General features: G+C 68.8%; 89 protein-coding genes, 2 pseudogenes and 1 riboswitch (2 of these 92 only partly in view). Of the genes and pseudogenes, 36 read left to right on the top strand and 55 right to left on the bottom strand.

The genetic code is table 11. From position 1 onward, the window contains the following. Window positions 1-1691: the 3' portion of a TonB-dependent receptor gene (locus tag IEX18_RS09750; protein ID WP_188658546.1), read on the top strand. It extends 1786 nt beyond the left edge of the window; only the last 1691 of its 3477 coding nucleotides appear in the window; the start codon falls outside the window, past its left edge; its stop codon occupies window positions 1689-1691. 137 nt (window positions 1692-1828) lie between these two features. Here IEX18_RS09750 and IEX18_RS09745 read toward each other — a convergent pair whose 3' ends face one another. Continuing rightward, window positions 1829-2626, bottom strand: a complete 798-nt coding sequence (locus tag IEX18_RS09745; RefSeq protein WP_188658545.1) for an SGNH/GDSL hydrolase family protein — start codon at window positions 2624-2626, stop codon at window positions 1829-1831. Between the two features lie 290 nt (window positions 2627-2916). On the opposite strand from IEX18_RS09745, the gene IEX18_RS09740 reads away from it, so the two are divergent. Next, complete coding sequence (locus IEX18_RS09740) at window positions 2917-5406, top strand: cellulase N-terminal Ig-like domain-containing protein (protein WP_188658544.1); 2490 nt, start codon at window positions 2917-2919, stop codon at window positions 5404-5406. A gap of 74 nt (window positions 5407-5480) precedes the next feature. Here IEX18_RS09740 and IEX18_RS09735 read toward each other — a convergent pair whose 3' ends face one another. Continuing rightward, the gene (locus IEX18_RS09735) at window positions 5481-6101 is read right to left on the bottom strand and encodes a GNAT family N-acetyltransferase (protein ID WP_188658543.1); all 621 of its coding nucleotides are present in this window, start codon (window positions 6099-6101) and stop codon (window positions 5481-5483) included. Window positions 6102-6103: 2 nt separating this feature from the next. Then, window positions 6104-6748 carry a queuosine precursor transporter gene (locus tag IEX18_RS09730; protein ID WP_188658542.1) on the bottom strand — a complete coding sequence of 215 codons (645 nt, stop codon included), beginning with the start codon at window positions 6746-6748 and terminating at the stop codon, window positions 6104-6106. Window positions 6749-6919: 171 nt separating this feature from the next. Between IEX18_RS09730 and IEX18_RS09725 the strand changes: the two genes are divergently transcribed. From IEX18_RS09725 to IEX18_RS09705, 5 genes are all read left to right on the top strand, one after another. Beyond that, the gene (locus tag IEX18_RS09725; protein ID WP_188658541.1) at window positions 6920-8254 is read left to right on the top strand and encodes a NupC/NupG family nucleoside CNT transporter; all 1335 of its coding nucleotides are present in this window, start codon (window positions 6920-6922) and stop codon (window positions 8252-8254) included. A 94-nt stretch (window positions 8255-8348) separates the two neighbouring features. Continuing rightward, a complete protein-coding gene (locus tag IEX18_RS09720) occupies window positions 8349-8657 on the top strand; it encodes a YggT family protein (protein ID WP_188658540.1) in 309 nt (102 codons plus the stop codon). Continuing rightward, complete coding sequence (locus IEX18_RS09715; RefSeq protein ID WP_188658539.1) at window positions 8657-8959, top strand: DUF167 family protein; 303 nt, start codon at window positions 8657-8659, stop codon at window positions 8957-8959. Before IEX18_RS09720 ends, IEX18_RS09715 begins: the two co-directional genes overlap by 1 nt. Further along, window positions 8956-9804 (top strand): bifunctional methylenetetrahydrofolate dehydrogenase/methenyltetrahydrofolate cyclohydrolase FolD, encoded by an 849-nt coding sequence (gene folD, locus IEX18_RS09710; protein ID WP_188658538.1) that lies wholly within the window; start codon window positions 8956-8958, stop codon window positions 9802-9804. Before IEX18_RS09715 ends, folD begins: the two co-directional genes overlap by 4 nt. Window positions 9805-9814: 10 nt before the next feature. Beyond that, window positions 9815-10438, top strand: a complete 624-nt coding sequence (locus IEX18_RS09705; RefSeq protein ID WP_188658537.1) for a MarC family protein — start codon at window positions 9815-9817, stop codon at window positions 10436-10438. A gap of 311 nt (window positions 10439-10749) precedes the next feature. Here IEX18_RS09705 and IEX18_RS09700 read toward each other — a convergent pair whose 3' ends face one another. After that, entirely contained in the window at window positions 10750-12474 is a 1725-nt protein-coding gene (locus tag IEX18_RS09700; RefSeq protein ID WP_188658683.1) for an AcrB/AcrD/AcrF family protein, read from the bottom strand. A gap of 248 nt (window positions 12475-12722) precedes the next feature. Here IEX18_RS09700 and IEX18_RS09695 point away from each other — a divergent pair, with 248 nt between their 5' ends. Together IEX18_RS09695 and IEX18_RS09690 are read left to right on the top strand one after the other, a co-directional pair. Further along, window positions 12723-13115: a GtrA family protein gene (locus IEX18_RS09695; RefSeq protein WP_229664483.1), complete on the top strand. Its 393-nt coding sequence runs from the start codon at window positions 12723-12725 to the stop codon at window positions 13113-13115. A 3-nt stretch (window positions 13116-13118) separates the two neighbouring features. Then, a complete protein-coding gene (locus tag IEX18_RS09690; protein WP_188658535.1) occupies window positions 13119-13847 on the top strand; it encodes a class I SAM-dependent methyltransferase in 729 nt (242 codons plus the stop codon). On the opposite strand, the gene IEX18_RS09685 is transcribed toward IEX18_RS09690, so the two are convergent. The 9 genes from IEX18_RS09685 to IEX18_RS09645 form a co-directional block, all read right to left on the bottom strand. Further along, window positions 13749-14825 carry a glycosyltransferase family 2 protein gene (locus tag IEX18_RS09685; protein WP_188658534.1) on the bottom strand — a complete coding sequence of 359 codons (1077 nt, stop codon included), beginning with the start codon at window positions 14823-14825 and terminating at the stop codon, window positions 13749-13751. The genes IEX18_RS09690 and IEX18_RS09685 overlap by 99 nt on opposite strands. Window positions 14826-15083: 258 nt before the next feature. Beyond that, window positions 15084-16505: a M48 family metalloprotease gene (locus IEX18_RS09680; protein ID WP_188658533.1), complete on the bottom strand. Its 1422-nt coding sequence runs from the start codon at window positions 16503-16505 to the stop codon at window positions 15084-15086. A gap of 110 nt (window positions 16506-16615) precedes the next feature. Next, window positions 16616-18715 carry a RelA/SpoT family protein gene (locus tag IEX18_RS09675; protein WP_188658532.1) on the bottom strand — a complete coding sequence of 700 codons (2100 nt, stop codon included), beginning with the start codon at window positions 18713-18715 and terminating at the stop codon, window positions 16616-16618. Window positions 18716-18800: 85 nt separating this feature from the next. Further along, a complete protein-coding gene (locus tag IEX18_RS09670; protein ID WP_188658531.1) occupies window positions 18801-19898 on the bottom strand; it encodes a TonB family protein in 1098 nt (365 codons plus the stop codon). Window positions 19899-19956: 58 nt separating this feature from the next. Continuing rightward, the gene (locus tag IEX18_RS09665; RefSeq protein WP_188658530.1) at window positions 19957-20229 is read right to left on the bottom strand and encodes a DUF2061 domain-containing protein; all 273 of its coding nucleotides are present in this window, start codon (window positions 20227-20229) and stop codon (window positions 19957-19959) included. A gap of 113 nt (window positions 20230-20342) precedes the next feature. Beyond that, window positions 20343-23012, bottom strand: coding sequence for a phosphoenolpyruvate carboxylase (gene ppc, locus IEX18_RS09660; RefSeq protein WP_188658529.1), 2670 nt, complete (start codon window positions 23010-23012; stop codon window positions 20343-20345). Between the two features lie 365 nt (window positions 23013-23377). Continuing rightward, a complete protein-coding gene (locus IEX18_RS09655) occupies window positions 23378-24157 on the bottom strand; it encodes an SDR family oxidoreductase (protein ID WP_188658528.1) in 780 nt (259 codons plus the stop codon). Window positions 24158-24362: 205 nt separating this feature from the next. Further along, window positions 24363-24764 carry an EF-hand domain-containing protein gene (locus IEX18_RS09650; RefSeq protein WP_188658527.1) on the bottom strand — a complete coding sequence of 134 codons (402 nt, stop codon included), beginning with the start codon at window positions 24762-24764 and terminating at the stop codon, window positions 24363-24365. A gap of 19 nt (window positions 24765-24783) precedes the next feature. After that, a complete protein-coding gene (locus IEX18_RS09645) occupies window positions 24784-25350 on the bottom strand; it encodes an HNH endonuclease (protein WP_188658526.1) in 567 nt (188 codons plus the stop codon). Between the two features lie 83 nt (window positions 25351-25433). On the opposite strand from IEX18_RS09645, the gene gluQRS reads away from it, so the two are divergent. Genes gluQRS through egtD form a run of 5 tightly spaced genes read left to right on the top strand, consistent with a single transcriptional unit; the run spans window position 25434 to window position 29432 of the window. Beyond that, the gene (gene gluQRS / locus IEX18_RS09640; RefSeq protein WP_188658525.1) at window positions 25434-26333 is read left to right on the top strand and encodes a tRNA glutamyl-Q(34) synthetase GluQRS; all 900 of its coding nucleotides are present in this window, start codon (window positions 25434-25436) and stop codon (window positions 26331-26333) included. 10 nt (window positions 26334-26343) lie between these two features. Beyond that, on the top strand, window positions 26344-26571 hold the full coding sequence (locus IEX18_RS09635) for a twin transmembrane helix small protein (protein ID WP_188658524.1): 228 nt from the start codon (window positions 26344-26346) through the stop codon (window positions 26569-26571). 19 nt (window positions 26572-26590) lie between these two features. Beyond that, window positions 26591-27148 (top strand): cob(I)yrinic acid a,c-diamide adenosyltransferase, encoded by a 558-nt coding sequence (locus IEX18_RS09630; RefSeq protein WP_188658523.1) that lies wholly within the window; start codon window positions 26591-26593, stop codon window positions 27146-27148. A 38-nt stretch (window positions 27149-27186) separates the two neighbouring features. Next, the gene (gene egtB, locus IEX18_RS09625) at window positions 27187-28461 is read left to right on the top strand and encodes an ergothioneine biosynthesis protein EgtB (RefSeq protein WP_188658522.1); all 1275 of its coding nucleotides are present in this window, start codon (window positions 27187-27189) and stop codon (window positions 28459-28461) included. Then, on the top strand, window positions 28455-29432 hold the full coding sequence (egtD, locus tag IEX18_RS09620) for an L-histidine N(alpha)-methyltransferase (RefSeq protein ID WP_188658521.1): 978 nt from the start codon (window positions 28455-28457) through the stop codon (window positions 29430-29432). Before egtB ends, egtD begins: the two co-directional genes overlap by 7 nt. A gap of 235 nt (window positions 29433-29667) precedes the next feature. Here egtD and IEX18_RS09615 read toward each other — a convergent pair whose 3' ends face one another. After that, entirely contained in the window at window positions 29668-30678 is a 1011-nt protein-coding gene (locus tag IEX18_RS09615; protein ID WP_188658520.1) for a DUF1176 domain-containing protein, read from the bottom strand. Window positions 30679-30787: 109 nt separating this feature from the next. On the opposite strand from IEX18_RS09615, the gene IEX18_RS09610 reads away from it, so the two are divergent. The 3 genes and pseudogenes from IEX18_RS09610 to IEX18_RS18865 all read left to right on the top strand — a co-directional run. Continuing rightward, entirely contained in the window at window positions 30788-31657 is an 870-nt protein-coding gene (locus tag IEX18_RS09610; RefSeq protein ID WP_188658519.1) for a 3-hydroxybutyryl-CoA dehydrogenase, read from the top strand. 112 nt (window positions 31658-31769) lie between these two features. Next, window positions 31770-32987, top strand: a pseudogene (locus IEX18_RS18605) (esterase-like activity of phytase family protein); the annotation flags it as partial. Window positions 32988-33173: 186 nt separating this feature from the next. After that, window positions 33174-33284: pseudogene (locus tag IEX18_RS18865) on the top strand (PEPxxWA-CTERM sorting domain-containing protein); the annotation flags it as partial. A 145-nt stretch (window positions 33285-33429) separates the two neighbouring features. On the opposite strand, the gene IEX18_RS09600 reads toward IEX18_RS18865, so the two are convergent. The 3 genes from IEX18_RS09600 to IEX18_RS09590 form a co-directional block, all read right to left on the bottom strand. Continuing rightward, window positions 33430-34206, bottom strand: a complete 777-nt coding sequence (locus IEX18_RS09600) for a MerR family transcriptional regulator (protein WP_188658518.1) — start codon at window positions 34204-34206, stop codon at window positions 33430-33432. A 442-nt stretch (window positions 34207-34648) separates the two neighbouring features. Then, the gene (argB, locus tag IEX18_RS09595; RefSeq protein WP_188658517.1) at window positions 34649-35563 is read right to left on the bottom strand and encodes an acetylglutamate kinase; all 915 of its coding nucleotides are present in this window, start codon (window positions 35561-35563) and stop codon (window positions 34649-34651) included. A 306-nt stretch (window positions 35564-35869) separates the two neighbouring features. Then, complete coding sequence (locus tag IEX18_RS09590; protein WP_188658516.1) at window positions 35870-37057, bottom strand: acyl-CoA dehydrogenase; 1188 nt, start codon at window positions 37055-37057, stop codon at window positions 35870-35872. A gap of 154 nt (window positions 37058-37211) precedes the next feature. On the opposite strand from IEX18_RS09590, the gene IEX18_RS09585 reads away from it, so the two are divergent. After that, entirely contained in the window at window positions 37212-39644 is a 2433-nt protein-coding gene (locus IEX18_RS09585; RefSeq protein ID WP_188658515.1) for an ATP-binding protein, read from the top strand. 636 nt (window positions 39645-40280) lie between these two features. Continuing rightward, window positions 40281-40958, top strand: coding sequence for a hypothetical protein (locus tag IEX18_RS09580; RefSeq protein WP_188658514.1), 678 nt, complete (start codon window positions 40281-40283; stop codon window positions 40956-40958). A 50-nt stretch (window positions 40959-41008) separates the two neighbouring features. Here IEX18_RS09580 and IEX18_RS09575 read toward each other — a convergent pair whose 3' ends face one another. The 3 genes from IEX18_RS09575 to IEX18_RS09565 form a co-directional block, all read right to left on the bottom strand. Next, on the bottom strand, window positions 41009-44101 hold the full coding sequence (locus IEX18_RS09575; protein ID WP_229664481.1) for a TonB-dependent receptor: 3093 nt from the start codon (window positions 44099-44101) through the stop codon (window positions 41009-41011). Window positions 44102-44413: 312 nt separating this feature from the next. Further along, complete coding sequence (locus tag IEX18_RS09570; protein ID WP_188658513.1) at window positions 44414-45850, bottom strand: glucoamylase family protein; 1437 nt, start codon at window positions 45848-45850, stop codon at window positions 44414-44416. Further along, window positions 45847-46851 (bottom strand): LacI family DNA-binding transcriptional regulator, encoded by a 1005-nt coding sequence (locus IEX18_RS09565; RefSeq protein ID WP_188658512.1) that lies wholly within the window; start codon window positions 46849-46851, stop codon window positions 45847-45849. Before IEX18_RS09565 ends, IEX18_RS09570 begins: the two co-directional genes overlap by 4 nt. Window positions 46852-47034: 183 nt before the next feature. On the opposite strand from IEX18_RS09565, the gene IEX18_RS09560 reads away from it, so the two are divergent. After that, window positions 47035-49314: a glycoside hydrolase family 3 N-terminal domain-containing protein gene (locus IEX18_RS09560; RefSeq protein WP_188658511.1), complete on the top strand. Its 2280-nt coding sequence runs from the start codon at window positions 47035-47037 to the stop codon at window positions 49312-49314. A gap of 10 nt (window positions 49315-49324) precedes the next feature. Here IEX18_RS09560 and IEX18_RS09555 read toward each other — a convergent pair whose 3' ends face one another. From IEX18_RS09555 to IEX18_RS09540, 4 genes are read right to left on the bottom strand one after another with little or no spacing between them, the layout of a single operon-like run. Next, window positions 49325-50638 carry an MFS transporter gene (locus IEX18_RS09555; RefSeq protein WP_229664480.1) on the bottom strand — a complete coding sequence of 438 codons (1314 nt, stop codon included), beginning with the start codon at window positions 50636-50638 and terminating at the stop codon, window positions 49325-49327. Beyond that, window positions 50635-52194, bottom strand: coding sequence for an efflux transporter outer membrane subunit (locus IEX18_RS09550; RefSeq protein WP_188658510.1), 1560 nt, complete (start codon window positions 52192-52194; stop codon window positions 50635-50637). The genes IEX18_RS09555 and IEX18_RS09550 overlap by 4 nt, the downstream gene beginning before the upstream one ends. A gap of 4 nt (window positions 52195-52198) precedes the next feature. Next, window positions 52199-55381, bottom strand: a complete 3183-nt coding sequence (locus IEX18_RS09545; RefSeq protein WP_188658509.1) for an efflux RND transporter permease subunit — start codon at window positions 55379-55381, stop codon at window positions 52199-52201. A gap of 1 nt (window position 55382) precedes the next feature. Next, entirely contained in the window at window positions 55383-56570 is a 1188-nt protein-coding gene (locus IEX18_RS09540) for an efflux RND transporter periplasmic adaptor subunit (protein WP_188658508.1), read from the bottom strand. A gap of 106 nt (window positions 56571-56676) precedes the next feature. Between IEX18_RS09540 and IEX18_RS09535 the strand changes: the two genes are divergently transcribed. Beyond that, on the top strand, window positions 56677-57354 hold the full coding sequence (locus IEX18_RS09535; protein WP_188658507.1) for a TetR/AcrR family transcriptional regulator: 678 nt from the start codon (window positions 56677-56679) through the stop codon (window positions 57352-57354). A 70-nt stretch (window positions 57355-57424) separates the two neighbouring features. On the opposite strand, the gene IEX18_RS09530 is transcribed toward IEX18_RS09535, so the two are convergent. Further along, window positions 57425-57811: a hypothetical protein gene (locus IEX18_RS09530; protein ID WP_188658506.1), complete on the bottom strand. Its 387-nt coding sequence runs from the start codon at window positions 57809-57811 to the stop codon at window positions 57425-57427. A gap of 127 nt (window positions 57812-57938) precedes the next feature. Between IEX18_RS09530 and IEX18_RS09525 the strand changes: the two genes are divergently transcribed. From IEX18_RS09525 to IEX18_RS09515, 3 genes are all read left to right on the top strand, one after another. Next, complete coding sequence (locus tag IEX18_RS09525) at window positions 57939-59399, top strand: S41 family peptidase (protein WP_373284537.1); 1461 nt, start codon at window positions 57939-57941, stop codon at window positions 59397-59399. 84 nt (window positions 59400-59483) lie between these two features. Next, entirely contained in the window at window positions 59484-60182 is a 699-nt protein-coding gene (ung, locus tag IEX18_RS09520) for a uracil-DNA glycosylase (protein ID WP_188658505.1), read from the top strand. A gap of 20 nt (window positions 60183-60202) precedes the next feature. Further along, on the top strand, window positions 60203-60505 hold the full coding sequence (locus IEX18_RS09515; protein WP_188658504.1) for an alkylphosphonate utilization protein: 303 nt from the start codon (window positions 60203-60205) through the stop codon (window positions 60503-60505). Window positions 60506-60665: 160 nt separating this feature from the next. On the opposite strand, the gene IEX18_RS09510 is transcribed toward IEX18_RS09515, so the two are convergent. Both IEX18_RS09510 and IEX18_RS09505 read right to left on the bottom strand, forming a co-directional pair. Next, on the bottom strand, window positions 60666-61412 hold the full coding sequence (locus IEX18_RS09510; protein ID WP_229664479.1) for a helix-turn-helix domain-containing protein: 747 nt from the start codon (window positions 61410-61412) through the stop codon (window positions 60666-60668). A 90-nt stretch (window positions 61413-61502) separates the two neighbouring features. Beyond that, window positions 61503-61688 carry a hypothetical protein gene (locus IEX18_RS09505; RefSeq protein WP_188658502.1) on the bottom strand — a complete coding sequence of 62 codons (186 nt, stop codon included), beginning with the start codon at window positions 61686-61688 and terminating at the stop codon, window positions 61503-61505. Between the two features lie 74 nt (window positions 61689-61762). Here IEX18_RS09505 and IEX18_RS09500 point away from each other — a divergent pair, with 74 nt between their 5' ends. Beyond that, window positions 61763-62008: a type II toxin-antitoxin system Phd/YefM family antitoxin gene (locus IEX18_RS09500; protein WP_188658501.1), complete on the top strand. Its 246-nt coding sequence runs from the start codon at window positions 61763-61765 to the stop codon at window positions 62006-62008. Continuing rightward, window positions 62005-62271 (top strand): Txe/YoeB family addiction module toxin, encoded by a 267-nt coding sequence (locus IEX18_RS09495; protein ID WP_188658500.1) that lies wholly within the window; start codon window positions 62005-62007, stop codon window positions 62269-62271. The genes IEX18_RS09500 and IEX18_RS09495 overlap by 4 nt, the downstream gene beginning before the upstream one ends. Here the strand turns inward: IEX18_RS09495 and IEX18_RS09490 are convergent. The 12 genes from IEX18_RS09490 to IEX18_RS09435 all read right to left on the bottom strand — a co-directional run bounded on the left by IEX18_RS09490 (window position 62265) and on the right by IEX18_RS09435 (window position 76865). After that, a complete protein-coding gene (locus tag IEX18_RS09490) occupies window positions 62265-63002 on the bottom strand; it encodes a hypothetical protein (RefSeq protein WP_188658499.1) in 738 nt (245 codons plus the stop codon). The two genes, IEX18_RS09495 and IEX18_RS09490, sit on opposite strands and share 7 nt — an antisense overlap. Window positions 63003-63040: 38 nt before the next feature. After that, on the bottom strand, window positions 63041-64954 hold the full coding sequence (gene thiC / locus IEX18_RS09485; protein ID WP_188658498.1) for a phosphomethylpyrimidine synthase ThiC: 1914 nt from the start codon (window positions 64952-64954) through the stop codon (window positions 63041-63043). Window positions 64955-64993: 39 nt separating this feature from the next. Beyond that, a riboswitch (TPP riboswitch) is annotated at window positions 64994-65103 on the bottom strand. 94 nt (window positions 65104-65197) lie between these two features. Further along, complete coding sequence (locus IEX18_RS09480) at window positions 65198-66229, bottom strand: ferritin-like domain-containing protein (RefSeq protein ID WP_188658497.1); 1032 nt, start codon at window positions 66227-66229, stop codon at window positions 65198-65200. Window positions 66230-66279: 50 nt separating this feature from the next. Beyond that, window positions 66280-67365, bottom strand: coding sequence for a ferritin-like domain-containing protein (locus tag IEX18_RS09475; protein ID WP_188658496.1), 1086 nt, complete (start codon window positions 67363-67365; stop codon window positions 66280-66282). Between the two features lie 214 nt (window positions 67366-67579). Beyond that, entirely contained in the window at window positions 67580-67990 is a 411-nt protein-coding gene (locus IEX18_RS09470) for a DUF2141 domain-containing protein (RefSeq protein WP_229664509.1), read from the bottom strand. Further along, entirely contained in the window at window positions 67935-68765 is an 831-nt protein-coding gene (locus tag IEX18_RS09465) for a sterol desaturase family protein (protein WP_188658494.1), read from the bottom strand. Before IEX18_RS09465 ends, IEX18_RS09470 begins: the two co-directional genes overlap by 56 nt. 198 nt (window positions 68766-68963) lie before the next feature. Further along, the gene (locus IEX18_RS09460) at window positions 68964-69710 is read right to left on the bottom strand and encodes an SDR family NAD(P)-dependent oxidoreductase (protein WP_188658493.1); all 747 of its coding nucleotides are present in this window, start codon (window positions 69708-69710) and stop codon (window positions 68964-68966) included. A 939-nt stretch (window positions 69711-70649) separates the two neighbouring features. After that, window positions 70650-70904, bottom strand: coding sequence for a hypothetical protein (locus IEX18_RS09455; RefSeq protein WP_188658492.1), 255 nt, complete (start codon window positions 70902-70904; stop codon window positions 70650-70652). 724 nt (window positions 70905-71628) lie between these two features. Further along, window positions 71629-72090, bottom strand: coding sequence for a VOC family protein (locus IEX18_RS09450; protein WP_188658491.1), 462 nt, complete (start codon window positions 72088-72090; stop codon window positions 71629-71631). Window positions 72091-72147: 57 nt separating this feature from the next. Continuing rightward, on the bottom strand, window positions 72148-73737 hold the full coding sequence (locus IEX18_RS09445) for an NAD-dependent malic enzyme (RefSeq protein WP_373284542.1): 1590 nt from the start codon (window positions 73735-73737) through the stop codon (window positions 72148-72150). A 47-nt stretch (window positions 73738-73784) separates the two neighbouring features. Continuing rightward, a complete protein-coding gene (locus IEX18_RS09440) occupies window positions 73785-75287 on the bottom strand; it encodes an alginate export family protein (protein ID WP_188658490.1) in 1503 nt (500 codons plus the stop codon). A 237-nt stretch (window positions 75288-75524) separates the two neighbouring features. Continuing rightward, complete coding sequence (locus IEX18_RS09435) at window positions 75525-76865, bottom strand: dicarboxylate/amino acid:cation symporter (RefSeq protein WP_373284541.1); 1341 nt, start codon at window positions 76863-76865, stop codon at window positions 75525-75527. A 229-nt stretch (window positions 76866-77094) separates the two neighbouring features. Between IEX18_RS09435 and IEX18_RS09430 the strand changes: the two genes are divergently transcribed. Then, window positions 77095-78813, top strand: coding sequence for a sensor histidine kinase (locus IEX18_RS09430; RefSeq protein WP_188658488.1), 1719 nt, complete (start codon window positions 77095-77097; stop codon window positions 78811-78813). Next, on the top strand, window positions 78810-80132 hold the full coding sequence (locus IEX18_RS09425; protein WP_188658487.1) for a sigma-54-dependent transcriptional regulator: 1323 nt from the start codon (window positions 78810-78812) through the stop codon (window positions 80130-80132). Before IEX18_RS09430 ends, IEX18_RS09425 begins: the two co-directional genes overlap by 4 nt. A 120-nt stretch (window positions 80133-80252) precedes the next feature. Here IEX18_RS09425 and IEX18_RS09420 read toward each other — a convergent pair whose 3' ends face one another. Then, window positions 80253-81248 (bottom strand): esterase-like activity of phytase family protein, encoded by a 996-nt coding sequence (locus IEX18_RS09420; protein WP_229664478.1) that lies wholly within the window; start codon window positions 81246-81248, stop codon window positions 80253-80255. Between the two features lie 161 nt (window positions 81249-81409). On the opposite strand from IEX18_RS09420, the gene IEX18_RS09415 reads away from it, so the two are divergent. Next, window positions 81410-81736, top strand: a complete 327-nt coding sequence (locus IEX18_RS09415; protein ID WP_188658676.1) for a glycine zipper 2TM domain-containing protein — start codon at window positions 81410-81412, stop codon at window positions 81734-81736. A 723-nt stretch (window positions 81737-82459) separates the two neighbouring features. Here IEX18_RS09415 and phbB read toward each other — a convergent pair. Both phbB and hemH read right to left on the bottom strand, forming a co-directional pair. Further along, complete coding sequence (gene phbB / locus IEX18_RS09410) at window positions 82460-83182, bottom strand: acetoacetyl-CoA reductase (protein ID WP_188658486.1); 723 nt, start codon at window positions 83180-83182, stop codon at window positions 82460-82462. A gap of 33 nt (window positions 83183-83215) precedes the next feature. Next, window positions 83216-84226 (bottom strand): ferrochelatase, encoded by a 1011-nt coding sequence (gene hemH, locus IEX18_RS09405; protein WP_188658485.1) that lies wholly within the window; start codon window positions 84224-84226, stop codon window positions 83216-83218. 287 nt (window positions 84227-84513) lie between these two features. Here hemH and IEX18_RS09400 point away from each other — a divergent pair, with 287 nt between their 5' ends. Both IEX18_RS09400 and IEX18_RS09395 read left to right on the top strand, forming a co-directional pair. After that, a complete protein-coding gene (locus IEX18_RS09400; RefSeq protein WP_229664477.1) occupies window positions 84514-85329 on the top strand; it encodes a hypothetical protein in 816 nt (271 codons plus the stop codon). Window positions 85330-85357: 28 nt separating this feature from the next. Then, complete coding sequence (locus tag IEX18_RS09395) at window positions 85358-85900, top strand: DUF4189 domain-containing protein (RefSeq protein ID WP_229664476.1); 543 nt, start codon at window positions 85358-85360, stop codon at window positions 85898-85900. A 27-nt stretch (window positions 85901-85927) separates the two neighbouring features. On the opposite strand, the gene IEX18_RS09390 is transcribed toward IEX18_RS09395, so the two are convergent. The 4 genes from IEX18_RS09390 to IEX18_RS09375 all read right to left on the bottom strand — a co-directional run bounded on the left by IEX18_RS09390 (window position 85928) and on the right by IEX18_RS09375 (window position 93700). Then, window positions 85928-88129: a xanthine dehydrogenase family protein molybdopterin-binding subunit gene (locus IEX18_RS09390; protein ID WP_188658482.1), complete on the bottom strand. Its 2202-nt coding sequence runs from the start codon at window positions 88127-88129 to the stop codon at window positions 85928-85930. A gap of 289 nt (window positions 88130-88418) precedes the next feature. Continuing rightward, entirely contained in the window at window positions 88419-90230 is a 1812-nt protein-coding gene (locus IEX18_RS09385; protein WP_188658481.1) for a DUF885 domain-containing protein, read from the bottom strand. 324 nt (window positions 90231-90554) lie between these two features. Next, entirely contained in the window at window positions 90555-90854 is a 300-nt protein-coding gene (locus tag IEX18_RS09380) for a hypothetical protein (RefSeq protein WP_188658480.1), read from the bottom strand. 11 nt (window positions 90855-90865) lie between these two features. Beyond that, on the bottom strand, window positions 90866-93700 hold the full coding sequence (locus IEX18_RS09375; protein ID WP_188658479.1) for a M16 family metallopeptidase: 2835 nt from the start codon (window positions 93698-93700) through the stop codon (window positions 90866-90868). A 142-nt stretch (window positions 93701-93842) separates the two neighbouring features. Here IEX18_RS09375 and clpB point away from each other — a divergent pair, with 142 nt between their 5' ends. Beyond that, complete coding sequence (gene clpB / locus IEX18_RS09370; RefSeq protein ID WP_188658478.1) at window positions 93843-96422, top strand: ATP-dependent chaperone ClpB; 2580 nt, start codon at window positions 93843-93845, stop codon at window positions 96420-96422. 71 nt (window positions 96423-96493) lie between these two features. On the opposite strand, the gene IEX18_RS09365 is transcribed toward clpB, so the two are convergent. The 3 genes from IEX18_RS09365 to IEX18_RS09355 all read right to left on the bottom strand — a co-directional run bounded on the left by IEX18_RS09365 (window position 96494) and on the right by IEX18_RS09355 (window position 106838). Then, window positions 96494-99655 (bottom strand): TonB-dependent receptor, encoded by a 3162-nt coding sequence (locus IEX18_RS09365; protein ID WP_188658477.1) that lies wholly within the window; start codon window positions 99653-99655, stop codon window positions 96494-96496. A 729-nt stretch (window positions 99656-100384) separates the two neighbouring features. Continuing rightward, window positions 100385-103486, bottom strand: coding sequence for a TonB-dependent receptor domain-containing protein (locus IEX18_RS09360; protein ID WP_229664475.1), 3102 nt, complete (start codon window positions 103484-103486; stop codon window positions 100385-100387). A 388-nt stretch (window positions 103487-103874) separates the two neighbouring features. Next, window positions 103875-106838, bottom strand: a complete 2964-nt coding sequence (locus IEX18_RS09355) for a TonB-dependent receptor domain-containing protein (protein ID WP_188658476.1) — start codon at window positions 106836-106838, stop codon at window positions 103875-103877. A gap of 327 nt (window positions 106839-107165) precedes the next feature. Between IEX18_RS09355 and IEX18_RS09350 the strand changes: the two genes are divergently transcribed. Then, on the top strand, window positions 107166-107672 hold the full coding sequence (locus IEX18_RS09350) for a hypothetical protein (RefSeq protein WP_188658475.1): 507 nt from the start codon (window positions 107166-107168) through the stop codon (window positions 107670-107672). Between the two features lie 6 nt (window positions 107673-107678). On the opposite strand, the gene IEX18_RS09345 is transcribed toward IEX18_RS09350, so the two are convergent. The 6 genes from IEX18_RS09345 to xseA all read right to left on the bottom strand — a co-directional run bounded on the left by IEX18_RS09345 (window position 107679) and on the right by xseA (window position 112755). Further along, window positions 107679-108923 carry an aspartyl/asparaginyl beta-hydroxylase domain-containing protein gene (locus tag IEX18_RS09345; protein ID WP_188658474.1) on the bottom strand — a complete coding sequence of 415 codons (1245 nt, stop codon included), beginning with the start codon at window positions 108921-108923 and terminating at the stop codon, window positions 107679-107681. A 127-nt stretch (window positions 108924-109050) separates the two neighbouring features. Continuing rightward, on the bottom strand, window positions 109051-109656 hold the full coding sequence (locus tag IEX18_RS09340; RefSeq protein ID WP_188658473.1) for a hypothetical protein: 606 nt from the start codon (window positions 109654-109656) through the stop codon (window positions 109051-109053). Further along, complete coding sequence (locus tag IEX18_RS09335) at window positions 109653-110288, bottom strand: TIGR02466 family protein (protein ID WP_188658472.1); 636 nt, start codon at window positions 110286-110288, stop codon at window positions 109653-109655. The genes IEX18_RS09340 and IEX18_RS09335 overlap by 4 nt, the downstream gene beginning before the upstream one ends. After that, on the bottom strand, window positions 110288-111166 hold the full coding sequence (locus IEX18_RS09330) for a M23 family metallopeptidase (RefSeq protein ID WP_188658471.1): 879 nt from the start codon (window positions 111164-111166) through the stop codon (window positions 110288-110290). The genes IEX18_RS09335 and IEX18_RS09330 overlap by 1 nt, the downstream gene beginning before the upstream one ends. Continuing rightward, entirely contained in the window at window positions 111163-111363 is a 201-nt protein-coding gene (locus tag IEX18_RS09325) for a DUF2093 domain-containing protein (protein ID WP_188658470.1), read from the bottom strand. The genes IEX18_RS09330 and IEX18_RS09325 overlap by 4 nt, the downstream gene beginning before the upstream one ends. A gap of 24 nt (window positions 111364-111387) precedes the next feature. Beyond that, the gene (gene xseA, locus IEX18_RS09320) at window positions 111388-112755 is read right to left on the bottom strand and encodes an exodeoxyribonuclease VII large subunit (RefSeq protein WP_188658469.1); all 1368 of its coding nucleotides are present in this window, start codon (window positions 112753-112755) and stop codon (window positions 111388-111390) included. On the opposite strand from xseA, the gene purD reads away from it, so the two are divergent. The 3 genes in view from purD to IEX18_RS09305 are tightly spaced (at most 43 nt apart) and all read left to right on the top strand, a layout consistent with a single transcriptional unit that may run on beyond the window. Beyond that, a complete protein-coding gene (purD, locus tag IEX18_RS09315; protein ID WP_188658468.1) occupies window positions 112754-114025 on the top strand; it encodes a phosphoribosylamine--glycine ligase in 1272 nt (423 codons plus the stop codon). The two genes, xseA and purD, sit on opposite strands and share 2 nt — an antisense overlap. A 43-nt stretch (window positions 114026-114068) precedes the next feature. After that, window positions 114069-114737, top strand: coding sequence for a helix-hairpin-helix domain-containing protein (locus IEX18_RS09310; protein ID WP_188658467.1), 669 nt, complete (start codon window positions 114069-114071; stop codon window positions 114735-114737). A gap of 12 nt (window positions 114738-114749) precedes the next feature. Further along, window positions 114750-115343 carry the 5' portion of a helix-turn-helix domain-containing protein gene (locus IEX18_RS09305; protein ID WP_188658466.1) on the top strand. It continues 153 nt past the right edge of the window, so the window shows 594 of its 747 coding nt (coding positions 1-594); its start codon is at window positions 114750-114752; its stop codon lies off the right edge, out of view.

The following is a 115343-nucleotide window of genomic DNA, read 5'->3' as shown; positions in this document are numbered from 1 at the left end:
AGTTCTGGCGCGCGGCGATGGACCATGTCGAGGACAGCACCGGCCGCGAATATGCCTTCCGCGCCGACCTCGACTACAAGTTCGGCGAGGGCGGCTTCCTGACGCACGTCAAGTTCGGCGCGCGCTACGCCGACCGCAGTGCGGATGTGCGCTACACCACCTATAACTGGGGCGCGCTGAGCGAGGTCTGGTCGGGCACCGCCCCGGTCTCGTTCGCGCAGTCGGCCGGGTCGACCGACTTCTACAGCTTCCCCAACTTCTTCCGTGGCGCGACCAACGGCCCGCCGGGCGCCTATTACTATACCGGCGACCTGGTGCGGGGCGGGTACGACTCGTCGGTGGCCTATCTGAAGCAGGTCGCCGGGCTCTGGGCCGCCAACGGCGCGACCGCGACCACCTGGACGCCGGCCGCCGAGCGCGCCGGCGTGGTCGCCGGCACCCCCTTCCTGCCCTCGGAGATCCAGCAGGTCACCCAGCAGGACAAGAACCTGTACGCGCAGCTGAACTTCGCGACCCCGGGTTCGCTGTTCGGCGACGTGCGGCTGAGCGGCAATGTCGGCGTCCGCTACGTCGTCACCGACGTGACCTCGGCGGGCTCGATCGGTGCGCCGACCCAGCAGCAGACCGGTACCGCCGATCCCTATAACGTCCGCTGCGTCACCACCACGACCACCCGTCCCGACGGCACCGTCGTGACCAACACGCCGGGCGGCGCCTGTACGCTGGGCGAGGCGGGCTACAATGCGCTGCGCACCTTCTCCAACGGCCAGACCAACGCGCAGATCGCGCGGACCAACTACGGCTACTGGCTGCCCAGCGCGAACCTGAAGTTCGGGCTCGGCCGCGACCTGATCCTGCGTCTGGCGGCATCGAAGGTGCTGACCCGGCCGGACCTGGCCAATATCCGCAACTTCCTGCAGGTGGGCTTCGATCCGAACAGTGGCCAGCCGACCGCGACGGCCGGCAACCCCTATCTGAAGCCGGCGACCGCCTGGCAGTTCGACGCGACGCTGGAATGGTATTTCGGCCGGGTCGGGCAGCTGTCGATCGACGCCTTCTACAAGTCGGTCCACAACTTCTTCTACCAGTCGCTGATCAACCGCGACGTGACCAGCGCCGGCATCACCCAGACGGTGCAGGTCCGCGGCCCGGCCAATTACGACGGCTATGGCAAGATCAAGGGCTTCGAGGTCGCCTACCAGCAGACCTTCGACTTCCTGCCCTCGTTCTTCAGCGGGCTCGGCACCAGCCTCAACTATTCGTATATCGACAGCAAGGGCCTGCCCAACTCGTTCCTGAACGGCGGCGCCCCGTCGGGCACGTCGAACATCGTGCCGGGCAGCCTGCCGCTGGAGGGCCTGTCGAAGCACAACGCCAACGCGACCGTCTTCTACGAAAAGGGTCCGGTGTCGCTCCGCGCCGCCTATAGCTGGCGTTCGCGCTACCTCTTGACCGCGGCGGACGTGATCTTCCCCTATACCTCGATCTATCAGGCGGCCGGCGGCCAGCTCGACGCGTCGGCGCTGCTCAACGTCACCAAGAACATCAAGATCGGCGTGCAGGGCGTGAACCTGGCCAACCAGGTCATCAAGACCGAGCAGGCCTATATCAGCGGCTCCACCGCGACGGCGCCGCGCTCCTATTTCGTCAACGACCGCCGCTTCTCGTTCATCCTGCGCGGCAACTTCTAAGCACGGATCTCCAACGGCACCTTGGGGGCGCGCTCTTCCTCGTGGAGAGCGCGCCTTTTCTTTGCCTCTTGCGGAATACGGACATCGTCATCCCGGCCGGGGCCGGGGCGACGTTTCAGGATGGCTGGAGAGGCCGGCTACCGCGCCATCGCCCGCGCGATCGCCGCCTCCGCCACCGGGCGCATCGCGGCGTAGCCGGCTGGTGTCGGGTGGACGCCGTCGGTGGCGAGGCCCGGCCTCATCCCGCCCTCCGGCGTCGCCAGCACCGGGTGATAGTCGACATAGGTGAAGCCCTGCGCCTTGGCATAGGCGGCGATCCAGCGGTTGAGCGCGGCGATCTGCGGCACCGGCTGCTTGTCCTTGGCCCAGGGAAAGGCGGCGGCCGGGGGCACCGAGGCGAGGATCACGCGGATGCCGTGGGCGCGCGCCAGCTCGGCCATGGTGGCGATATGGCCCTCGACCGTCTCGATCGTCGCCGCGCCGGTATTGCCGGCGATGTCGTTGGTGCCGATCATGATGTGGACGAGCTTCGGCTTCAGCGCGAGCACGTCCTGGCGGAAGCGGACGAGGAGCTGAGGCGTCGTCTGGCCGCCGATGCCGCGATCGACGATGCCGTTGGTGAAGAAGCCGGGATCGGCGCCGATCCAGTTGTCGGTGATCGAGTCGCCGAGGAACACCACGCGGACCGGCTGCTTCAGCGCCGCATTCTCCGCGCGATAGCGGCAGAGCTGGCCGAAATCGCGGGTGTAGTTGTGGAGCTGCTGCTCGTTCCAGCCGACCTTGGGATGCGGCGGGCAGGGATCCGCGACGATCCCGACCGGGTCGCTCGCAAAGGGATCGCCGGCGGCCGTGACCTGCGCTGCGGCGGGCGATGCCGCCAGCGTCGCGGCGGCGACGGCCGGCCAGGCGTGAAGGCGTGGTGTCCGGTGGCGCATCGGCGGGTCCTCTCCTGTGTCTATGGGTGCGCTATCCTATCGACGGCGCGGACGCGGGAAAAGGGCAGCGGGCGTTCGGGGAAGCATGGTCCGCACCGGCCGGCCGCGCATCGACCTTGACCTCTATAAGACTGATTTCGCGTTGCTAATCCGGTCGCAGCGGCTAGTCTGGGATCGCTACCATGACCTTGTCCGAGGTCGCGGAAAATGCGGCACCTGCGCGGCTGGACGACCTGATGTCGGACGGGCGTGCGAGTGATAACGCTATCATCGTTTGAGGGGAGGAAGACATGCCCAAGCGTGTTCCGTTCGCACTGCTCGCTACCGCCAGCCTGATCGCCGCGGCCTGCGGCGTCCACGCCCAGACGCTCACCGTCTCGCCCAACGAGACGCTCGAGACGCAGGGGCTGAGCGTCCTGATCGACCAGAACCAGTTCAGCCCGATCTTCTTCGACGAGAAGAATGCCGGCATCCAGATCGTGCTCCACGGCGACCGGATCGCGACCGACGGCGCCGTGCGGCTCGACCGCACGCCCGAGCAATGGGCGCCCGTCCCCGCCTTTGTCAGCCGCACGCGCGGGACCGAGCCGAACCAGATCGTCGTCCGCTCCGCCTATAAGGAGCAGAACCTGTCCTATGCGGTGAAGGTGACGGCGGAACCGGGCGGTTTCCGGATCGCGGTCGATCTCGACCAGCCGCTGCCCGCGGCGCTGGCGGGGAAGGCGGGCTTCAACCTCGATTTCCTGCCGACCGCCTATTTCGGCAAGACCTATCTGATGGACGCCGCGCCGGGCCTGTTTCCGCGCCATCCGACCGGGCCGATGGCGCGCGACGGATCGGGCGACCCGCTGCCGCTGGCGCAGGGTGGCAAGTCGATCACCCTGTCGCCCGAAGACCCGATGACGCGCGTGTCGATCACCTCCGACCAGGGCACGCTCGCGCTCTACGACGCGCGGGCGCGGGCGCAGAATGGCTGGTTCGTGGTCCGCTCGCTGATCGCGGCCGGTGCGAAGGAGAACGCCGTCGTCTGGCACGTCCGCCCCAATGTGGTGAAGAACTGGGTGCGCCAGCCGGTCGTCTCGTTCAACCAGGCGGGCTATACGCCGGGGCGGAGCAAGGTGGCGCTGATCGAGCTCGACCCGAACTTCAGGGCGCCGGCCCAGGCGCAGCTCGTCCGGCTGGGCGCGGACGGCAGCCGGCAGACGGTGCTGACCGCGCGGGTGCAGCCCCGCGGAAAGTGGACGCGCTACAACTATGCCGCGTTCGACTTTTCCAGCGTGCGCGAGCCGGGCGTCTATGCGATCGCCTATGCCGGGCAGACGACCAATCCGTTCCGCATCGCGGCCGATGCCTATGACCGGATCTGGCAGACCTCGCTCGACACCTTCATCGCCGAGCAGATGGACCATATGGGCATTCGCGAACAGTATCGCGTCTGGTCGGCGCCCTCGCATCTGGACGACGCGCGGCAGGCCCCGCCCAACCACGTCCATTTCGACGGCTACAAGATGGGGCCGACGACCGATTCGCCGTTCAAGGCCGGCGAGCATATTCCCGGCCTTGCAATCGGCGGCTTCCAGGATGCGGGCGACTACGACATCCAGACGCCGGAGAACGCCTCGGTGGTCCGCGACCTGGTCTGGGCGCGCGAGCTCTACGGCCTCGACTGGGACGAGACGAGCGTCGACGAGGCCGCCCGCGCGGTCGAAATCCGCAAGCCCGACGGAGTCGAGGACGCCATCCAGCAGATCCGCCACGGCACCCACCAGTTGCTCGCCCAGTACAAGGTGTTCGGCCATGCGATCGTCGGCATCATCGATCCGGTGCTGCGCCAATATGCGCATCTGGGCGATGCCGGATCGCAGACCGACGGACTGCTGTTCGATTCATCGCTGAAGCCGGGGGAGAGGAAGGGCCTTGCGTCGGGCAATCAGGACGATCGCTGGGCCTTCACCACCGACCTGCCCGCCAACAACCTGATGGTCGCGGGCGCGCTGGCCGGATCGGCACGCGCGCTGGCGGCGAGCGACGCGGCGCTGTCGGCGGAGGCGCTGGCGGCGGCCAAGGCGCTGTGGGCCAAGCAGCAGAACGGCCCGATCAAGGCCGGCGACGGCCGCGACGATTCCTCCTCGCCGCGCTCGGCGGATGCGGCGAACGTCGTCGCGACGGTCGAGCTGCTCATCACCAGCAAGGGCGACCGGGTCTATGCCGACCGGCTGCGCCAGCTGCTGCCGGTGATCCGCCAGAATTTCCTGTGGGTCGGTGCGCCCGCGGTGCGCGCCATCCCCTTCATGGACGCATCTTATCGCCAGCAGCTCGAGCCGCTGGTGCGCGAGATGAAGGCGAAGATGGATGGCGAGCTGAAGGGCAATCCCTTCGGCGTGCCGATCGGGCTGGGCACCTGGGCCGGATCCCAGCAGGTGGTCAGTTTCGGATCCACCATGTACCTGATGCACAAGGCATTCCCGGAGATCGTCGGCACCGGCTACACGCTCGACGCGATCGACTATGTGCTGGGGCGGCATCCGGCGACCAACGTCTCGCTGGTCTCCACCGTGGGCACCCAGTCGAAGCTGATCGGCTATGGCCACAACCGGGCGGACTACAGCTTCATCCCCGGCGGGCTGGTGCCCGGCGTGCTGGTGGTGAAGCCGGACTTCCCCGAGCAGAAGCTCGACTGGCCCTTCCTGTGGTTCGAGAACGAGTACACGGTGTCGACGACCTCGGCCTACATACTCGCCGCGCGGGCGGCGATGGCCGCGACCGAGGAGGTGAAGTAACGGGGGAGCGCCCTTCTGCTAACCCGTCATACCCGCCTTCGCGGGAATGACGGGGGTGGGGGCGGGGCTCTCGCTCAGCCCGCGACGGCGGCGGTGGTATAGGGGGCGAGGACCGACCAGCCGAGCGTCGCGTAGAGCTGGCGGCCGGCGTCGGTCGCGACTAGGAGTTGCGGGATTGCGCGGTCCCGACGGGTCGCGCCGAGCGCCGCCATGACTGCGCGGCCGAGGCCCTTGCGGCGGTGGTCGGCCTCGGTGACGATCCGGTCGTAGATGAAGGCATCCGGCGTCTCCGCGGCATAGCCGTTCGCGGCGCGATCGCCCGAGAGGGTGCGGATCGTGACCTGCACCCGCGCGCGCTCTTCGATCAGGTCGATGCGATAGCCTGCGGGCAGGTGCGGCTCCGGCGGCGGGGTGTCGCTGCGCATGAACCATGTCCCGCCCTCGACCCGCCAGCGCGCAGGCAGCGCCACCGCGTCGGCGGTGCCGCACCATTTGAGCAGCCGGCCGGGCTCCGCGATCGTCTCCGCCAACTCGGACAGGCCGGGGCACGCTGCTGCGAAGATCCAGCGGCAAGCCTCGTCCGGCATGCCGGTATCGACGCGCCAGCCGCCCCTGTCCGCCACCGGCGCCGGTACGCCGCGCGCCAGCGAACGGCCGGTCACCCAGGCGCGCAGCGTCGCGTCCGGCACCGCCATCGTCAGGCGCGCACCCCGTCCAGCCGGCGGCCGAGCGCGACGAACAGGTAGATGGCGGGCGGCACCAGCACCGCCGACAGCACGACCTTGGCGAGCATCTGCCCGACCAGCAGCTGGCCGATCGGGAACACGCCGAGAAAGGCGATGGTGACGAACAGCAGCGTGTCGACGATCTGGCTCAGCACGCTCGCCAGGCCGGCCCGCAGCCAGAGCAGCTTCGCGCCCTCCCGCCCCTTCAGCCACGAGAAGAGGGTGACGTTGAGCGTCTGCGACACGCCATAGGCGACGATGCCGCCCGCCCAGATGCGCGGCGTGCCGCCCATCATCAGCGCGAAGGCGTCGGCGCGGGCGGGGTCCATCTCCGGGCTCGCCGGCACCGCCAGCACCACCACCGCGAGGACGATCGACGCGACCAGCGGGACGAAGCCGATCCGCACCAGCCGGTTCGCGACCGCGCCGCCATGCAGCTCCGCCACCGCGCTCGACGTGACGACGAGGAGGAGGAAGGCGAAGATCCCCGCCTCCACCGCCAGCGGCCCCAGCGCCACCTGCTTGTTGCCGAGCACGCCCGCGATGCAGACCATGCCGCCGTAGAAGATCGCGAAGGCGAAGAGCGAAGGCGAGATCGGCGCGCGGGTCTGGTCCATCCTCCGTTAGCTAGCGTTGGTCACCCGCGCGCACAATCGGCTGTTCCGCACGGCGGTTATGGTGATAACGGAAGGCCTGACAGGGGTCGGGACGGGCGGATCGCCCGGAGAAGGGGTTGTTCGCGTGGCTTTGGGCATTTCCGGCATGATCTGGTTGGCGGGCGCGGCCCGGTGAGCCGCTTCCTGATCGGCGTCGCCGGCATCATCGTGATCCTCGGCATCGCCGTGCTGATCTCCACCGACCGGCGGGCGATCCGGCTGCGCGTCGTCGGCGCGGCCTTCGCGCTCCAGGCGCTGATCGCGGTGATGGTCCTCTACTGGACGCCGGGCCGCGCGGCGCTGGCGGGCGCCTCGGCCGGGGTGGCGGCGCTGCTCGGCTATTCGCAGGAGGGCACCAAGTTCCTGTTCGGCAATCTCGCCAGCCCGGCGGTGGGCGGGCTGAGCTTCGCCATCTCCGCCCTGCCGGTGATCATCTTCTTCGCCAGCCTGGTCTCGATCCTCTATTATCTGGGGATCATGCAGCTCGTCGTCCGCTGGCTGGGCGGGGCGATCGAGACGGTGATCGGCACCAGCAAGGTCGAGAGCCTGTGCGCGGCGGCGAACGTCTTCGTCGGGCAGAGCGAGAGCCCGCTGGTGATCCGCCCCTATCTCGCCGGTCTGACCCCGCCCCAGGTCTTCACGGTGATGACCAGCGGCATGGCCGGCGTGGCGGGCACGATCCTGGCCGCCTATGCCTCGATGGGGATCAGCATCCAGTATCTGCTCGCAGCCAGCTTCATGGCGGCGCCGGGCGGCATCCTGATGGCCAAGATCATCATGCCCGACCGCACCGTGCCGCCCGAGGGCGAGCTGCCGCTGGGCGACCTGCCCGACGAGGGCCGCGCGATCGCGCTCGCCGAGGCGCGGATCAGCGGGCAGGGGCCGGCCGCGCTGCCCCCCGAGGGCGTGCCCGGCGAACCGCTGCCCGAGGCGACGCATGACGAGGAGAAGCCGGCCAACCTGATCATGGCCGCTGCCCAGGGCGCGCAGACCGGCGTTAGGCTGGCGGTGGCGGTGGGCGCGATGGTGCTCGCCTTCGTCGCGCTGGTCGCGCTCGCCAACGGGCTGCTCGGCGAGGTGGGGCGCTGGTTCGGGATCGCCGACCTCTCCTTCCAGGGGCTGCTCGGCTATGTCTTCGCGCCCGTCATGTTCCTCCTCAACATTCCGTGGAGCGAGGCGGGGATCGCCGGCGGCCTGTTCGGGCAGAAGATCGTGCTCAACGAGTTCGTCGCCTATATCGATCTCGGCAAGCAGGCGGCGCAGCTGTCGCCGCGGACGGTCGCCGTGATCACCTTCGCGCTGTGCGGCTTCGCCAATTTCTCGTCGATCGCGATCCAGATGGCGGTGACCGGCAGCCTCGCGCCCAACCAGCGTCCGGTGATCGCGCGGCTGGGCATCCGCGCGCTGATCGCGGGCAGCCTCGCCAACCTGATGTCGGCCGCGCTGGCGGGGCTGCTGATCGGCTGAGGCGCGGGGGGGGGGGGGCGCTGCCGGGGCGGGGCTTCTCGCCGGCACCCCCCGTCCCTATACTGGGTGCCACAATCCTTCGGAGCGCCACAACTTGATCGCCATTCTCCAGATCGTCCAGCTGCTGCTCAACATCGTCTGGTGGATCATCATCATCCAGGCGATCCTGTCCTGGCTAATCGCGTTCAACGTCATCAACACGCACAACGACTTCATCCGCTCGGTGTGGAACGCGCTCCAGCGGATCACCGAGCCGCTCTACCGGCCGATCCGGCGCATCCTGCCCGATTTCGGCGCGCTCGACCTGTCGCCGCTGGTCGTGCTGCTGATCGTCTACATCCTGCAGAACATCATCATCCCGAACATCGCCGCCAGCTATCTGTCGACCACCGCCGGCTATTGATGCCGGCCTGGGCGGAGCGGGCGGACGGGCTCGACATCGCCATCCGGGTGACGCCGCGCGGCGGGCGCGACGCGCTGGTGGCGGGCACCGCCGATCACTTCGCCGCCCGGCTGGCAGCGGCGCCGGTCGCGGGCGCGGCCAATGCCGCGCTCGTCGCGCTGGTGGCGAAGCATTTCGGCGTGGCGCGACGCGACGTGACGCTGCTCGCCGGCGAGACGGCGCGGCTGAAGCGGTTGCGCATCGCCGGCACGCCCGCGGCGCTGGCGAAGATCGCCGCCGCGCTCTATGAGGCGGCGCCATGACAGCCACGATCATCGACGGAAAGGCCATCGCCGCGGACCTGCGCGCGCGGGTGGCAGAGGGCGTAGCGGCGTTCCGCCAGAGCGCCGGGCGCGTGCCGGGGCTGGCCGTCGTGCTGGTGGGCGAGGACCCCGCCTCCGCCGTCTATGTCCGCTCCAAGGGCCGCGCCACGCGCGAGGCCGGAATGGAGAGCATCGAGCACCGCCTGCCGGCCGACACCGACACGGAGACGCTGCTGGCGCTGGTCCGCTCGCTCAATGCCGATCCGGCGGTCGACGGCATCCTCGTGCAATTGCCGCTGCCGAAGCCGGTCGACACGCAGGCGGTGCTGCTGGCGATCGACCCCGACAAGGATGTCGACGGCTTCCACCCGGTCAATGCCGGGCGGCTGGCGACCGGGATGCCGGGCTTCGTGCCCTGCACGCCGCTGGGCTGCGTGATGATGCTCAAGACGGTGCATCCCGACCTGACCGGCATGGACGCGGTGGTGGTCGGCCGCTCCAACATCGTCGGCAAGCCGATGGCGCAGCTGCTGATCGCCGAAAGCTGCACCGTCACGGTCGCGCACAGCCGCACGCGCGACCTGCCCGCAAAGGTGCGCGCGGCGGACGTGGTGATCGCGGCGGTCGGCATCCCGGCGCTGGTCAAGGGCGACTGGATCAGGCCGGGCGCGACGGTGATCGATGTCGGCATCAACCGCACCGAGGCGGGACTGGTCGGCGACGTCGACTATGCCGCGGCGTCGCAGGTGGCGGGCGCGATCACGCCGGTACCGGGCGGGGTGGGGCCGATGACGATCGCGTGCCTGCTGTCCAACACGCTCGATTCCGCGCGACGGCGCGGCTGAGCGCGGGCGCGTGCTCGAGCTCTTCGTCTCGTCGCTGATCACCTTCTTCGTGGTGATCGACCCGCCGGGTTGCGCGCCGATCTATGCCGGCCTGTCGGCGGGAACCACCCCGGCGCATCGCCGCGCGATGGCGGTGCGCGCGGTGCTGGTCGCCGCCGCGATCCTCCTCGTCTTCGCGCTGTTCGGCGAGAGCCTGCTCAAGGGGCTGGGGATCGAGCTCGCCAGCTTCCGCATCGCGGGCGGGATCATGCTGTTCCTGATCGCGCTGGAGATGGTGTTCGAGAAACGCACCCAGCGCCGCGAGGACCGCGCCGCCAAGATCGCCGAACATCCCGAGGAGGCGGAGGACGTCTCGATCTTCCCCATGGCGATGCCGATGATCGCCGGGCCGGGCTCGATCGCGTCGGTGATGCTGCTGATGAGCCGCAACGACGGGCTGGAACGGTCGCTGGTGGTGCTGGCCGCTCTGGCGACGATCCTGGCGCTGACCCTGGTCGCGCTGCTCGCGGCGGGGCCGCTGATGCGGCTGCTGGGGGCGAAGATCGAGGCGGTGATCACGCGGCTTCTGGGCGTGCTGCTGGCGGCGCTGGCGGTGCAGTTCGTGATCGACGGGGTCGAGGTGGCGTTGCGGTAGAGGAGGCCGCTTCCGTCCGAGCCCCGGCTAACACCCGCCGTCATTCCCGCGACGGGAAGACCTTTGCGAAAGTCGCGACGTCGCCATCTCCAATGGTCATCCCGGACTTGTTCCGGGATCCACCGCTCCGCAGAAGCAAGGGCTTGTGCATTTGCGGCACCGTAGATGCCGGAACAAGTCCGGCATGACGGGGCGGCTTTCGCAGAAGTTTCGCGAAGGCGGGGGTCCAGAGACGCTGACGTTGCGCCTCCTTACGCCGACCTGCGCGTCTGGATTCCCGCCTTCGCGGGGATGACGGACGTAAGAGCGGCTCAGGAGATCCGGTACAGTCGATAGGGCGACTTGGCGGGCAGAGGCAGCGGCGTCAGCCAGTCGTACTTCATGCCGTGCGCCATCCGGTCGTAGAAGCCTCCGGGATTGCGGCTGCGGTAGATGGTCGATTCCGCCATGTTGGGGCAGAGCAGCAGCAGCGTCGCGCCGTGGCGCTTCATGATCGCGCGGGCCTGTTCGGGCGAGCGGCTGAAGGCGTGCTGGACGTCGAGGATCGCCGCGCCGTTGCGGTGATAGGGGCCGGCGATCGCGCGGTGGTGGGTGACGGTGATGAGCCGCGGGCCGAGGTCGACGAAGGTGAAGACGGTCGCCGCCGGATAGCGGTTGAGCGTCATCAGGCGCGAGGTGCGCATGCACTCGCCCGTCGCGGCGTTGACGCGGCGCGTATAGGCGCTGGGCGGGTCGATATGGAGCCACTGGATCGCCAGCGTCGCGAACGATCCGGACACGATCACGAAGGCGAGCACCGCGCCGATCACCCGCACCGGCATCAGCCGGTGGCCGAGGATCCACGGAAAGGCGATCGCCGCCAGCGCCACCGCGCCCGGTATGGCGAGGAGCTGCGCCGCTGGTCCCGCGCGGGTCTGCCAGGCCAGCATCGCGGTGGCGAAGGCGGTGAACAGCGCCACCGCCGCCCAGCCGACCGCCCATGGGCCGCGTCGCGCGCGCCAGGCGGCGACCAGCGCGCCGATCAGGCCGACCACCGGCAGCGTCACGATCGGGAAGGCAACGCGGAAGGGATGGGCATAGACGGGCTTGGCCTCGCGCACATTGTCGAGCCAGGTACGGGCGAGTTCGGGCGAGACCTGCTCGGGCCGGCCGAGGCATTGCGGGAAGAAGCTGGCGAAGCCGATCGCGATTCCCGCGCCGACCGCTACCGCCAGCGCCAGCCGCACGATCACCGCACGCGGCGACAGGAAGGCGAGGATGTAGAGCGCCACGCCCGCCGCGACGACGACCGCCAGCCAGACGGGGGTGAAGGCGTCGCAGCGCAGCGCCCAGTTGGCGGTCGAGGAAAAGGCAGCAAAGGCCGCCGCCCCGCCCAGTCCCAGGCTAACCGCATAGGCGTCGAGCCGTCGTTCCTCGCCCGCATCCCACACCCAGCGCAGGGTCAGGATGACGCCCGCCATCGCGATATAGGGCAGCATCTCCAGCCCGATCGCGAGCGAGACGACGCTGGCGAGCCCCACCAGCGCGCCGCCGCGGGGCCCGCGCGGATCGCACAGCCCGGCGACCGTCACCGCCAGGCAGGCCAGCTGCCAGCCATGATGATCGATGCGCAGCGGCATGAACATCGACATGGTCTGCGCGGCGCCGACCAGCAGGAACAGGACCGCGACCGGCCACCAGGCGAGCCCGACCAGCCGTCGCACCGTCGTGCCGAGCGCGACCAGCGCGACCCCCAGCGGCAGCAGGGGGGCGATGCCGCAGGCCAGCCGCTCGGCCATCGCCGGCGTAGTGAACTGGCGGAACAGCAGGATCAGCCCGGCGATCGGGAGGTCGACGATACGGCTCCAATGGATGTCGAACCCTGCGGGCGGGTTCATCCGGTATTGGCGCAGATCGTACCAGTCCTGCCCGGCGAGCAGCCCGCGCACCTGCATCAGCCGCATATTGTCGTCGGTATCGCCGAGCGACAGCCAGCGGATTCCGGTCCAGCGATCCCAGACGAACCAGCCGGCGATGGCGAGCCAGGCGAGCAGCATCAGCGCCAGCCAGTGCCGCTCGAGCGGCAGGCGCAGCGCCGGGGGCAGGTCGCGCGGCAGGCCGGCATGGGGCCCGGGCGCGGCGTCTTCCGGCTTCGCCTCGCCCCCGTCGGCCGCGCGCTGGTCGATGTCGATCAAAAGGCTTTCCCCTCGCGCAGGCGCGCTCTACATCCCGCCCGCTCTAGAGCGGGCGGCGTAAAGAACAAGCGGGTGACGGGCGCGTGGCGATGACGGCAAGGATCAGGGCGTTGCGCGACAACGAGGTGCTGGGGCAGCTGGTCCGCTTCGGCATCGCCGGCGGCATCACCACCGCGCTCTACACGATCGTCTACTCGCCGCTCGCCGCGCACCGCATCACCTCCGAACAGGTGGCGAACCTGATCGGCTATCTGGTCGCCATGGCCTCGGGCTATGTGATTCACAGCCGCTGGAGCTTCCGCGGCCATGGCGCCGATGCGCGCCAGACGACGATCCGCTTCTTCCTCGTCTCGCTGGTCAGCTATGCGCTCAACAGCCTGTGGGTCTGGGTGCTGACCGGCGACGCGATGCTGGCCGGCCCGTGGTGGTGGCCGCTGCTCCCGGTGCTGTTCGTCACGCCGCTCATCATCTTCGCTCTCAACCGCCTGTGGGTGTTCGCCTGAACCATGGATCGCATCGTCTATGACCGCATGGCCGCGCACGACTCGACCCATTGGTGGTACCGGGCGCGGCGCGACATCCTGGCCGACTATCTGACCCGCTATGCGGCGCTGCCGGCCGAGGCGCGCATCCTGGAGATCGGCTGCGGCACCGGGCACAACCTGCCGATGCTGGCGCGGTTCGGCACGGTCGAGGCGATCGAGATCGATCCGGCCGCGCGGGCCATCGCCGGCGAGCGGCTGGGCCGGCCGGTCGGGGACGCGCCGCTGCCCGCACTGCCGGGGGTGGAGCGCGGCGCCTATGACCTCGTCGCGGTGCTCGACGTGGTCGAGCATATCGAGGACGACGTGGCCGCGCTGGCGGCGATGAAGACGCTGCTGGCGCCGAACGGCAAGATCCTGATCGCGGTGCCCGCGCACCAATGGATGTGGAGCGCGCACGACGTGGTGAACCATCACCACCGCCGCTATTCCAAGACGACCCTCGGCCGCGCCATCGCGGCGGCCGGGCTGAGGGCGGAGCGGATGAGCTGGTTCAACAGCCTGCTCTTCCCGCTCGCCGCGGGCGCGCGGATCGCCGGGCGGCTGACCGGCCGCGACGACAGCGACGATTCGCCGCCCCCGCCCGCGATCAATTCACTGTTCGAGACGATCTTCCGTCTGGAACGCCATCTGGTCGGCCGGGTACCGCTGGGCCCCGGCGTGTCGATCGTCACGCTCGCCCATCCCGACTGATGCCGGCGCCGCCGCGCTGAAGCCCAGGGTCGCGCGGCCCTGCACCGGGCCGGCCACGTCGGCGACGAGATAGAGCGGACGCCGCTTGGACTCGATGTAGAGGCGGCCGAGATATTCGCCGATCATCCCCAGCACGAACATCTGCACCGCGCCCAGCACCACGGTGACCAGCATCGTCGAGGTCCAGCCCTGCACCGCCGAGCCGGACAGCCAGCCGGCGGCGATATAGAGGATCAGCAGCAGCGACACGCCGGTCAGCGCCAGCCCGACATGGCTGGCGAAGCGGAGCGGCGCGGTGGAGAAGCCGGTCACCGCGTCGAAGGCGAGGCGGACCATCTTGCCGAGCGGATAATGCGTCTCTCCCGCATGGCGCTCGGCCCGGTCATAGGGGAAGGGCACCTGGCGGAAACCGATCCACGCGACCATGCCGCGGATGAAGCGCGCCTGTTCGGGCAGCGACAGCAGCGCGTCGAGCGCGCGCCGGCTCATCAGCCGGAAATCGCCCGTGTCGAGCGGGATGGGCGTGTCGGTGACGCGGTCGAGCACGCGGTAGAAGGCGGCGGCGGTCGCCTTCTTGAAGATCGTCTCCCCCTCGCGTCGGCGGCGGACGGCATAGACGACGTCTGCCTGCTGCTCCGCCATGGTGCGGCGCATGTCGGCGAGCAGCTCGGGCGGGTCCTGCAGGTCGGCGTCGATGATCAGGATCTGCTCGCCCGCGCACAGGTCGAGCCCCGCGGTCAGCGCGAGCTGGTGGCCGTGGTTGCGCGACAGGTTGATCGCCACCACCCGCGGATCGGCGGCGGCGATCCGCTGCATCACCGCCCAGCTGTCGTCGCGCGAGCCGTCATTGACCAGCACGATCTCGTGATCCTCGCCCACCGCGGTGCGCGCCGCGGCGGCGACGCGATCGTGGAGCATGTCGAGGCAGGCGGCCTCGTTATAGCACGGGATCACGACGGAGAGCGCGGGACGATGCATCGCCCGGCTATAGCGGCCGGGGCGGCGGGTGTCATGGGGCGGTAGGTGGCGATGCCCGGATCACCCCTCGGTTACAGAGAATCCCTGCCCGACCTGTCCGTCATCCCCGCGAAGGCGGGGATCCAGACGCGCGGGAGGGTTCCGCATCATCCGCAAAGGTCAGGGGTTCTGGATCCCCGCCTTCGCGGGGATGACGAAGAGAAAGGCGGGCACAGGGCTTTCGCAACGATCCCCTGAAGGGGAGGGGCGAGGGATGAATCACCCGCTCACCACCAGCTTCACCAGCATCCCCGGCCGGAGCGGCGCGTCGGGGCCGAGGCCGTTGAGGGTCAGGAAGCGTTCGCGCTTCAGGTCGGGATAGGCCATGCGCGCGGCGAGCCGGTCGATCGTGTCGCCGGCGGTGACGCTGTGGATGCGGATCACCTTGCCGCGGATCGCATTCGCCTCTGCCGCGGTCAGCGGGGCGACGCTGTCGAGCAGGGGCGCGAAGGGGCCGACGCCGCTGCCGGCCGGGGTCACCAGCGTGAAGGTGTAGACGGCGGACGGGAACTTGTATGCCACCACCGTCGCGTCGACCGCCTGGTTGTTCACGGCGGCGCGGACGGTCTGGGTCGCATAGGGGATGCCGTTGGTCGCGCCGGTGCGCACCTCGCCGGACGGGCTCGCGCCCAGCGCGCGGAAGCGGGCGGCGACTCCGGCCTCGGCGCTGGCGGCGGCGATCGTCTGGAATTGCGCCTGGCCGCCATTGCCCAGCACCGTCACCGCATCGTCGCCATTGGCGATGCGGTAGCCCGACGGCGCGGTGAAGCGCACGCGCAGACCGGGATGGCGGAAGGTCTGGCCGTCGACGATCCCCTGCTGCGGATCGTCGTCATAGGGCAGGCCGTCGAGCATGCGGAGGAAGGCGACGTCCTGCGCCGGCGCGGGTTCCGGCCGGCCGGTCGCCGCGGCGAGCTTCTCGGCGCGGGCGACGCGATCCTGGCTGTTGGGATGGGTCGAGGCCCAGGTCGGCACCGCATTGGCGTCCTTCCCCGACGCTCGGGAGGCAAGGCCGGTCGAGGCGTCGAGCGCGCTCAGCATGTCGGCGGCGGCATAGGGATTGTAGCCGGCGGCGGTGATGTAGCGCACGCCGAGCGCATCGGCCTGATATTCCTGATCGCGGCCGTATTTGAGTGTGTAGAGCTGCGCGCCGGTGCCGGCGAGCTGGCCGACGACGTTGCTGCCGGTCAAGAGCCCCGCGCCCGCCGCGAGGATCGATCCGATCGTCGAGCGCGTCTGCCGCCCCTGCGAGTGGCGGGCGGCGACATGCCCGACCTCGTGCCCCAGCACCGAGGCGAGTTCGGCTTCCGAATTCATCAGCGCGAGGAGCTGGCGGGTGACGTAGATATAGCCGCCGGGGATGGCGAAGGCATTCTCGACCGAGGAGTTGAGCGTCGTGACGACGAAATCGCCCTGCGCGTTCGACAGGCCCGACTGGACCGCGACGCGCTTGCCGACCCGCTCGACATAGGTCGCCTGCGGCCCGGTGTAGCGGCCGCCATATTGGGCGACGAGCTGCGGATTGGCGGCCGCGCCCTGCTGCTTGTCCCCGGCGGAGATGGCGCGGACGCGATCCTGCGCGGCGAGCGGCGCGGTGACGAGGCTCGCGGCGAGAAGGCCGGCGGCAAGGCGGTGGTGCATGGCGATGGTCCCCTTTGACCCCGGATGAAAGCACCGATCCGGCCGCGGTTCCATCCCGATCCCCGGCTTCGCCCGTCGGCGTGCCACGACGGCGCAGCGCGGGATCGCGGTCAGGTCCGCTCCACCGAATTCACCGCATCGAGCGCGCGCAGCGCGGCAAGGAGGCGCATCAGCTGCTGGACGTCGTGCACCTCGACATCGATCGTATTGGTGTGGAAGCGCGTGTCGCGCGTGTCGAGGCGCAGGTTGATGATGTTGGCGCGGTGCTGGCCGATCACCGTCGCCAGCACGCCGAGCACGCCGGGCTCGTTCTTCACCGTGACCTGGATGCGCGCGACCGCGCCGTCGGTGGCGTCGCCCCAGGAGACGTCGACCCAGTCGGTCTCCTCGTCGCTGCGGTCGGCCAGTTCGGCCAGCGTCGCGCAGTCGATCGCATGGACCTCGATCCCCGCATCGGGGCGGCGCAGCCCGACGATGCGGTCGCCCGGCACGGGATGGCAGCATTGCGCCAGCTCATAGGCGACGCCGGGGGTCAGCCCCTTGATCGACAGGGCGTTGGACTGGGGCGCCTCCGCGGCGATGTCCGCCCCGGCGGAGCCGGGCATCAGCGCCTCCATCACCGCCGCATCGGACAGGGTGCGGCGCGCGATCGCGATCATCAGCGCCGCCTCGTCGGGCAGCTTCAGCCGCTTGAGGGCGTGGCCGAGCGCATCCGCGCCGAGCTGCGCGGGCAGGCGGTGGACGAGCTGGTCGTAGAGCTTGCGGCCGAGCGCGATCTGCTCGGCGCGTTCGGTGTGGCGCAGGTGACGGCGGATCGCGGCCAGCGCCTTGCCGGTGACCGCGACGTTGAGCCAGGCGGCCTGCGGCGTCTGCCCGGCGGAGCGCAGGATCTGCACCTGATCGCCATTCTCGATCACCGTCGACAGCGGCACCACGCCGCCGTTGATCTTCGCGCCCACCGCCTGATCGCCCAGATCGGTATGGACGGCATAGGCGAAGTCGACCGGCGTCGCGCCCTTGGGCAGCTGGATCAGCTCGCCCTTGGGGGTGAAGGCGAAGATCCGGTCCTGATACATCGCCATGCGGGTATGTTCGAGCAGCTCCTCGGGGCTGTCGGCGGTGTCGAGGATCTCGACCAGGTCGCGGATCCAGCTGACCTGCGTGTCGGGCTGCGTGCCCTGCTTGTACGACCAGTGGGCGGCGAGGCCGAAATCGGCCTCCGCATGCATCTTGGCGGTGCGGATCTGGATCTCGATCCGGGTCTGCTCGGCGGTCAGCACCGTGGTGTGAAGCGAGCGATAGCCGTTGCGCTTCGGCGTCGAAATATAATCCTTGAACCGCCCCGGCACCATCGGCCAGCGACGATGGATGATGCCGAGCGCGCGGTAGCAATCCTCCTCGGTCGGCACGATCGCGCGGAATGCCATCACGTCGGACAGCTGCTCGAAGCTGATGTGCCGCTCGTTCATCTTGCGGAAGATCGAATAGGGGTGCTTCTCGCGCCCCGACACCTCCGCCTCCAGCCCGCTGCGCGACAGCAGCAGCTTCAGCCCGGAGGCGATCCGCGCGATCCGATCGCCGCCGCCCTGTTTCAGCTGCTCCAGCCGGCGGGTGATCGATTCATACGCCTCGGGCTCGAGCTGCTGGAAGGCGAGCGTCTGCATCTCCTTCATGAACTCGTACATGCCGATCCGCTCGGCGAGCGGGGCGTAGATGTCCATCGTCTCGCGCGCGATCCGCCGCCGCTTCTCGGGCTTGGCGATATGGTGGAGCGTGCGCATGTTGTGCAGCCGGTCGGCGAGCTTCACCAGCAGCACGCGGATGTCGCCCGACATGGCGAGCAGGAACTTGCGCAGATTCTCCGCCGCGCGCTCGTTCTCGGTCTGCGCCTCGATCTTCGACAGCTTGGTGACGCCGTCGACCAGCCGCGCGACATTGGGGCCGAAGATCCGCTCGATCTCGTCGAAGGTCGCGACCGTATCCTCGATCGTGTCGTGCAGGATCGCGGTCGCGATCGTCTCGTCGTCGAGCTGCAGGTCGGTCAGGATGCCCGCCACCTCGATCGGATGGCTGAAATAGGGATCGCCCGAGGCGCGCTTCTGGCTGCCGTGGGCGTGCATCGAAAAGACATAGGCGCGATTCAGCAGCGCCTCGTCGGCCTCCGGGTCATAGTCGAGGACCCGATCCACCAGTTCATATTGCCGCAGCACAGCACGATAGATGGCGGCTCTCCTGCCCCTTTGGCAACCATATTGATCCGATGGGAATAGATGGCGCAGTCGATTACGGGGTGGATCATGGGGCCGATGACGGCGGCGGCACCCCGTCCTGCCCCTCCATCCCGTCGCGCGGACCCATGACGAAGCGCACCCGCTCGATACAGCCGACCGCACCGCGATCGGACGGCGGCTTGCGCGCGGAGCGGATCACCTGCTCGGCCTGCTGGCCGAACGTGTCGGCCGGCTCGCTGGCCAGGACCCGGATATTGCCGGGCTCTCCCCAGGGCGCGACGTCATAGGCGACGATCGCCCAGCCTTCGATCCCGCGCCGCTGGAAGGCCGAGGGATAGGTGAGCACCGGCGGCCGCTGCCAGGCGCTGTCCACCGGACAGGTGGCGCCGGCGGGACGGAGGCTCTCGGGATCGGGGCCGTCCGGGGCGGGCAGGGGCAGGGCGGCGCGCCAGAAGGGATTGAGACAGCCTGTTCGCCGGCCGGCGACGAAGCGCCAGTTCCTCATCGCCTTGCCGGCGGCGGCGTTCAGCGCGCCATTGCCGGTGCTGTACAGCGTCTGCACTTCGCGGGGGCGGCCGCGGGCATCGATGTCATGCCCCAGCAGCACCCAGTCGCGGACTCCCGGCGTACCCGGCAGCGTGCGGAACTCCGGCGAGACGCGGACGAGGATCTCGGGCGGCCGCCGGCAGTCGCTTCCGGCCGGGCTAAGCCGCGCCCAGCCGGCCTCGGGCAAGGGCCCCGACTCGGGCGCGAGGCTGTAGGAGACGATGTCCGCGACCGGCGCGTCGGCGAGCGGGGTGATCGCCTGGCGGTAGCGGATCTCGCATCCCGTCCGCGGCGCGCCCGACGCGAAGCGGCTCGCGGCGAGCGAGGGGGCGATGTCCTGCGACGGATAGGTGTTGCGCGCCGACTTGGTATCGATCGACAGCGGCCGGCCCTCGGCGTCGATGCGGAAGCGGACCGTCACGGACTCGGCCACGGGCATGCGCGACCAGCCCAGCGTGGTGAGCGGGCGGCGCATCGTCACCGGCTGCACCGCCGTCCCGTCGCAGAGCACCTCGCCGGGAAGCCAGGCGACGAGCGGTCGCTCGCCATCGACGGGCGGCGGCGGCGGAATGGATGCACCGAGGAGGAGCAGCGAAGCGAGGGTCGCGATGGCCATGCGGGCAGGATGCGCGCCCGATGTGACCGCTGCAAGTCACTCGGGCGCAAGCATTATCTCACGCCGCGGGCAGGGGATCGGCAACCGGTTCGGGAGCGGCTTCCGGCTCCGCGGTGCGATGGCCCCAGCGGACCAGCGACCAGGCGCGCTCGTGGAAATAGAACAGCGCGATCTTGGTGATCACCTCGGTGCCCGCGATCGCGCCGGCGATATGCGCGTTGCCGGAGAAGAACAGGCCGAGGATGAAGGTGTCGATCGATCCCACGGTGCGCCACGACACCGCCTTGACGAAGGACCGGGGATGGCTCTCCAGGCCGTTGAACAGGAACATCGTCGGGCATCCTTCCGCCAGTCGGCACTCCGACCGATCCTATCGCCCCGCCGCCCCCGCCGCGAGCAAGAGCAACGATGCCACCGCCAAGTTTAACCTCTTCATCGAACGGCTCAGCCCGAGTTGCGCAGCGCCGTCGCGATCGCGTTGATCGAGAGGAGGATGCCCTCGCCGATCCGCGGATCGTCCTCGCCGGCGCGGTGACGCTTCATCAGCTCGATCTGGAGGAGGTTGAGCGGCTCGATATAGGGCAGGCGGAGCCGGATCGACGCCTCCAGCGCCGGATGCTTCTCGAGCAGCCGCGACTGGCGGGTCACGGCGAGCAGCCCGTCATGCGTCTGCTGCCAGCCGTCGCGGATCCGGTCGAAAAAGGGGCAGAGGTCGCGATCGACCAGCGTCGCGTAGCGCGCGGCGATCGCCATGTCGGACTTGGCGAGGACCATTTCCATATTGGCCAGCGTCGCCGCGAAGAGCGGCCAGCCCTCCGCCATCTCGGCGAGCAGGCCCTTGTCCGGAAAGGCGGCGATCGCCTGGCCGACGCCGTACCAGCCCGGCAGCATCACCCGCGCCTGCGCCCAGCTGAACACCCAGGGGATGGCGCGCAGATCCTCGATCCGGTCGGACTTGGTGCGGCTGGCGGGACGGCTGCCGATCTTGAGGTTCGCGATCTCGGCGATCGGCGTCATCTGACGGAAGAAGCTGCGGAACGCGTCGTCGCCATAGACGAGGTCGCGATAGGCGTGGAACGCCTCGCCCGACAGCGCGTCCATCGCCGCAGCGAAGGCGGCATTCTCGGCATCGGAGAGGCGCGCCGGCTCCAGGCTGGCGAGCAGGGCGGCCGAGGCCATGGCCTCCAGATTGGTCGCCGCGCCCTCGCGCGTGCCGTATTTGGCGGCGATCACCTCGCCCTGTTCGGTGATGCGGATGCGGCCCTGCACGGTGCCGGGCGGCTGCGCCCGGATCGCCGCGAAGGCGGAGCCGCCACCGCGCCCGACCGCACCGCCGCGGCCGTGGAACAGCTGCAGGCCCACGCCCGCCTCCGCGAACACGGGCGCGAGCGCGGTCGATCCCTTGGACAGGCCCCAGGTGGAGGTGAGATAGCCGCCGTCCTTGTTCGAATCCGAATAGCCGATCATCACTTCCTGATGCCCGCGCGCGCGGGCGATCGCGGCGATCTCCGGCATCGCCAGCCAGGCGCGCATGATCGCGGGCGCGGCATCGAGATCCTCGATCGTCTCGAACAGCGGGACCGCCATGATCGCCGCCTGCGGGTCCGGGCCGGGGCGGTAGAGGCCGGCTTCCTTGAGCAGCAGATTGACCTCGAGCAGGTCGGAGACCGACTTGGTCATCGAGACGATATAGACGCGGATGGCGGCCGCGCCGTAGCGGGCATGCGCCTCCGCCGCCGCCTCGACGATCGCCAGCTCCGAGGCGGTCTCGTCCGAATAGGCGTGGAAGCGGCTGACGAGCGGGCGCGCATTGGCGAGCTCGCGGCGAAGGAGGGCGATCCGCGCCTCCTCGTCGAGCGCGATATAGTCGCTCTCGACACCCGCGACCTGAAGCAGCTCGGCGACCACGCGCTCGTGCACCGCCGAGTTCTGGCGCAGGTCGAGCGTGGCGAGGTGGAAGCCGAAGACATCGACCGCGCGGATCAGCCGGCCGAGCGCGCCGCTCGACCCCAGCGTCCCGCCGCCGCCTGCCGCCAGCCCGCGCGCGATGGTGACGAGGTCGGCCCGCAAGGCCTGCGGATCGGGATAGGGCTCGCCGGTCAGGCGGCCGGGCCGCGGGGCAGGCTTGCCGGTCAGCGCCTGATGGGTCGCGGCGAGGCGCGCATAGATGCCCGACAGGGCGCGGCGGAAGGGCTCGTCGCTGCGGCTCCCCGCCGCGTCGCCGCTCGCCGCCGCCAGCGCCTCGACCGCGGGATCGATCGGGGTGCGGACCGAGGAGATGGACAGCTCCGCCCCCAGCGCATGAACGGTGTCGCAATAATGGCCGATCGCCGCCTCGGCCGCGCGCGACAGCGCCAGTCGCAACGAGGCCGCGGTGACATTCGGGTTGCCGTCGCGGTCGCCGCCGATCCAGCTGCCGGGCCGCAGGAAGCTCGGCACCCGCCGTCCCATCGCCCGGTCCCAGCGCTGGTAGAGAGCGGGGATGGCGGGCAGAAAGACGTCGCGGAAATAGGAGAGGGCAGTCTCCACCTCGTCCGCCACGCCCAGCCGCTCGCGGCGCAGCGCGCGCGTCTGCCACAGCAGCGCGATCTGGCGCTTGATCGCCTCGTCCACCGCATCGCCATCGGCGGTCTCGGTGCGGCCGGCATCGCGATCGGCCATCAGCGCAGCGATGCGGTTGCGGTGGTCGATCATGCTCTTGCGCCGCACCTCGGTCGGGTGGGCGGTGAGCACCGGCGCGACCAGCGCATGGTCGAGCAGCGCCAGCACCCGCTCGCGGTCGATCCCCTCGCCCGCCAGCCGGTCGAGCGCGGCGGCGAGGTCCGCCCCCTCCTCGGCGGCGATCCCCTGCCGGTCCTCGGCCATGTTGGCGAGCATCGAGAAGAGCATGAAGCCGCGGACGAAGTCGATCGTCTCGTCCAGCCCCAGCTTTTCGAGCTGGAGATCGACCGTGGCATGGTCGCCGCCGTCGCGATGCCGCTCCACCGAGGCGCGGCGGATCGTCTCGGTCGCCTCGAACAGCGCCGCCCCGCCATAGTCGCGGATCACCTCGCCGAGCAGCGCGCCGAGAAAGCGGACATCGGGATTGTTGGCGATCGGGGGAAGGCTGGCCATGCAACGATGCTGCGCTGCGGCGCAGGCAAGGTCAATGACGATAGGGCGACGACACGACCGGGAAATACGTATGTCCGGGTGGATCGGATACTCTCTTGCTGTTCGTTTGGTTGAACCAGCAATTATCTTGCGGCTCGCTCTCCGGCTCTACGTCATCCTCGCGAAGGCTGGACGTCCTGGCGACGCCCTCTTTCACCCGTCATCCCGGACCTGTTCCGGGATCCACTGGTCGGCGCGGTCAACGGCTCGTGTGTTCGCGGCGCCGTGGATGCCGGAACAAGTCCGGCATGACGGTCTTCGTGCAGCGGTCTCGCCTCCGCATGACCCACGGCTGTGCCGGACGTTCAGGGACACGCCGCGCACCCTCAGCCGGGCGACGCCGCCGAGCCGGCGAGCAGGCCGCCGTCGATATTGATCTCCGTCCCGGTGACATAGGTCGCCTCGTCCGAAGCAAGCATCGCCGCGATCGCCGCGACCTCTTCGGGCCGGCCGAAGCGCTTGAGCGGCGTATCTGCCACCAGCGCCTGCATCCGCGCCGCGCGATCGGGGCCCTCGCCCAGCATCGGCTCCCAGATCGGCGTCAGGATCGCGGCGGGATGGATCGAGTTGCAGCGGATCCCCCAGCCCTGCGCGGCGCAGTAGAGCGCGACGCTCTTGCTGTGGTTGCGGATCGGCGCCTTGGACGAGGCATAGGCCACCGCGCCGGGTATGCCGACCAGCCCCGATCGCGACGAGATGTTGATGATCGAACCCGCCCCCGCCGCCTTCATCGCGCCGATGGCATAGCGACAGCCGAGGAAGGTGCCGTCCAGATTGACGCGGTGCACCGCCCGCCAGTCCGCCAGGCTGGCATGTTCGGGATCGTGCGGCACCATGCCGCCCTCGAACCCCGTGACGCCGGCATTGTTGACGACGACGTCCGCGACCGGAACGACCTGCGCGAGCCGCAGCCAGCCGGCCTCCTCGCCCACGTCGAGCGGCTCGAAGCGGCAGCCGAGGCCGTCGGCCGCGGCGATGCCGGCGGTCTCGTCGATGTCGGTCAGGACGACCGTCGCGCCTTCGGCAAGGAAGCGGGCGGCGATGGCGTGGCCGATGCCGCGCGCCGCACCGGTGACGACGCAAATCTTGTTCTGCAGTCTTTGCATGGTGATCTCGCAACAGGAGGTCGCACGGCGGATGGACCCGCCGGCTCTGCGTTCGCCAGGTAAGATGGCGTGAGGCCGACCCGACTGCGCTCAGCCCGAACGGGTCAGAGCGAGGTCATGCCGCCTTGACGCTGCTGCTGGACCATGACTGCGAACTCCCGTGGTGCGGCGATCCTATCGGCAACCGCCGGGATCCTCAACGAGGCTACTTCGCCGGCTGCGCCTGTTGCCGCGCCATCGCCGTGCGGCGCTCCTCCGAGGTGACGGTGCCGTCCTGGTTCAGGTCCATCCGGTCGAACCGGGCCAGCATCCCCTCCGACCATTCGCTTTCGGTGATCTCGCCATCGCCGTTGCGATCGAGCGCCATCAGCCGCGGCGCCTCCGGCCGAGGCAGCTCGTCGTCGCTGATGATGTCGTCGCCATTGCGGTCCAGCGCCCGGAAGCGGCGGGAGGCCGAGCTGCCGAAATCGAGGCGCGACATCACCGAGGGCGGCTGGAAGCTGGCGGCCCGGGCATCCGCCTCGGCCTGCTTGTCCTTGTCGGAAGTGCCGCACGCCGCCGTTGCCGCCGCCAGCATGGCCGCCACGATCCACAGTCCCGCCTTCATCGTCGCTCCTTAATGGGGATCAAGCCTCCAGCTCAACGTCCCAATAGAGCCAGTCGTGCCATGTCTCATGCAGGTAGTTGGGCGGGAAGGACCGGCCATGCTCCTGCAGATGCCAGTTGGTCGGGCGGATCGGCTCGATGTGCAGCGGCATCCCCGCCTGGCGCGGCGTGCGCCCGCCCTTGCGCAGGTTGCACGGCGCGCAGGCGGTGACGACATTCTCCCACGTCGTCCGCCCGCCCTGGGCGCGCGGCACGACATGGTCGAAGGTCAGGTCGCGGCCATGCCCGCAATATTGGCAGGCGAAGCGGTCGCGCAGGAACAGGTTGAAGCGGGTGAAGGCCGGAAACTGCGACGGCTTCACGAACTGCTTGAGCGCGATCACCGAGGGCAGCTTGAGCGACACGGTGGCGCTGCGCACCTCCCGCTCATAATGGGCGACGATGTCGACGCGGTCGAGGAACACCGCCTTGACCGCGGTCTGCCACGGCCACAGGCTCAATGGATAATAGGACAGCGGCGTATAGTCGGCGTTGAGAACAAGCGTCGGGCAGCTGTCGGGATGTCGGATCAGGTCGGGATGAAACACACGCTCCCCCAATCATGGCCGGAAGCCCCAAGGTCTCCCGAGAGGCTGGCGAAGCCCTTGTCGCGCATCGGCGTGACGACTGCATGACAGCACGAGGCGCGATTCGTGGTCAAGCCTTAACGGGACCGGGTGCGGCGGTGGTCAGCCGGTTCGCGCCGAGCCCGACCGGGCGGCTGCATCTGGGCCATGGCTGGTCGGCGATCCTCGCCCATGATCTGGCCGCCGCCGCCGGCGGCCGGTTCCTGCTGCGGATCGAGGATATCGACGGCGCGCGCAGCCGGGCGGAGCATGTCGCGGGCATCGGCGAGGATCTGCGCTGGCTGGGGCTCGACTGGGAGGGACCGGTCTTCCAGTCGCAGCGGCTGGCGCTCTACGACGCCGCGCTCGGTCGATTGCGGGCGATGGGGCTCGTCTATCGCTGCTTCTGCACCCGCGCGGAGATCGCCGCCAGCCTGTCCGCCCCGCATGGACCCCAGCCCGCCTATCCCGGCACCTGCCGGCGGCTTTCGGCCGAGGAGGCGGAGGCCCGCGCCGCGGCCCCGCATTGCTGGCGCCTCGACATGGCGGCGGCGCTGGCGCGGGCGGGCGGCGACCTGATCTGGCACGACGCGGCCGCCGGGCCGGTCCGCGCCGATCCCGCGCCGCAGGGCGACATCGTTATCGCGCGCAAGGACGCCCCCGCCAGCTATCATCTCGCCGCGACGGTCGACGATGCGGAGCAGGGCGTCACCGACGTGGTGCGCGGAGTGGACCTGTTCGAGGCGACGCATGTCCACCGGCTGCTCCAAGCGCTGCTCGACCTGCCGACGCCGCGCTACCACCACCACCGGCTGATCCTCGACGCGACCGGACAGCGGCTCGCCAAGCGGCGCGGCAGCCCCTCGCTCGCCGATCTGCGCGCGGCCGGCGCCGACGGCGCGACGCTCGCCGAAGGGCTGCGCGCGGGGCGTCTGCCCACTAGTTTTTCCTGGCCGAATTCCTAGATTGGTCGCCATGAACACCTTTCTCGTCATCCTGCTGATCGCCGCGATGATCGCGACGGTCGTTGCGCTGGTCCGCGGCATCATCGCCTTCCTCCAGGAATCGACGGCGGAGGTGAAAGGCGAGGGGCCGAGCAAGGCGGCGCTCAAGTCCAACCGGATGATGCAGCAGCGCATCTTCTTCCAGGCCGGCGCGATCCTGATCGTCGTCCTGATCCTGTTCATGGCGGGCCGCACCTGATCCCCGGGCGCGCCGGCCGATGGTCCGCCTGACCCGCATCTACACGCGTACCGGCGACGACGGCACGACCGGCCTGGTCGACGGGTCGCGCGTGTCGAAGGCCGATGGCCGCATGGCCGCGATCGGCGATGTGGACGAGCTCAACTCGGCGATCGGCGTGGCGATCGCCCAGCTGCCGGCCGGCCCGCTGCGCGACGAGCTGCTGACGATCCAGAACGATCTGTTCGATTGCGGCGCCGATCTCGCGACCCCGGGCGACGACCCGCAGGCGCTGCGTATCGTGCCTGCGCAGGTCGCCCAGCTGGAACGCGCGATCGACACGCTCAACGACGATCTGGCGCCGCTTCGCAGCTTCATCCTGCCCGGCGGCAGCGCCGCGGCGGCGGCGATCCATCTCGCCCGCGCCATCGCCCGCCGCGCCGAACGCGCGCTGGTGGCCGCCGCGGCGGGTGCCGCGATCAATCCTGAAGCATTATCCTACATCAACAGACTCTCGGATTTCCTGTTCGTCGCGGCCCGCCATGTGAACCAAAGCGGCGAGGGTGACGTTCTTTGGGTTCCGGGAGCATCGCGCTGAGCCGTCCCGCTCCGCTCGACGACCATAGGAGCGGGGGCATGGCCGAACAGGCACCAGATCTTGCGGCGGTCGCCGGCCGGGACGGCGTGGCGGACCGTTTCGCCCGGACGCGCGCGCTGACGCTCGCCCTCGCCGCACCGCTCTCCGACGCCGACGCCACCGTCCAGTCGATGCCCGATGCGTCGCCGGCGAAATGGCACCTGGCGCACACGACCTGGTTCTTCGAGACCTTCGTCCTGCGCGACCATGTGCCCGGCTACGCGCTGCACGATCCGCGCTGGCCGTTCCTGTTCAACAGCTATTACGAGGCGGAGGGGCGGCGGCATGCCCGGCACCGTCGCGGCATGATCACCCGGCCGACGCTCGACGAGGTGCGCGCCTACCGCGCCCATGTCGACGCGGCGCTGACGGCGGCGCTGCCGTCGCTGCCCGATGCGGCGCGCACGCTGGTCGAGCTGGGCTGCCACCATGAGGAGCAGCACCAGGAACTGCTGGTCACCGACATCCTCCACCTCTTTGCCGAGAACCCGCTCGAGCCCGCGCTGTGGGCCGCCGCGCCCAAGGTGCCGGTCGGCATGCCGGGGCCGATCGGCTGGATCGAGCATGGCGGCGGCGTGGTCGAGATCGGCCATGGCGGCGGCGGCTTCGCCTTCGACTGCGAGGGGCCGCGCCATGCCGCGCTGCTCCATCCGCATGCGCTCGCCGACCGCACCGTCACCAATGGCGAGTGGGCGGCCTTCATCGCCGATGGCGGCTATCGCGATCCGCGCCACTGGCTGTCGGACGGCTGGGCCTGGGTGAAGGCGGAAGGGATCGCCGCGCCGCTCTATTGGGAGCAGGACGGGGCGGGCTGGACGCGGTTCGGGCTCGACGGCCGGCGGCCGGTCGATCCCGCCGCGCCGGTCACGCATGTCAGCTTCTTCGAGGCGGACGCCTATGCCAGCTGGGCCGGCGCGCGGCTGCCGACCGAGGCGGAATGGGAGGCTGCGGCGGCGGCGCACGATCCGGCGGTCGGCAACCAGATGGATGCGGCCGGCCCGGTCGAGCCTCGCCCGGCCCCGCACGGCCCCGCCTTTTTCGGCGACGTGTGGGAATGGACCGGCAGCGCCTATCGTCCCTATCCCGGCTTCACCCCCGTCGAGGGCGCGGTCGGCGAGTATAACGGCAAGTTCATGAGCGGCCAGTTCGTGCTGCGCGGCGGCAGCTGCGCCACCCCGCGCGGCCATGTGCGCGCCTGCTACCGCAACTTCTTCTACCCCCATCAGCGCTGGCAGTTCACCGGCGTCCGCCTTGCAAAGGACATCGCATGTTGAAGCCGGAAGCCGAGGACGGGCAGGCGAGCCTCGCCGACCCGCAGTTCCGCGCCGACGTGCTCGCCGGGCTCGAGCGCCGTCCGCGGGCGATCCCGGCACGCTGGTTCTACGACCGGCGGGGCTCGGAGCTGTTCGAGGCGATCACCGACCTGCCCGAATATTACCCGACCCGGACCGAGATCGCGATCCTCGAGCGGATCTGCCCCGACCTCGCCGCGCTGACCGGCAAGGGTCGGGCGGTGGTGGAGTTCGGCTCGGGCTCCTCGACCAAGACGCCGGTGCTGCTGCGCTGCATCGCACCCGCCGCCTATGTGCCGATCGACATTTCGGGCGAGTTCCTGCGCCAGTCGTCCAAGACGCTGTCGGCCGCCTTTCCCGAGCTGCTCGTGCTGCCGTTCGAGGCGGACTTCATGCGCCCGCTCGCGTTGCCGCGCGCGATCGCCGACCAGCCCAAGCTCGGCTTCTTTCCCGGCTCGACGATCGGCAACATGACCCCGCTGATGGCGACCGACCTGCTGCGCGCGATGCGCGCGTCGCTGGGCGAGGGGGCGATGCTGCTGATCGGGATGGACCGGATCAAGTCGCCCGACATACTCCTCCCCGCCTATGACGATGCGGCGGGAGTGACGGCGGCGTTCAACCTCAACCTGCTCGAGCGGATCAACCGCGAGCTGGACGGCGATGTCCCCGTCGACCGCTTCCGCCACGTCGCGCGCTGGAACGACGATCGCGCGCGGATCGAGATGCATCTGGAAGCGCAGGAAGACCTGTCCTTCACCGTCGCCGGCCGGCCCTTCGCCATCGCCGCCGGCGAGACGATCCATACCGAGAACAGCCACAAATATGGCGCGCGCGACGCCCGCATCCTGTTGCGTGCCGGCGGTTGGACGCCGGTGGCGGAGTGGACCGACCCGGACGGCAATTTCGGCGTCTATCTGGCCGAGGCGCAGGCGGAGCGGCCGGCGCCGTAGGGCGGCGTCCGCCCCCACCGTCATCCGCGCGAAGGCGAGACAAATGCGAAAGTCATCCCGTCATGCCGGACCTGTTCCGGCATCCACGGCGCGGCAAACGCACAGGCCATTGCTTTCGCGGAACCGTGGATCCCGGAACACGTCCGGGATGACGAGTGGAAGGGGCTGCCGTCGCGAGTTCCGCAGAGGTCTCGCCTTTGCGGGGATGACGGGGGGGCTGTCCGTCGGCATGACTCTACCGCACCACCACCCTCGCCCGCCAAACGGGAATATAGTCCATCGACCCGCGGCATTCGCCCATCACCGTCTCCTCGACCAGCCGGAAGCGCGCGCCGTCCCAGGCGAAGCTCTGCATGTCGCCGCAATCGCCGATCCCCCGCCCCTTGGCGAAGGAGCCGAGGCGACGCTCCCGGGGATCCCAGTCGCCGTTCACGACGACGTTGTCCTCGGTGCCGTCGACTCCCATGCCGGGCGTGGAATCGAACCGCGCGGGCGAGGGCTTGCCGGCCTCGTCGACCACGAACAGGCTGCTGAACAGGTTATAGGCGCCGTTGCCGCAGGGATGATCGACCACCACCAGACTGTGCCGGGCATCGAGGCGATGGGCCTTGGGCGCGACCGGGCCGTTGGCATAGTCGCATCGCGCATTGTCCCGGCCGATCAGCCGGGTCGCCACGGCCACGCCGATCGTGCGCGGCCGGGCCTTCGACGCCGGCGGCGAGACGATCACCGGCAGGGCCGGGGCGGCCGCCCGCGCCACGCGATTGCCCGGCCGGCGCAGCGCCGAACGCGTTCCGACCAGCCCTTGACGATCGTCCATATAGAGCATCGCCGCCGCCAGCCCCTTGAGCGAGGCTGCGGCGCGCGACTTGCCTCGGGCATCGACCAGCGTCGCCCGATCGCCCTCGGCCAGCGCATCGAGCATCGATCGGGTCAGCGCCAGCGTCCCGCCGTCGTCGCCTTTCGCCGAGACCGTCCCGATCGCGCGTCCGTTGACGGTCAGCCGATAGGAGCCCGCTGCCGGTGCCGGCACCGACAGGCGCGCCGCCGCGCCGCCGGCATCCCGGTTGAGGACCAGCATCAGATAGTCGTCCGGCGAGCCGGACTCGGGCACCAGCGCCACCGCCTGACAGGCGGCGCCATTGTCGCAGCCGACCGTCCAGTCGGTGAAGGTCTTCACCCCGCCCGGCTTCGGCCCGGCGGGCGCGGCGGCGGCGAGGGTGAGGGCGACGAGCGATGCGATCATGACGAGGCGGTCTCCGGCTGCGTGCCCCTGCCGATTAGGGACAGTGCGGCTTCCGCGCCAGCCGGCAGGCGGTTAAGGCCACCGGCAAAGACGATGGAAGGATGAGGCGATGCAGTCAGTCGGCGTGATCGGGGCGGGGCAGATGGGTGCGGGGATCGCCCAGGTCTCCGCGGCGGCGGGCTATCGCGTGCTGCTCAGCGACGTGTCGCAGGAGCGGGCCGAGGCGGGCAAGGCGGGGATCGCCAAACTCCTCCAGCGCGCCGTCGACAAGGAAAAGATCGCCGCCGCCGATCGCGACGCGACGCTGGCGCGGATCGAGCCGGTCGGCGACGTCGCCGCCATGGCTTCCTGCGCGCTCGTCATCGAGGCGGCGACCGAACGCGAGGCGATCAAGCGCCAGATCTTCGCCGAGGTCGGCCGGGTGCTGGCGGACCATGCCGTGCTGGCGTCGAACACCTCCTCCATCCCGATCACCCGGCTGGCGCAGGCATCGCCCGATCCGGCGCGCTTCGTCGGCGTCCATTTCTTCAATCCCGTGCCGGTGATGGGGCTGATCGAGCTGATCCGCGGGCTGGCGACCAGCGACGACACGGTCGCGCGGGTGGAGGATTATGCCCGAACGCTCGGCAAGCGGGTGGTGCGCGCCAACGATGCGCCCGGCTTCATCGTCAACCGCGTGCTGATGCCGATGCTCAACGAGGCCTGCTTCGCGCTGGGCGAGGGAGTGGCCACCATCCCAGACATCGACGCCGCCTGCCAGCTCGGCCTCAACCATCCGATGGGGCCGCTGACCCTGGCCGATTTTATCGGGCTCGATACCTGCCTCGAGATCACGCGCGTGCTGTTCGAGGGGACGGGCGATCCCAAGTTCCGCCCCGCGCCGCTGCTCGTCAAATATGTCGAGGCTGGCTGGTACGGCCGCAAGACCGGGCGCGGCTTCTACGACTATTCGGGGCCCGAGCCGGTGCCGACCCGATAGGGCCTGCCCTGTCCCGAAGCGGGATGGTCCCCCGCTGTCGCAATTCCGTCACGGCGGAGACGCGGCGGCGTAACGGAGTTGGTGAAAGGCGCCGGTAAACAGGGAGTTTACCATGATGCGTCGTTCCGTCGCCACCGCCCTTGCCGGCCTTTCGCTCGTCGCCCTCGCGCCTCTGCCGGCGGGCGCCGTCACGCTCGTCAGCGCCTTCGAGGTGCCCAACGGCACCGACCTGTCGGGGCAGCAGGGCGTGGGCAACAATCGCTTCGGCGGCTTCGGTTCGGACCTGATCTACGATGCGGGGACCCAGACCTTCTGGAGCACGACCGATCGCGGGCCCGGCGGCGGCGTCCTGTCGTACAATCCGCGCCTTCAGGGCTTCAAGCTCGACATCAATGCCCAGACCGGCGCGATCGGCGGGTTCACGTTGACCGATACCGTTCTCTACAAGGACGGCCAGAATTTCTTCAACGGGCTCAACCCCACCCTGCTCAACAACGATCCGAGCATCCTCGGCCGCTCGCTCGATCCGGAGGGCCTCGCCCGGCTGCCGAACGGCAACCTCCTCGTCTCCGACGAATATGGCCCCTCGGTGCTCGAATTCACCAAGGACGGCCAGTTCGTCCGCGCGTTCGAGACGCCGGCCAACCTCCTGGCGCGCGACGCCAACGGCAAGCTCAACTATACCAATGTCAGCGTCGCGGGCAGCACCGGGCGGCAGGACAATCGCGGCTTCGAGGGGCTGACGATCAGCCCCGACGGCAAGACCGCCTATGCCATCCTCCAGGATCCGCTCGCGCAGGACGGCAAGGCGGCCAAGGCGAGCGACGTCCCCGGCGTCTACAGCCGTAACGCGCGCATCGTCGCGTTCGACGTCGCGACCGGCAAGCAGACCGCGCAATATGTCTATCAGCTCGAGTCGCTGGCCGACATCAACGACCGGATCCCCGGCACCAGCGACGATTTCAAGAGCGACAAGCAGGGTCGCTCGATCGGCGTATCCTCGCTGGTCGCGGTCGGCGACAAGACGCTACTGGTGCTGGAGCGCGACAATCGCGGCTTCGGCATCGACGATCCCAACGGCGCCAAGCCGGTCGGCGAGAAGCGCGTGTTCAAGATCGACCTGACCAACGCCACCGACGTCAAGGACATCAGCCTGGCCGGCAGCAACGACCTGCCTGCCGGGGTCAAGCCGGTGCTCAAGGGATCGACTCCCTTCCTCGACATCGCCGCCGCGCTGAAGGCGATGGGCTTCCCCATCCCCGAGAAGATCGAGGGAATGTCGTTCGGGCCGCGCCTGGCGGACGGCAGCTACACGCTGATCGTCGTCACCGACAACGACTATTCGGTGACGCAGGATTCGAAGACCAACGTCCAGTACGACGTCTGCACCAGCGGCGTGAACGGCAGCGGCTCGAGCGTTCAGGTCGCGATCGGCGCGGGCTGCCCCGCGGGCTACAGGCTGATCCCGAACATGGTCTACAGCTTCAAGCTGAGCGAGGCCGAGTATAATGCGCTCACCACCGCGGTGCCCGAGCCGGCCACCTGGGCGACGATGGTCGGCGGCTTCGCGCTGATCGGCGCCGCCGCCCGCCGCCGCCGCAAGCGGACCGCGCGTCTCGCAGGGTGATAGCGGAAGGGGCGGCGTTGGCTGGTCGCCGCAGGTTCCGACCTGTGAATTGCGGAGCCACGCCCTCTCCACAGCGCCCGCTTCGGTCATCCCGGCGAAGGCCGGGATGACGGTCGCGAGTGGCGCTGACGCTGCAACCCTACCGCTATGATTCGCCTGCCGACCCCCGCCGCGCCTCGCCCACGCTGCGGATGAAGGTCCAGACCTCGGCGGGGAAGGGCGGCGATTGCTCGCCCTGCCAGCTGGCCATGTCGTCATACAGGCGCGTCACCCCCGTCGCCATTTCGGGCGTCGCGATCCGCGCGAAGGGCGCGAGCAGCGCCTGCCACTCCGCGTACAGCGCATCCGCCTCCGCCGAGCGCGGGTCGAGCGGCAGCGCGGCGGCGATGCGGCCGGACAGCTCCGTCCATGCGGCGCTATAGGCGGCCTGATCGAAATCTGCCGGCATCGCCTTTGCCGCCTCGGCGAAATCCGCCTTGCCCTGTTCGCTCAGATAGCGGTCGGACACCGCTTTCCAGTTCTGGTCTTCCATCATCGTGTCTCCGGTTCGGATGAGCGAGCAGAGCGTCGCGACATCGACCGGCTCGCGGCGATCGAGGCGGGACTGGACGGCGCGGAGCAGGTCGCGCGCCGCCGCAAGTTCGGCCGCGCGCGCATCGATCGCGGCCAGTTGCGCGGCGACGAGGCCGGCAAGGTCGACCTGCCGGTCGCCGAGCAGCGCCGCGATCCGCGACAGGGTGAAGCCGGCACGCTTCAACGCCACCACGGCGTGCAGCCGCGCGAGCTGTCCGGGACCATAGAGCCGCCGCCCGCCACCGCTGCGGAGCGGCCGCACCAGCCCCCGCGCCTCGTAGAAGCGCAGCGCCCGCGGCGTCAGCCCCGTCGCCCGCGCCACCTCCGCAATGTCGATCGCCTCGTCCATGGCGAGGGGATAGCGGTTGACGCTGCGTCAGCCGCAAGGGGGAAAATGCGGCGATAGGTTCAACACGCGGGCGAGAACCTGTCGGGGCATGACCCGTCCAGCTCCCACAAACCACCCGTCATCCCTGCGAGGGCGAGACCTCTGCGAACGTTCGAGCGCTCACCGTTTCGCGTCCACCCCGGCGCAGGCCGGGGTCCAGCAGGGTGAAGCTTTGCAATGACGTACTGCCGTTTTCCAACTGGACCCCGGCCTTCGCCGGGGTGGACGGTGGACCTTTGCACGAGTCTCGCCAAGGCGCGGATCCGAACGTGCGGGAGCGCACCGCATCACCCGCAAACGTCAGAGGTTATGGATCCCCGCCGCCGCGGGGATGACGGGTGGGAAGGGGGGGCAGGCTGTTACGACGACGCCCGCATGGCTGGCTTAGGACCTGACAAACTCTTCACCGCTCCACCGCGCGCGCGCTCACCAGCGTGCCCGCGCCACGCCGGGTGAAGATCTCCAGCAGCATCGCGTGCGGGATGCGCCCGTCGAGGATCACGGCCGCGTCGACGCCGGACTGGACCGCCGCGACGCAGGTCTCGATCTTGGGGATCATCCCGCCGGTGATCGTGCCGTCCGCGCGCAGCTCCGCGACCCGCGCGGGATCGAGCGCGGTGAGCAGATCGCCCTGCTTGTCGAGCACGCCCGCCACGTCGGTGAGCAGGAAGAAGCGCGCCGCGCCCATCGCCGCGGCGACCGCGCCCGCCATGGTGTCGGCATTGATGTTGTAGGTATGGCCGTCCGCACCGATGCCGACGGGCGCGATGACCGGGATGATCCCGGCCGAGGACAGGGTGTCGATGATCCGCCGGTCGACCGCGATCGGCTCGCCGACGAAGCCCAGGTCGACATGCCGCTCGATGCCCTGGAGCGGGTCCGGGTCCATCCGCCCGACCTTCTCGGCCAGCACCAGCCCGGCGTCCTTGCCCGAGATGCCGACCGCCCGGCCGCCCGCACGGCCGATCCAGCCGACGATATCCTTGTTGATCGAGCCGGCCAGGACCATCTCGGCGACCTGCGCGGTCTCCGCATCGGTCACGCGCAGCCCGTTGACGAACTGCGATTCGACGCCCAGTCGCTTGAGCATCGATCCGATCTGCGGCCCGCCGCCATGGACGACGACGGGGTTGATTCCCACCGCCTTGAGCAGCACCACGTCCTCGGCGAAATCGCGCTGCAGCTCGGGATCGCCCATCGCATGCCCGCCATATTTCACGACGAAGGTCTTGCCCGCATAGCGCTGGAGATAGGGCAGCGCCTCGGTCAGCGTTTCCGCCTTGGCGAGCAGCGCGGGATCGGGGGAGTGGCTGGTCATGGCGCGCCTTTAGCGGCGGTGCGGCGGGATGGGAACCGGCGGCGGTCCGTCAGTCTAGCCAGCCCCTCGCGTCGCCCCGGCGAAGGCTGGGGCCTCGCCCGGCTCCTGCTGCGCCCTGCCACCGGGAGACCCCGGCCTGCGCCGCGATGACGTTCGGTTCAGCGGGGCTGTATTACGCCGAGAGACCGGAGAAGATCACCTTGACCCGATCGTGCCGAGCGAAGTCGAAGCACCGGTGAGTCTCGGGCCCTTCGACTTCGCTCAGGGCGAACGGCTGGAGCGGGGCCAACCTGGGGTGATCTTGCCCTAGAACGCCGCGATCCCGGTGATCGCGCGGCCCAGGATCAGGGCATGGACGTCGTGCGCGCCTTCATAGGTGTTCACCGTTTCGAGGTTCATCAGGTGGCGCATCACCTGATATTCGCCCGATATGCCGTTGCCGCCATGCATGTCGCGGCTGGTGCGGGCGATGTCGAGCGCCTTGCCGACATTGTTGCGCTTGACGATGCTGACCATCTCGGGCGCGAACCGGCCCTCGTCCATCAGCCGGCCGACACGCAACGACGCCTGCAGGCCGAGCGCGATCTCGGTCTCCATGTCCGCCAGCTTCTTCTGGAAGAGCTGCGTGGCGGCGAGCGGCCGTCCGAACTGCGCGCGGTCGAGGCCATAGCGGCGCGCGGCATGGAAGCAGAATTCCGCCGCCCCCATCGCGCCCCAGCTGATCCCGTAGCGGGCGCGGTTGAGGCAGCCGAACGGCCCCTTCAGCCCCTCGACATGCGGCAGCAGCGCGTCCTCGCCGACCTCCACCTCGTCCATCGCGATCATGCCGGTGATCGAGGCGCGCAAGGAGAGTTTGCCCTCGATCTTGGGCGCCGACAGGCCCTTGGCGCCCTTCTCCAGTACGAAGCCGCGGATCGCGCCGCCATGCGCGTCGCTCTTCGCCCAGACGACGAAGACATCGGCGATCGGGGCGTTGCTGATCCAGGTTTTGGCGCCCGAGATCGCATAGCCGCCGCCGTCGATCGCCTTGGCCCGCGTCGCCATGCCGCCGGGATCGGAGCCCGCATCGGGTTCGGTCAGGCCGAAACAGCCGATCCACTCCCCGCTCGCGAGCCTGGGCAGATAGCGGCGCTTCTGTGCCTCCGAGCCATAGGCATGGATCGGATACATGACGAGGCTTGACTGGACGCTCATCATCGAGCGGTAGCCGGAATCGATCCGCTCCACCTCGCGCGCGATCAGGCCATAGGCGACATAGGAGGCGCCGACGCCGCCATAGTCTTCGGGCACGGTCGGCCCGAGCAGGCCGAGCGCGCCCATCTCGCGGAAGATCTCCGGATCGGTATGTTCCTGCGCAAACGCCTCGACGATGCGCGGGGCCAGCCGGTCGTCGGCATAGGCGCGCGCGGTGTCGCGGATCATCCGCTCGTCGTCGGTCAGCTGGTCGTCGAGCAGGAACGGGTCCGCCCAGTCGAATCGTCCCATCCCGGCCATCGCGCTCTCCTTGCTGTCCCGCGCGGTTAGGCCCAGCGCGACGGTGCGGCAAGCGCCGGGATCGAAGCCGGGGCCGGATCGTTGCGTGGGGTCTGACACTGGCGTCCGGTGGGGACCGACGCCGATAAGACAAACCGAGCGACGGTCGGGGAGCATGGATCAGCCACGTCAGCCTATCATCATCGATCCCGCGCGGCGACAGGCGGCGATCGAGCGCTATCGTATCCTCGGCACCGGCACCGAGCATGGGCTGGACGAGCTCGCCCGCCTCGCCGCCGATCTGTGCGGCGTACCTGCCGCCCTGGTCGGGCTGCATGGACGCGGGCAGCTGATCCTGAAGGCGGCGCACGGTCTGTCGCCGCAGGCGGTGCCGCTGGACGATCCCGGCATCCTCGACGAGGCCGTCACCGTCAGCGAAGCGGCTGACTTCCCGCTGATGGCGGCGCTGCCCGGCGCGCGCTTCTGCGCCGCGGCGGCCCTGCGGACGCGCGAGGGCGCGGCGATCGGCACGCTCGCCGTCCTCGCGCCGGCGGCGCCCGAATGGACCGAAGGACGCGCGCGGGGCCTTGCCGTCCTCGCCCGTCAGGTCGTCGCGCAGCTCGACCTTGCGAGTATCGCCGCCGAGGGCACCGAGCGCGACGATCGCTACCGCACCCTGTTCGAGGCGATGGACGAAGGCTTCTGCATCATCGAGTTCCTCGACGGCCCCGAAGGCCCCTTGAGCGACTATGTCCATGTCGAGGCGAACCCCGCCTATACGCGCAATGCGGGCATCCCCGACGTGGTCGGCCAGCGGGTACGGCAGATGGTGCCCGACGAAGCGGGCGACTGGGTGGAGCGCTACGGCGCCGTGCTGCGGACCGGCAAGCCGATCCGCTTCGAGCGCGAGCTGGAGAAGACCGGGCGCTATCTGTCGCTCTCCGCCTTCCGCATCGAGCCGCTCAGCCGACGCCAGGTCGCGGTGCTGTTCCAGGACATCACCGCGCGTCGGCGCGCCGAGGTCGAGCTGGTGCAGGTCAATGCGACGCTGGAGGCGCGCATCGCCGAGGCGGTGGCGCAGCGCCAGGTGCTGGCCGACGTCGTCGAGGGGACCGACGCCTTCGTCCTCGTCATCGACCGCGACGGCCGGCTGCTCGCGATCAACGGCGCCGCGACCGCCGAGATCGCGCGGCTGTGCGGCGTCGCGCCCCAGGTCGGCGACCGCCTGCCCGAGCTGTTCGCGGCCCGGCCCGAGATCACCGCGATCGTTACGCCGATGTGGCAGCGGGCGCTGTCGGGCGAGGCGTTCGTCGAGACGCTGGCGATCGGCGACCGGCATTACGAGGTGCGCTACAACGTCCTGCGCGACGCGATGGGGGTGCAGGTCGGCGCCTATCAGTTCGTCTACGACGTGACCGACCGGCTGGAGGAACAGTCCCGCCTCGCCGCCGCCGAGGAGGCGCTGCGCCAGGCGCAGAAGATGGAGGCGGTCGGCCAGCTGACCGGCGGGCTCGCGCACGATTTCAACAACCTGCTCGCCGGCGTCTCGGGCGCGTTCGAAATGATCGGCACCCGGCTGTCGCAGGGGCGCGGGCGCGACGTGGAGAAATATCTCGCCGCCGGCCAGGGCGCGACCCGCCGCGCCGCGGCGCTGACCCATCGCCTGCTCGCCTTCTCGCGCCGCCAGACGCTCAGCCCGCGGCCGCTGATCGTCAACCGGCTGATGACCGACCTGGTCGAGCTGGTCCAGCGCACCGTCGGCCCCGACATAAGGGTCGAGACGATCGCGGCGATGGGGCTGTGGCCGACGCTGGTCGACGCCAACCAGCTCGAGAACGCCATCCTCAACCTGTGCATCAACGCCCGCGACGCGATGCCGGAGGGCGGCCAGATCACGCTCGAGACCGCGAACCGCTGGATCGACCGGCGTACCGCCGCCGCGCGCGGGCTGGAGCCGGGGCAATATGTCACCATCTGCGTCAGCGATACCGGCACGGGCATCGACGCGGCGACGCTGGAGCGGGTGTTCGATCCCTTCTTCACCACCAAGCCGCAGGGCGAGGGGACCGGCCTCGGCCTGTCGATGGTCTACGGCTTCGCGCGGCAGAGCAACGGCCATGTCCGCATCTATTCGGAAGTGGGGCAGGGGACGATGGTCTGCCTCTATCTGCCCCGCCATCTGGGCGAGGCCGACGAGACCGACGACCTGACCGTCGCGGCGGTGCCGCTCGCGCGGGTCGACGGCAAGGCGGTGCTGGTGGTCGACGACGAGCCGACCGTCCGCATGCTGGTGGTCGATGCGCTGGAGGAGATGGGCCATGCCTGTGCGGAGGCGGGCGACGGCCCCGAAGGGCTGCGCATCCTCGACGCGGCGGAGCGGATCGACCTGCTGATCACCGATGTGGGCCTGCCGGGCGGGATGAACGGGCGGCAGGTGGCCGAGGCGGCGCGGGAGCGCATCCCGGGCCTCAGGATCCTGTTCATCACCGGCTATGCGGAGAATGCGGTCCTCAACCACGGCCATATCGCGCCGGGCATGGAGGTGCTGACCAAGCCCTTCGCGATCGAGGACCTGCGGATGCGGGTGGACCGGCTGTTGCGGGAGTAGCGATCCCGCGTGCAACGACAATCCAGACATAGTCAGTAGCTTAGAAAGAAGCTTTCGTCAGCCATTAGCGGTTATGACAGCGCGACGATTCGCGCGGAATGAGTGTACGGCTACAGGTCTGATAATAAGGTTTCTAGAATCTCTCTCAGAAATAACGCAAATTTTTTATGTGATCTCCTGTGGTAGTCTTGTACAATGGACAAGTGAAGGAGGTTGTTATGGCGAGATACAGTTTATTTCTGTTTGCGATTGTCATGCCTTCGACGTTATCAGCTCAGTCAGTTATATCATACGATGATGCAACCTTTTCATCATCAATATCATGCCAATCAGTGGCAGCTATGTCGAAATCATCATCAAATTACTATGACATGAAACTTGAAATTCTGTACAGAAACCAGGACAGGGGGACCCCGATTCAGCACTACGAAAGAAATACCAATATTGTATATTACTCGTGTAGCGCTTGTGAAGCCGAGGAAGTGGTCACTCGTCACTACCTTTCAAATGCGAGAAATGGCGTAGGTCAGTCGGTCTACATGGCCCCATGCAGCGGTGCAGGTGGTTCATATGGAACAACATCGGCTACATTGAACCGCCAAGGGTGCAGTGGCCGGCCGCCATGGGAGCTGTAAGATGAGCACATCCTCATTCGCTCTGATCGCTCTTTTGCAAGCGACGACGATCATCTCGCCGGTTCCCGAAAGAATGAAGGGCAACGGAGCAGAACCGGTACGATTTTCACCGGACTTTGATCTTACGAAGATCACGCCGCAACCAAAAGGGACGGTGGAGACACCACTGAGCGTCAAAGACGGAGCAATCGAATCACCTGCTTCGTTGCTGCGTAAAGGGCGGTATCTGGCGAAGCTCGCCTCGGCCGATAAGACCGCGTCGATCGTGCCGCCACTTCAACGGCGCGATCTTATTTCCGGTTGCCGCTTCGACTCCGAATATCCGAGCGGGATCAAGGTTGCGGGGAGCACCGAGCTCAACAGACTCACGACAAGCTTCGATTGCGGGTCGTACACCGCATCGATCGAACATGAGGATCTTTCACGACCTCTCGAATCGCTTGTCCAGGAGGGCTTCCATCCCTCCCAGCTGGACGCCGTGATCAACGGAGGCGCCGTGCGCCACGTTTATAGGCGGTCGCCCGACGGACGCGTGCGGGTGACGGTGCAATGGGTCGGCGCCGGCCGGCACTACCTGATCGTGCTGCTGTCGGATACGGTCGGCCTTGCACGCCTGTCCGCGCAGGCCGACTCGATGCTGAATGCGCTTACGCTCTTCAATAGCAAGCACCGCACATAGTTATGCCGACTGTAGCCCGGAACGAATATCTCGTTCCGGCCTGCCGCTTTTCAGAACGAGAACCCGGCCGACAGCTTGATCGTGCGCGGCGGGTTGCCGCCGATGCTGTAGCCGACCCGCTCGCCATAGACGGTCGGCGAGTCTGCGGTGCGGGTGGTGTCGCCCGGATCGTTGTTGAAGTCGACATAGTTGCGGTCGTTCATCAGGTTGATGATGTCGACGCGCAGCCGCACCCGCGTCGCGTCGCTGATGAAGTGCAGCGGGATGTACTTGGTCGCGGCGAAGTCGAGCTGCCGGCGGCCCCAGCGATCGCCGTTGCCGTTGCGGAAGCTGCCGATCACCTGCCGCTGGAAGGGCGACGAGGTGCTGAGATAGGCCACCTGGTAGAGCGGCGACTCGATCTGGAACTTGGCCGACAGCGTCAGGCCCAGCGGCGTGTCGACGCTGCCCGCCGTCACGAAGCGGTGCCGCGGCACCCCGGCCGAGGGCAGGAACGGATAGTCGTTGATGCTCGGGAAATCGAGCGAGAAGGTCTCGCCGAACTGCCGGTTCTCCTCCGCCTGCGTATAGGTATAGGTCGCATCCAGGCTCCAGGGCGAGGCAGCCTTATAGGTCTTGGTCAGCTTGACATAGGCGGCGTCCGAATTGGTCTTCAGCCCGTTGGTGCCGATGATGATCGAGCCATAGCCCGGCGGCGCGAAGCCGAAGGGCGAGTTGGGCGCGTCGTTCGGATCGTTCGGATCGTTGAAGAAGAAGCTGCCGTCCGGGCGGCGGTTGCCGAGCAGGAAGACGAAGCCGTCGCGGCTGGAAATATGGGTGTAGCCGACCTCCAGCTCGACCGGGTTGAAGCGCGTGCGGAAGCCCAGGCTGAACTGGTCCGAATAGGGAACCTTCAGGTCGTTGTTGATGAAGCGCAGCTCGCGCCCGCCGCCCACCGCATTGGCCGCCAGCCGCGCACGGCCCTCCGCGGTCAGATAAGAGGGATCGTAAGGGATGCAGGTCGCGCTGGGCGAGCACGGCTCGAAGCTGTTGTTGCCCTGGAACTGGAAGCTGCGGACCGGGAAGGCGCCGAAGCTCAGCTCCTGCTGCAGGAAGTCGAACTGGTTGCGATCATAGGAGCGGCCATAGCCGCCGAACATGGTGAAGCGGCCCGCCTCGTCGAAGCGATAGGTGAAGCCGATGCGTGGCTGGAACGCACCCTTGAACGCCTTCCGGTTGTTGCCGGTCGAGATATAGTCGTTGATGTTGTAATCGGCGTTGGTCAGGTTCGGATAGTTGGCCGCCGACACCGCATCGAGGTTCGACTGCGGCGTGACGAAGTCGAGATAGGCGGGAGTCCGCTCATAATCCCAGCGCAGGCCGAGGTTCAGCGTCAGTCGGTCGGTGACATCCCAGTCGTCCTGCGCATAGATGCCGAACTGGAAGTTGTTCGACTGGACGATCGGGGTGCCGAAGCTGCCCTGCGCGCCGAAGTCGACGCGATAGGGCAGCGTGTCGTTGAAGCCGGTCTGGCTGAACAAATTGGTGTCGTAGTAATAGAGCGGGTTGAGCCGGTTCTGCTCCAGCGTGCGCAGCTTGATGAAGCGCGCCTTGGCGCCGACCTTGATCGTGTGGCGATCGAAGCCGGTCCAGGTGAAGTCGTCCTGCACCGTCCAGCCGCGCTGGCCCTTGTCCTGGTAATTGCCGCCGCCGCCGGTAGTGAAGATGTTGAAGCGCGAGACAGAGGTGCCGTTCTGCCGGGTGGCGACGAAAAGCTGCCCGTCGCCGAACACCGCGGGCGTCGGCGCCCAGCGCACATCCTCATAGGCGACGCGGAAATCGTTGATCCAGTTGTCGGCGGTATGCTGCCACCGGGCCGTCCCGCGCTTTTCCTTCACGCGCTGATTGTTGCCGGTCGACAGGGTGTTGCTGCCGTTGCCCAGCTGGAAGCCGGTCTCGTTGCGATACTTGCCGGTGAATTCGATCAGGTCGGCATCGGTCGGCACGATGTCGATCTTGCCGAACACCAGATCCTCGTTGAACGTCGTCTGGAAGGTGCCGAACAGGTTCTGGTACTGGCTCGGCAGCGAGCTGGCGAGAACGCCGTTCTCGGGGCGGATGTCGACCGGAAGCTCGCGCCGCTTGCCTTCGTAGCTGGCGAAGAAGTGCATCACGTCCTTGATGATCGGACCGCCCAGCGCGATGCCGTATTGCTTGTCGGTGGTGCGCACCTTGTCGACGCTGTTCGGATAGATCTCGGACGGGCGCTTGTTGCGAAGGTTCTGGTCGGTATAGTCGAAGAAGCCCTCGCCATGGAATTCGTTGGTGCCCGACTTGGTCGTCGCGGTGATCGCGACCGAGCTGACCTGATCGAACTCCGCCTTGTAGTTGGACGAGAGGACCTGATACTCGCCGATCGCGAGCTGCGGGAAGGGATTGCCCGCCGACGAATCCTGCCCGGTGATGCCGTTCTTGAGAACGTAATCCTTCTGGCTGATGCCGTCGATGAAGACGTTGACGCTGTTGCTGCGCTGCGCGCCGCCCTGGATGCGGGCCGAGCCGTCCGCCTCTTCCAGGAAGCGCACGCCGGGGGCGAGGTCTGCGAAGGCGAGGAAGTTGCGGCTGTTCTGCGGCAGCTGCTCGATCAGCCGCTGGGTGATGTTGATGCCGACCTGCCCGCCCGACAGCGAACGGATGCGGCTGCCGGTGACGATGATGTCGTCGCCGCTCGTCTGGGTGCCGCCGCCCTGCGCATTGCCTTCGGGCGTCGCGCCCGGTTCGGCATCCGCCTGGTCGGGCGTGCCGGGGGTGGCGGCGGGGGCCGCGGTCAGGTCGATGTCGAGCCCGGCATTCTGGCCGACGCGCAGGGTGAAGGCATCCGAGTTGCGGGTGCCGTTCTGGAGCCGGATCTCGAGGCGATAGGTGCCCGCGCGCAGCGAGGCGAAATTGTACGAACCGTCGGCGGCGATCGGCACGCTGCGGCGATAGTTGGTGCCGGTCTCGACGATCGTCACTTCCTGCGCGGCGTTGCTGCTCGGCGAGGTGATGCGGCCGCGCAGCGACGCCTGGCCCACCTGCGCCTCCGCCACCATCGGCAGCATCACGGCGCTGCCCGCCAGCATGGTCGCGGCCGCCAGTGCCGCACGGAACATGGTCTTGGTCATGGCGTATCCCCTCCAGCCGGACATGCGGCGGTTCGTTGTTGTGACGGTGGTGCGGCGCGCGCGGTCGGGGCCCGAGGCCCGGCGGCGATGCGCAGTGATGATGGCGGATGTGGCGGCGATGCCGCGCGGTCCTGCCGACGTGCCCAAACGATCCTCTCCTGCAGACGCTCGCGCTCGGGTCGCGATACGCTGCTGTAACCGGTTACATGATGATGCAACCGGTTACAGCGCGATTGGAACCGGTACAATCCCGTTTCTGTTCCACCTGAGTCATAGAAGTGGCGAGGTGTTGCGCGCGTGCAACGCGGCAGGTTACCGGGCCAGCCAGCCGCCCGTGAAGCCCGCGCGCTCCAGCCCGCGCCGGATCGTGGGGGAGCGGCGCATGGTCTGCCAGACGAAGCCGTCGCGATGATTGGCGATGGCGCCGGCGATCGCGCCCTGATCGATCCCCAGATAGTCCTTCGCCACCCAGCCCCAGCGCGGATCGACGCTGCCGGTGGTCACCTTCGGCTCGACATAGCGGAAGGAGGGATTGAAGCTGTCGCGAAAGCCGTATTCGCCATAGAGGCCGGGCCAGCGCCGCATCGCGTCCGCCGCCGGCACCACGATCTCGGGCGCGAAGGCGAGGCTGCCCAGCGCGGCGGTCGGCGCCAGCGTGCCGTCGTCGCGCTCGTCGGGCTGCCCCAGCGGCCCGCGCGCCGAATAGCCGAAGAAGGTCGCCTGCCGTCCCTCGAACGGCTGCACCGTGTCGATCGGGCCGTCGCAGGCGGTCAGGCCCCAGATGTCGCGGCCATAGCCCTCCCAGCCCATCGGATTGGCGATGCAATAGGCGCGGTTGGCATAGGTGGCGCGGCGGCTGTTCTCGGCATAGTCGAGGCCGGCCGCGCGCATCGCGGGATCGCGGATGCCGCGAAAGTCGATCCACATCTGGCTGTATTGATGGCCGAACAATGGGGCGAAGGCGAGGTGGCGGGTCGCGCCGCTGCCGCGCCAGCAGGGCGGATAGGTGCGCGCCCAGGCGTCCCACGCGCCGTCGGCCAGGGCCCGGCCGCGGCTGCCCAGCCCGACGACATAGACCATCATGCCCTCGTTATAGCCCTCCCAGGCGCGCGCGATGAAGCCCCGCTCCGGGTGCCAGCCCATCGACACGCTGCCGCGATCATTGGTGAACCACGGCCAGTCGGCGCGGTCGGTGATCCGCTGCGCCAGCCGCCGGATCTCCGCCTCGACCGGATCGGCGCGGTCGTACCAGGCGCCGGCGAACAGGATGCCGAGGAAGAGCAGCGTGGTGTCGACGCTCGACAGCTCGGTCTCGCGGAAGCGGGTGCCGGTCTCCATGTCGAGGAAGTGGTAGAAGAAGCCCTTGTGCCCGGCCGTCCCGCTGCGCGCCTCGCCCTGCGGCGCGGTGTCGAAGAAGCGCAGCGTGGTCAGCGTCAGGTCGCGCGCCTCCTCGCGCCGGATCCAGCCGCGCATGACGCCGACCGGATAGGCGGTGAGCGCGAAGCCGACCGCGGCGATGCTGGCGAAGCTGGGCGAGGGCCAGCGATCGGGGACGAGCCCGTTCCGGCGGCTGGCCAGGTCCCAGAAGAAGCGGAAGGTGCGGTGCTCCAGATCGTCGAACCAGCGCGGCAGCGGCACCCGCGCCGCGGCGGCGCCGGCCGCCGATCCCGCGAGCGCGGCCCCCGCCGCCGCCAGCGGCATCCGGGTCAGCAGGTCGCGACGGGCGAGCGGAAGGGTAGCGATGGTCATGGCGACGTCCTGTCAGGAGTGGTGGTGCGCACGACGAGCTCGGGCGTGACCAGTTCGAGGGTGCGGGCGTCCTCCGCGCCTTCCAGCGTATCGACCAGCCGCGCGACGGCACGCGCGCCCATCTCCGCCAGGTGCAGCCGTACGGTGGTCAGGCCCAGATAGCGCGCGAGCGGGATGTCGTCGAAGCCGGTCACCGCGACTGCGCCCGGCGCGTCGACGCCCGCAGTGCGGAGCGCGGTGAGCGCGCCCAGCGCCATCATGTCGTTGGCGGCGACGATCGCATCGAACGCGGCGTCTTCGCGCAACAGCGCGGCGACGGCCTGCTGTCCGCCTTCCTCGCGGAAATTGCCGGCGACGATGCGGACGGGACGGTCCGGGGCGTGGCGGGCCATGGCCGCCGCGAAGCTGGCGCGCCGCTCGTCGCCGTCGATATTGCCGGCAGGTCCCGCGATGTGGACGAGGTCGCGCCGGCCGCTGCCGACCAGATGCGCGACGAGCGCGTCGATCCCGGCGGCATTGTCGATCCGCATCCCGGCATGGCCGCCGGGATCGCGGGCGTTGACCAGCACGGCCGGCACGCCGGGGGGCAGCGCCTCGTCGAGGCCCGTCGCGTCGAGCTGCGGCGCCATCACGATCAGCCCGTCGACCCGCCCGCGCATCGAGCGCATCGCCTGCGCCGCGAGCTCCGCATCGGCATGCATGTTGGACAGCAGCAGGTGATAGCCGCGCGCGCCGGTCTCCCGGTCCATGCCGCGCACGATCTCCGAGAAGAACTCGCCGTGCAGGTCCGGCAGCACCACGCCGATCGCATGGGTGCGCGCCATCGACAGGCTGCGCGCGCCGGCATGGGGGACATAGCCCAGCGTCTTGGCCGAGGCGACCACGCGGGCGCGCGTTTCCGGATGCACGCTGTTCAGGCCGTTGAGCGCGCGAGACACGGATGCCACCGAAACCGCCGCATGCCGCGCCACGTCGCGGATCGTTGCCGAACGCCCTTTCATCGCCGTTCACCCCCTCTGCCTGTTGTCGATCGACGCGCCGCTTGCGCCGGCACGATTCCTGCCGGATAATCGGTTGCCTTCTCGCACTCTTCCTGACTATGTAACCGGTTACAGGCGGCGGTCAACGCGAAATGCCCTGCCCTCGGGCAGGCCACGCCGCCGATGGGGATGGAGTCTGACGGGATGAGCGACATGACGATCTCGCGCCGCGCGGCGCTGATGGGGGCCGGGGCGGTCGCCGCCTGGGCGACGAGCCCGGCGCGCGCGCTGCTGGCGCAGGCGGAGGCATCGGGCACGCTGCCGCCGCGGATCGAGGCGCTGATCGGCCGGATGACGCTGGAGGAGAAGGCCGGACAGCTCCAGCTCAACGCCGCCGCCTGGGCAGGCGGAGCGGCCGTCGCGCTCAACCCGCCGGGCGGCAGCGGCAATTTTGACAAGCAGCTCGCCGATGCGGTCGCGGGCAAGCTGACCGGCGTGTTCAACGGCAACGGCGCGGCGATGGCGCGGCGCATGCAGGGCGCGGTGATGAAGGGATCGCGGATGAAGATCCCGCTGATCTTCGCCGCCGACGTGATCCACGGCCATCGCACCATCTTTCCCGTGCCCGTCGCCGAGGCGGCGAGCTTCGAGCCCGATCTGGCGCGCCGCACCGCGCGCGCCGCAGCGGTCGAGGGCGCGGCCGCGGGGATCGACTGGACCTTCTTTCCGATGGTCGACATCGCCCGCGACCAGCGCTGGGGCCGGACCATGGAGGGCGCGGGCGAGGATCCGATGCTGGGCGAGCTGTTCGCCGCCGCGCGGGTCAGGGGCTTCCAGGGCGAGGGGCTGGCCCGCGACGACGCGATGATGGCCTGCGTCAAGCATTTCGCCGCCTATGGCGCGGCGGAGAGCGGCCTCGACTATAATAGCGTCGACATCAGCGAGCGCACCCTGCGCGAGGTCTATCTGCCGCCCTACAAGGCCGGATTCGATGCCGGCGCGATGAGCGGCATGGCCTCGTTCAACGAAATCAACGGCGTCCCCTCGCACGGCAATCCCTGGCTGATGAAGACGGTGCTGCGCGACGAGTGGAAGTTCCCCGGTATCGTCGTCTCCGACTATACCGGCGACGAGGAGATGATCGCGGCGGGCTTCGCCAAGGACGGCAAGGATGCGGCGCGCATCGCCTTCCTCGCGGGCGTCGACATGTCGATGCAATCCGACCTCTACGCGCTCCACCTGCCCGCGCTGGTGCGCGGGGGGGCGGTGCCGCAGGAACTGCTCGACCAGTCGGTGCGGCGCGTGCTGCTGGTCAAGCATCTGCTCGGCCTGTTCGACGATCCCTTCCGCCGGATCGACGAGAAGCGCGAGAAGGCGCGGTCGCGCACCCGGGAGAGCCTGGCCCTGTCGCGCGAGGCGGGGCGCAAGGCGATCGTGCTCCTCAAGAATGACGGCGACGTGCTGCCGCTGCGCAAGGAGCAGCGGATCGCGATCATCGGCCCCTTCGCCAGCGGCCAGCACGATCTGAACGGGCCCTGGGTCGTCTATGGCGACAATGCCAATGCCGTCGACCTGGCGACCGGCGTGCGCGCGGTGGCGGGCAGTGTCACGGTGACGCCGGGCTCGGGCGTCGAGGAGGCGCTGCCGGGCGGCATCGAGGCGGCGGTCGCGGCGGCGCAGGCGGCGGACGTGGTGCTGCTCGCGATCGGCGAGAATGAAGGCATGTCGGGCGAGGCGCAGTCGCGCACCGCGATCACCGTTCCCGCCCCGCAGATGGCACTCGCCGAGGCGGTGGCGAAGACCGGCAAGCCGGTCGTCGTGGTGCTGAAGAACGGCCGGGGCCTCGCGCTGGAAGGCGCGGTGAAGGACGCGCCCGCGATCCTCGTCACCTGGTTCCTGGGGTCGGAGACCGGCCATGCCATCGCCGACGTGCTGTTCGGCGCCTATGGCCCGTCGGGCCGGCTGCCGCTCAGCTTTCCGCACGAGAGCGGGCAGGAGCCCTATTATTACGCGCACAAGGCGACCGGGCGACCCCAGCCGGCGGGCGAGCGCCAGCCCTACAAGGCCCAGTGGCGAACCGCGCCCAACGCCGCGCTCTACCCGTTCGGCCACGGCCTGACCTATGGCAAGGTCGGCTATGCCGGTCTGGCGGTCAGCCCCGCCGCCCTGCCGCAGGGCGGCCGGCTGACGGTGAGCGCGACCGTGACCAACAGCGGCACCCGCGCCTGCGAGGAGGTGGTGCAGCTCTATATCCGCGACCGCGTCGCGACGCTGACCCGGCCGGTGCGCGAGCTCAAGGCCTTTCGCAAGGTCGCGCTGGCGCCGGGGGCGTCGCAGACGGTGAGCTTCACGCTGACGGTCGACCAGCTGCGCTATCTCGGCGCGGACCTGAAGCCGACGGTGGAGCCGGGCACCTTCGACGTCTGGATTGCCCCCTCCGCGCAGGCCGAGGGCGTCCATACGACCTTCGAGCTGCTGGCCTGACGCGAAGGGGTCAGCCCGCCAGCTCGCGCACCACGGCATCGTGGGCGCCGGGCTTGAGCGGGTTGAGGGCCATCAGCAGCCCGGAGAGGAGGAAGAAGCCGAGCGGCACCAGCGCGATCGTCCAGCGCATCTCCGCGAGCGTCTGCGGAGACTGGGCGATGTTGGCGGTATAGCCCGCCTCGCCGAAGCTCGCGCCGAGCAGCGCGGTCGCCAGTCCGATCGCGACCCGCTGGAGCAGCGCGGCCAGGCCGAACACCGTGCCCTCCGATCGCGCGCCGCCCGCGCGCTGGCCCCATTCGACCGTGTCGGGCAACATCGCCCAGAAGGCGAAGTGAAGCCCGACCGTCGCCGCCTGCATCGCCATCAGGAACAGCTGCATCGCGCCCGCGCGCGGCAGGTCGGCCAGCGCGAACAAGGCGAGCCCCAGGCTGTTGAGCGCCACCGCCACGAACCATAGCCGCCGCACCCCGATCCAGCGTGCGACCAGCATCCAGACCGGCACCGCCGCGGCGCTGACCGCCATCATCGAGGCGAGCGCGAGCTGGCCGGCGGCCTCGTCGTGCAGGAAGTACTTGAAGTAATAGAGGACCGACTTGTTGAGCATGGTGGTGGCGACGATCATCGCCATCATCGCACCACTCAGGGTGAGGAAGGCGCGATTGCGCGCCACGCTCCCCAGGGCCGCGCGGACCGAGCCGCCCGACGCGGGCGGGCCCGGAACCGCGTCGCGGAACGTCGCGCCGACCCAGAGCAGCAGCGCGGCGCCGATCGCGGCGAAGAGCAGGGCCGCGGCGAAGAAGGCGGGCGGTCCGGCACTGCCACCGCTCAGCCGCTCGCCGAGCGGCACCGTGCCCGCCGCGACGACCACCGCCGCCATCGTTCCGGCGAGCATCCGCAGTCCCGCGACCAAAGCGCGGTCGCGCGAGTCGGCGCTGACCCGCGCCGACATGGCCAGATAGGGAATGTTGACGAGCGCATAGGCGGTGCGGAACAGCATGTGGCCCGCCAGCACGAAGCCGATACCGGCCGCGACCGGCCAATAGGCAAGCGCGAAGGCCGCGCCCAGCGGCACCGCCCCGGCGACCAGCGCGAGCCGGTAGCGACGTGCCGATCCCAGCCGGTCGGCCAGCGCGCCGACCGCGAAGCTGGCGATCCCGTCCCATATCGAGGCGGCCAGATAGATCGCCGCGGCCGTCGCCATCGGCAGGCCGAGCGCGTCGGTATAGTAGAAGAGCAGGTAGAGCATGACGCTCTGCCAGTAGAGATTGAAGGCGAAGTCCCCGCCCGCGAACAGGATCAGGCGCGGGCGGGAAACGCGGCTCACTGCCCCGGGGCGGGCGGGGTGGCGGGCGCGTCCGGATCGCCGGCCAGTCCGCCGCCGAGCGAGCGGTAGAGCTCGATCAGGTTCGATTCGCGGGTCAGCCGCGTGGTCACCAGCTGCTGCTGGGCGGCATAGGCGTTGCGCTGCGAATCGAGCGTCGTCAGGAACGAGTCGACGCCGGCGCGGAACCGCGCCTCGGACAGGCGGGCGGTCGCCTGCGCCGCTTCGGCCCGGGCGGTCTGCGCCGACAGCTGCTCGCCGACCGTGCCGCGCTGGGCCAGGGCATCGGCCACTTCGCGGAACGCCGTCTGGATCGTCTGGCCATAGGTGGCGACCGCCGCCTGTTGCGAGGCGCGGGCATAGTCCAGATTGCCGCGCCGCCGCCCGCCGTCGAACAGCGGCAGCGATACCGCCGGCTGGGCATTGTAGGTGAAGCTGCCGCCCGCGAAGAGCCCCGACAGCGCGGTGCTGATCGTCCCCAGCGTCGCGGTCAGCGAGATGGTGGGGAAGAGCGCCGCGCGCGCGGCGCCGATATTGGCGCTCTGCGCCGCCAGCTGATGCTCCGCCTGCAACACGTCCGGCCGGGCGAGCAGCGCGCGCGACGACAGGTCGGCGGGCAGCGAGTCGAGCGTGTAATGATCCGCGTCGAAGCGCTGGGGCAGCAGCTCGGCCGCCACCGTCGTGCCGGCCAGCAGGTTGAGCGCATTCTGATCGCGCGCGATCTGCGTCCGCAACGTGGCGATGTCGCTGCGGGCGCCCTGATAGCTCGTCTCCGCCTGGCGCACCTCCAGCTCCGAGCCGACGCCGATGCGGAACTGCGCGCGGGTCAGCTCCAGCGTCTGTTCGAAGGTCTTGAGCGTCTCCTGCGACAGGCGCAGCTGCTCCTGGTCGGACGCCATGGTCAGCCAGGCCGAGGCGATCTCGGCGATCAGACTGATCCGCGCGGCGCGCTGCGCCTCCTCGCTGGCGAAATACTGTTCCAGCGCCGCGCGGCTGAGGTTGCGCACCCGGCCGAACAGGTCGAGCTCGAAGGCGGAGAAGCCGGCATTGACCGAATAGGCCTCGATGTTCGACGAGGCGCCGGTGCCGACGCCCGCACCCGCGCCCGCGCCGCCGCCGGTCCCCGCCCCGGCACCCGTGCCGGCCCCGGTTCCCGTCCCGGTGCCAACGCCGGTCGCCGCGCCGGCGCTTCCGGCCGCACCGAAGATGTTGTTGGTATAGATGCCCGCGCCGGATGCGGTGGTGGAGGGCACGAGGTCGGCGCGCTGGACGCGGTACTGCGCGCGTGCCTGAAGCACGTTCGCCGCCGCGAGCTGGAGGTTGCGGTTATTGGCAAGGCCCAGCGCGATCACCTGCCGCAGCCGCGGGTCGGTGAAGAAGTCGCGCCACGCCACCTGGGTGATGTCCCGCCCGTCGGCGGCGGCCGCCGGGTAGGCGCCGCCCTGCGGCAGGGTGGCGGGGATCTCCCCCGCCGGGCGAAGGTGCTTGGGCGCCAGGTTGCAGCCGGCCAGCGTGGTCGACGCCGCCAGCAACGCGGTGACGAGACGGTTGCGCATCATCGGATCAGGCTTCCTGCGGCCGGGGGCCGCCATCGTGATGGAGGTCGTCGGCGGCCTGCGGGCGGTCCGCATCGGTCTTGCCATGGCCGAACAGGCGGCTGACGACGACGAAGAACATCGGCACCAGGAAGATCGCGAGCGCCGTCGCCGACAGCATGCCGCCGACCACTGCGCGGCCGATCGCATTCTGCCCGCCCGCACCCGCACCGGTCGAGATCGCCAGCGGCAGCACGCCGAAGACGAAGGCGAGGCTGGTCATCAGGATCGGTCGCAGGCGCAGCTTGGCCGCCTCCACTGCCGCCTGGAAGACGGGCATCCCCTCGCGGATCCGCTCCTCGGCGAACTCGACGATCAGGATCGCGTTCTTCGCCGACACGCCGATCGTGGTGATCAGGCCGACCTGGAGATAGATGTCGTTGTTGAGCCCGGTCAGCGTCGCCGCGAGCAGCGCCCCGACCACGCCCAGCGGCACCACCAGGATGACCGCGATCGGCACCGACCAGCTCTCGTATAGCGCCGCGAGGCACAGGAAGACGATTAGCATCGACAGGCCGTAGAGCGCCGGCGCCTGGCCGCTGGACAGCTGCTCCTCATAGGACAGGCCGGTCCATTCGAGCGAGGTGCCCGGCGGCAGCTTGGCATGGATCGCCTTCATCGCGTCCATCGCCGCGCCCGACGACACGCCCGGTGCCGGCTGGCCCAGCAGCTCCATCGCGGGCACGCCGTTATAGCGGGTCAGCTGCGTCGGTGCCTGCGCCCAGCTGAGGGTCGAGAAGGCGGTGAACGGCGCCATCGTCCCGGTCGCGCCGCGGACATAGAAGTCGCCGACATCCTCCGGCCGCTGACGATAGGGTTCGTCGGCCTGGATATAGACGCGCTTGACGCGGCCGCGATCGATGAAGTCGTTGATGTAGGCACCGCCCCAGGCGGACGCGATCGTGCTGTTGATCGCGCCGATGTCGAGGCCGAGCGCCTGCGCCTTCTCCTGATCGACATTGATCTTGAGCTGGGGCGCGTCGTCGAGCGCATTGGGGCGGACGCCGACGAGCTGCTTGTCCTGCGACGCCATGCCCAGCATCATGTTGCGCGCCTCGACCAGCTTGGCATGGCCGATGCCGGTCTGGTCGACCAGCTGCAGGTCGAAGCCGGTGGCGCTGCCCAGTTCGATCACCGCGGGCGGGATGACCGCGAAGATCATCGCGTCCTTGAACTGGCCAAAGGCACCCATGGCCCGGCCCGCGATCGCCTGCGCCTTGTTCGCGGCGCCCTTGCGCTCCGACCATTCCTTGAGCGGGATGAAGGCGATGCCGTTATTCTGGCCCTGACCCGACAGGGTGAAGCCGTTGACGGTGAACACGCCCTGGACGTTGCCGCCCTCCTCTTTCAGGAAATGGTCGCGGATCGTATCCAGCGCCTTCTGGGTGCGCGCCGTGGTCGCGCCCGGCGGGCCCTGCACCAGCGCGATCATGATGCCCTGATCCTCGTCGGGCAGGAAGCCGCCCGGCAGGCGGGTGAACAGCACGCCCATGCCCAGCACGATCAGCAGATAGACCAGCAGCGACTGTTTCCAGCTGCGCGCGGTGCGCACCACGCCGCGTTCGTAGCGGACCTGGCCGCGATCGAACTTGTCGTTGAACCAGCGGAAGAAGCGGGCGAGCGGGCCGTTGCCCTCCGCCTTGTTCGGGTCGTGCGGCTTCAGGATCGTGGCGCACAGCGCCGGGGTCAGGATCAGCGCCACCGCGATCGACAGGATCATCGCCGAGACGATGGTGATCGAGAACTGGCGATAGATGACGCCGGTTGAGCCGCCGAAGAACGCCATCGGCAGGAACACCGCCGACAGCACCAGCGCGATGCCGATCAGCGCGCCGGTGATCTCGTCCATCGACTTGCGCGCCGCCTCGCGGGGCGAGAGGTGCTCGGTCGTGATCAGGCGCTCGACATTCTCCACCACGACGATCGCGTCGTCGACGAGCAGGCCGATCGCCAGCACCATGCCGAACAGCGTCAGCGTGTTGATCGAATAGCCCGCCACCGCGAGGATGCCGAAGGTGCCGAGCAGCACCACCGGCACGGCGATGGTCGGGATCAGCGTCGCGCGCCAGTTCTGCAGGAACAGGAACATGACGAGGAAGACGAGGATCACCGCCTCGACCAGCGTATGCACCACCTGCTCGACCGACAGGCGGACGAAGGGCGAGGTGTCGTAGGGGTAGATGACCTTCACGTCGGGCGGCAGCTGCGCGGCGATCTGGTTCACCCGCTCCTTGACCGCGGTGACGGTGTCGAGCGCGTTGGCGCCGGGCGCGAGCTTGATGCCCATGCCGGCGGCCGGCTTGCCGTTCCACTGCGAGGAGAAGCCGTAATTCTCCGCGCCGATCTCCACCCGCGCCACGTCGCGCAGGCGGACGAGCGAGCCGTCCGCATTGCTCTTCAGCCGGATCGCGCCGAACTGATCGGGCGTGGTCAGCCGCGACGACACCGAGACGGTGGCGTTGAGCATCTGCTCCTTGGGCGCGGGCTGCGCACCCAGCTGCCCGGCCGAGACCTGCGCGTTCTGGGCGCTGATCGCGGCGGTGACGTCTGCCATGGTGAGCGAGAACTGGTTGAGCTTGAGCGGATCGACCCAGATGCGCATCGCATATTGCGAGCCGAGCACCTGCGTGTCGCCGACGCCGTTCACGCGCGACAGCGGATCCTGGATGCGGGACACGACATAGTCGGCCAGATCGGCGTCGCTATGCGAGCCGTTCTCCGAATAGAGGCCGATCCAGAGCAGGAAGTTGCGCGTGGCCTTCGCGACCAGCAGTCCCTGGCGCTGCACCTCCTGCGGCAGGAGCGGGGTCGCCGCCTGCAGCTTGTTCTGCACCTGCACCTGCGCGATGTCGGGGTCGGTGCCCTGCTCGAAGGTCAGGGTGATGGTGACGATGCCGGCGGAGGACGAGGAGGAGGAGAAGTAGCGAAGGTTGTCGATCCCCTTCAGCTGCTGCTCGATGATCTGGGTGGTCGTATTCTCCATCGTCTGCGCGTCGGCGCCGGGATAGGTCGCGGTGATCGACACCTCGGGCGGTGCGATCGCCGGGAACTGCGCGATCGGCAGGGTGCGGATGGCGAGGATGCCGGCCAGCATGGTGACGATCGCCAGCACATAGGCGAAGATCGGCCGATCGATGAAATAGCGCGACATGTTACTTCGCCTGACCCTGCGTCTGGCCCTGGCCCTGCGGCGGCTGGCCGGCGGCGGGCTTGGCATTGGGATTGAACGGAACCGGCTTCACCGGCATGCCCGGCCGCAACATCATCCCGCCTTCCACGATCACGCGGTCGCCCGGCTTCAGCCCGGCGGTGACGAGCCAGCTGTCGCCGATCGTGCGCGGCGCGGTGAGCACGCGCGGCTCGACCTTGTCGCCCTGGCCGACCACCATCACGGTCGGGTTGCCCTTCTCGTCGCGCGACACGGCGCGCAGCGGAACGGTGATCGCCTGGCTCTGCACGCCCTGGACCAGCTCCGCGCGGACGAACATGCCGGGCAGCAGCAGCCCGCGCGAATTGCCGAACAGCGCTCGGATCGTCTGGCTGCCGGTGGTGGGGTCGACCGTGACGTCGGCGAACTTCAGCGTCCCCTCGACCGGATAGGTGGTGCCGTCCTCCAGCTTCAGCCGGACGCGCGCGGCGCCCGCGCCGCGCGACAGGTCGCCGGCCATGATCTGCTGGCGCAGGCGGAGCAGGTCGGCGCTCGACTGCTGGATGTCGACATAGATGGGGTCGAGTCGCTGGATCGTCGTCAGCGGCTGGGTCTGCGCCGCGGTGACGAGCGCGCCGGTGGTGAAGGTCGAGCGGCCGATCCGGCCCGCGATCGGCGCCCGGATCGTGGTGCGGGCGAGGTCGATCTGCGCCGAACGCAGCGCCGCCGACTGGGCGGCGACGTCGGCCTCCGCCTGCTGCGCCTGGGTGGTCGCGTTCTCGAACTCCTGCCGGCTGATCGCGTTGATCCGCACCAGCTCGCCATAGCGGCGGGCGAGCGCGCGGCTCGAGGCGATCGCGGCACGGGCGCGGGCGACCGCGGCCCGCGCGCTGGCGACCTGCGCCTGATAGGGGGCGGGATCGATGCGATAGAGCGCCTGGCCCTTCGCCACGAAGTCGCCCTCCTGGAACAGGCGCGCCAACACGATGCCGTTGACCTGCGGGCGGACCTCCGACGTTTCATAGGCCGAGGTGCGGCCCGGCAGTTCGGTGGTCAGCACCACCGGCTGCTGCGACACCTGCACCACGCCCACCTGGGGCGTCGGGGGCGGCCCGGCCTGCTGCTGCTGCTGCGACTCGCCGCCGCAGCCGGCCAGGATCAGGGCGCCAAGCGCCGGCACGAATTTCCTCATGAACTAGCCCGCCGTTTATGCTAAACCGTGAGTGATCGATCATTCACGGTTAAGGCGCCTAGCGCTAAAGAGGCCGGGTTGGCAAGTAGGCGTAAGGCGCAGGCAGATGAATTTATTGCAGTGCGGCAAACCATGCAGGGCGACGCGGGCGACCGAGCGGCGCCAGCATCTTCTGAATACCGCGCGCACGCTGTTCACCGATCGCGGCTTCCACCAGACGGGCATGGCGCAGATCGCGGCGGCGTCGGGCGTGAAGGTCGGGCAGATCTATCGCGACTTCGCCAGCAAGGAAGACATCATCGCCGCGATCGTCCAGCGCGACCTGGAGGAATATCTCGACGCCGGTGCGCTCGCGGCGGCGATCGCGTCCGGCGACCGGCGCGCGATCCGCGCCTGGCTGGTGCGACTGATCGAGCCCTGCGATCCGATCGAGGATTGCTGCCTGATGGTCGAGATCCATGCGGAGGTCACGCGCAACCCGCGCATCGCCGAGATCAACCGCTGCGTCGACGCGCAGGTCCGGGCCCGAATCGGTGAGGCGCTGGGCGCGCTGGTGCCCGGATTGCGCGACCCGCGCCATCTCGAACTGCTGATCGATCTGGTCGGCGTCTTCTCGCTGGGTGTCCTCTACCGCCGCATCTCCGACCCCGCGCATGACGCGCGGGCGCTGGCCGACCAGCTGATCCGCATCCTCGATCGCGAACTCGAGTCGGTGATGTGCTGCTCCGGGGTGCCCGCCGGCGCGATCCGCGGTTCCCGGCTGGAGGCCGCCGCGGCCGGTTAGGGGCTGATTCAGGCGGCCGGGGCCGTCTGCAGGACCAGCGACTCGGCCCTCGCGGCCCCGCCCGCGGCGGTCAGCTGCCCTTGGGCGGCAGGCGCGAGGCGGGGGAGGCCTTGGTCACGCGGGCGACGCCGTTGCCGTCGATCGAGATGACCCAGGGCGTGGTGCCGTCGCAGGTCACCGCCCAGGTCGGCCGCCCTTCGATCGCCCCGATCTCATATTCCTTCGTCACCTCCTGGCACTGTTCCTTGCCGTCGCGGATCGCGCGCAGGAACACGCCGGAGCGCTGGCCTTCGGGCAGCTGGCGGATCCGCTCAGCATAGCCTTCGGCCGGGGTCTCGGACGCGGCGGCGACGGTGTTGGCCGGGGCGGGCGCATCGGCCTTGCCACAGCCGGTCAGCGCACCGGCGGTCAGCAACAGGGTCAGGCAGGTCGATGCGGAAGCGAGCGGACGGGTCATCGGCAGGATCCTCTTTCCTGAAGCGCTGAACGGGCGAACGCGGGACGGGTTGCGACCGAGGGTACGGTCGCGGCGGTGACAGGGGGTCTGATCTACGCTAGTTCTGGCCCGAAAGGCGGTACCGGGTATGCGTATGGGCGGTATGCGTGGCAAGCTGACGACGGCGCTGGCGAGTCTGGCGATGTTGACCTCCTGCGGCGGCGGGGGTGGCGGATCGAGCAGCGGCACCTTCTCCAATGCCCCGAGCCCGACCCCGACGCCGTCGGGCACCGGCTCCACCGTCGCCGGATGCAGTCTCGCCGACCGGCAGAACTGGGCCGCGGCGCAGCTGCGCGAATGGTATCTCTTCCCCGAGACTCTGCCGGCGTCGCTGAGCCCGGCGGGCTATACCGACGTCGAATCCTATGTCGACGCGCTGACCGCCACCGCGCGCAGTCAGCGGCGGGACCGGTATTTCACCTACGTCACCTCGATCAAGGAGGAGGACGCCTATTACAACTCCGGGTCGAGCGCCGGTTTCGGCGTGCGGCTGAGCTACGATAGCGCCAACCGCCGCGTCTTCGTCAGCGAGGCGTTCGAGGGCGCGCCCGCGCTCGCCGCAGGGATCGATCGCGGCACCGAGATCCTGGCGATCGGCACCAGCGCCGCCGACCTGCGTACCGTCGCCGACCTCTATGCCGCGGGCGGGCAGGCCGCGATCACCGATGCGCTCGGGCCGTCGACCGCCGGCACCACCCGCGTGCTGCGCGTCACCGACGCCGGCGGCGTCCGCAACGTGACCGTCGCCAAGGCCGACTACAGCCTCGCCCCCGTCTCCAGCCGCTACGGCGCGAAGATCATCGACGAGGGCGGCCGCCGCTTCGGCTATGTCAACCTGCGGACCTTCATCTCGACCGCCGATCCGGCGCTGCGCACGGCCTTCGACACGTTCCGCGCCGCCGGCGTGACCGACATCGTCGTCGACCTCCGCTACAATGGCGGCGGGCTGGTCGCGATCGCCGAGCTGATGGGCGACCTGATGGGGGCGAACCGGTCGACCAGCGACGTGTTCAGCTACACCAGCTTCCGTCCCGAAAAGGCATCGAACAACCGCACCCGCTTCTTCGCGCCGGTCAGCCAGTCGGTGGCGCCGACGCGGCTCGCCTTTATCGGCACGGGCGGCACCGCCTCGGCCAGCGAACTCGTGATCAACGCCTTCGTGCCCTATCTGCACGGCAACGCCGCGCTGATCGGCGGCAACACCTATGGCAAGCCGGTCGGCCAGATCGCCCGCGACAACACCGCCTGCGACGACCGGCTGCGCGTGATCGCCTTCGCCACCCAGAATGCGGCGCGGCAGGGCGACTATTATGACGGGCTGGCGGGCAAGGTCGAGGCGAGCTGCCGTGCCGCCGACGACACCGCCTATCCGCTCGGCGACCCGCGCGAGGCCTCGACCCGGGCCGCGCTCGACTTCCTGCAGGGCAAGACCTGTACGCCGATCAGCGCCGAGGCGACGACGCAGTCGCTGGCCGGCGGGGGCCGTCGCGAGCTGCTGTCGCCCCTCCGCCCCACCACCGCGCAGCGCGGGGTGCCGGGTCTGTTCTGAGACCGCCTAGGCAATCCGCCGCCTTTTCCGTGCTGTGTCACGGCGGCATTGCCGGGGCCGATCCCGCCGCGATAGGGGGCGGTCATGGCAGATCCGCACATCGACCCGAGCTGGCTGGAACCGCTGCGCGACGCGTTCGCGGCCGACTCCATGGCGAGGCTGCGCGCCTATCTCGACGCCGAGGAGGCGGCGGGCAAGCGCATCTTCCCGCCGGCGGCGGACCGGTTCCGCGCGCTGGAATTGACGCCGCTGCCCGCCGTGCGCGTCGTCCTTCTGGGGCAGGATCCCTATCATGGCGCCGGCCAGGCGCACGGCCTGTGCTTCTCGGTCCGGCCCGGGGTGAAGCCCCCGCCGAGCCTCATCAACATCTACAAGGAACTGGCGAGCGACTGCGGCATCGCGCCTGCACGCCACGGCTTTCTCGAACATTGGGCGCGGCAGGGCGTGCTGCTGCTCAACAGCGTGCTGACCGTCGAGGAGGGGCGCGCCGGCGCCCATCGCGCGCGGGGATGGGAGACCTTCACCGATGCGGTGGTGCGGGTGGTGGCGGCCCGGCCGGAGCCGGTCGTGTTCCTGCTCTGGGGGGCCTATGCGCAGAAGAAGGCGGGCTTCGTCCGCAGCGTGGCCGAGGGCGGCCACCATCTGGTGCTGAAAGCGCCGCATCCGTCGCCGCTGTCGGCGCATGGCGGCTGGTTCGGCAGCCGGCCGTTCAGCCAGGCCAACGCCTTTCTGGAAACGCATGGCCGCGGCACGATCGACTGGGCGCTGCCGGCGACGGTCTGACTTTCATCGGGGGCATCGGAATGAGCGACGACGACTATGTGTTCGACGAGGAGAGCGGCGAATGGCTGCCGGCCGCCGACCTCGCCGCTAAGCGCGCCGCCGCCGACCGGATCGAGGTGCGCGACTCGGTCGGCAACCTGCTGGCCGATGGCGATCAGGTGACGCTCATCAAGGATCTGGACGTCAAGGGCGCCGGCCAGACGCTGAAGCGCGGCACGCTGATCAGATCGATCCGCCTGACCGGCGACCCGCAGGAGATCGACTGCAAGTTCGACGGGATCAAGGGGCTGGTCCTGCGCGCGGAATTCGTGCGCAAGCGGTAGTGGCGATGACCCGATCGTCGGGACGGCCCGATAGCCACAGACCTTGCCAGCATAGACGATTCGCATCGGTGCGAGACGACCGGCCTGCCACTCGGGCGTGATCGCCATCTTGGCGCGTCAGATCGCGCCGCAATCGCCCTCGACTGGCCGGTCGGGCAGGTCACCCGATATAGACGCCCGCCACCTTCCACTCACCGCCATCCCGGTCGAGCGATACCGTCTCGATCACCCCGCGCCGGTTGGCGAAGTCGGTGCGGAAGCGGACGGTGCGATAGCCGTTGGGCGGGGCGGGGATGTCCTGCTCGTCCAGCAGCGTGCGCGACACCATCCGGCCGAGCGGCGCACGCGCCCGTTCCGACGCGGCGCGCCATGCCGCGACCGTGTTGAGCGTGCGGAAGGGCGCGGCGGTGCCGGCATAGCTTTCGTTCCAGCGGCCGGCATCGACCAGCGCCAGCCAGTCGCGCGCCGTACGGCTGGCGGCGGTTTCGGCCGGCGCGGTCGCCGGCGACGGGGCGGTCGTCTGGGACGGGCCCGGCAGCTGCACGGCGAGCAGGGCGGCGATGAGCGAGATCATGATGCATCCTCCGATCACCCGGCGCGTGCGACGCGATGGCGTCGCATCCTCGCCGGGCGGATCGGCGGGATGGCGCGCCGGGCTCGCCCCGGCATCCCCCAAAGCCTTGTCCGTCACGGTTTCGGGGTCCTGTTCCGCCTGGCGCAGCAGGCGCGCGGCCTCCTTGCTGCTCGACACGGCCAGCTTGCGCCGCGCATCGCGCAGCCGCTCGTTGACCGTATGGACCGACAGGCCGAGGTGGCGGGCCATCGACTTGGCGTCATGCCCCTCGAGCAGCAGCCGCAAGCTCTGCTTCTCCCGCTCGGTCAGCGCCGCATATCCCGTGATCGTCACCGCCTGTCGCCCGTGCATGGGTCCGAGGCTAGGGGAGCGGCGGACGGCGGGTCACCCCTAAAGATTTGGGTGGGAGGCAGGCCGGCTCCGTCAAGGCGCCGCGCGGCGTACCTCGCCCGCGGCGCGGATGATCGGCGGGACCGACAGCAGGATCGCGGCCACCATCCCGCCGATCGCCAGCAAACCGACAGGCGTGACGCTGACCTCCGCCCGCAGTCGGGCGCGGCGGCCGAAGCGGATCGCGACGCGCGCGGACTGGGGTGTCGACAGGGACATGACGCTGGAACGAGCGGGCGCGCCAGGGGTGCCGCCGCCTTTGACATTGGACAATGTTCTGGCCTATTTGGGCGATGCAGGCCGTCAGCTATTCCGAAGCGCGCGAGAATTTGAAGGCGATGATCGACAAGGTCGTCGCGGACCGCGCCCCCCTCGCCATCACCCGGCAGCGCGGCGAGGGCGCGGTGCTGGTTTCCGCCAGCGAATGGGCATCGATCGAGGAGACGCTGTACCTGCTGCGCTCGCCCAAAAATGCCGAGCGGCTGCTGGAAGCTGTTCGCGGCTTCGAGTCCGGCGACGAAGGCGTGCCCTTTCCGTGAAGGTAGAGTTCTGGCCGACAGCGTGGGACGACTATCGCTGGTGGCAGGAACATGACGCCAAGCTCACGGACAAGATCAACGTGCTGATCGAGGAATGCCGGCGCCATCCGTTCAAGGGGACGGGCAAGCCGGAGCCGCTCGGCGGCAACCTATCAGGCTGGTGGTCGCGTCGGATCAACGCCGAGCATCGGCTGGTGTATCGCGTGGCGGGCAGTGGTGAGGAACAGGTGCTGCAAGTGGCGCAGTGCCGGTATCATTATTGAGGCGGAAGAATTGCCGGTGTGATTTCGGTGTCGGAAGGCGTCACATTCGCCGCTCGCCGAAATGGCAAACTTACTGGCAGGCTGCTGGCAACGTCGGGCAGCCGCTTCCACGTCGCCTGATACAAATCGCGCGATCGATCGGCGATGGAGCGAGTGATGTCACCGATACAGCGGTCGAAATAGGCGGCACCATCGCTGGCCATCTTCTTTAGCGCAGCAAGGTTTTCCCGCGACAGCAGGGCCTTGATCGTTTTCAGCACGAAACCGGCAACGGATCGGACGGATTCGACGCCCGTCGCGAATATCGTCGCCACGGACGCCAGAATTGCTGCCTTTTCCTGTTCGGACAAGGCATTCCATCCATAATGGATCGCTCCGATGGCGGCACAGGTCAGGGTCACCGGGTTCGAAAGGCTGACGACACCGCCAACAGGCACTACGCCGCCGCTGAGCAGCGTTTGACCGAGCGCGATGACCATGAGCGAGTGTTCTCCGCCCACACCGAAACCTTCACGTACCGCCGCCAAGACCTCGCCACAGCGGCTGACCAAGGCATTGTCTGCTCCTTGCAGGGTCGCGATATGACTGACAATGAAGTCGCCGACATTGTCGTGGCCGTACAATTTAGCAACGGCGGTTGCGCCCGCGCTGAACCTTTCGATCATCTTTTTTGACCCCTTGCCCCGTTGTCGCAATAACGCACTATAGGCTGAGGCGAGCATCTTCTGCACCGCTCCTCCCCGCATAGCGGGGAGAAGTTTGGCTTACCTCACTCTGCCGGCAGGTAAACCTCCCCGCCCTTCTCCCGGAACGTCTCGCTCATCTTTGCCATGCCGGCTTCGGCGTCGGTTGCGTCCAGCGGCAAGGCCCCTCCACCATTCGGCTGCGCCGAACGGTCCCCCTCCCCGCGGAGCGGGGAGGAGCTGAGGAAGCTCTCCACCGGCGCGTTCTGCTTCGCCGCGAAGTCGCGGACTTCCTGCGTGATCTTCATGCTGCAGAATTTCGGCCCGCACATCGAGCAGAAATGCGCGGTCTTCGCGCCTTCCGCCGGCAGGGTCTGGTCGTGATAGGATTCCGCCGTATCGGGATCGAGCGACAGGTTGAACTGGTCGCGCCAGCGGAACTCGAAGCGTGCCCGCGACAGCGCGTCGTCGCGCAGCTTGGCGGCCGGATGGCCCTTGGCGAGGTCGGCGGCATGAGCGGCGAGCTTGTAGGTGACCACGCCGACCTTCACATCGTCGCGGTCGGGCAGGCCCAGATGCTCCTTGGGCGTGACGTAGCAGAGCATCGCCGTGCCGTACCAGCCGATCATCGCCGCGCCGATGCCGCTGGTGATATGGTCGTAGCCGGGCGCGATGTCGGTGGTCAGCGGCCCCAGCGTGTAGAAGGGCGCCTCGCCGCACGCCTTCAGCTGCTTGTCCATATTCTCCTTGATCTTGTGCATCGGCACATGGCCGGGGCCCTCGATCATCACTTGCACGTCCTGCGCCCAGGCGCGGTGGGTCAGCTCGCCGAGCGTGTAGAGCTCGCTGAACTGCGCCTCGTCATTGGCGTCGGCGATCGAGCCGGGGCGGAGGCCATCGCCAAGCGAATAGGCGATGTCATAGGCCTTCATGATCTCGGTGATCTCGTCGAACCGCTCGTAGAGGAACGACTCCTTGTGATGCGCGAGGCACCATTTCGCCATGATGCTGCCGCCGCGCGACACGATGCCGGTCACGCGCTTGGCGGTCATCGGGATGTACGGCAGCCGCACGCCGGCATGGATGGTGAAATAGTCGACGCCCTGTTCGGCCTGTTCGATCAGCGTATCGCGGAAGATCTCCCAGGTCAGGTCCTCGGCGATGCCGCCGACCTTCTCCAGCGCCTGATAGATGGGCACGGTGCCGATCGGCACGGGGCTGTTGCGGAGGATCCATTCGCGCGTGTCGTGGATGTTGCGGCCCGTCGACAGGTCCATCACCGTGTCCGCACCCCAGCGGATCGACCAGACCAGCTTGTCGACCTCTGCCGCGACATTGCTCGCTACCGCGCTGTTGCCGATATTGGCGTTGATCTTCACGAGGAAGTTGCGGCCGATCGCCATCGGCTCGCTCTCGGGATGGTTGATGTTCGACGGGATGATCGCCCGGCCGCGCGCCACCTCGTCGCGGACGAATTCGGGCGTCACATAGTCGGGGATCGCCGCGCCGAAGCTCTCGCCGTCGCGCTGATATTCGCGCAGCATCTCGCGGCCCAGATTCTCGCGCGTGGCGACATATTCCATCTCGGGCGTGATGATGCCGCGACGTGCATAATGCATCTGGCTGACGTTCGCGCCGGGCTTCGCCCGCAGCGGCCGCTTGACGACATTGGGGAAGGGCTGGACCCCGCCCGACCGGTCGGGGCCGAGCTGGCCGTTATCCTCCGGCCGGATCTCGCGCGCGTCGTAGCGTTCCACATCGCCGCGCCCCTCGATCCAGCTGCGGCGCAGCGCGGGCAGGCCGGCCATGATGTCGATCGTGGCGGCGGGATCGGTATAGGGGCCGGACGTGTCGTAGACGTTGAGCGGCGGCTCGCCGCAGGAAGGATCGAGGTCGATCGCGCGCATCGCGACGCCGAGCGGGCCGACATGGATCTTGCGGCTGCCGCGGATCGGCCCGGTGGTCACGCCGATCTCGGTGCGAGCCTGGATGTCTGCCATGTCACGTCTCTCCGTTGGTCGGAGCGAGGACGGATCACGGCTATGCGACCGCTCCCTCCCTCCGCCGGTATCAACCGGATCAGGTTCGGCGGGTCGGAGCGTCCTCGCTCCCTCTCAACCGCGGATCGGCGGTCCCCCGGGGATGGCGCGAGCATAGGCGCGTCGGCTCTTCGCCACAAACGAAAAGGGCCGGCACCCTGGGGAAGGTGCCGGCCCGCCGTCGCAGCATTCGGAAGAGGGGGCTCAGGAGCTGCGAACGGAACCGTTGACGCCCGCGGGGAAGAAGCCCCCGCCATTGGTCGACGTCGCATTCAGATAGACGATGTTCAGCACCTGCTGGGGCGAGCGGACATAGACGATGCCGTTCGAGTCGGTCGGCACGATGTTCGCGATCGACGAGGACGACCCGATGATCCCCTGGTCGCGGTCGCCGCCCTGGTTGAGCAGGCCGGTGTTCGACGTGCCGTCCAGCGAATCGCGCGCGTCCGAGATCTGCTGGGTGGCGGTGAAGATCGACGCGGTCGTCAGCCCCTTGCGGTAGAGGACGGTGCGGACCAGGCCGGCATGATAGGCCTCGACAGCATGGATGCCCGCCGCCGCCTCGATATAGGCCGGCGTCGAGAGCAGCTGGACGCCGCCCATATAGGCGGTGACGCCGACATCCTCGAACAGATAGGCGCCGAGCAGGAAGCTGTTGTCGTCGGCATAGGGGTCGAAGGTCGCGCCCGAGCCGACCACGCCCGCCGCCCGCGCCGCGGCGGTGAAGGCGCCGGTGGCGTCGCCCGAGATGTTGATCGCCGGCTGCGCCGCCGCCGATCCGCCCAGTGCGGTGCGCAGGAAGGTGACGTGGGCGATCTCGTCGGCGGCGATCTCGCGGGCATAGGCCGCGACGATCGGATCCTGGAAGGACACCGCGCGCGGCTGGCCCGCGGTGGTGCCGGACACGATCTGCACCGATCCGGGCGTGCCGGTGCCGGACCGCAGCGTGCTGGCGATCGGCTGGCCGAAGGCGGCATAGCTGTAGAAATTCGCTTCCAGATATTCGAGCTGGAGCGCGAAGTTCAGCACGTCGACCTCGCTGACCGCGGCCGGCGTGGGGGTGGGCGTCGCGACGGGGACGTCGCGGTCGTCGTCGTTGTTGCAGGCCGCCAGCAGCGACAGGCCACCAGCTGCAGCAGCGGCGCCGCCGGCCATCTTCATGAAACGGCGACGCTCGGTGCGGCGCTTGGCACTGGCTTCCTCGATCACGTCGAGAATGAAACGCTCTTCGGTCATGTCCTGTGTCCTCCCTGGAGGATGAAGTCGATGGGGCTCGGGCTTGCGGCTCAGGCCGTGCCGATGCTGGCGTTGATGTTGCCGTTGACGCCGTTGGGGAAGAACCCGCCCATCGTCGTCGCTGCCGTCGTCAGGTTGAGGTAGACGATATTCAGGACTTGCCCGGCCGTGCGGCTGTAGGCGAGGCCGTTGGTGTCGGCCGGGACGATGTTGGCGTTCGTCTGGCCCGACGTGGTGGTCGTCAGACCCTGGTCGAGGTCGCCACCGGACACGCGGCCCGACGAGCGGTCGAGCATGCCGAGCGCGGCCGAGCCGGTGCCGTCGAGCAGGTCGCGGGCGTCGGAGATGCGCTGCGCCGCGGTGATCAGGCCGGGCTGGGCGGTGACCGCCGGAGCGCTGCCGATGGCGGGAGTGCCGATCCCCTTGGCGTAGAGCGTCGCGCGGACGATCGCGGCATGATAGGCCTCGGTGGCGAGGATGCCGGCGGCGGCCTGGAGGAAGGTCTTGTTGGTCAGGAGCGGCGACGCGCCCTTATAGGCGGTGACGCCGACGTCCTCGAAGATATAGGCGCCGAGCAGGAACGCCTCGTCGCTCGAATAGGGATCGAACACCCCGTCGCTCGACAGCGGCACGCCGGCCGCGGAGGCGGCGGCGGTGAATGGCCCGTCGCGATCGCCGGAGATGTTGATCGCCGGCTGGGCGACGGCAGAGGTGGTGCCGATCGCCGTGCGCAGGAAGGCGACGTGCGCCACCTCGTCCGCGGCGATCTCCTGCGCATAGGCGCGGACCGCGGCGTCGGTGAAGTTGACCTGGCGCGCCTGGTGCGGGCTGTTGCCGGTGATCACCGCACCCTGGCGCCCGGTTCCGGTCTGCAGGTTGGCCGCGATGCCGCTGCCGGTCGCGGCATAGGCATAGAATTGCGCCTCGAGATATTCGAGGTTCAGCGCGAAGTTCAGGATGTCCACGTCGGTGATCGTCTGCGTCTGGGCGCTCGCCTTCGTCGAGAAGGTCAGCGCGGCCGCGCCGCCGGCCGCCAGCGCGCCCATGCCCAGCGCGGCCTTGAAGAATTCGCGGCGTTCGTCCCGGCGCCGGACGCGGTTGTCCAGTGCCTCCATCATCTGCACGCTGTCAGCCATTTCGGAACATCCCTTTTGGGGCCGGCGTGCACGGGGCACGCCGACGGCATCATCGCCCGATGCCCGCCGCTCCTCCGGCGTCACCGGTGAAGGCAGGAACGTTCGCCCGCGGCTGACGGACGCACGAAATAAATCGAAATTAAGCTTATGTCCGATTACGTACCCAAATGCCTGGCCGGCGCGTCGCCGGCGTGGGCCAAGGGGTCGATAACGACTACAGCATGTAGCGCATCAGGATCTGCTGGGTCTGCGCCTCGCCCTGCAACTGGAAGCGGGCGGCGGCAAAGCGCGGCGGGCCGAAGCGGATCGGCGGGTTGCGCGAGAAGCCGAAGCCCTCGCGCGGGATGCCGACAAAGGTGTCGAGCTTCGAATTGCCGTTCTCGTCATGGATCACAGCGATTGCATAGCCCCCCGCGGGCAGGCCGGAGAGGCGGACCAGCGGGCTGCCGGCCGGCACCGAACGGCTGAGCGCATGGGCATCGTCGACGCAATTGGGGAAGTTGTCGGGATCCGCGGTCAGGCAGAGGCGGATCATCCCCTTGGCCGAGCGCAGCTTCTCGACGTCGACGTCAAGCCGCGTGACCGGGCTCGCTCCGCCGAGCGCCGTCCACCCCGCCGCCAGCATCGCCACCGTCAGCGCCGCGCGCAGCCGCGTCCGCCCGGCGGCGCGCCCGCGCATGTTCGCGTGTGAAGTCCCCGATCCCCCGATCGGTCCCACACCACCGATCCCAGTGGCGGAAATAGAGACCATAGTTACACCCGTATTGCTCGTGATGCCGCTGATGATGGCTTGCGGTGATCAGCCAGCCCCCCAATGGCCCGGCCCACATGAACCGGGGGAAAATCTCCCAGCCCATGTGATTGGTCACTCCCATAATCGTCATCGTCGCCAGGACGAAGCCCAGCGCGCCGACATGGATCGGAATCAAGAACACCAGTAGCGGAATTGCCACAGCACCGGTCAGTGCCTCGATCGGATGGAACGCCATCGCGGCCCAGGCGGTCGGGGGCCGGCTGGCATGATGGACGGCATGGGCGAGGCGGAAGGGCTCCGGCCGGTGCATCCAGCGATGCGTCCAGTAGAACCAGGCGTCATGCGCCAGCAGGTAGAGCAGCACCGAGACGGGCAGGTACCAGAGCGGCCGGTCGTGGACATCGGCATAGATCTGCGTCCAGCCGCGATTCTGCCAGCCCCAGGCCACCACCCCGGCGGGCACGCCGTAGATGACGGCGGAGGCTAGGCTCCACCAGATCTCCCGCCGCACCTGCGGGTCGAGCCCGGTATAGAGCCCCGGATGCCGCAGCCGGGTCGCCCAGGCGAACGCCCCCGACACGATCAGGTAGCGCACCCCGACGATCGCGGTCATCGCCAGCGCGGAGAGGAGCATTGCGATCCACATGGCGCGGCCATAGCCGATTTCGCGAGTGGGGGCGACTTAGAGTTGGATTCGATCAGCTGTAACCACCCGTTCGTGCTGAGCGCAGTCGAAGCATCTCGGGGAGAGCTGACCTTCGACTTCGCTCAGGGCGAACGCAAGTGAACAAAGCTGATCGCTATCGACTCCCTGTGTTGGGGCTGTTCGCTGTCGGAAGCTCACCTACCCCCGAGAGATCTGGAACCCCGCGAAGGACTGCCGCGTCGGCATCAGCTCCAGCCGGTTGATGTTGAGATGCGGCGGCAGCTGCGCGACCCACAGGATCGTCTCGGCGATATCCTCGCCCGTCATCGGCTCGACCCCGGCATAGAGCGTGTCCGACGCGGCCTGGTCGCCGCCGGTGCGCACCAGCGTGAACTCCGTCTCCGCCATGCCCGGCTCGATCGAGGTCACGCGAACCCCCGTGCCGGCGAGATCGGCCCGCAGCCCCAGCGAGAATTGCCGCACGAACGCCTTGGTCCCCGCATAGACGTTGCCGCCCGAATAGGGATAGGTCGCCGCGATCGACGACAGGTTGATGATCGCGCCCTTGCGCTCGATCAGCTGCGGCAGCAGCCTGTGGGTCAACGCCATCAGCGACACGATATTGGTGTCGACCATCGTCTTCCACTGGGCGATGTCCGCCTGCTGCGCCGGCGCGGTGCCGAGCGCGAGGCCGGCATTGTTGACCAGCAGGTCGATGTCGCGAAACCCCTCCGGCAGGGCATCGAGCGCTGCATCGCGCGCGGCCTCGTCGCGCACGTCGAACACCGCGGGGTGGAGCGCTTCGCCCAGCTCGTCCCGCAACGCCGCCAGCCGCTCCGCCCGCCGCCCGGTCGCGATCACGCGCCACCCCGCACCGACAAAGGCGCGCGTGGCGGCGGCGCCGATCCCGGCGGTGGCGCCGGTGATGAGAGCGGTACGGGTCATGACAAGGCTCCTCGCTGCATTCGGTCGAGGCGCCTTAACGCAGGGGAGGCGGGAAGGTCACGGGGTGGTGACCCGGCTACGGCGCGCGTCTGCTTCTGGTGGAAAGCGGACGTCCATTGTAGCCTCACGCAGCCGCGGAAGCGCCGCGAGCGCATCTTCGAACGGGATAGGTAGGCCGTGAGGCTGACCGGCCCGCCGTTACGGCGACCAATGCACCACGCTCTGATGAGACAACGTGGGATAGGGATGCCAGCCGAGCCAGGAACCGAGTATGGCTACGCTCAGCGAAAGGGAGGCGGCACTTTGGTAGCATTCCACTCTCGAACAATCGCCTTCCAGCCTTTGGTCTGGACCAGGCGCCCGGAAGCAAGGCAGTTCCGGCGATGAAGGCCGCATATTGCCTGCCAGTGGCAGCCTTGCTGACGTTTAGTGCCTGTGGACCACCCACGCACAGCAAGGCTCAGACACCGGAGCAACCACGCCCCCTCCGCACCTCCGCGGAAGTGAAAGCATTCATCGCGGGCTCACGCTATGTCTACTACGGTTTATCCGACAAATATGGGACGAACTTTATAAGTTTTCTCCCGAATGGGAGATACGAAGAACGCCTTGGGATCGAGGCTGCTGCGGGTACCTACTCAATCACCGAGACAGGCTTCTGCGTGAATTGGCGGGTGTCAGGCAGTACCTGCTTTTACGTATTTGTAAGCAGCTCTGGAGATTACTTCATATCTCGAGATAGCACGACTGAATTTGCGCCGCCGGTCCGTCTGGCAAAGACGGAAAACTCGTCGCTATAATAGGCCAAAACCCTCAATGCCGGGCCACTGCGGTGTTGCGATGCCTCGGTGGGGCTGCTTGATGCTGATCGCAGGCTTCCTGGAGTAGTCGTTCTAGATGCATGATTGACCGAACGTCCGCTATTGGGCGTAAGCAGACCTATGGTGTCAATTGAACCCAAATCGTAGGCACGCTGTATCTGTCGGCCCACAGCTGCGCCGCTGCCAGAGCTTCGGTTAGGGAGTAGTCGCTCTCGGGCAGCGAGCCATAGCCGACCCATTCACCATTAGGTTTCCACGCTGAACCAGTTCCGAAGAACCGGCCGTCGTCTGATGCCTCCACGAGCAACCACGGCTCGTCGTACTCGCAATCCTGCATCTGTTCGCCGGGCGATAGATAGATGATCGCAGCCATGGCTTCGAGGATGCCAGCACGTCCCTATGTCCGCAATTGGGCGAACCTGTGGTTGCCAACGTAGCTTCAGAGCAGCACAACCCGAGCTATGAGGCTGCCCTGTGCCCTGCTGTTCGTTGGTTTGCCTCTCACAGGGTGCAGTTCCCAGACGTACTCATCTGGGCAGTGTCCAAACACGCTAACCATGTGGAAGAAGCCAGGATGGTTGGGCCACCAGGTTCCGGCATACTTCTTGAAGTTGAACGATAAAGGGAAGCTTCGCGCGAACTTGTGGATGGGATACCGAACCGCACCCGCTTTCGACATCGATCGCGCGGCTCTGCATCCTTTTCTGCGGGGCGTGAAAGAGATGCGTCCGGAACCGGTTGTCATCTTACAGCCGACCGGAGTCCCAAGTTGCGAAGATGTGGATGAGGTAAGATCTGACATGAACGCCACTTTAGATTGCAGCGCTGGGCAGTGTGGCGAGGGGTTTGGTTGGTCCGAGCTGCCCGATGGCGCCGAAGTTGATCTCTAGTCACTTTATGAAACAAGTAACGGCTCCGAGGCGCAATGAAGTATTTGTAGAATGGTCGCATCTGACCCTAGGCGGACATCAACAGAGTTATCGTTGGGGTACGGGCATGCTCGTCAAAAGTCCTGCCCCCTCGGCGAGCTGGCACCGCGACGGAGGTTGCCTCCGCCTCCCCGACGTCCGCTATTGGTGGGAAGCAGCCGCCGGCTGTCAACGGGCTGGCGGCTGCATGAGCTCTATCGTGACGTGATCGGGGCCTGAAACGTAGGCCACCAAGGTCCCCTGCCGTGGACCGCCGGGGATCGGCAGCGGACTCCCCTTCGCATTCCATCCTGCCGCTTCGACGCGGGTGATGGCGGCGTGAATGTCCCTCACGGTCAAAGCCAGGTGAGCGGCTCCGATCGATCCCGCGCTATCGGGTACTCTCCCGTTCCGGAAGCCGTTCGAATATTGCAGCAATTCGACCAAGTAGCCGTCGGGTGCCTTGACGATCGCTGTCTTTACATCCGGGTCAATGACACCAGTCACCTGATGCAGGAAGGCGCCGCCCATCTCCGTCTGACGCTCTAGCGTGAAGCCGAGCGCTTCCGTCCAGAATCGGATGGCTGCGTCCAAAGACGAAACAGCGAAGCCTGTGTGGTCGACGGTAATTACGTTTGCGGCATCGGTCATGAGCGGATGTGTGGGGCCGACGCAGGATGTCCGCAAGCGGGCGCGACCAGACGCCAGTCAATCATACACCGCCTCCCACATCCGTCCCGCAATCGCCTCCGCCGTCATCTCAGCGGCCGGCGCGGTCGCGACGCTGTCGCGGACCGCCTGTGCCGCCACCGCCACCGCGATCGTCAGCGCTACCGCGCGCAGCTGCTCGATCGGCGGGAGGAGCGAGCCGTCGGCCGCGCCGCCCAGCGTGCCGAGCGTCTCGGCGGCGGCCATGAACATGCCGTCGGTCACCCGGCTCGCCTGCGCCGCCAGCGCGCCGAGGCCGACGCCGGGGAAGATGTAGACATTGTTGACCTGCGTCACGCCCGCGACGCCGAACGGGCTGCCGGTGCCGACCAGCGCGCGCCCGTCGGTCCAGGCGAGGAGGTCCGCGGGGTGCGCCTCGGCGCGGGAGACGGGGTTGGAGAGCGGGAAGATCACCGGCGCGGCGCAGCCCGCGGCCATGGCGCGCACCACCGGCTCGCCGAACGCGCCCATCTGGCCCGATGCGCCGATCAGCACGGTCGGCTTCACGTTCACTACTGTGTCGTACAGGCCGATGCGCGCGTCGGTCAGCGTCCAGCCCGTGACTTCGGCGGGATCATGGGCGAGCGGCACCTGCTGCGCAGGCAGGCGGGGGATGTTGGACAGGATCAGCCCGTCGCGATCCACCGCCCAGATGCGCGAGCGCGCCGCCGCCTCGTCCAGCCCCGCCGCCATCATCGCGCGCACCAGCATCTCCGCCACGCCGCTGCCCGCCGCGCCCGCGCCGAACAGGACGATGCGCTGCTGCGCCAGCGGCTCGCCCGTCCGCCGGATCGCGGCGAGCAGCGTGCCGGTCGCGGTCGCCGCAGTGCCCTGGATATCGTCGTTGAAGCTCAAGAGCCGGTCGCGATAGCGGTCAAGCAGGTCGTAGGCGTTCCTGCCCGCGAAATCCTCCCATTGGAGGAGCACGCCGGGGAAGCGATCGGCCACGGCCGCCACGAACGCCTCGACGAAGGCGTCGTACTCCGGTCCGCGGATGCGCGGGTTGCGCCAGCCGACATAGAGCGGGTCCTCGCGCCGGGCGACATTGTCCGTGCCCACATCGAGCAGGATCGGCAGCACCTCGGCCGGGTGGATGCCGGCGCAGGCGGTGTAGAGGGCGAGCTTGCCGATCGGAATGCCCATCCCGCCCGCGCCCTGATCGCCCAGCCCCAGGATGCGCTCGCCGTCGCTGACCACGATCACCTTCACCCGGTCGAGCGCGGGATCGGCGAGGATGTCGGCGATGCGGTTCCGGTTGGGGTAGGATAGGAACAGCCCGCGCGGCCGCCGCCAGATATCGCTGAACCGCTCGCACCCCTCGCCGACCGTGGGCGTGTAGACCAGCGGCAGCATCCGCGGCAGGTCCGACTGGACGAGGGCGTGGAACAGCACCTCGTTCGAATCCTGCAGCTCGCGCAGGAAGGCGTAGCGGTGGAAATCGTCCGCCATCCCTTCCAGCGCGCGGCGGCGACGGGCGATCTGGCTGCCCAGCGTGCCGACATGCGGGGGCAGCAGGCCGTGCAACCCGAGACGGTCGCGTTCGGCCTCGGTGAAGGCGGTCCCCTTGTTGGTCAGCGGATCGGCGAGCAGCGCGCGGGCGGCGGCGTGGACGGCGGGAGAGATGGCGATGATCCTTGTCAGAAGCGGAAGCTGATCCAGCCCGCGAGGAAGTCCGAGCTCTTGTAGCCGGCATCGGTCAGGGCGGGGCCGGCGGCGAGATGCTCGTAGCGGCCGGTCACCGACAGGCGCGGGCTGATCGTCCACACCGCCTGGAGCCGCGCCACATCGGCGATCTTGCGCGCGCCGAACCGCTGGGTCCCGGCGAAGGGCTGGCCGTTGGCGCGATAGACCGCATCGCGCACGTCGTCGCGCCAGGTAAACTGGTACTCGGCGGTGACGCGCAGGTTCCTGAGCGGCGAGAACGTCACGTTGGGCGCGGCCGCGATCAGGTTCGACGGGGTCAGGAACAGCTGGTAGCTGTAATAGATGTTGTTGCCGAACGGCGCATAGGCGTCGCGCAGCTTGCCGTCGCCATAGCCGCCCCCGCCGCTGGCATAGTCGACATGGAAGCCGATCCGCGGCGCGGTCGCCGGCTTGCCGAGCCGGTAGGTCTGGGCGAGGAACACCTGCCAGGCGTCGATCTTCTGGTTGATATAGGTGCCGAACTGGTGGTTGGCCGACCAGTCGATCGTCAGCGGCCCGGCATCGCCCCAGATGCGCGTGCCGGCATAGAAACGCTCCGCCGGTCCGATCCGCCCGCCCCAGGCGCCGACATTGTTGCGCCGCCGCCAGAAGAAGGGATCGACATAGAGCTTCGACCCGCCGAACCAGCTCTTTGGCACGGCCCAGCCCATGGTGATGCCGGAAAAGCGGCGGGCGGGATCGCTGATGTCGTCGTCGGTGCCGAGATCGCCATAGGCGGTCGGCTTCAGGTCGAACAGATCGGCGCGCAGCGTCGCGCTCCGCGCCCAGCCGCGCCAGCCGTTGAGCGTATAGCGGATCGTGTTGTTGTCGCGCTGCGAGACGAGCAGGTTCGGCCCGTCGGTGAATTCCTGCCGGCCATAGCGCAGCCCGAACGAGACGCCCGCGGCCTCGACATCGCCTTCCACGAAGGCCTGCTGGACGACGAGGTCGTTGCGCAGCGTCGCCGCCGGCACGCCCAGCTCCACCCCGCCGATGCCGCCATGCGCCACCTCGACGAAGCCGCGCAGATGCGGTCCGACATGCAGGTCCGCGCCCGCGACGATGCGGTTGATGTCCTGCCGCTGCGCCGGCAGGTCGCGCAGATTGGGGTTGGTGGTGTGGTTGACCCGCAGCCGCAGCTCGCCCGACAGGGTCAGGTAGATGTCGCCGTCCCCGTCGAGCGGCAGGTATTTGAGCCGGTCGAGCGGGTCGTCGCGCTTCTTCGGATCGCGATAGCTGCTCCAGTCCTCCGCCCAGCGCGACAGGTTGAAGCCGTTGGTCGTGGCGCCGTCGCCGGCCGCGGCGGCGGGGTAGGAAGTGACGGTGGGGGTGGCCGGGTTGCGGGTCTGCCCCGCCTCACTCGGCGCGGGAGTCTTGGTCTGCGCGGCGAGCGGCGCGGCGAGCGTTGCGGACGCGAGCAGGGCGGTGGCGCGAAGGATGCGCGTGGTGCGGGTCATGGGCTGGTCCTTGGGACTGGAACCGGTAAGGGCAGGAAAGCTCGACCTACCCTCCGCTTCCCCGTTCGTTCGGGCTGAGCACCCCTCTCCCCCGTTCGTGCTGAGCTTGTCGAAGCACTGTTCTTCTCTTCGTGCCGCACACTCCGCGGCCAGGAAGAGCAGCCCTTCGACAAGCTCAGGGCGAACGGTCGGGGGGTAGGCGAGTGGGGAGCGAGGAGCGGTAAGCAAGCGGACGGATCACTCCGCCGCGACGACCCCCTCGGGCAGGTCCTCGACCCGCGGCAGGCGACCGGCGAGCGCCGCGTCGAACTGCGCCCGGTCGAGCTTGCCCTCCCAGCGCGAGACCACCACCGTCGCCACCGCATTGCCGATGAAGTTGGTCAGGCTGCGGCACTCGCTCATGAAGCGGTCGATGCCGAGGATCAGCGCCATGCCCGCAACCGGCACCGAGGGGACGATCGACAGCGTCGCCGCCAGCGTGATGAAGCCGGCGCCGGTCACCCCCGCCGCGCCCTTGGACGAGAGCATCGCGACGCCGAGCAGCAGCAGTTGCTGGCCGATCGTCAGCTCGACATTGCAGGCCTGGGCGATGAACAGCGCCGCCAGCGTCATGTAGATGTTGGTGCCGTCGAGGTTGAAGGAATAGCCGGTCGGCACGACCAGCCCGACGATCGACTTGGGGCAGCCGGCCCGCTCCATCTTCTCGATCAGCGAGGGCAGCGCGCTTTCCGACGAGGAGGTGCCGAGCACCAGCAGCAGCTCCGCTTTCAGATAGGCGATCAGGCTGAAGATCGAGAAGCCGGCCAGCCGCGCGACCACGCCGAGCACGATCACGACGAACAGGATCGAGGTGAGGTAGAAGGTGCCGACCAGGAAAGCGAGGTTGGCGAGCGCGCCGACGCCGTACTTGCCGATGGTGAAGGCCATCGCGCCGAACGCGCCGATCGGCGCGGCCTTCATGACGATGCCGACCAGCTTGAAGAAGGCGATCGACACGTCGTCGAGCAGGTCGAGCACTTTGGCGCCGCGATCGCCGACCATCGCCAGGCTGATCCCGAACAGGATCGCGACGAACAGCACCTGGAGGATGTTGCCCTCGGTCATCGCCGACAGGAAGGTGTCGGGAATGATCCCGGTCAGGAAGCCGGTGATCGTGGTGTCGTGCGCCTTGGCCGCGAACTCGCTGACCTTGGACGTGTCGAGCGTGGCGGGATCGATGTTGAGCCCCGCGCCCGGCTGGACGACGTTGGCGACGATCATCCCGACGATCAGCGCGAGCGTCGAGAAGAAGAAAAAGTAGAGGAAGGCCTTGCCCGCCACCCGGCCGACCGAGGCGAGGTCGCGCATCCCGGCGATGCCGGTGACGATGGTGAGGAAGATGACCGGCGCGATGATCATCTTCACCGCCTTGATGAAGGCGTCGCCGAGCGGCTTGAGCGCCTCGCCCGTCGCCGGGGCGAAATGGCCGAGCAGCACGCCGGCGGTGATCGCGATCAGCACCTGGACGTAGAGCTGGGCATACCAGGGCCGGGCCGCGGGGGGCGGGGCGCCCGGGCCATGGTGCGGCACGGTTTCCATCTTCATCATGCTCGGCTCCTCTCGATCGGTCCGCCCTGTCGGCGGTTATCGCGCCATTCTCCGGCACTGCTGCATCGGGCGCAAAGGCCCATGCGTGCAGTGCATTCGCCGCGGATTTCCGCCGTTTATCGCCCGACCTGACCCACGGCGCGTGCAGTTTTCCGCCGCTGCGGGCCGCGAGGAGTGCAGGAAATTGCACATCGCCGGGCCCGCTCCTAGGATGCGGACCATGGGTGATTCGCGGACGCTGCGCCGCGCCGGCTGGGTCATCGCGGCGCTGGTCGCGAGCCTCGCAGCGGCGCTGATCGCGGGGCTGGTGGCCGAACGGGGCGCGCGCCTGCGCTTCGCCGCGACGCTCTCGGCCGACGTCCGGCTGCGCCAGGCGCTGCTTGCGAGCGAGGTCGCCCGCTTCCGCCTGCTGCCGGAGGCGATCGCCGACGATCGCGATCTCGTCGCGACACTGGCCGGGCAGCAGACCGCGGCGCACGCGCTCGACCGCAAGCTGGAAACGCTGGCGGCGCATACCGGCGCCGCGGCCATCTATCTGGTCGGGCCGGCCGGGCGCGCGCTGGCGGCCAGCAACTGGCGGCGGCCGACCAGCTTCGTCGGGCAGGACTATCGCTTTCGGCGCTATTATTCGGCCGCGATGCGCGACGGCAGCGCCGAGCAGTTCGCGCTCGGCACGGTCAGCCGGCGGCCGGGCCTCTATCTGTCGCGGCGCACGGCCGGCGGCGGGGTGGTGGTGGTCAAGCTGGAGTTCGATCGGATCGAACAGGCGTGGCGTGCGGCGGGCGGCATCACCTTCGTCACCGCGCGCGCGGGTATCGTGCTGGTCACCAGCCGGCCCGACTGGCGCTTCGCCGCGACCCGCCCGCTGACCGGCGCCGAGGCTGCGGCGGCGCGGACCGACTATGGCGTCGCCGCGCTGGGGGCGCCGCCCCTGACGGTGCGGCCGGACGGGCTGGTCGAGACGGCGGGCGCGGCCGGGCCGCTGCTGGTCGCCCGCAGTCCGATCGACGAGCGCGGCTGGCAGGTGGCGCTGGCGATGCCGGTGCGCGGCGTGGTGGACGTCGCGACGCGCAACGCCGCGATCGCGGCCGGGCTGGCGACGCTGGCGCTCGCCGCGCTGGTCTGGGGCTGGCGCGAGCGCGCCCGGCGGCGCACCGAACGGACCGAGGCGCTGGAAGCGGCGGTGGCGGAGCGGACCGCCGATCTCAGCCGCGAGATCGCCGAGCGCGCCGCCGCCGAAGCGCGCGCGGCCGAGCTGCGGGAGGGGCTACGCCAGGCCAACCGGCTCGCCGCGCTCGGGCAGATCACCGCGAGCGTCGCGCACGAGACGGCGCAGCCGGTCGCGGCGATCCGCAATTATGCGGTCACGGGCGAGCAGCTGCTCGATCGCGGCGCGCTGGAGGAGGTGCGCGGCAATCTGCGCGCGATCGACCGGCTGACCGGGCGGATCGGCGCGGTGACGGCGGAGCTGCGCGGCTTCTCGCGCAAGGGCTCTGGCGCGATCGGGCCGGTGCCGCTGGCCGAGGTGATCGACGGCGCGCGGCTGATCCTGAAGGAGCGGCTGGCGCGGGTCGCGCTGATCCTGCCCGACATTCCCGCCGACCTGATTGTGATCGCCGGTCGGGTGCGGCTGGAGCAGGTGATGGTCAACCTGCTTCAGAATGCGATCGAGGCGCTGGAGGGGCAGGCCGATCCGCGCATCGTGCTGACGCTCGCGACGATGCCCGACACGGTCGCGCTGACCGTCGCCGACAATGGCCCCGGCATCGCGCCCGACATCGCGGCGAAGCTCTTCACCCCCTTCGCCACCAGCCGCCCGCAAGGCCTCGGCCTAGGGCTGACGATCGCGCAGGACATCATGCACGATCTCGGCGGCGCACTGCGGCTGGTGCCGGGCGGCGGCGGCGCGGTGTTCGTGGTCGAGATGCGCCGGGGATGAGCGACGCGGCGAACGCCTGCCCGGTGGCGCTGGTCGAGGACGACGAGGATCTGCGCGCCTCGACCGCGCAGTTGCTGACGCTGGCCGGGTTCGCGGTGGAGGCGTTTCCCGCCGCCGCCCCGGCGCTCGACCGGATCGACGCCGATTATCCCGGCGTGGTGGTCAGCGACATCCGGATGCCCGGCCTGTCGGGGCTGGAGCTGTTCCGCGCGCTGCATGCCCGCGACGCGACTCTGCCCGTGATCCTCATCACCGGCCATGCCGATGTCGAGACCGCGGTCGCCGCGCTCAAGGCAGGAGCCTGGGATTTCCTGACCAAGCCCTGCGCGCCCGATGCGCTGGTCGCCGCGGTCGGGCGGGCGGCGACGGCACGCGCGCTGGCGCTCGACAATCGCCGCCTGCGTGCCGCGGCGGAGGCGGGAACGGGCGACCATGTCGCCGCCGCGCTGATCGGCGACGCACCCGCGATCCGCCGGCTGCGCGAGATGGTGCCGGTGCTGGCCGGCGCCGATATCGACCTGTTCCTCGAAGGCGAGACGGGCACCGGCAAGGAACTGCTCGCCCGGCTGCTCCATCGCGCGGGGCGGCGGGCGCGGCACCGGTTCGTCGCGGTCGCCTGCGCCGCGCTGCCCAATGCGCTGGTCGAGGGCGAGCTGTTCGGCGGCGGCGAGGGCGGCGTCGCCGCGGCAAGCCGGGGCACGCTGTTCCTCGACGATGTCGACCGCGCCTCGCCGCGGCTGCAGGCGCAGCTGGTGCCGCTGCTCGAGGAGCGCGCGCTGCGCCAGCCGGGCGGGCGCGAGCCGCTGCCGCTCGACCTGCGCGTGGTCGCGACCGCCGGCGACCCCGGTGAGCGCGCGGCCGATGCGATCCGGCCCGAGCTGTTCTATCGCCTCGCCGCGGTGCGATTGCGGCTGCCGCCCCTGCGCGAGCGGCGCGAGGACGTGCCGCTCCTGTTCGCGCATCTGGCCGACGCTTCGGCCGCACGGCTGCGGCGGCCCATACCGCCGCTGACTGCATCGGTGCGCGACCATCTGGCCGGGCATGACTGGCCCGGCAATGTCCGCGAGCTGGCGCATTTCGCCGACCGCTTCGTGCTGGGGCTGGAAGGCGAGGCGGCGGCCGAGCCCGATGCCGCCGGCACGCTGCCCGACCGGGTCGCCGCCTTCGAGCGCGACGCGATCGTCGAGGCGGTGCTCGCCGCGCGCGGCGAGATCGGCGCGGCGATGGTCCGGCTCGGGCTGCCGCGCAAGACCTTCTACTACAAGGTGCAGCGCCACGGGATCGATCTCGGCGCGCTGCGCCGCAAGGGGCGGGGGTAGCGGCGATAGCCCCTCCCCTTCAGGGGAAGGGTTGGGGTGGGGCGTCTCCTCACGCGCCGCGCCAGCGGAAGTGCCCCACCCCCAGCCCCTCCCCTGAAGGGGAGGGGGGTGTAAAGGCCGTCAACCGTCGAATCGGAACTTCAGCAGATAGGTCGTCTGGATCGGCAGCCAATTGTCGTCCGACACCAGCCACAGGACGGTAGCCCCGTCCTCGCGCAGCGCCGCGATGCCTTCGAAATTATCGTGGACCAGCGGCGCCTCCAGCCGGGCGATCTCGCGCCCCGAGACGGCGGCACCCGGGCGGAGCGCATCGGGGTCGATCAGGACCAGCCGGTTCGACCAGCGAAACGGCAGGAACAGCGCCCGCTCCAGCACGAGCAGCCGGCCATCGGGCAATTCGGTCAGGTCCGCCGGATCATAGCCGGGGGCGGGCACGTAGCGGAAGGCGAAAGCCGGGCGCGGATCGGCGACCGGATCGCCGCGCCAGACCAGCCCCGCGCGCGCCGCAGCGCCATAGGGCCGCGACTCGCTCAGCGCGACGAAGCGGCCGTCGCGCAGTCGCGCGAGCGACTCCGGCCCGCCATTGCTCCGCCACGCCCGCATCGCCGCGGGCGCCGCGAAGGCGATCCCGTCGGGGCCGTAGCGCCAGATCTGGTTCGCGCTCTCGAACCCCACCCACACCCGCCCGGTGGCGGGATCGCGCGCAAGCGACTCCGCATCGCGATCGCGCTTCTCCCACCCGGTGCGCGGGCCGGCGGGCAGTTCGCCGAAGCGCGGATCGGCGATCCGCCAGCGCGCGTCCAGCGTCATCCGGGCGACATGGCCGGCGTCGCTGACCAGCATCACCCGCGTCCCCGCGCGCGCCGGCGCGACCGCGATCGCGGAGAAGCTGCCAAAGGCCCGGTCGGGACTGGCCAGCGCCACCCCGCCGAGAAAGCGCAGCGCACCCACCCGCCGCCGCGCGGGATCGGCGGGATCGAGCGCCACCGGCGTTGCCACGATACGGGCCGGCCCCGGCTGGGGCAGCGCCCGCCGCTCCTCGCCCGACCAGCCCGTGCCGAGCACGAGCGGCAGCAGGATTGCGGCGGCGAGGGGGGCGGGACGCGGGCGGGACACGCGCCCTCATAGGCCGGGCGATGCGGCTGCAAAGGCTGAACCGACGATAACGGACACATTCAGGATGCACTCAACGCGAATCGTCCAGAAGCATGTCATCGACGACGGGCCTTGAGACGACGGATCAGGCCCCGCCGCCGGGAAGACCGGGAGAAGACATGATGTTCAAGAATTTCACCCTCGCCACGGCCGCGATCGCCATGACCGCCTCGACGCTGGTGCCGCTGAGCGCCGCCGATGCGCGCCCCCGCTATCGCGGCGAGCGCTATTCGCAGGGCTATTATGAGGGCCGCCGCGACGCCGAGGCGCGCCGCCAGTGCAAGAAGGGCAATACCGGCCTCCTCGTCGGTGCGATCGCCGGCGGCCTGCTCGGCCGCACCATCGACACCCGCGGCGACCGCACCATGGGCACGCTGCTCGGCGCCGGTGCCGGCGCGCTGGCGGGCCGCGCGGTCGAGCGCGGCGACCGGCCGGATTACTGCCGCTGATCGCTGCGGCGGATACAGGTTCCCTCGCGTAGCGTATCGAGGGCGGAGGGTCGGTGCCGCAAGGCGCCGGCCCTCTTGTCATGGCGGGCGATCCTTGCCTCGAGCGGCGAAGGACCAGGAGCGTTCATGCGGCGATGCGACGGAGCCGTCGCCCGATCCTTGGTCGCCCCAATCTCGGGCTTGTTTCGACCCGCTGTCATTACCCGTTCGTGCTGAGCGCAGTCGAAGCACTGTGTGGAGAGCTGCCCTTCGACTTCGCTCAGGGCGAACGGAGATGGGCAGGGCCGATCGATCTCGACTCCAATCCTCCCCCGCAAGGGGGAGGTGGCCGGCTCATCCGGTCGGAGGGGGAGGAAGGGGTGGAGCCATCGAATGTGCGCCGCCGCCCGCCCCCCCCCGTCAGCCTGCCGGCTGCCACCTCCCGCTCACGGGGGAGGATTTAAAGTTTGATCCACCCGGCTTGAATCGTTTCCCATCGTCACCCCGGCGAAGGCCGGGGCCCAGTTGGGAAGGCCTGCGAAACAAGGCGCGACCTACATCATCAGCGTCCCCCGACTGTGCCCCGGCCTTCGCCGGGGTGACGCTTCAGCTTGGAAGGGTCACTCTCTAGGGGAGCTCGGGTCGCGGCAACGGCGAAGCCGCCGCCGCGACGTCGGACGGGTTCGGCGAGGCGCCGACCCGCCGACCGTGCCGGTAATTCGCCGCCTCGGCGGCGGATGATCGTCAGTACATATGCTGCCCGCCGTTGATGCTCAGCGTCGAGCCGGTGACGAACCCGCCATCCTCCGAGCAGAGGAACGCCACGCCGCGCGCGATCTCGTGCGCCTGGCCGAGGCGGCCGACCGGAATCTTGGCGACGATCTTCTCCAGCACCTCGGCGGGGACCGCGGCGACCATGTCGGTGTCGATATAGCCCGGCGCGATCGCGTTCACCGTCACGCCGGCCTTCGCGCCTTCCTGCGCCAGCGCCTTGGTGAAGCCGTGGATGCCCGACTTGGCGGCGGCATAGTTCACCTGGCCGTACTGGCCGGCCTGACCGTTGATCGAGCCGATATTGACGATCCGGCCCCATTTGCGCTCGCGCATCCCGGGAAAGGTCGCCTTGGCCATGTTGAAGCAACCGCCCAGATTGGTGTCGATCACCTCTTTCCACGCCTGATAGCTCATCTTCAGGATGGTGCCGTCGCGCGTGATGCCGGCATTGTTCACGACGATGTCGACCGGGCCGAGCTCTTCCGCGACCTTCGCGCAGCCGGCCTGGCAGGCGTCATAGTCGGCGACGTCCCATTTGAACGCCTTGATCCCGGTCCGCTCGGTGAATTCGGCCGCGCGCTGGTCGTTGCCGGCATAATTAGCCGCGACGGTGACGCCGGCCTCCTTGAGCGCAAGGCTGATCGCCTCGCCGATCCCGCGCGTGCCGCCCGTGACGATCGCCACCCGTGCCATTCAAGCCTCTCCTGCTCCCGTTGGCCCCCGACGCTAGGGCAGGCGCACCCAGCCTTCAAGCTCGCGCCTGAGGATTCGCGCCAACATTTCGATGCCGCCATCCTCATCGTTGAGACAGGGCAGATAGGCGAAGTCGGTGCCGCCGGCCTCGATGAAGCTCTCGCGCCCCCGGATCGCCAGCTCCTCCAGCGTCTCGAGGCAATCCGCCGAGAAGCCGGGCGCGAAGATCGCGACCCGCTTCACTCCGCGCGCCGGCATGGCTTCCAGCGTCGCGTCGGTCGCCGGCTCCAGCCATTTGGCGCGGCCAAAGCGGCTCTGGAAGGCGACCTCGACCGGTCGCCCCATCGCTTCGGACAGGAGGCGCGCGGTCTTGCGGCAATGGCAGTGATAGGGGTCGCCCAGCTCCAGCGTCCGCTGCGGCATGCCGTGGAAGCTGGCGATCAGCGCATCGGGCGTAAAGCCGATCCGGGCCAGGCTCTCCTCGATCGAGACCTTGAGCGCGTCGACATAGAGCGGATCGTCATAATAGGGCGGCAGGGTGCGGATCGCCGGCTGCCAGCGCATCCGGGCGAGGTGCGCGAAGGCCTTGTCGTTGGCGGTTGCGGTCGTCGCCGCGCAATATTGCGGATAGAGCGGGGCTAGCAGGATCCGCTCGCACCCGGCATCCTTCATCGCCTGTACCCGGTCGGCGATGGCGGGGCGTCCGTAGCGCATCGCCCAGTCGACCAGCACATCCGGCCCGAAAGCATCTTTGAGCCGGGCCGCCTGCGCCTTGGTGATCGCCGCGAGCGGCGAGCCGTCCTCGCGCCAGACCTGGCTATAGGCATGGGCCGATTTCTTCGGGCGGGTGTTGAGGATGATCCCGCGCAGGATCGGCTGCCACGCGATTTGCGGGATCTCCACCACGCGCCGGTCGGAGAGGAATTCGGCCAGATAGCGCTTCACGCTGCGCGCGTCGGGGGCGTCGGGGGTGCCGAGGTTCATCAGCAGCACGCCGATGCGCGGAGACGGGATGGCGGGATGGCCCGGGGGCAGACTGGTCATGATGCGGTCCTAACGGTCCGCGGCGCAACGCATAAGGGGGCGGTTGGTGGCGCAGGATCGGCCGCCGCTCGTGCAGGCGGCGTACTGAATCGCTGAGTCGCTGCCAGCGTGTAGATTGCAGTATTTGTCCGGGCAGATTTCGCCTGCCAACGTCCTGTGAAAGCGCAGGAATTCAAGATCAGGTTGATCGATGTTGCTCGGCATAGTAGCTCGGCCGCAGAGTTGGACCTGTTCGTAGTCGAGGTACCATGTATCTGCTCCGACATATAATGGCTGGTGCGCTGTTGATGGCGTCCGCGGCGGTGGCGGCGAGCGGGTCCGGTGCGGGCGAGGATCACCCGCTGTTTCCACGCTATCCGAACGCTGTCCTCAAGCTCTACCGGGCGCCGTCGCTGGACGAGATCGTCATGCCGACCGGACCGATCCAGGATGCGGACGGGACGGCGAATCGGCAGACTGTGACGGGAACGGTCAGTCATTTCGACTATGCGGTAAGGCCGGCAGTCTCGGCGCTGCAGGTCGCACGCTTCTATGAGGCGCGGTTGAGGTCGACCAGCTACACCATCGTGTTCGGCTGCTCGAGCACGGCCACCTGCGGCAACGACATGGGCAAGCTCATCCTCCTGTCGGGCAAGGTCGCGCCCGAGGGCGTGGACGGGCTGTTCGGCGACAAGCTGCGCGTGATCGTCGCCCGGCGCGACGCGAGCTGGATCCTGCTGCACATCTATGAAGGGCCGGATCGCACGATCGTCTATCAGGCGAATGTCGATCCCGAGGAGACGGCAAAGCCCGCCGCCACCCCGGTCGCGGCGGGGGCGGGGCCGAAGGTGCATACCTCCGCGGCGAAGGACGTGACCGATTGCACGAAGCACACCGACGGCGGCGGCCGGACGGCGACGGGCGGGATGCTCGGTGGCCTGCTCGGCAGCAAGGTCGGTGGAGCGAAGGCCGTCTATGCCGGTGCGGCGGTCGGCGGTGTGATCGGCGACAAGCTCGACATGCAGGCGCGCTGCGGCCCGTCCGCCCGGGTCGAGAGCAACGCCGCGGCGGACGACGATGCCAAGCCCAAAAAGAACAAGCTGCGCAGCGTGCTCGGCTTCTGAGCCGCCGCTACGGCAAGGGAGGATAGGGGTGACGGCACGATCCTTCTGGCTGGCGATCGCCGCCGCGATCGTCATCGGCGGCACGTGGTTCGGCTGGCGGTCGCAGGCGGTGGCGCAGATGCCGACGGTCTTCATCTGCAACGGCGTACCGCAGGGCGGTCCCAACTGCCCGCCACCGACACCGGTGCTGAAGAACTTCGTCCGGGTCGACAAGTCGTTCGGCGCGCTCGCCTATGACGCGGCAAAGGCGCTCTGGTACGGCAGCTACCAATATCCGTCGCGCAAGGATGCGCAGCAGGGCGCGATCGGCCATTGCCGCGAAAATGGCGGCACCGACTGCCGGCTGATGCTGTCCTATACCAATCAGTGCGCGGCCGTGGCGCGGGCGGTCAACGGCAAGCAGGAAGTGCCCGGCAACGATACCGTCGATACCGGCAGCACGCAGGAAGAGGCGGAGGCGCATGTCCGCCAGGCTTGCGAGCGGGACTGGAGCACGAAGACCTGCGTGGTGAAGCTGGTCAATTGCAGCCATCACGGCGTCACGCGCTGGCAGCAATGGGTGTATGAATAGGCGCGGCTGACGGCAGCCGTTACCCTCTCACCCCGTCAGCGGCAGATGGCGGATGCGCTGGCCGGTCATGGTCTGGAGCGCGTTGGCGATGGCGGGGGCGACCGGGGGAACGGCGAGTTCGGCGACGCCGCCCGGTGCCTCGTCGGAGCGGATGATCTCCACCGTGATGTCGGGGCTGTCGGCCAGCCGCGGCAGCCAGAGCGTGTCGAAGCCGCGGGTGGTGGCGAGGCCGCGCGCATAGCCGGTCGAGGCGCCGAGCGCCTGGGCGAGACCGAAGATCAGCCCGCCCTCGATCAGTTGACGGACCAACCCGGGATTGACGACGCGCCCGCAATCGACCGCGGCGACCAGCCGGCCGACCTGGGCGCGCCCGTCCGGCCCCGGCTGCGCCTCCGCCATCACCGCGACGTAGCTGCCGCGAAAGGCGTGGGCGGCGATCCCCTGGCCGCTGCCGGGCACGCCCCCGTCCCAGCCGCCGAGCGACGCGGCGGTCGACAGGCAGCGGGCGAGGCGCGGCTCGCCGCCGAGCATGCCGATGCGGTACGAGACCGGCTCCGACCGGGCGGCGTGAGCCAGTTCGTCGAGAAAGCTTTCGGTGAAGAAGCAGGTCAGGCCGTGCATTCCGGCGCGCAGATGCCCGGTCGGCAGGCCGATCGCCGCCGGGTGATGATCGATCGCGACGGCCGGGATGCGATAGGGCGGCAGCGCGCCGCCGACCGCATAGCGGTCCGCCGGATCGAGGCCCAGCGCCAGTCCCGTCAGCCGGTCGGGCCGTAGTGCCGCCGCCAGGTCGCGGCCGGTCGCGGGCGCGGCGATCTTCGCCTGCCAGCCCAGGATCGCGCCGCCCTGGCCGAGCCGCGCCGCCATGCGGGCGACCGCCGGGGGGCGGGGGCGCTGGTGGAGCAGCGCCTCGCCGCGCGACCAGACGATGCTGACCGGCCGCTTCAGCTCCATCGCGAGGATCGCCGCCTGCTCGGCCGCCCGCGGGTCGAGCGCGCCGCCGAAGCCGCCGCCGAGCTGCAGCGGGTGGAGCGTCACCGCGCCCTCCGCCAGTCCCGCGGCGGCCGCGGCGGCGGCGCGCAGCCGGCCCGGCGCCTCCGCCTGCGCCCATAGCTCGAGCCGGTCGTCGCGAAGGATCGCGGTGGCGGCGGGGGTTTCCATCGCGGCATGCAGCCCGGCCGCGGCGCGATAGGTGGCGGTGAACAGCGTTGCGCCCGCGAAGGTCTCGCGCAGGTCGCCGCTGCCCGCGATGCGGTGGCCGTCGCCGTCCAGCGCGGCGGCGAGGGCCGCGGCGATCGCCTCGTCGTCCACGACCGCGCCGTCGGTGGCGAAGCGCGGATGCGCGGCATCGAGCGCGCGCTGCGCCGCCCAGCCGGTCGCTGCGGCCGCCGCCACCCAGCCCGGCCGCTCGACCAGGGCGATGAACCCCGCCACCTTTTGCGCGGCGGCGCGATCGACGGCGAGCAGCCGGCTGTCGCCCGGCGGGGCCTGGCCGATCGCGACATGGACCATGTTCGGCAGGCGGATGTCGGCGGCGAAGGGCGCGGAGCCGTCGACCTTGGCGGGCGCATCGAGCCGCGGCAGCGGCTGGCCCATCAGCGCGCCCGCGCCGGCGACGCCGATCGGCAGCGGATCGGGCGGGGAGAGGCGCGCCGCCTCGGCCGCCAGATCGGCGAAGCGCAGCCGTCGCTTGCCCAGCGTGACGAAGCCCTGCGCGGCGCTCGCCTGCGTCCAGTCCGCATCCCAGCGCTGCGCCGCGGCCATGCACAGCACCGCACGCGCCGCCGCCGCGGCGGCCCGCAGCGGCTCCTCGAACATGCGGATCGAGCTGGACGCGGCGGTGAGCTCGGGGGCAGGGGCGGCACTGTGCGCGTCTCCGGCGGGCCAGTGCGCCGGCATCCCCTCCAGCAGATCGTCGATGCCGAGCGGATTGGCGTAGAGCGGATTGAGCGGCGCCGGCTCGACCCCGACGGTGCGCCAGTCCGCCCCCAGCTCGTCGGCGGCGATCTGCGCGAGGCCGGTCCAGCTGCCCTGGCCATATTCGACCTGCGGCACGGCGACGACGATGCGGCCGTCCTCGGCGACCTTCAACCACGCGCCGAATGCGTGCTCGCCGGGTCCGGCGGTGAGCGTCGGCGCATAGCGGCGCGGCCACAGCGTCCACGCCGCGACGAGGCCGATCCCCGCCCCGCCCCCGATCAACACGCCGCGCCGAGAGATCTGCACCATGGCGCCCGCGTTTAGGGTGAATTGCGGGGCAATCAAAGCGTTCGCGGGGCTTTCGTGGCGCGCGCGGGTGCGGCGCTCCTGAGGAAGCCGGCACCTTCACTTTCCGTCACCCCGGCGAAGGCAAAACCTTTGACCTATTATCCGTCATCCCCGCGAAGGCGGGGATCCAGACGCGCGGGAGCCTTCCGCATCTCTCGCAAGCGTCCGAGGTTCTGGATCCCCGCCTTCGCGGGGATGACGGAAGGGGGACGCGTCGCGTCCGTCTCTGACCGGGAACCGGCAATCCCCCTCAGGCCGCCGCGATCCAGTCGTCGCCGACGCGGCGCAGCACGTCGAGGGGGACGCGGCCGTGCGCCAGCACCGCGCCGTGATAGGCCTTGAGGTCGAAGCGATAGCCGAGCTTCGCCTTCGCCTTCTCGCGAATGTCGACGAAGACCGAATGGCCCAGCTTGTAGCTCGCCGCCTGGCCGGGATTGACGCAGTAGCGGTCGATCTCGCGGCCCGCGTCGCTCTCGGTATCGCCCTGCTGCTCGACGAAATAGGCGACCGCCTTTTCGCGGCTCCAGCGGTAATGGTGCAGGCCAGTATCGACCACGCAGCGATTGGCGCGGAACAGCTGGGCGACCAGATAGCCGCAGCGGCCGAGCGGATCGTCGTCGTACATGCCGATCTCGTCGGCGAGCTGCTCGGCATAGAGCGCCCAGCCCTCGCCATAGCCCGAAAAGCCCCCGGTCTTGCGGATCAGCGGCAGGCGCGTGTTCGACAGGGCGAGCCCGCTTTCCATCTGATGGCCCGGCAGCCCCTCGTGATAGGTGGTGGTGACGAGCGCGAAGCGCGGCCAGTCGCCGATGTCGCGCAGGTTGAAATAGACGAGGCCGGGCCGGCTGCCGTCGAGCGAGGGCGCCTGCGCATAGGCGCTGGCCGAACCCGCCTCGTTGGCGGGTGGCACGCGGCGCACCTCGAAGCGATAGTCGGGGAGGCGGGCGAAGACGGTGGGCAGGCGGCCGCGGATCGCCGCCAGCCGTTCGTTGCAGAACGCGATCGCCTGTGCGCGCCCGGCCTCGCTGTCGGGGAAGAGATATTTCGGATCGCGGCCCAGCGCCGCCATGCGCGCGCCGGGCGTCCCCTGCGTATAGCCGAGCTTGCGCAGCTCCGCATCGAGCCGCGCGCCGATCGCCTTCGCCTGATCGAGGCCGAAGCGGTGGACCTCTTCGGGCGAGAGGCTGGTGGTCGTCGTCGCCTGCAAGGCGGCAGGGTAGAAGTCGGCGCCGCGCGGCAGCTTCCACACGCCGGCTTCGTGCGTGGCGGTGGCGCGCATCGTGCGGGCCTGCGCGATCTGGCGGTCGAGCGCGGGAAGGACCTGCGCCTCCCAGATGCGCGCAGCCCGGTCCGCATAGCTGGCGGAAAGCCCCTTGGCCGCCGCGCCCTTCGCGAGTGTCGCGACGATGGTGGCGTCGGCGGCGGGTGTGCGGAGCGTGGCCATCTGGGCGAGCGTGAGGTCGAGGATGAAGTCGGGCGGGACGACCTTTCCCGCCGCCTCGCGTCGCATCCGCTCGGTCTGGGCATCCAGCTGGCCGGCAAAGGCGCACATGCGCTGGAGATAGGCGTCGGCGTCGCCGGCGGTGTCGATCTTGTGGCGGGTGTCGAGGAAGTTCGGCACCGACTGATAGACGCCCGCCTGTTGCGAGACCGTATAGGGGCTGGGGCCATAGGCCTGGCCGCCGAAATCGAACTGGCCGATCCGCACTGCGGAGCGCCGGATATAGAGGACGCTGTCGAGGTCGATTTGCTGTTCGGGCGTCAGGCGGCGGCGATCGACCGCCTCCAGCCGGGCCAGCTCCGCCCGGGTCGCGGCCTTGTTGGCGGCGATGGCGGCGAGCGACTGGTCGGAGAGCTTCGCGCGCAGATCGGCATTGGCGCCGGTATCGAGCCCCAGGCTGGTCGCGCCTTCCGGGCTGCGGCGCAGCTGCGCCTGCATCAGATCGGCGAAAAGCGGGTCGAGCGGGGAGGCGGGTGCGTTCTGGGCTTCGCTGCTGCGTGGGAGGGTGGTGGCGGCGAGGCTGGCGGCAGTGCCGGCCAGGAAGGTGCGGCGGGTCGTCATGCAGGCGAACGTCGCAACTTCTCAGGGGGTTGTACAGGGGTGGATGGGATGCGGAGTTCCGGGGGGAGGGGTTTGCCGCGTCTCAGAATCTCACCTGTGCTGGGATGACGGACGGGAGGAAGCCTAACCCTCTCCGCAGTGGCGCCGACGGACGCCACGTTCCACGAATGTTCCACGTGGAACATTCGTGGGCATACTTTCCCTCTGTCATCCCGGCGCAGGCCGGGATCTCGCCGGGTGGCCACAGCGCCAGCCAACCGGAAGACCCCGGCCTGCGCCGGGGTGACGTTTCGGTAGGATATCAGGTGGCTTGCGGCGTCCGCTTCACCCCACCCGCGTGCCGTTCATCGGAAAGCTGCCGAACGCGCCCGCCCCGACGGCGCCGACCAGCGTGTCGCCGTCGATCGTCGCAAGACAGTCGAGCGTCATCGGCATCGGAACGGTCATCTGCTGCTTCCAGCTGACCTGGTTGCCCGCGACCTCGCCCGAGACGTCCATCGCGCCCATCGCGCCCGAGACGTTGCCGGTGAAGCTGCTGCCGTCGCTCTTCACCGTCAGCGTCATCTTCTGGTCGCCCAGCGGCGACTTCACCGTGCAGTCGTAGCTGCCGTCCACATCCGCCATCGCAACTCTCCTTATTTGGCCGCGGCGGCCTGCGGCGCTGCGCCGCCGGCGACCGCACCTGCCGGGATGACCTCGACCGGCAGTCCGGCCGTGTCAAGCTGGGCCCGCACCTTCGCCGCATCGCCGACCACGACCCAGACGAACCGCTTCGGATCGAGCGAGTTGCGCACCGCGCCACGCACCTGATCGATGGTCAGCGCGCGCAAGCGGGTGGGCAGCGTCGCCTGATAGTCGTCGGGACGGCCGAACAGGTCGTTCTGCTGCATCGCGCCCAGGATCGCGCCCGAGGTCTCGTAATCGCCCGGCAGGGAGCGGATCGCCCCGGTCACGGCACGATCGAACTCGGCCTGGGTCATCGGGCGGGCACCGACATAATCGGCGAGCTCGCGGCGCATCTCCGCCAGGCTGGCCCCGGTCTTGTCGGCCTGGACGCCCGCGCGCAGCGTGTAGGGCACCGCATTCTCGAAATGATCGTAGCTGCCGCCCGCACCGTAGGACCAGTGCTTGTCCTCGCGCAGGTTCATGTTGATCCGCGACAGGAAGTCGCCGCCCAGTGCGTCGTTCGCGATCCCCGCGGGGAGCAGGTCGTCGCGTCCGCGCAGCGGCGTGGCGGTGCCGCCCGCGACGATCGATTGCGGGCTGTCCGGGCGGTCGACCAGCACGATCTTCGGGCTGGCCGACTGGATCGGGCCGAAGGTCTTGGTGCCCGCGGCGCCGGTCGCGCGCCAGTCGCCAAAGGCGCGCTCCAGCACCGGCGTGAGCTCGGCGAGCGGCCGGTCGGAGGTGACGAAGATGCGGGCCTTGTCGGGGCGCAGCCACGCCTGGTGGAAGGCGGCGAGGTCGCCGCGCGTCGCCGCGGTCACCGCCGCAGCATCGCCCTGGCCGCGATTCTTGGCATAGGGCGAGTCGGTGCCGACGACCAGCGGCGGCAGGACGCGGGCGACGAGGCCGTAGGGCGAGGTCAGTTCCTGCTGGATGCCGGCGAGCTGCTGCGCCTTCACCCGCGGCAGCTCGCTGTCCGGGAAGGTCGGCGCGCGGAGCATGCCCGACCACAGGCTGCTCGCCGCGACCAGGTTGACGCTGGGCACCGACAGCGAGCTGGTGGTGCGGTCCGGCGAGGCACCCGTGCCGATCGCGGCGCCCAGCCGCTCGCGCGCCTCGGCCAGCGCGATCGCGTCATAGCCGGGAATGCCCTCGTCGAGCATCGAGATCGTCAGGCTCTGCGTGCCGAGCCGGTTCGCCACATCGGCGGCGATGCCCGCATCGAAGCTGATCACCGCAGTGGTCATCGGCACCGCGGTCCGCCGCGCATAGACGACCTTGATACCGTTCGACAGCGTCGCACGCTCGATCGCGGGGAAGCTCAGCCCCTTGAGCTCGGCGACGGCGGGAAGCGGCCCGCGCGTGCCCTTGGCCGGAACCGGCGCGGCGGCAACGGGCTGGGCGGGCGGCGGCACCTTGGCCTCCGCATAGGCGGCGCGCTGGCCCGGCACGACGTCGACGGTGAGCGCCGGGCGACCGAGCCAGCGGCCCGCGACCGCGCGCACCTGCGCCGGCGTCACCGTCGCCAGCTGCTCCAGCTGCTTCTTGTAAAAGCCCGGATCGTCCGAATAGAGCGCGCCCTCGGCCAGCGCGACCGCCTTGCCACCGAAACCGCCGACCGATTCGAGCCCGCGGATGCGGCCGACGACCCGCCCGGTGACCGCGCGCGTCACCTCGTCCTGCGTTGGGCCGGTGCGCAGGAAGTCGGCGACGATCGCGTCGAGCCGCCGCGCGGCCACCGCCGGATCGACGCCGGGACGGACGAGTCCGTAGATCTCGAACGTGCCGACTTGCGCGTAGCTGTTGTTGTCGACGCCGACCTGGACGAACAGCTGCTCCTTGCGGACCAGCTGGTTGGTGAGGCGCGACGAGGCCATGCCGCCGAGCACCGACGCCGCCACGTCGAGCGCCGCCGCATCGGCATCGTTGACGCCCGGCACCGCCCAGTAGCGCGAGACCATGGTCTGGGCGACCCGATCGTTGAGCGTGATGGTGCGGGCCGCGGGCAGCGTCGGGACGGGCGCGACCGGCCGCTGCGTCTGGGGACCGCGGCGGATCGCGCCGAAATACTTTTCCACCAGCGGCCGCGCGGTGCGCGCATCGATGTCGCCCGCCAGCACGAGCACCGCATTGTTCGGGCCATAATGGTCGCGGAACCAGTCCTTGACCGTCTGCAGCGAGGCGGCGTCGAGATCGGCCATCGAGCCGATCGTGTCGTGCGCATAGGGGTGGCCCGCCGGGAACAGATTCTCCGTCACGGCATAGCGCAGCAGGCCATAGGGCTGGTTGTCGCCCTGCCGCTTCTCGTTCTGGACGACGCCGCGCTGCTCGTCGAGCACCCCTTGCGTGATCGCGCCGAGCAGATAGCCCATGCGGTCGCTCTCGAGGAACAGCGCCCGGTCGAGCGCGGCGGTCGGCACCGTCTCGAAATAGTTGGTGCGATCGAAATAGGTCGTGCCGTTGAGGTCGGTCGCGCCGATCTGCTTCAGCGGCTCGAAGAAGTCGCCGGGCGCGTTCTCAGAGCCGTTGAACATCAGATGCTCGAACAGATGCGCGAAGCCGGTCTTGCCGGCGGGTTCGTGCTTGGCGCCGACATCGTACCAGACGCTGACGGCGACGATCGGCGCCTTGCGATCGGTATGGACGACGACGCGCAGGCCGTTGGCCAGGGTGAACTGCTCATAGGGGATATCGACCTGCCCGACGAGCTGGGCGACGGGCGCGGGCTGACCCGGCTGCGCCGCCGCGGGCGGGGCCGAAAGAATCGCTGCCGCGCCGCAAAGAGCCAAAGTCTTGAAAGTCATCGGTTCGGTCGTCCCCGCTTCAACATGATCCCGGATGCTAGACCGCCATTGCCGGCAGACGCAATAAAGTGTCTCGCTCAGGGTCTTGTGTTGCGCAAATGCAACACTAACTTGGCTGCAGACCAAGGGGTGCCGAACCACTATGAACATCGAGAAATTCACCGACCGCGCCAAGGGCTTCCTGCAATCGGCGCAGACCGTCGCGATCCGCATGAACCATCAGCGGATCGCCCCCGAGCATGTGCTGAAGGCGCTGCTGGAGGACGAGCAGGGCATGGCCGCCGGGCTGATCCAGTCGGCCGGCGGCGATCCGCGCCGCGCCGTCAGCGAAACCGACTCGGCGCTGGCGAAGATCCCGGCCGTCAGCGGCTCGGGCGCGCAACAGACGCCGGGGCTGGACAACGACACCGTCCGCGTCCTCGATACCGCCGAGCAGATCGCGCAGAAGGCGGGCGACAGCTTCGTCACCGTCGAGCGGCTGCTGGTCGCGCTGGCGCTGTCGCTCACCACCGCGGCGGGCAAGGCGCTGAAGGCGGCGGGAGTCACGCCCGAGGGGCTGAACGGCGCGATCAACCAGCTGCGCCAGGGCCGCACCGCCGACACGGCGGGGGCGGAGGACCGCTATGACGCGCTCAAGAAGTTCGCGCGCGACCTGACCCAGGCGGCGCGCGACGGCAAGCTCGACCCCGTGATCGGCCGCGACGAGGAGATCCGCCGGACGATCCAGATCCTCGCCCGCCGCACCAAGAACAATCCCGCGCTGATCGGCGAGCCCGGCGTCGGCAAGACCGCGATCGCCGAGGGGCTGGCGCTGCGCATCGCCAATGGCGACGTGCCCGATACGCTGAAGGACCGGCGGCTGATGGCGCTCGACATGGGCGCGCTGATCGCGGGCGCGAAATATCGCGGCGAGTTCGAGGAGCGGCTCAAGGGCGTGCTGGACGAGGTGAAGGCGGCCGAGGGCGACATCATCCTGTTCATCGACGAGATGCACACGCTGATCGGCGCGGGCAAGTCCGAGGGCGCGATGGATGCGGGCAATCTGCTCAAGCCCGCGCTCGCCCGCGGCGAGCTGCACTGCGTCGGCGCGACCACGCTCGACGAGTATCGCAAATATGTCGAGAAGGATCCGGCGCTCCAGCGGCGGTTCCAGCCGGTGTTCGTCGGCGAGCCCACGGTCGAGGACACGATCAGCATCCTGCGCGGGCTGAAGGACGTGTACGAGCTGCACCATGGCGTGCGGATCACCGATGGCGCGATCGTGGCGGCGGCGACCCTGTCGAACCGCTACATCGCGGACCGCTTCCTGCCCGACAAGGCGATCGACCTGATGGACGAGGCCGCATCGCGCATCCGCATGGAGGTGGAGAGCAAGCCCGAGGAGATCGAGACGCTTGATCGCCGTATCATCCAGCTGAAGATCGAGCGCGAGGCGCTGAAGAAGGAGACCGACGCCGCCAGCCGCGACCGGCTGGAGACGCTGGAGGAGGATCTCGCCAATCTCGAGCAGCAATCGGCCGAGCTGACCCAGCGCTGGCAGGCGGAGAAAGACAAGATCGGCGCCGAGACGAAGCTGAAGGAGCAGCTCGACGCGGCCCGGATCGCGCTCGATCAGGCGCAGCGGCAGGGCGACCTCGCCCGCGCCGGCGAGCTGTCCTACGGCACCATCCCGCAGCTCCAGAAGCAGCTGGAGGAAGCGCAGGGCGCATCCAAGGGCGCGATGCTGCGCGAGGAGGTGACCGCCGACGATATCGCGGGCGTCGTCAGCCGCTGGACCGGCGTGCCGGTCGACCGGATGCTGGAGGGCGAGCGCGACAAGCTGCTGCGCATGGAAGAGGTGCTGGGCCGGCGCGTGATCGGCCAGGCCGATGCGGTGCGCGCCGTCTCCACCGCCGTCCGCCGCGCGCGGGCGGGGTTGCAGGACCCGAACCGGCCGCTGGGCAGCTTCCTATTCCTGGGGCCGACGGGCGTCGGCAAGACCGAGCTGACCAAGGCGCTCGCCGAATTTCTGTTCGACGATCCCAACGCGATGGTGCGCATCGACATGAGCGAGTTCATGGAGAAGCACGCGGTCGCGCGGCTGATCGGCGCGCCGCCGGGCTATGTCGGCTATGAGGAAGGCGGCGTGCTGACCGAGGCGGTGCGGCGGCGGCCCTATCAGGTCGTGCTGTTCGACGAGGTGGAGAAGGCGCATGGCGACGTATTCAACGTGCTCCTCCAGGTGCTCGACGACGGGCGGCTGACCGACGGGCAGGGGCGCACGGTTGATTTCAGCAACACGCTGATCGTGCTGACATCGAACCTCGGCAGCCAGTTCCTCGCCAATGTGGCCGACGATCAGGATGTCGCGACCGTCGAGCCGCAGGTGATGGAGATCGTCCGCGCGCATTTCCGCCCGGAATTCCTCAACCGGCTGGACGAGATCATCCTGTTCCACCGGCTGGGCCAGGCGCATATGGCGCCGATCGTCGACATCCAGGTCGGCCGCGTCGGCAAGCTGCTGAAGGACCGCAAGATCACGCTCGACCTGAGCGATGCGGCGCGGGCGTGGCTGGGGCGGGTCGGGTACGACCCCGTCTATGGCGCGCGGCCCCTGAGGCGGGCGGTGCAGCGCTACCTGCAGGACCCGCTCGCCGAGGCGATCCTGCGCGGCGAGGTGAAGGACGGCTCCACCGTGAAGGTGGACGAGGGCGACGGGAAGCTGGTGCTGACGGCGGGGTGAGGGGGTGGGGCGCAAAAAGGGGGCGGGTCCTTGCGGACCCGCCCCCTTTCGCCAACTCGGGTTCTTCGATCCTAGAAGGCGATGTCCAGGCCCAGCCGGACATAGCGGCGCGGCTGGTAAAGCGATGCCAGTCCGTAGTTGGGATCCGGGATGTAGCTGGTCGGAAGATTGTTGGACCCGGACACGACGTCGAGATCGCCCGTCTGCACGCGACCAAGAACGGCCTGCGAATTCAGAAGGTTGAAGACGTCTGCGCGCAGCGTCAGCTGCCGGTCGGCGATCTTCGCATTGTACCGTACCGCGAGGTTGATGGTTTCGAACCAATCGCTCTTCTGTGCGGAGCCGCGCGGGCTGGGCTTGCCACCGCAATAATGCGAGGCCGCGCCGTAGCCGTTGGCAAAAACGTCCTTCGGATGGAAGCCGAAGCAGCTCAGTGACGCCGGCGACTTGATCTCGGTGTTGAGGCCCAGCACCAGCTGCTCGCCAAGCGCGACGTTGCCGAAGGCCTTGATGATGTGGCGACGATCGTTCGGGAGGTTGCCGTACGAATAGTCCACGAAGCCGGGCTGATCGAAGTCCTGGGTGATGCCGGAGTCGGACTGGCCGAAGTCGGACTGTACGTAACCTTCGGAGTTGCCCTTCGATTTGGACCACGTGTAGCTGCCGCCGAACGACACCATGCCGTCCCACTTACGATCGAAGCTGAACACGACGGCGTCGTAGGTTCGCTTCGCCTTGCCATAGCCGAGAGCGTCGGCCGACAGATTCACCGTGCGATTGTTGATGTCGTAACCGGTGGCGAGCAGATTGACGGTGATCGCCTTTCCAGGATTGTTGATCACGTACTGGTGGTAGCCGCTCCAGATGGTCGAGCAGGGAACGGCGGCGCCACCCTTGGTGGGACGCGCGACGATCCCGTTCGCGGTGCAGTAGGCGTTGATGGCGGCATCGACTGCGGAGTCCTCGGCGGTACGATCGAGGTTGCGGTGCGTGTAGCTGACGCCGAACGTCCAGAGACCGGCCTTTTGTTCGTACCCGGCGATGAATTCGCTCTGCCGGGTCGCCTTGAGATTCGCGGCAACACCCTGTGTCGTGTTGATGTCGGAGCCATCGCCAGTGACGTTGCAGTTCGTCAGCGCGCCGCCGGGTAGAAGCGCGAATGGGCATGCGGCTTGGTAACTGCCGTTGTTCGTCACCAACCCGCCCAGGATCGGCGTACCATCTGCGCGCACTCCGGTGAAGTTATAGCGCTGGCGGATATAGTAGGACGGAGCACCCTGTCGAAAGGCCGTGTTGCTCGCGATCGGCAGATAGTACCAGCCGTAGGAGCCGAACAGCTTGCCCGAGCGATCTCCGAACAACCGATACTCCGCGCCCACCCGAGGTGCATAGTTCTTGCTGAGATCGGCAAAGGTGTTGCCGCTGGGCTTGTTGATCCTGAAATCGTCGCGACGGGCGCCCAGGTTGAGCGTCAGGCGACTGAAAGGCTTCCACTCGTCCTGGATGTAAAACGCCTTGTTCTTGGCCTTGAACGTACCACCGGTGTTGAAATAGTTCAGTTCCACCACCGGGCCGTTGGCGTTGGCAGCGCGGGCGATGTACTGGACGCCGGCACCTCCAAAAACGGCATCGTAGGCGGCTTGCGAGATGTAGCCCTTGCTGAACTGGAATGCGCCGCCGTTGCGCACGGTGACGTGCTCGAGCGTGTTATTCTCCTGATCGTACCCGCCCCGGAGGTGGTGATTGCCCAGGAGCGTGAACAGGATATCGGCATCGGCGCGGAAGAACTTGCGCTCCGTGCTGTAGACGACATCGTTGCTGCCCAGCCGCTGCCCGTTATAGTAGCCGCCATTCGGGACGCCGTACGTGGTAGCACCCGATGCATTCGAAAATGCGGGAAGATTGCCGGCACCCGCCAGAGGTACCTGATCGAAGCGGTCGCGCACCCGACCGTAGGCCGCCGACACCGTCAGCCAGTCGGTCAGGCTGCCGGTATATTTGCCCACATAGTTGAGCCCGCCGCCCTTGAAGCCCGTGACGGCCGTCGCGGTGCCATAGACGACTTTCCCGTTTACGGTCGAATAGGTGAGATCCGATCGCTCATTGGTGTTGCGCGTGTCGAAGACGGTCAATTCAAGGTGCTGGCTGTCGAACGGATAGGCATCGATCTTGACCCCCCAGAAGGGATCGTCGTTCTTGTACGAATAAGCCGTGCCGGCGCGGGGGCTGTTGTCGATGCTGGTTGCGCGCTGGAATTGGGCCAAGCCGTAGACAAACAGGCGATCCTTGATGATCGGGCCACCCGCCTCGACCGTGACGGACACGTTGTCGGCCTTGTCCGCGCGGCGATTGGTGTTCGGCGTGTACGCAGAACCATCCCAGGAAAGGGTATTCTTGCTGGGCGACCGCAGGAAGTTGGGTGACCAGTCCAGATGCACGGCGGCGGTGAAGTCGTTCGTGCCCGACTTGGTCACGGCGTTGACGATGCCGCCAGTAGCGCGACCATATTCCGGCTGGTAGCCGCCATTCTTGATCTCAATGCCTTGGTAGAAAAAGAACGGGACCTTGGCGCCGCCGAGATAATTGTCGAAATTGGTGAGGTTCAGGCCATTAAGATAATAGGCGTTCTCGGCCACGGACGAGCCGCCGATCGATGGCAGGCCGTTGAACGTCGAATTGGACGAATTGCCTGCCGTCGTGCCGGGTGCGAGCAGGATCACCGACGTCAGGTCGCGGCCGAGCGGACGATTGGCAATGAAGTCCGTGACATCCACGTTCAAGCCGGTTGTCGTACCCGTGAAGGACGCAACGGCGCGGGTACCCGTAACGACGATGTCATCGCTCCCCGATGCGGCGAGTGCGATGTTCAGCTGTGCGGTCTGACCAGCGAGGATCCTGACATCATCGGCTCGCCAGCTTGGCGCGTTCGGAGCATCCACCTTGACGGTATAGGCGCCGATCGGAAGGCCGTTGATGAGAAAGCTTCCCGACCCATTCGACCGGGCCGTGCGGGCCGTGCCCTGCGCGACGGAGGTGATGTTGACGACGGCGTTGGCAACCGGCCGACCGGCATCGTCCAAGACGGTACCGCCGATGGCACCGGACGTATAGTCCTGGGCGATTGCGGGCGTCGCTGCGACCGTCGCGCCGAGACCAGCGCCGAGCAGCGCAAGAGCTCGAAATGCACTGCCGCCCCGCAAGGTTCGGCGCGCTACGTTCAAGGTGCTCTTCACGTTGAGTGGTTCCCTCTTTTTGCGATCCCCGGCCTTTGTCGACCTGTCGCGGGATCGGTCGTTGCGCTTCGCGACCGTCAGACACGCGTTCGGACGATCGAGCGGCGGCAAAAGTGATTGCCGGACCCGAAGCTGTAAAGAAGACCAACTAAACGGAAGAGACGTTTCAACGAAGTTGTAGCAGAAACGCCACAAAAGAATAAGCTGTTATGTTGAATTAATCCGGTATGTTGCTTCCGATATGTACTGGAATTGAGTCTTGTTAGTGCTGATAATTTGTCGGTTTCTAAGTTTAAGACATGTATTTCGTCGCTACTACATGCGCTAAGAGTCTGAACATGTTGCCTTTGGAGGTGGAAGACCCGTGCCGCCTCTGAGTTCGTGCGGATCGATCTGGCGCCGGCACGGCCGCCGAGGAATGTGCGCGGATGGTGCATGCGGCTCTTGACAAGAAGCGGAAAGCGCGTCGCAGACGTACAAGTGCATGTGGCGGGCGCATCGCTCGCGGCAGCGCTTCGTCAGCGCCACGCTCTCGTCAGGGTACGCCGACGGTGGCGTGACGAGGCCCCGATCGCAGGGCGTGAGAGCGTTGGACTTCGCCCTCAACCGGTCGGCGGGAAGCGGTAGTGGAGCGCCGGTCAGGGCCAGGCGGCGTTGACATGCCGGAACAAAAAAAAGGCGGGTCCTTGCGGACCCGCCCCCCATGTCCGGGACGATACCCTTCCGCGATCAGAAGCGGAAGCGTGCGCCCACATAGTAGCGACGGCCGAACACGTCGTACACGCCAGCGGCGGTGTCGGTGCCGGTCACGTTGTACGGCGAACCCGACAGGATGTTGGGCGCCTTGGTGTCGAGCAGATTGTCCACGCCGAAGTAGAACTCGTACTGGCTGGCCGCCTTGAACGAGGCCTGGGTGTCCAGATAGAACTTCGCCGGGATCTTGATCGCGTCGGGGCCCAGATCATAGGCCGCCAGCGTCTGGTCGTCCTCGTTCGACCGGCCGATATAGGTGCCGGTGAAGTTCACGTTGAAGCGGTCGCCGACATAGCCGATCGTCGAGGTGAACCGGTCCTTCGCCGCACCGATCTCGCCCGCGAAATTGTCGCGATCCGAACCCGGCAGCGGGATGATGTAGCCGTTGAACACATGGGTGTAGGACACCCGCGCATTCAGATCACCCGGCAGACCCAAGCCGGCCAGCGGCAGGCGCTGGGTCAGCGTCACGTCCAGACCTTCCGTGGCGAGGCGGCCGGCATTGACCGACGCCGCGTTCACGAATTCCAGCGTACCGGCGCTGTTCACCGCGGTCGCCGCAGGACGACGCGAGATGAAGGCGCAGTAGGTCGGGTTGTTCTGATTGTAGCACTGATCGAGGATGAAGGCGCGCGGCGGCGCCGAGATCGCGTTCTTGATCTTGATGTTGAAGTAGTCGACGCGCAGCACCGTGTTGCGCAGCAGGTTGATCTCCCGAGGGTTGATCGTGACGCTGGCGGTGTACGAGTCCGAGGTTTCCTCGTTCAGGTTCGGGTTGCCGCTGTTGAAGCCGCTGACGCCCTGCCGATCGAGCAGCGTCACCGCGAACGCGCCGCCATTGGCCGCGATGTTCGCCAGCACGCCCGGTGCCGCACGGCAGGTGTCGCCCAGGACGCCGCCACCCGTCGCGCCGATGCCGATGCAGGGATCGTTGACGGTCGGGAAGGTCTGCGACGGACCGGTGAACAGCTCGCCGATGTTGGGCGCACGCACCGCGCGGGCATAGGTGCCCGAGAAGCGCACCGCCTCGATCGGCATCCACTCGACGCCGCCGCTATAGCTGTAGACCGTACCGACCGTGCTGTAGTCCGAGATACGGCCCGATCCGCGCAGGTTCAGCTGCTGAATGAAGGGCGTATTGTGGATCAGCGGGACGTTGATCTCGCCATAGACTTCCTTGACGTTGAACGACCCGGCCGTGTCGGGCAGCGCATTGCCGCCGTTCAGGCCCTGATTGGTGAGCGAATCGTTGTTCTCGCTGCTGGTCTCCTTGCGGTACTCGGCGCCGATCGCGATGCCGAGCGGGCCGGCAGGCAGATCGACCAGCGAACCCGAGAAATTGCCCTGCACGACCTGCTGGGTGATCTTCGTCTGGAAGGTCTGGTCCGCCTGCAGGTAGTTCAGCGCCTGCTGCGAGATGGTGCCCAGCCCGAAGATGTTGACGGGGACGCAGCCCTCCGCCCGCGCCTGCGCGCTGGCGCAGACCGGCGTGGTGCCGCCCGGCAGACCGACGCTCTGCGCGGTCACCACCGCGAAGGCGTTGCGGAAGTTGGCTGTGTTGATCTGGCCGTTGCCGCTCTGGTTCTCCGTGGTCTGACCATAGTTATAGGTCAGGTCCCAGTGAAACTTGTCGGCGAACACGTCACCCTCGAAGCCCGCGACGAAACGATAGAAGTCGCGGGTGGTCGAGCTGCGGCGGTTGCCGAACTCGAGCAGACGGCGCGAGAAGCCGATGTCGCGCAGCCCGTCGCCATCGGTATCGGTCGCGGCATTGTAGATCGCGTCGGGCACGTAAGGATTGCGCACGATCGAGAAGGTCGGCGCAGCGCCGCCCACGCCGGCAGTGGTGACGCGGGTCTCGATCGGCGCCTGACCGCCCGAGCCCGGGAACGCACCGCCGGTGCCGGCCGAGGTAAAGCCGAACGGTTCGATGTTCCGGTCCGACGTGGTCTTGGCATACGTGCCTTCACCGATGAAGCGGATGCTGTCGGTGATGTCGTAGTGCGCGCGTGCCGCGAAGAGGTAGCGCTCCACCGGCACCGCGATGGTGCGGTAATTCTGGCGGTTGAACCCACGCGATGGCAGCGCGGTACCGGCGGGAACGCCGCACGCCGCGGACTGGGCCGCGCTGATCGTGCCGCCATTGGCGCTGAACCCGCGCTCCAGCGCGCCGGTCGGGCCGTAGGTGAACTGGCAGCCACCGGCGGTGAACACGCCCTGTGGCGGGATGCCCGAGAAGGTGCCCTCTACCGGAACGCCGTAATCAGCGGGATCGCCGGTCACGTTGAAGAAGCGGTCCGAATCGTCGACCCGGGTGTTGGGACGCTGACGCGACAGCAGCTGGCCCTGGTTGGTGTAGCCCAGGTGCACCATGATGTTGCCGCGGCCGTCGGAGAAGTTGCTGCCGACGGTGACGTTCGCCTGATAGTCGCGGTTATCGCCGCGCTCGGTGAAGTTATACTGGGCGTTGCCCTCGATACCTTCGAAATTGTCCTTGTAGATCAGGTTGACGACGCCTGCGACCGCGTCCGAGCCGTAGAGCGACGAAGCGCCGCCGGTCAGGATGTCGACGCGCTGCAGGAACTGCACCGGCACGACGTTGAGGTCGACGGTGGCCGACCCCGGCAGGCCGGCGACGACGCGGCGGCCGTTGATGAGGACCAGCGTACGGTCGGTGCCGAGGTTGCGCAGGTCGACCGTCGCGACGCCCGTGCCCGAGGTCAGGAAGGCCGAGTTGGTGCGCGCCAGGGCCGGTGAACCGAACACCGGGTTTTCGAGCAGCAGGTCCTGGAGGTTGGACACGCCCGACTGGTCGATCTGGAGATCGCTGACGACCTGCACCGGCGAAACCGAGGTGATGGTCGGCGAAGCGATGCGCGAGCCGGTGACGACGATGTCGTCGCCCGTGCGGCCTGCAGCGGCGGCAGGCGCCTCGGCGGCGTCATTCTGCTCGGCGGGGTTCGGCGCCTGCTGCGCGAAGGCGGGGGTGGAGGCAACCAGACCCGCGCCCATCAGCGCGAGCGTCACGGTCGCTGCGCTGCCGCGCAATCCCCCCCGGATGGCGTTGAGACTCTTCATGCGGAAAAATCCTATTCTGGATCTTGGCTACGAGCGTGTCGGCCGCTGATCCGTGCTTCCCTGTCGTTTTCCATCGCCTTTTGAATGGGCTGGATAACCGGGGCACTTAGAACTGGGGTCTCGAAAAACAGCAACCTTGCTGACCTAACCGAGATTAAGTTTGTCGGAAAATTGCTAATATGTTGCATTTTCGACACGTGCGACGCGACATAGGTTGTTTTGCGGAGCACCAATTGACGCAACTTCCAGACGGAAGAGTGCGGGTGGATCGGCTGGTTTCCCCATGCACGGTCGCGCCTGTGCGGACGGTCGCGGGTTTGGTGGACACACAAGAAAGGCGGCGCTCCCGAAGGGAGCGCCGCCCAAGATGTCGAGGTTGATCGACGGATTAGAAGCGCAGGCGACCGCTGACGAAGAAGGCGCGGCCGAGCACGTCGTACAGCGTCGGGAAGGTATTCGACTGCTCGCCGTTACCGCCCTGCTGGGTCGACGCCGACAGCGGCGGAGTCTTGTCGAACAGGTTGCTGACGCCGACGTTCATCTGGAAGGTCTCGGTCGCGTCGAACGTCGCGGTCAGATCGAAGTAGCTATAGCCCTTGATCGTCTCCGAGCCGTACAGCGTCGCGTCGTCGTCGTCGCGTGCCTTGCCGATGTAGCGCCACTGGAGCGAGCCGGCGATATCGCCGATGCCCAGGGTCGTGCGCAGCGTGTGCTTCCACTTCGGCGTCGGGACGCCGCACTGCGCGCCGAAGCGGCCGGCGCAGCTGATCACCGTGTCCTCGCCGATCACCGGGGTCAGCTTCAGGTTCAGCAGGCGGGTGCCCGAGAAGCTAAAACCGAGACGGGCGTTGTCGGTGCCCAGGATCGCACCGAGCGGCTGGGTGTAGCCGGCGGTGATGTCGATGCCCGACGTCTTCAGACCACCGGTGTTCTGCAGCGTCGATGCGAAGCTGTCGATCTGACCCGACGAGTTGCGCGTGATCAGGTTGCAGTAGGTCTGGTTGAACTTGTCGAAGCAGAGCGACCCGATCGTGTCGGTCGGAACCGAGCCGATATAGCCATCGATCTTGATGTTGTAGTAATCGACCGTGACGGAGAAGCGCGGGATGAACGACGGCTGGAACACGCCGCCGAAGGTGTAGGTCCGGGCTTCTTCCTCGCGGAGGTTGCGGTTGCCGCCGGTGAAGGTCAGCGGATTGACGTCCGTTCCCTGGATGCCGGCGTTGCCGATCAGCGAGGCAGGGGCGCCCGCCGCCGCGAACTGCGCACGGCAGATCGTGTTCAGCTGGGTGTTGGTCAGCGCCTTGGCGAGGCCGCACTGGTCGGCGTTGCCGTTGAAGCTGACGGTGTTGCCGAGGAACAGCTCGTTGACGCTCGGGCCGCGGATTGCCTTCTGATACTGACCGCGGAAGGTCAGATCCCGGATCGGCGCGAGCTGACCGCCCGCCGACCAGGTGAAGACGTTGCCCGGCGCGTTCGAATAGTGCGAGGCGCGGGCCGCGGCGTTCAGCTCGAGTCGGTGGATGATCGTGTCGGTGAGCAGCGGAACGCGAAGCTCGCCGAAGAACTCACGCACCGAATAGCTGCCCGCGGTCGGCTGGCCCGGGTTGAAGCCCGCGACGTTGCCCGACGACAGATATTCGTCCGGGGTGACCGAACCGGCTTCGTTGCGCCACTCGGCGCCGACCGCCAGACCCACGCCGCCTGCGCCGAAATCGACCAGGCTGGGGTTGGTCACCACGAAGCTGGCCACCTGGGTGGTGTACTGCTCGAGGTTGGTCGCGCCGATGCCGATATAGGTGATCGCTTCCGGGCTCAGGCGGTTGAGGCCGAAGATATTGACCGGAACGCAGCCCGCCGCCCGTGCGGAGGCACTGGCGCACTGCAGGTTGCCCGCGGCGTCGAACGAGGTCTGCACGCCCGCCAGGAAGCGGTCGATGGCAACGTTGCCGTCCTGCCGCTGCGAGTTCTTCGTGCGGGCGTACATATAGTAGCCGTCATAGCTGAAGCCGGCGCCGATATCGCCCTTCATGCCAGTGACGATACGGAAGGCGTTGCGCTCGTCCTGGTTGAGCCGGCCGCCCAGCTGCGTCGTACGATAGTTGAAGTTCGCCCGGACATAGCCGTCGCCGCGGGTCGCAGCGGGAGCGCAGGTCTGGTTCGGCGCGGTGCCGGTGCAGGTCACCTCGTTCTGGTCGTAGGCGGTCAGCGCGGTGCGCAGAGCGGCCGACAGATAGGGCGAGTTGGTCTGGATCGAGATCGGACCGGTGGTGCCCGAGCCGAACGGCGTGCCGTTGCTGATCGGGGTCGCCGCCAGCTGCGTGTTCACGCGGTTGTTGGCGAACTGCGCCTCGAAATAGGGGCGGAAGTGCTCGTTGATCTCGTACTCGCCCATGGCGGAGACGAGGAAGCGCTCCTGCGGCACCTGCAGATAGTTGACCGGGTTGAAGTTGTACCCGTCGGCTGCGGTGTAGCAGGTCGACGCGCCGGCCGGCGTGAACACCTGATAGATGGTGTTCGAGGTGGCGCAGCCATTGTTCAGGCGCGCGTTGAGACCGGGATTGAGCACCACCGGGGTGGTGCTGCCGCCGACCTGCGCCGTCTGGTTCTGCAGGAGGATACGGCCCTGCGGGACCGAGCCCGAGCCGCCGGCGGCGAAGGGTGCGCTGCCGTCCTGGTTGTCGCTGAGCGCGTTGCGCGAGAAGTCGCGCTGGCCGGCGAAGGTCGGCTTGCGCTTCAGATAGTCGACGAACAGCGTCACGTTGCCGCGATTGTCGTCGAAATTGGCACCCATCGTGCCGTTGATGTCCCAGATCTGCGCGTCGCCGCGCTCGGTGACGCGGTAGCTGCTGCCGAGCTCGACGCCCGAGAAGTCGCGCTTCAGGACGAAGTTGACGACGCCCGCGATCGCGTCCGAACCGTAGACGGCCGACTGGCCGCCGGTGACCACGTCGACGCGGCTGATCAGCGAGGCCGGGATGGTGTTGAGGTCGACCACCTGGCTGACGTCATACGACATGTAGCGGCGGCCATCGACCAGCACGAGGGTGCGCTGCGAGCCGAGGCCGCGCAGGTTGACGGTCGCGACGCCGCCGCCCGGATTGTTCGAGGTTGACGAGGTCGTGGCGGTGACCTGCGGCAGGTCGTTCAGCACGTTCTCGATGTTCGCCGAGGCGGCCTTGAGGGCGATGTCCTGCGACGAGACGACGGCGATCGGGCTGGTGCCCTCGAGATCCGGACGCGCGATGCGCGATCCGGTGACGACGATCTCGCTGCCGGCGCCGGCATCGTCCTGCGCAGCCGGAACCGCGGCGCCCGGAGGGGCAGCCTGCGCGAACACGGGCGAAGACATGGCCGCAAGGCCGATGGCGAACGTTGCAGCGCTGCAACGCAGGGAAGAGTTGATTCGACGGCGGGTCATTGCTTGAAAATTCCCCTTTTTGAGGCTCTTAGTAAGAGATGCTCCGGCTCGCTTATGCAATGTCCGCGCGTCTCATCAGCCGAACGGGAATTCCGTCCGATTTGATGTTCTGATTTGTGCTAAGTCGCCGGGGCGCTGTAAAGCGGCAGAGTTATCGAAGCCGCACTTCAGGCTAGTTGTGTCGCAAAGCTGCAACACTAGTGAATTCGAACGCCTATGTGTTTGTTGAACAACGCATTTTTCAAGGTGAGCGCTGGAATGAAAAGGTCAGCTTTACTGCTGTTAGTTGCAACTGGCACCTCGATCGCGGCAGACGCTGCACCGCGATCAGAACCTGCAGCGGTCCTGCGCGACCTGACGGCCTGTCGAGCGGTAGTCGATCAGCAGGCGCGTCTTGCCTGCTATGACGAGAAGGTTTCGGCGCTCGCCACGGCGGAGCGGACGGGCGACGTCGTCGTCGCCGACAAGGCGCAGATCCGCCAGTCGAAGAAGGCGCTGTTCGGCTTTGGCTCGCTGCGCCTGCCGATCTTCGGCAGCGACGACGGCGACGCGCCTACCCAGATCGAAGCCAAGATCGCGTCGGTGCGGAGCGCCGGCTTCCAGAAGTGGGAGTTCACGCTCGATAACGGCATGCGCTGGCGGCAGACCGACGATACCGAGATTTTCCCGAAGGCGGGGCAGCCGGTCGTGATCAAGTCGGCGGCGCTCGGCAGCTATTTCCTGCGGCTGCCGTCCCGATCGGTCAGGGTCGTTCGCGTCCAGTAGCGGCGGCTACCCCTCGAATCGACCGAGAACCTGATGCGCGCGCCGCAGGGCGGTGCGCTCATCGGCATCGAGACAGGGATTCCACGCATCCATGATCAGGATCACGCGGGTGTGATCGCTGTCGTTCCAGGCCTCGTGCTCGATCGTATCGTCGAAGGCCCATGCCTCACCCTCGCGCCAGTGCCGCGTCTCGGACCCGACGCGAAAACCGCAACCGTCGGGCACGAGCAGCGGCAGGTGGACGACCGCTCTCACATTGGTCACGCCGTGATGCGGCGGGATGCGGGTGTGGGGGCGCAGCGTCGAGAACATGACCGTTGGGCCCCGATGCGGAATGTCGAGCAGCGGCAGGCTGCGCAGTAGCGCCATGGTCTGCGGACAGCGTTCCGCGGTTTCGGCGACCTCAGCGCCGTCCTTGAAGAGGAAGATCGCACCCCAGTCGAGCGAGTTGTTCAGGGCCTGCCACTGGTTGACCGGCGTGCCCGGCGCGATGCGGACATAGGGCGCGTTCCGGTCGCTCTCGCGCGTCATCGCCAGCAACTCGTCGCCGATAACGTCGGTGGCGGCCTCCAGCGCCTGGAACCAGGGGAAGTCCGCGCGGTCGAAATATTGGAGCGCGGGCAGATAGGGGAAGTGCAGCCCCGCAGGCTTGGGATGGTAGATGCGGCGTCGCCCGCCCAAAATCTCCAAGGCATGGTCGAGCCGGGTCGAGCCGACGGGCAGATCCCTCAGCTCCTCGCGGATCGCCGACTCGACGGCCAGATCCTGTGCCGCAACCAGCTGGCGCCCGTGTTCGAGCGCCTCGCGCAGGCCCGGCTGGAGCGTCTCGATCGGCGGAGCGGCGTCGAGCAGCGAGCGATAGGCGGCGACGGCATCGGCGACGCGATCATGACGTTCGAACCATTGCGCCTTCTGCAACAGCGCGACGACGAAATAGGGGTCGGCGACGAGCGCCTGATCGAGCGCGGCAAGTTCCGCCGCGTCCTCTCCCAGCATGCGGAGCACGCCAGACAGGTTGAGCCAGATCGCTCCGGCCCTGGGGTCGGCCGCGACCGCGCGCTCGAACCAGGATCGTGCTGCACCTAGTTCGTTCGCCGTCAGGGCCTGATTGCCCAAGGCATTGAGCGCACGTGGATTGTCCGGAGAGAGGGCAAGGATCCGCTGATACAAGGACGCGCTTTCCGCCCGCCGGCCGGCACGCGCCGACTGCTGTGCCTGCTCGAACAGGGCTTCGAGAGCGTGCGGGTTCATGCAGCGGCCGTTGGTGCTGGAAGGACAGCCAGGTGCTGGCGAATGGCGGGAGCGGACATGTCACTGGTATCGGCGCGCAAGGGCGACCGAAGCAAGACGTCTTCTTGGCGACGCGCGGCGCCAGCGGTCAGCGGGACAGTGGAGCGAGGAGCGTGATCGACAGGAGCAGCGTGCGATCGTGGCCCGGTGCGGGGTGCCAGCGACCGCCTAGCCAGCCCGGCATCAGGACCATGTCGCCCGCTGCGGCGGGCAAGCTCACCTCCGGCGCATAGATGGCACCGGGATTGTCGAGGCGAAGGCGCAACCGGACATTTGCCGCTTCCATCATCGGGGCCGGCAGGCGGGGGTCCGCCAAGACGATCCGGCCGGAAGCCTCCGCCCCCTGCCCGTCCCCCAGAACGAAGAGAGCCTTCCAGAAGGCCTCATATTCCGGAGCGATGGGGAGGCCGTGGTGGCCGTCGGCGGCATGGCCGGTGACGGCGGCGTGCCAGTGGATCGGTCCGGCGCCGTTCGTCTGTGCGGTCGCACGGTTCGCCAGCCCGACCGCATGGTCGATTATCGGCTGCACCGCCGGTCCGGGAGCGATCGCGGCCGACGATCGGCCCTGTTGCCGCAGTGCTGCCTCGACCTGCCGCATGGTCGCTCCGCGATCGATCGGTACGGCGTCCGGCCGGTCGAGGATCACCGGTGTGGCAAACAACGGTTCGACATGGATGGCGGGCGGGCTGGTCATGCTGGCGGTCGTGCGACGAGGTTGATCGCGATCGATAGCCGCTCCGCCTCGCCACGATAGGGGCGCACCGAATGGGCGAGGAAGGACGGGAAAGCGATCAGCAGGCCGGAAAAGGGCCGCACCCAGGTCTCGTGTTCCTCGACCGCGCCATTGGCGACACGGTGGCGCAGGTCGGGCGTCCGCATCCGGAGGAAGGGCATGCGCGGATCGACGAACACCAGTTCCCCGCCGAGTTGCCGGTCGCCGGACCCGGCATAGCCGTCGTCGACATAGTAGACGAAGGACAGATAGGATCCGGGATGCCAGTGGCTCTGGTTCGAATCGCCGGCACGATTGACGTTCGCCCACATTTCCGGCTGCCAGCGGACCGAAGCCGGCCGGCCGCTCGGATCGGCGGTCATCCGCTCGGCGGCTGCGACGCACTGCGCCGCAAGGACGGCCGCCGCGTCGCCGCCCCAGCGGAGCATGTCGTCGGTCGACTGCCACCCGCCTACGTTTGACTTGGACACCCCGAGGACCCGCTGCCGCTCGGTGGCGATCGCCGCACGCAGCGGCGGGTTAAGTGCGGCCGCATCGGGCAACGCGATGGTGTAAACGGGCGTTTGGAACAGGGTGACGATCCGGGCCGCCATCACTCCGGCTCCGCCCCCACCACCAGCAGCGGGTCGAGCCGTGCGCCCTGCCAGGTCAGTCCCCAGTGCAGGTGCGGCCCGGTCGCCCGGCCGGTGGCGCCGGACAGGGCGACCGGCTGGCCCTGTCGGACATGGTCGCCCACCGCCACGTCGATCCGCGACAGGTGCATCAGCGCGCTCGACAGGCCCATGCCGTGATCGATCAGGAGGAGGTTGCCCTCCAGCGTGAAGGGCGCGGGCGTCGCGAGGATGACGACGCCGTCGGCGGGCGCGACGACCGGCGTGCCGGTCGGCACCGCGACGTCGGCGCCCGAATGATAGCTGCCCGGCTTGCCCTGATAGATGCGCTGTGCGCCGAACCAGCCCGACTGCCGGCCATGGGCGGGCCAGGCGAAGCGCTGGCGCCAGCCCGCGGCATCGGTCTGGCGGGTGCGGGCGGCGGTGATCTGGGCCAGCTCGGCGGGGCGCAGCGCGTCGAACTCTGCGCTGGTGCGGCCGGCGCGATAGGGAGCATCGACCGGCTCGAGCCGCCAGGCGCGCGGGGCGACGCTGATGCGGACCTCGGCGGGCGGGGCGCCGCTGGCCTGCTGGACGAGGAGGGCGGAAGGAGCCGCGTCGCGATCGAAGCCGAGGATGAAGCGGCCGTCCGCCGCGACTCGCACCGGCTTGCCGTCGAGCGTCAGCATCGCGCCGGGCTGCGCACGGCCGGCGACGAGGCCGCCCTGGACCGCCATGCCCTCGATGGCCGGCGGGGCAGGGGCCGTCGTCGGGGCGGGAGCGGGCGAAACGGGCCGGGGCCCCGGTGCGGGGGGCGGCCCGGTGGGAGCGACGCAGCCGGCGGCCAGCAGGGCAAGGGCGAGGCCGCCCGCAACCCTCATCGCGGCGCCAGCGCCTCGCTGGCGATCTGCGCGCTGGCATAGGCGGCCTGGCGCGCGACGCTCCAGTAGCGCAGGTCGTCGAGCGCGATCCGCGTGCCGCTCTCGGCGCAGACGACATGGTCGCCCGGCGACAGGACGCGGAAGCCGTTCGCCATGTAATGAAGGCGCGCGGGGCGATCGGTGTTCGACATCAGCATCGTTCTGGACACATTCCGGCAGGGTTACAGCAGGCTGGGCTGCTCGGGGGGAACATAGGTTTTCGTCGCCGGTCGCTCAACCCGCGCGTCGACGGCGCCGTCGCGGAAGTGGAGCGTCACGGCGCCCGCCGCCCGCGCCGCCGCCGCCCCGGCCAGCGTCTCGCCGCCCGCGCGCGCGGTGACGCGGGCATAGCCGCGCTCCAGCACCCGGTCCGGATTGAGCGACTGGACCAGCCGCCAGGTCGCGTCGAGCCGGCCCCTGGCCGTGTCGAGCTGGCGTGCCAGCACCGCCGGCCGCAGCGCGCCGGCCGCATGGGCGAGCTGCCCCCGCGCACCCGCGACCCGCGCCGACAGGCCGCGGTCGAGCCGCGCACCCGCCTCGTCCGCGCGCTGGCGCTGGGGCCCCAGCAGCGCATCGCGCTTCGGCAACAGCCGGGCGAGCGCCGCCAGCCGCTCTCGCCCGCGCTCGACATAGCGGTTCGCGCAGCGGTTGGTGCGCGCGGCATGGGTGGCGACGGTATGGCGCAGCTCGGCGAGCACCGGCACCGCGATCTCGGCCGCGGCGGTGGGGGTGGGGGCGCGGCGATCGGCGGCATGGTCGCACAGGGTGGTATCTGTCTCGTGCCCGACCGCGGAGATGATCGGGATCGAACAGGCCGCGACCGCGCGGACCACCACTTCCTCGTTGAAGGCCCAGAGATCCTCGATCGAGCCGCCGCCGCGCGCGACGATGACCAGATCGGGGCGGGGAACCGGGCCGCCGGGCGCGATCGCATCGAACCCGCGCACCGCCGCCGCCACCTCGGCCGCCGCGCCCTCGCCCTGCACCTTGACCGGCCATACGAGGACATGGGTGGGGCAGCGATCCTCCAGCCGGTGCAGGATGTCGCGGATCACCGCGCCGGTGGGCGAGGTGACGACGCCGATCACGCGGGGCAGGTAAAGAAGCGGCCGTTTGCGCGCGGGATCGAACAGCCCCTCGCCGGCGAGCTGCGCCTTCAGCTTCTCCAGCAGCGCCATCAGCGCGCCGGCGCCGGCCAGCTCCATCCGCTCGATCACCACCTGATATTTGGAGCGGCCGGGATAGGTGGTGAGACGGCCCGTCGCGACCACCTCGATGCCGTCCTGCGGGGCGAAGGCGAGCGCGCCGGCCGCGCCCTTCCACATCACGCCGTCGATCACCGCCGCCTCGTCCTTGAGGCACAGATAGGCATGGCCCGAGGCGGCGCGCTTGTAGCCGGAGATCTCGCCGCGCAGGCGGACATGGCCGAACTCGCCCTCCACCATCCGCTTCAGCCGGCCGGACAGTTCGCCGACCGACAGCGTCAGCGCGTTGTCGCCCGGCATGTCCTCCGCTACCAGCCGCGGTTCGTCTGAAAAGGGATCCGGCATGAACGTCCTGTTGATCGGCTCTGGGGGCCGCGAGCACGCGCTGGCGTGGAAGCTGGCCCAATCGCCGACCCTCGATACGCTCTTCGCCGCGCCCGGCAACCCCGGCATCGCGCGGCACGCCACGCTGGTGGCGCTCGATGCGGCGGACCATGGCGCGGTTGCGGCCTTCTGCCGCGAGCAGGCGATCGGGCTGGTGGTGATCGGCCCGGAGGCGCCGCTGGTCGACGGGCTTGCCGACACGCTGCGGATGGCGGGCGTGCCGGTGTTCGGGCCATCGGCGGCGGCGGCGCGGCTGGAGGGTTCCAAGGGCTTCACCAAGGATCTGTGCGCGCGCGCGGGCATCCCGACCGCCGGCTATATCCGCGTCACCGATCGCGACACGGCGGTGGCCGCGCTCGGCGGCACCTTCGGCCTGCCGGTCGTCATCAAGGCCGATGGCCTCGCCGCGGGCAAGGGCGTGACCGTGGCGATGACCCGCGACGAGGCGCTGGCGGCGATCGACGCGCTCTTCGCCGAACCGGGCGGCGAGGCGGTGATCGAGGAGTTCCTGACCGGCGAGGAGGCGAGCCTGTTCGTGCTGACCGACGGCACGCACCTCGCCCCCTTCGGCTCGGCGCAGGACCACAAGCGCGTCGGCGAGGGCGATACCGGGCCGAACACCGGCGGCATGGGCGCCTATAGCCCGGCGCGCGTGCTGACCCCGGCGCTGGAGGCGCAGGCGATCGACACGATCGTGCGGCCGACCGTTGAGGCGCTGCGGGCCGACGGGATGCCGTTCGTCGGCGTGCTCTATGCCGGGCTGATGCTGACGCCGCAGGGGCCGAAGCTGATCGAATACAATGCCCGGTTCGGCGACCCGGAGACGCAGGTGCTGATGCTCCGCTTCCAGGGCGATCTGGTCGCGCTGATGCTGGCGGCGGCGGAAGGGCGGCTGGCGGGCGAGGCTGCGCCGGTCTTCTCCGCCGATTGCGCGCTGACCGTGGTGATGGCCGCGCAGGGTTATCCGGGCGAGCCGAAGAAGGGCGGGGCGATCGCCGGGATCGAGGCGGCGGAGGCGGACGGCGCCGTCGTCTTCCAGGCGGGTACCGCGACCGGCGCGGAGGGCGGGCTCGTCGCCGCGGGCGGGAGGGTGCTGGCGGTGACGGCGGCGGGACCCAGCGTCGCGGCGGCGCAGGCGGCGGCCTATCGCGCGGTGGATCGGATCGTCATGCCCGAGGGTTTCTGCCGCCGCGACATCGGCTGGCGCGAGATCGCTCGCGAACAGGGTTGAAACCCCGCTTTGCGGGCACCGCCTGCCGCTTTAGGATAATGGCATGAACGACAGCACCGCCTCCGCCCCCGGTTCCAGCCTGCTGCCCGACGGGATCGCCGCGATCACCAGCATCCATATCGTGCTGATGGCGATCGTCGCGATCGCCGCCATCGCGATCATCGTCGCCGGCGCGCGGCGCAAGCGCCAGCGGGTCGAGGCCAAGCGGGCGGTCGAGGAGCGGGCGGCGGAGGTCGGGCTGACCCCGAGCGTGCCGGAGCCGGGTCCGCTGCGCGAGGAGACGCCGGCGATCGCCGATGCCGCGCCGCCGCCGCCTGCACCGGTGGAAGCGGCGGTGGACGAGCCGATGCCGGTCGATCCCGCGCCGCTCGCCGACGAGCCGATCGCGGCGGCGGCGCCGATGGATGCGAGCCCCGCCAGCGTCGCCGCCGACATACCGGCCGCGACGGAGCCCGGCAGCAGCGCCAGTCCGGCGGATGGGCCGATCACCCAGCTCAAGGGGCTCGGCCCCAAGCTCGCCGATCGGCTTGCCGGGCTCGGCATCACCACGGTCGGCCAGATGGCGGCCCTCACGGACGACGAGGCGGCGGCGCTCGACGCGCAGCTCGGCCCCTTCGCCGGCCGCATGGCGCGCGACCGCTGGATCGAACAATCCCGCTTCCTCGCCGCCGGCGACCGGGCGGGGTTCGAGGCGGTGTTCGGGCGGCTGTGATCCGACCCGCCTGTGGATACGGCCGACCGGACCGACTCCGCGCTTGATCGGCTGAGCCCGCGCGAGCGCGAGGTGCTGACGCTGATCGCCCGGGGCCACGACGCCAAGTCGGCGGCCCAGGCGCTCGGCATCTCCGTCCATACGGTCAACGACCGCTTGCTGGGCGCGCGCCGCAAGCTCGGCGCGACGACCAGCCGGGAGGCGGCCCGGCGACTGGCCGGGGCGGTGCCTCAATTGTTGGGGCCCGAGCCAATGGGGCTCGCTCAGGGCGGGGAGGATCGGCTGGCAGGGCCGCGGCCCGTCTCGCGGGCTGTCACCGCCTGGTGGTGGCCGATCCTGATCGCCGGAGTCTCGCTCATGCTGTTCCTGACCGTCACCGCTGCCGCCTTCTGGCTTTCGCCCGATCGTGCCATCGTGCCGCCCGTCGATGCACCGACCTCACGCCCGCGCGTGATCGCGACCGAACCGCGCGCTGGCGCCTCGATTCCGGCCGGCGAATTCGATCTCGTCGTACGATACGATCGAGCGATGCAGCCGGACAGCTTCTCCTATGTTCAGCGCGTCGCGGGCACATTCCCCGATTGCATCGGCAAGCCTCGCTTGCTG

The sequence above is a fragment of the Sphingomonas metalli genome (genome assembly GCF_014641735.1).
GTDB lineage: Bacteria > Pseudomonadota > Alphaproteobacteria > Sphingomonadales > Sphingomonadaceae > Sphingomonas > Sphingomonas metalli.
This window is presented reverse-complemented; position numbering and strand designations above follow the sequence as displayed.

Bases quoted from the DNA above. Each gene is read 5' to 3' on its own strand.
- IEX18_RS09745 (WP_188658545.1), bottom strand. From the start codon at position 2,626: ATGCGCCACCGGACACCACGCCTTCACGCCTGGCCGGCCGTCGCCGCC.
- IEX18_RS09740 (WP_188658544.1), top strand. From the start codon at position 2,917: ATGCCCAAGCGTGTTCCGTTCGCACTGCTCGCTACCGCCAGCCTGATC.
- IEX18_RS09735 (WP_188658543.1), bottom strand. From the start codon at position 6,101: ATGGCGGTGCCGGACGCGACGCTGCGCGCCTGGGTGACCGGCCGTTCG.
- IEX18_RS09730 (WP_188658542.1), bottom strand. From the start codon at position 6,748: ATGGACCAGACCCGCGCGCCGATCTCGCCTTCGCTCTTCGCCTTCGCG.
- IEX18_RS09715 (WP_188658539.1), top strand. From the start codon at position 8,657: ATGCCGGCCTGGGCGGAGCGGGCGGACGGGCTCGACATCGCCATCCGG.
- folD (WP_188658538.1), top strand. From the start codon at position 8,956: ATGACAGCCACGATCATCGACGGAAAGGCCATCGCCGCGGACCTGCGC.
- IEX18_RS09700 (WP_188658683.1), bottom strand. From the start codon at position 12,474: ATGCTGCTCGCCTGGCTCGCCATCGCCGGCTGGTTCGTCTGGGATCGC.
- IEX18_RS09690 (WP_188658535.1), top strand. From the start codon at position 13,119: ATGGATCGCATCGTCTATGACCGCATGGCCGCGCACGACTCGACCCAT.
- IEX18_RS09685 (WP_188658534.1), bottom strand. From the start codon at position 14,825: ATGCATCGTCCCGCGCTCTCCGTCGTGATCCCGTGCTATAACGAGGCC.
- IEX18_RS09680 (WP_188658533.1), bottom strand. From the start codon at position 16,505: ATGCACCACCGCCTTGCCGCCGGCCTTCTCGCCGCGAGCCTCGTCACC.
- IEX18_RS09670 (WP_188658531.1), bottom strand. From the start codon at position 19,898: ATGGCCATCGCGACCCTCGCTTCGCTGCTCCTCCTCGGTGCATCCATT.
- IEX18_RS09665 (WP_188658530.1), bottom strand. From the start codon at position 20,229: ATGTTCCTGTTCAACGGCCTGGAGAGCCATCCCCGGTCCTTCGTCAAG.
- ppc (WP_188658529.1), bottom strand. From the start codon at position 23,012: ATGGCCAGCCTTCCCCCGATCGCCAACAATCCCGATGTCCGCTTTCTC.
- IEX18_RS09655 (WP_188658528.1), bottom strand. From the start codon at position 24,157: ATGCAAAGACTGCAGAACAAGATTTGCGTCGTCACCGGTGCGGCGCGC.
- IEX18_RS09650 (WP_188658527.1), bottom strand. From the start codon at position 24,764: ATGAAGGCGGGACTGTGGATCGTGGCGGCCATGCTGGCGGCGGCAACG.
- gluQRS (WP_188658525.1), top strand. From the start codon at position 25,434: ATGACAGCACGAGGCGCGATTCGTGGTCAAGCCTTAACGGGACCGGGT.
- IEX18_RS09635 (WP_188658524.1), top strand. From the start codon at position 26,344: ATGAACACCTTTCTCGTCATCCTGCTGATCGCCGCGATGATCGCGACG.
- IEX18_RS09630 (WP_188658523.1), top strand. From the start codon at position 26,591: ATGGTCCGCCTGACCCGCATCTACACGCGTACCGGCGACGACGGCACG.
- egtB (WP_188658522.1), top strand. From the start codon at position 27,187: ATGGCCGAACAGGCACCAGATCTTGCGGCGGTCGCCGGCCGGGACGGC.
- egtD (WP_188658521.1), top strand. From the start codon at position 28,455: ATGTTGAAGCCGGAAGCCGAGGACGGGCAGGCGAGCCTCGCCGACCCG.
- IEX18_RS09615 (WP_188658520.1), bottom strand. From the start codon at position 30,678: ATGATCGCATCGCTCGTCGCCCTCACCCTCGCCGCCGCCGCGCCCGCC.
- IEX18_RS09610 (WP_188658519.1), top strand. From the start codon at position 30,788: ATGCAGTCAGTCGGCGTGATCGGGGCGGGGCAGATGGGTGCGGGGATC.
- IEX18_RS09600 (WP_188658518.1), bottom strand. From the start codon at position 34,206: ATGGACGAGGCGATCGACATTGCGGAGGTGGCGCGGGCGACGGGGCTG.
- argB (WP_188658517.1), bottom strand. From the start codon at position 35,563: ATGACCAGCCACTCCCCCGATCCCGCGCTGCTCGCCAAGGCGGAAACG.
- IEX18_RS09590 (WP_188658516.1), bottom strand. From the start codon at position 37,057: ATGGCCGGGATGGGACGATTCGACTGGGCGGACCCGTTCCTGCTCGAC.
- IEX18_RS09585 (WP_188658515.1), top strand. From the start codon at position 37,212: ATGGATCAGCCACGTCAGCCTATCATCATCGATCCCGCGCGGCGACAG.
- IEX18_RS09580 (WP_188658514.1), top strand. From the start codon at position 40,281: ATGAGCACATCCTCATTCGCTCTGATCGCTCTTTTGCAAGCGACGACG.
- IEX18_RS09575 (WP_229664481.1), bottom strand. From the start codon at position 44,101: ATGACCAAGACCATGTTCCGTGCGGCACTGGCGGCCGCGACCATGCTG.
- IEX18_RS09570 (WP_188658513.1), bottom strand. From the start codon at position 45,850: ATGACCATCGCTACCCTTCCGCTCGCCCGTCGCGACCTGCTGACCCGG.
- IEX18_RS09565 (WP_188658512.1), bottom strand. From the start codon at position 46,851: ATGAAAGGGCGTTCGGCAACGATCCGCGACGTGGCGCGGCATGCGGCG.
- IEX18_RS09560 (WP_188658511.1), top strand. From the start codon at position 47,035: ATGAGCGACATGACGATCTCGCGCCGCGCGGCGCTGATGGGGGCCGGG.
- IEX18_RS09550 (WP_188658510.1), bottom strand. From the start codon at position 52,194: ATGATGCGCAACCGTCTCGTCACCGCGTTGCTGGCGGCGTCGACCACG.
- IEX18_RS09545 (WP_188658509.1), bottom strand. From the start codon at position 55,381: ATGTCGCGCTATTTCATCGATCGGCCGATCTTCGCCTATGTGCTGGCG.
- IEX18_RS09540 (WP_188658508.1), bottom strand. From the start codon at position 56,570: ATGAGGAAATTCGTGCCGGCGCTTGGCGCCCTGATCCTGGCCGGCTGC.
- IEX18_RS09535 (WP_188658507.1), top strand. From the start codon at position 56,677: ATGAATTTATTGCAGTGCGGCAAACCATGCAGGGCGACGCGGGCGACC.
- IEX18_RS09530 (WP_188658506.1), bottom strand. From the start codon at position 57,811: ATGACCCGTCCGCTCGCTTCCGCATCGACCTGCCTGACCCTGTTGCTG.
- IEX18_RS09525 (WP_373284537.1), top strand. From the start codon at position 57,939: ATGCGTATGGGCGGTATGCGTGGCAAGCTGACGACGGCGCTGGCGAGT.
- ung (WP_188658505.1), top strand. From the start codon at position 59,484: ATGGCAGATCCGCACATCGACCCGAGCTGGCTGGAACCGCTGCGCGAC.
- IEX18_RS09515 (WP_188658504.1), top strand. From the start codon at position 60,203: ATGAGCGACGACGACTATGTGTTCGACGAGGAGAGCGGCGAATGGCTG.
- IEX18_RS09505 (WP_188658502.1), bottom strand. From the start codon at position 61,688: ATGTCCCTGTCGACACCCCAGTCCGCGCGCGTCGCGATCCGCTTCGGC.
- IEX18_RS09500 (WP_188658501.1), top strand. From the start codon at position 61,763: ATGCAGGCCGTCAGCTATTCCGAAGCGCGCGAGAATTTGAAGGCGATG.
- thiC (WP_188658498.1), bottom strand. From the start codon at position 64,954: ATGGCAGACATCCAGGCTCGCACCGAGATCGGCGTGACCACCGGGCCG.
- IEX18_RS09480 (WP_188658497.1), bottom strand. From the start codon at position 66,229: ATGACCGAAGAGCGTTTCATTCTCGACGTGATCGAGGAAGCCAGTGCC.
- IEX18_RS09475 (WP_188658496.1), bottom strand. From the start codon at position 67,365: ATGGCTGACAGCGTGCAGATGATGGAGGCACTGGACAACCGCGTCCGG.
- IEX18_RS09470 (WP_229664509.1), bottom strand. From the start codon at position 67,990: ATGCTGGCGGCGGGGTGGACGGCGCTCGGCGGAGCGAGCCCGGTCACG.
- IEX18_RS09465 (WP_188658494.1), bottom strand. From the start codon at position 68,765: ATGTGGATCGCAATGCTCCTCTCCGCGCTGGCGATGACCGCGATCGTC.
- IEX18_RS09460 (WP_188658493.1), bottom strand. From the start codon at position 69,710: ATGACCCGTACCGCTCTCATCACCGGCGCCACCGCCGGGATCGGCGCC.
- IEX18_RS09455 (WP_188658492.1), bottom strand. From the start codon at position 70,904: ATGGCTGCGATCATCTATCTATCGCCCGGCGAACAGATGCAGGATTGC.
- IEX18_RS09450 (WP_188658491.1), bottom strand. From the start codon at position 72,090: ATGACCGATGCCGCAAACGTAATTACCGTCGACCACACAGGCTTCGCT.
- IEX18_RS09440 (WP_188658490.1), bottom strand. From the start codon at position 75,287: ATGACCCGCACCACGCGCATCCTTCGCGCCACCGCCCTGCTCGCGTCC.
- IEX18_RS09435 (WP_373284541.1), bottom strand. From the start codon at position 76,865: ATGGAAACCGTGCCGCACCATGGCCCGGGCGCCCCGCCCCCCGCGGCC.
- IEX18_RS09430 (WP_188658488.1), top strand. From the start codon at position 77,095: ATGGGTGATTCGCGGACGCTGCGCCGCGCCGGCTGGGTCATCGCGGCG.
- IEX18_RS09425 (WP_188658487.1), top strand. From the start codon at position 78,810: ATGAGCGACGCGGCGAACGCCTGCCCGGTGGCGCTGGTCGAGGACGAC.
- IEX18_RS09415 (WP_188658676.1), top strand. From the start codon at position 81,410: ATGTTCAAGAATTTCACCCTCGCCACGGCCGCGATCGCCATGACCGCC.
- phbB (WP_188658486.1), bottom strand. From the start codon at position 83,182: ATGGCACGGGTGGCGATCGTCACGGGCGGCACGCGCGGGATCGGCGAG.
- hemH (WP_188658485.1), bottom strand. From the start codon at position 84,226: ATGACCAGTCTGCCCCCGGGCCATCCCGCCATCCCGTCTCCGCGCATC.
- IEX18_RS09400 (WP_229664477.1), top strand. From the start codon at position 84,514: ATGGCGTCCGCGGCGGTGGCGGCGAGCGGGTCCGGTGCGGGCGAGGAT.
- IEX18_RS09390 (WP_188658482.1), bottom strand. From the start codon at position 88,129: ATGGTGCAGATCTCTCGGCGCGGCGTGTTGATCGGGGGCGGGGCGGGG.
- IEX18_RS09385 (WP_188658481.1), bottom strand. From the start codon at position 90,230: ATGACGACCCGCCGCACCTTCCTGGCCGGCACTGCCGCCAGCCTCGCC.
- IEX18_RS09380 (WP_188658480.1), bottom strand. From the start codon at position 90,854: ATGGCGGATGTGGACGGCAGCTACGACTGCACGGTGAAGTCGCCGCTG.
- IEX18_RS09375 (WP_188658479.1), bottom strand. From the start codon at position 93,700: ATGACTTTCAAGACTTTGGCTCTTTGCGGCGCGGCAGCGATTCTTTCG.
- clpB (WP_188658478.1), top strand. From the start codon at position 93,843: ATGAACATCGAGAAATTCACCGACCGCGCCAAGGGCTTCCTGCAATCG.
- IEX18_RS09360 (WP_229664475.1), bottom strand. From the start codon at position 103,486: ATGAAGAGTCTCAACGCCATCCGGGGGGGATTGCGCGGCAGCGCAGCG.
- IEX18_RS09355 (WP_188658476.1), bottom strand. From the start codon at position 106,838: ATGTCTTCGCCCGTGTTCGCGCAGGCTGCCCCTCCGGGCGCCGCGGTT.
- IEX18_RS09350 (WP_188658475.1), top strand. From the start codon at position 107,166: ATGAAAAGGTCAGCTTTACTGCTGTTAGTTGCAACTGGCACCTCGATC.
- IEX18_RS09345 (WP_188658474.1), bottom strand. From the start codon at position 108,923: ATGAACCCGCACGCTCTCGAAGCCCTGTTCGAGCAGGCACAGCAGTCG.
- IEX18_RS09340 (WP_188658473.1), bottom strand. From the start codon at position 109,656: ATGACCAGCCCGCCCGCCATCCATGTCGAACCGTTGTTTGCCACACCG.
- IEX18_RS09335 (WP_188658472.1), bottom strand. From the start codon at position 110,288: ATGGCGGCCCGGATCGTCACCCTGTTCCAAACGCCCGTTTACACCATC.
- IEX18_RS09330 (WP_188658471.1), bottom strand. From the start codon at position 111,166: ATGAGGGTTGCGGGCGGCCTCGCCCTTGCCCTGCTGGCCGCCGGCTGC.
- IEX18_RS09325 (WP_188658470.1), bottom strand. From the start codon at position 111,363: ATGCTGATGTCGAACACCGATCGCCCCGCGCGCCTTCATTACATGGCG.
- purD (WP_188658468.1), top strand. From the start codon at position 112,754: ATGAACGTCCTGTTGATCGGCTCTGGGGGCCGCGAGCACGCGCTGGCG.
- xseA (WP_188658469.1), bottom strand. From the start codon at position 112,755: ATGCCGGATCCCTTTTCAGACGAACCGCGGCTGGTAGCGGAGGACATG.
- IEX18_RS09310 (WP_188658467.1), top strand. From the start codon at position 114,069: ATGAACGACAGCACCGCCTCCGCCCCCGGTTCCAGCCTGCTGCCCGAC.